General features: G+C 65.3%; 95 protein-coding genes, 1 tRNA gene and 1 pseudogene (2 of these 97 cut by a window edge). 66 read left to right on the forward strand and 31 right to left on the reverse strand.

Features of this window, described 5'->3' with window-relative positions:
* The 12 genes from rimM to K7G82_RS11495 form a co-directional block, all read left to right on the forward strand.
* On the forward strand, positions 1-447 hold the 3' portion of the coding sequence (gene rimM, locus K7G82_RS11440) for a ribosome maturation factor RimM (RefSeq protein WP_222989955.1). The gene continues 39 nt to the left of window position 1, outside the view; 447 of the gene's 486 nt are visible here — the last part of the coding sequence; its start codon lies off the left edge, out of view; the stop codon is at positions 445-447.
* 176 nt (positions 448-623) lie between these two features.
* Entirely contained in the window at positions 624-1151 is a 528-nt protein-coding gene (locus K7G82_RS11445; protein ID WP_222989956.1) for an RNA polymerase sigma factor, read from the forward strand.
* Positions 1148-2233, forward strand: coding sequence for a FecR family protein (locus tag K7G82_RS11450; protein WP_222989957.1), 1086 nt, complete (start codon positions 1148-1150; stop codon positions 2231-2233). The genes K7G82_RS11445 and K7G82_RS11450 overlap by 4 nt, the downstream gene beginning before the upstream one ends.
* Positions 2234-2396: 163 nt before the next feature.
* Entirely contained in the window at positions 2397-4808 is a 2412-nt protein-coding gene (locus K7G82_RS11455) for a TonB-dependent receptor (RefSeq protein ID WP_222989958.1), read from the forward strand.
* Positions 4809-4824: 16 nt separating this feature from the next.
* The gene (locus tag K7G82_RS11460) at positions 4825-6756 is read left to right on the forward strand and encodes a serine hydrolase domain-containing protein (protein WP_222989959.1); all 1932 of its coding nucleotides are present in this window, start codon (positions 4825-4827) and stop codon (positions 6754-6756) included.
* A gap of 26 nt (positions 6757-6782) precedes the next feature.
* Positions 6783-8408, forward strand: a complete 1626-nt coding sequence (locus tag K7G82_RS11465; RefSeq protein ID WP_222989960.1) for a serine hydrolase domain-containing protein — start codon at positions 6783-6785, stop codon at positions 8406-8408.
* A 93-nt stretch (positions 8409-8501) separates the two neighbouring features.
* Complete coding sequence (locus tag K7G82_RS11470) at positions 8502-10010, forward strand: serine hydrolase domain-containing protein (RefSeq protein ID WP_222989961.1); 1509 nt, start codon at positions 8502-8504, stop codon at positions 10008-10010.
* Positions 10010-10750 carry a tRNA (guanosine(37)-N1)-methyltransferase TrmD gene (gene trmD / locus K7G82_RS11475; RefSeq protein WP_222989962.1) on the forward strand — a complete coding sequence of 247 codons (741 nt, stop codon included), beginning with the start codon at positions 10010-10012 and terminating at the stop codon, positions 10748-10750. The genes K7G82_RS11470 and trmD overlap by 1 nt, the downstream gene beginning before the upstream one ends.
* 1 nt (position 10751) lies before the next feature.
* Positions 10752-11135: a 50S ribosomal protein L19 gene (gene rplS, locus K7G82_RS11480; protein WP_222989963.1), complete on the forward strand. Its 384-nt coding sequence runs from the start codon at positions 10752-10754 to the stop codon at positions 11133-11135.
* 109 nt (positions 11136-11244) lie between these two features.
* A complete protein-coding gene (locus K7G82_RS11485) occupies positions 11245-13455 on the forward strand; it encodes a S9 family peptidase (protein ID WP_246623498.1) in 2211 nt (736 codons plus the stop codon).
* A gap of 93 nt (positions 13456-13548) precedes the next feature.
* On the forward strand, positions 13549-14547 hold the full coding sequence (locus tag K7G82_RS11490) for a sensor domain-containing diguanylate cyclase (RefSeq protein ID WP_222989965.1): 999 nt from the start codon (positions 13549-13551) through the stop codon (positions 14545-14547).
* An 84-nt stretch (positions 14548-14631) separates the two neighbouring features.
* Positions 14632-15660 carry an aspartate-semialdehyde dehydrogenase gene (locus tag K7G82_RS11495; protein WP_222989966.1) on the forward strand — a complete coding sequence of 343 codons (1029 nt, stop codon included), beginning with the start codon at positions 14632-14634 and terminating at the stop codon, positions 15658-15660.
* Between the two features lie 90 nt (positions 15661-15750).
* Here K7G82_RS11495 and K7G82_RS11500 read toward each other — a convergent pair whose 3' ends face one another.
* From K7G82_RS11500 to K7G82_RS11510, 3 genes are read right to left on the reverse strand one after another with little or no spacing between them, the layout of a single operon-like run.
* Positions 15751-17286 carry a DHA2 family efflux MFS transporter permease subunit gene (locus K7G82_RS11500; protein WP_343228562.1) on the reverse strand — a complete coding sequence of 512 codons (1536 nt, stop codon included), beginning with the start codon at positions 17284-17286 and terminating at the stop codon, positions 15751-15753.
* Entirely contained in the window at positions 17279-18370 is a 1092-nt protein-coding gene (locus K7G82_RS11505; RefSeq protein ID WP_222989967.1) for an HlyD family secretion protein, read from the reverse strand. The genes K7G82_RS11500 and K7G82_RS11505 overlap by 8 nt, the downstream gene beginning before the upstream one ends.
* Entirely contained in the window at positions 18363-18821 is a 459-nt protein-coding gene (locus tag K7G82_RS11510) for a MarR family winged helix-turn-helix transcriptional regulator (RefSeq protein ID WP_222989968.1), read from the reverse strand. Before K7G82_RS11510 ends, K7G82_RS11505 begins: the two co-directional genes overlap by 8 nt.
* 47 nt (positions 18822-18868) lie before the next feature.
* Between K7G82_RS11510 and K7G82_RS11515 the strand changes: the two genes are divergently transcribed.
* The 5 genes from K7G82_RS11515 (at position 18869) to K7G82_RS11535 (ending at position 24669) form a co-directional block, all read left to right on the forward strand.
* A complete protein-coding gene (locus K7G82_RS11515) occupies positions 18869-19537 on the forward strand; it encodes a DUF2238 domain-containing protein (protein WP_246623412.1) in 669 nt (222 codons plus the stop codon).
* An 80-nt stretch (positions 19538-19617) separates the two neighbouring features.
* Entirely contained in the window at positions 19618-20394 is a 777-nt protein-coding gene (locus tag K7G82_RS11520; RefSeq protein WP_246623413.1) for an alpha/beta fold hydrolase, read from the forward strand.
* Positions 20395-20467: 73 nt separating this feature from the next.
* The gene (locus K7G82_RS11525) at positions 20468-22270 is read left to right on the forward strand and encodes a M2 family metallopeptidase (protein WP_222989969.1); all 1803 of its coding nucleotides are present in this window, start codon (positions 20468-20470) and stop codon (positions 22268-22270) included.
* Between the two features lie 75 nt (positions 22271-22345).
* Positions 22346-23503 (forward strand): GGDEF domain-containing protein, encoded by a 1158-nt coding sequence (locus tag K7G82_RS11530; RefSeq protein ID WP_222989970.1) that lies wholly within the window; start codon positions 22346-22348, stop codon positions 23501-23503.
* Positions 23500-24669 (forward strand): GGDEF domain-containing protein, encoded by a 1170-nt coding sequence (locus K7G82_RS11535; protein ID WP_222989971.1) that lies wholly within the window; start codon positions 23500-23502, stop codon positions 24667-24669. Before K7G82_RS11530 ends, K7G82_RS11535 begins: the two co-directional genes overlap by 4 nt.
* A 167-nt stretch (positions 24670-24836) precedes the next feature.
* Here K7G82_RS11535 and K7G82_RS11540 read toward each other — a convergent pair whose 3' ends face one another.
* Positions 24837-26279 carry an AMP nucleosidase gene (locus K7G82_RS11540; protein WP_222989972.1) on the reverse strand — a complete coding sequence of 481 codons (1443 nt, stop codon included), beginning with the start codon at positions 26277-26279 and terminating at the stop codon, positions 24837-24839.
* Between the two features lie 110 nt (positions 26280-26389).
* Here K7G82_RS11540 and efp point away from each other — a divergent pair, with 110 nt between their 5' ends.
* From efp to pdxY, 6 genes are all read left to right on the forward strand, one after another.
* Entirely contained in the window at positions 26390-26953 is a 564-nt protein-coding gene (gene efp, locus K7G82_RS11545) for an elongation factor P (RefSeq protein ID WP_222989973.1), read from the forward strand.
* Positions 26954-27116: 163 nt separating this feature from the next.
* Complete coding sequence (locus K7G82_RS11550; protein ID WP_222989974.1) at positions 27117-27947, forward strand: inositol monophosphatase family protein; 831 nt, start codon at positions 27117-27119, stop codon at positions 27945-27947.
* Between the two features lie 88 nt (positions 27948-28035).
* Complete coding sequence (locus K7G82_RS11555; protein WP_222989975.1) at positions 28036-28293, forward strand: GlsB/YeaQ/YmgE family stress response membrane protein; 258 nt, start codon at positions 28036-28038, stop codon at positions 28291-28293.
* An 18-nt stretch (positions 28294-28311) separates the two neighbouring features.
* A complete protein-coding gene (locus K7G82_RS11560) occupies positions 28312-28917 on the forward strand; it encodes a DUF4126 domain-containing protein (RefSeq protein WP_222989976.1) in 606 nt (201 codons plus the stop codon).
* A 73-nt stretch (positions 28918-28990) separates the two neighbouring features.
* Positions 28991-29683, forward strand: a complete 693-nt coding sequence (locus K7G82_RS11565; protein WP_222989977.1) for an MOSC domain-containing protein — start codon at positions 28991-28993, stop codon at positions 29681-29683.
* A 72-nt stretch (positions 29684-29755) separates the two neighbouring features.
* The gene (pdxY, locus tag K7G82_RS11570) at positions 29756-30601 is read left to right on the forward strand and encodes a pyridoxal kinase (protein WP_222989978.1); all 846 of its coding nucleotides are present in this window, start codon (positions 29756-29758) and stop codon (positions 30599-30601) included.
* Between the two features lie 84 nt (positions 30602-30685).
* Here the strand turns inward: pdxY and K7G82_RS11575 are convergent, their stop codons facing one another.
* On the reverse strand, positions 30686-31999 hold the full coding sequence (locus K7G82_RS11575; protein WP_246623414.1) for an MgtC/SapB family protein: 1314 nt from the start codon (positions 31997-31999) through the stop codon (positions 30686-30688).
* A 134-nt stretch (positions 32000-32133) separates the two neighbouring features.
* On the opposite strand from K7G82_RS11575, the gene K7G82_RS11580 reads away from it, so the two are divergent.
* Positions 32134-34053, forward strand: coding sequence for a CocE/NonD family hydrolase (locus tag K7G82_RS11580; RefSeq protein ID WP_222989979.1), 1920 nt, complete (start codon positions 32134-32136; stop codon positions 34051-34053).
* Between the two features lie 64 nt (positions 34054-34117).
* Here the strand turns inward: K7G82_RS11580 and K7G82_RS11585 are convergent, their stop codons facing one another.
* Entirely contained in the window at positions 34118-34588 is a 471-nt protein-coding gene (locus K7G82_RS11585) for a YbjN domain-containing protein (RefSeq protein ID WP_222989980.1), read from the reverse strand.
* A gap of 185 nt (positions 34589-34773) precedes the next feature.
* On the opposite strand from K7G82_RS11585, the gene K7G82_RS11590 reads away from it, so the two are divergent.
* The 20 genes from K7G82_RS11590 (at position 34774) to K7G82_RS11685 (ending at position 54046) form a co-directional block, all read left to right on the forward strand.
* Complete coding sequence (locus K7G82_RS11590) at positions 34774-35148, forward strand: NADH-quinone oxidoreductase subunit A (protein ID WP_222989981.1); 375 nt, start codon at positions 34774-34776, stop codon at positions 35146-35148.
* Positions 35139-35702 (forward strand): NuoB/complex I 20 kDa subunit family protein, encoded by a 564-nt coding sequence (locus tag K7G82_RS11595; RefSeq protein ID WP_222989982.1) that lies wholly within the window; start codon positions 35139-35141, stop codon positions 35700-35702. The genes K7G82_RS11590 and K7G82_RS11595 overlap by 10 nt, the downstream gene beginning before the upstream one ends.
* 1 nt (position 35703) lies before the next feature.
* Complete coding sequence (locus K7G82_RS11600; RefSeq protein WP_222989983.1) at positions 35704-36570, forward strand: NADH-quinone oxidoreductase subunit C; 867 nt, start codon at positions 35704-35706, stop codon at positions 36568-36570.
* Positions 36567-36938, forward strand: a complete 372-nt coding sequence (locus tag K7G82_RS11605; protein WP_246623415.1) for a cupin domain-containing protein — start codon at positions 36567-36569, stop codon at positions 36936-36938. Before K7G82_RS11600 ends, K7G82_RS11605 begins: the two co-directional genes overlap by 4 nt.
* Positions 36939-36955: 17 nt before the next feature.
* Entirely contained in the window at positions 36956-38173 is a 1218-nt protein-coding gene (locus K7G82_RS11610) for an NADH-quinone oxidoreductase subunit D (RefSeq protein WP_425517265.1), read from the forward strand.
* A complete protein-coding gene (locus K7G82_RS11615; protein ID WP_222989985.1) occupies positions 38170-38607 on the forward strand; it encodes a hypothetical protein in 438 nt (145 codons plus the stop codon). The genes K7G82_RS11610 and K7G82_RS11615 overlap by 4 nt, the downstream gene beginning before the upstream one ends.
* On the forward strand, positions 38600-39268 hold the full coding sequence (gene nuoE / locus K7G82_RS11620; RefSeq protein WP_222989986.1) for an NADH-quinone oxidoreductase subunit NuoE: 669 nt from the start codon (positions 38600-38602) through the stop codon (positions 39266-39268). The genes K7G82_RS11615 and nuoE overlap by 8 nt, the downstream gene beginning before the upstream one ends.
* Positions 39265-40560, forward strand: coding sequence for an NADH-quinone oxidoreductase subunit NuoF (nuoF, locus tag K7G82_RS11625; RefSeq protein WP_222989987.1), 1296 nt, complete (start codon positions 39265-39267; stop codon positions 40558-40560). The genes nuoE and nuoF overlap by 4 nt, the downstream gene beginning before the upstream one ends.
* A gap of 1 nt (position 40561) precedes the next feature.
* A complete protein-coding gene (gene nuoG / locus K7G82_RS11630) occupies positions 40562-42592 on the forward strand; it encodes an NADH-quinone oxidoreductase subunit NuoG (protein ID WP_222989988.1) in 2031 nt (676 codons plus the stop codon).
* A 148-nt stretch (positions 42593-42740) separates the two neighbouring features.
* The gene (nuoH, locus tag K7G82_RS11635) at positions 42741-43787 is read left to right on the forward strand and encodes an NADH-quinone oxidoreductase subunit NuoH (RefSeq protein WP_222989989.1); all 1047 of its coding nucleotides are present in this window, start codon (positions 42741-42743) and stop codon (positions 43785-43787) included.
* Positions 43784-44269 carry an NADH-quinone oxidoreductase subunit NuoI gene (nuoI, locus tag K7G82_RS11640; protein WP_222989990.1) on the forward strand — a complete coding sequence of 162 codons (486 nt, stop codon included), beginning with the start codon at positions 43784-43786 and terminating at the stop codon, positions 44267-44269. Before nuoH ends, nuoI begins: the two co-directional genes overlap by 4 nt.
* Before the next feature lie 9 nt (positions 44270-44278).
* Positions 44279-44890 (forward strand): NADH-quinone oxidoreductase subunit J, encoded by a 612-nt coding sequence (locus K7G82_RS11645; RefSeq protein ID WP_222989991.1) that lies wholly within the window; start codon positions 44279-44281, stop codon positions 44888-44890.
* Complete coding sequence (nuoK, locus tag K7G82_RS11650; RefSeq protein ID WP_222989992.1) at positions 44887-45192, forward strand: NADH-quinone oxidoreductase subunit NuoK; 306 nt, start codon at positions 44887-44889, stop codon at positions 45190-45192. Before K7G82_RS11645 ends, nuoK begins: the two co-directional genes overlap by 4 nt.
* Before the next feature lie 6 nt (positions 45193-45198).
* Entirely contained in the window at positions 45199-47268 is a 2070-nt protein-coding gene (nuoL, locus tag K7G82_RS11655) for an NADH-quinone oxidoreductase subunit L (RefSeq protein ID WP_222989993.1), read from the forward strand.
* Positions 47269-47371: 103 nt separating this feature from the next.
* Positions 47372-48922 carry an NADH-quinone oxidoreductase subunit M gene (locus tag K7G82_RS11660; RefSeq protein WP_222989994.1) on the forward strand — a complete coding sequence of 517 codons (1551 nt, stop codon included), beginning with the start codon at positions 47372-47374 and terminating at the stop codon, positions 48920-48922.
* Entirely contained in the window at positions 48922-50361 is a 1440-nt protein-coding gene (nuoN, locus tag K7G82_RS11665) for an NADH-quinone oxidoreductase subunit NuoN (protein ID WP_222989995.1), read from the forward strand. Before K7G82_RS11660 ends, nuoN begins: the two co-directional genes overlap by 1 nt.
* Before the next feature lie 52 nt (positions 50362-50413).
* Positions 50414-51121: a biotin--[acetyl-CoA-carboxylase] ligase gene (locus tag K7G82_RS11670; RefSeq protein ID WP_222989996.1), complete on the forward strand. Its 708-nt coding sequence runs from the start codon at positions 50414-50416 to the stop codon at positions 51119-51121.
* Between the two features lie 126 nt (positions 51122-51247).
* Positions 51248-52021: a type III pantothenate kinase gene (locus tag K7G82_RS11675; RefSeq protein ID WP_222989997.1), complete on the forward strand. Its 774-nt coding sequence runs from the start codon at positions 51248-51250 to the stop codon at positions 52019-52021.
* Between the two features lie 172 nt (positions 52022-52193).
* A complete protein-coding gene (locus K7G82_RS11680; RefSeq protein ID WP_222990276.1) occupies positions 52194-53786 on the forward strand; it encodes a ribonuclease J in 1593 nt (530 codons plus the stop codon).
* The gene (locus K7G82_RS11685) at positions 53783-54046 is read left to right on the forward strand and encodes a DUF1467 family protein (RefSeq protein ID WP_222989998.1); all 264 of its coding nucleotides are present in this window, start codon (positions 53783-53785) and stop codon (positions 54044-54046) included. Before K7G82_RS11680 ends, K7G82_RS11685 begins: the two co-directional genes overlap by 4 nt.
* 16 nt (positions 54047-54062) lie before the next feature.
* On the opposite strand, the gene K7G82_RS11690 is transcribed toward K7G82_RS11685, so the two are convergent.
* The gene (locus K7G82_RS11690; RefSeq protein ID WP_222989999.1) at positions 54063-54647 is read right to left on the reverse strand and encodes a glutathione S-transferase family protein; all 585 of its coding nucleotides are present in this window, start codon (positions 54645-54647) and stop codon (positions 54063-54065) included.
* 7 nt (positions 54648-54654) lie between these two features.
* Positions 54655-56946 (reverse strand): coiled-coil domain-containing protein, encoded by a 2292-nt coding sequence (locus tag K7G82_RS11695; RefSeq protein ID WP_222990000.1) that lies wholly within the window; start codon positions 56944-56946, stop codon positions 54655-54657.
* Positions 56947-57027: 81 nt separating this feature from the next.
* Between K7G82_RS11695 and K7G82_RS11700 the strand changes: the two genes are divergently transcribed.
* The 4 genes from K7G82_RS11700 (at position 57028) to K7G82_RS11715 (ending at position 61060) form a co-directional block, all read left to right on the forward strand.
* Positions 57028-57327, forward strand: a complete 300-nt coding sequence (locus K7G82_RS11700) for an Hpt domain-containing protein (protein WP_222990001.1) — start codon at positions 57028-57030, stop codon at positions 57325-57327.
* 72 nt (positions 57328-57399) lie between these two features.
* Positions 57400-58569, forward strand: coding sequence for a hypothetical protein (locus tag K7G82_RS11705; RefSeq protein ID WP_222990002.1), 1170 nt, complete (start codon positions 57400-57402; stop codon positions 58567-58569).
* A gap of 35 nt (positions 58570-58604) precedes the next feature.
* Positions 58605-59714 (forward strand): DUF2336 domain-containing protein, encoded by a 1110-nt coding sequence (locus tag K7G82_RS11710; protein ID WP_222990003.1) that lies wholly within the window; start codon positions 58605-58607, stop codon positions 59712-59714.
* The gene (locus tag K7G82_RS11715) at positions 59711-61060 is read left to right on the forward strand and encodes a sensor histidine kinase (RefSeq protein ID WP_246623416.1); all 1350 of its coding nucleotides are present in this window, start codon (positions 59711-59713) and stop codon (positions 61058-61060) included. The genes K7G82_RS11710 and K7G82_RS11715 overlap by 4 nt, the downstream gene beginning before the upstream one ends.
* 127 nt (positions 61061-61187) lie before the next feature.
* Here K7G82_RS11715 and K7G82_RS11720 read toward each other — a convergent pair whose 3' ends face one another.
* On the reverse strand, positions 61188-62471 hold the full coding sequence (locus K7G82_RS11720; RefSeq protein ID WP_222990005.1) for a citrate synthase: 1284 nt from the start codon (positions 62469-62471) through the stop codon (positions 61188-61190).
* A 15-nt stretch (positions 62472-62486) separates the two neighbouring features.
* The gene (gene gltX / locus K7G82_RS11725) at positions 62487-63935 is read right to left on the reverse strand and encodes a glutamate--tRNA ligase (protein WP_222990006.1); all 1449 of its coding nucleotides are present in this window, start codon (positions 63933-63935) and stop codon (positions 62487-62489) included.
* Between the two features lie 87 nt (positions 63936-64022).
* Here gltX and K7G82_RS11730 point away from each other — a divergent pair, with 87 nt between their 5' ends.
* Positions 64023-66116: a ComEC/Rec2 family competence protein gene (locus tag K7G82_RS11730; RefSeq protein WP_222990007.1), complete on the forward strand. Its 2094-nt coding sequence runs from the start codon at positions 64023-64025 to the stop codon at positions 66114-66116.
* Between the two features lie 247 nt (positions 66117-66363).
* On the opposite strand, the gene lexA is transcribed toward K7G82_RS11730, so the two are convergent.
* The 6 genes from lexA to K7G82_RS11760 are packed head-to-tail and all read right to left on the reverse strand — an operon-like array spanning position 66364 to position 71153.
* Entirely contained in the window at positions 66364-67029 is a 666-nt protein-coding gene (lexA, locus tag K7G82_RS11735; protein ID WP_222990008.1) for a transcriptional repressor LexA, read from the reverse strand.
* 55 nt (positions 67030-67084) lie between these two features.
* Positions 67085-68272 carry a molybdopterin molybdotransferase MoeA gene (locus tag K7G82_RS11740; protein WP_222990009.1) on the reverse strand — a complete coding sequence of 396 codons (1188 nt, stop codon included), beginning with the start codon at positions 68270-68272 and terminating at the stop codon, positions 67085-67087.
* A gap of 46 nt (positions 68273-68318) precedes the next feature.
* The gene (gene moaC / locus K7G82_RS11745) at positions 68319-68786 is read right to left on the reverse strand and encodes a cyclic pyranopterin monophosphate synthase MoaC (RefSeq protein ID WP_222990010.1); all 468 of its coding nucleotides are present in this window, start codon (positions 68784-68786) and stop codon (positions 68319-68321) included.
* Positions 68783-69571 carry an indole-3-glycerol phosphate synthase TrpC gene (gene trpC, locus K7G82_RS11750; RefSeq protein ID WP_222990011.1) on the reverse strand — a complete coding sequence of 263 codons (789 nt, stop codon included), beginning with the start codon at positions 69569-69571 and terminating at the stop codon, positions 68783-68785. The genes moaC and trpC overlap by 4 nt, the downstream gene beginning before the upstream one ends.
* The gene (trpD, locus tag K7G82_RS11755) at positions 69568-70563 is read right to left on the reverse strand and encodes an anthranilate phosphoribosyltransferase (RefSeq protein WP_222990012.1); all 996 of its coding nucleotides are present in this window, start codon (positions 70561-70563) and stop codon (positions 69568-69570) included. The genes trpC and trpD overlap by 4 nt, the downstream gene beginning before the upstream one ends.
* Positions 70560-71153 carry an anthranilate synthase component II gene (locus K7G82_RS11760; protein ID WP_222990013.1) on the reverse strand — a complete coding sequence of 198 codons (594 nt, stop codon included), beginning with the start codon at positions 71151-71153 and terminating at the stop codon, positions 70560-70562. Before K7G82_RS11760 ends, trpD begins: the two co-directional genes overlap by 4 nt.
* A 386-nt stretch (positions 71154-71539) precedes the next feature.
* On the opposite strand from K7G82_RS11760, the gene K7G82_RS11765 reads away from it, so the two are divergent.
* The gene (locus tag K7G82_RS11765; protein ID WP_222990014.1) at positions 71540-75664 is read left to right on the forward strand and encodes a YadA-like family protein; all 4125 of its coding nucleotides are present in this window, start codon (positions 71540-71542) and stop codon (positions 75662-75664) included.
* A gap of 220 nt (positions 75665-75884) precedes the next feature.
* On the opposite strand, the gene K7G82_RS11770 is transcribed toward K7G82_RS11765, so the two are convergent.
* From K7G82_RS11770 to K7G82_RS11810, 9 genes are all read right to left on the reverse strand, one after another.
* The gene (locus K7G82_RS11770; RefSeq protein ID WP_222990015.1) at positions 75885-76352 is read right to left on the reverse strand and encodes a helix-turn-helix domain-containing protein; all 468 of its coding nucleotides are present in this window, start codon (positions 76350-76352) and stop codon (positions 75885-75887) included.
* A 243-nt stretch (positions 76353-76595) separates the two neighbouring features.
* Positions 76596-78431, reverse strand: coding sequence for a GGDEF domain-containing protein (locus K7G82_RS11775; RefSeq protein WP_222990016.1), 1836 nt, complete (start codon positions 78429-78431; stop codon positions 76596-76598).
* A 111-nt stretch (positions 78432-78542) separates the two neighbouring features.
* Complete coding sequence (locus K7G82_RS11780) at positions 78543-78989, reverse strand: nuclear transport factor 2 family protein (RefSeq protein WP_246623417.1); 447 nt, start codon at positions 78987-78989, stop codon at positions 78543-78545.
* Between the two features lie 72 nt (positions 78990-79061).
* Positions 79062-80156 carry an S-methyl thiohydantoin desulfurase family protein gene (locus tag K7G82_RS11785; RefSeq protein WP_222990017.1) on the reverse strand — a complete coding sequence of 365 codons (1095 nt, stop codon included), beginning with the start codon at positions 80154-80156 and terminating at the stop codon, positions 79062-79064.
* A gap of 34 nt (positions 80157-80190) precedes the next feature.
* Positions 80191-81750 (reverse strand): hydantoinase/oxoprolinase N-terminal domain-containing protein, encoded by a 1560-nt coding sequence (locus K7G82_RS11790; RefSeq protein ID WP_246623418.1) that lies wholly within the window; start codon positions 81748-81750, stop codon positions 80191-80193.
* A 74-nt stretch (positions 81751-81824) separates the two neighbouring features.
* On the reverse strand, positions 81825-83894 hold the full coding sequence (locus K7G82_RS11795; RefSeq protein WP_246623419.1) for a TonB-dependent receptor: 2070 nt from the start codon (positions 83892-83894) through the stop codon (positions 81825-81827).
* Between the two features lie 301 nt (positions 83895-84195).
* Entirely contained in the window at positions 84196-86883 is a 2688-nt protein-coding gene (locus K7G82_RS11800; protein ID WP_222990019.1) for a LuxR C-terminal-related transcriptional regulator, read from the reverse strand.
* A gap of 68 nt (positions 86884-86951) precedes the next feature.
* Complete coding sequence (locus K7G82_RS11805) at positions 86952-88181, reverse strand: metal-dependent hydrolase family protein (protein ID WP_222990020.1); 1230 nt, start codon at positions 88179-88181, stop codon at positions 86952-86954.
* A 328-nt stretch (positions 88182-88509) separates the two neighbouring features.
* Entirely contained in the window at positions 88510-89406 is an 897-nt protein-coding gene (locus K7G82_RS11810) for an AraC family transcriptional regulator (RefSeq protein ID WP_222990021.1), read from the reverse strand.
* 148 nt (positions 89407-89554) lie between these two features.
* On the opposite strand from K7G82_RS11810, the gene K7G82_RS11815 reads away from it, so the two are divergent.
* From K7G82_RS11815 to K7G82_RS11825, 3 genes are all read left to right on the forward strand, one after another.
* Complete coding sequence (locus K7G82_RS11815; protein ID WP_222990022.1) at positions 89555-90280, forward strand: SDR family oxidoreductase; 726 nt, start codon at positions 89555-89557, stop codon at positions 90278-90280.
* Positions 90281-90444: 164 nt separating this feature from the next.
* A complete protein-coding gene (locus K7G82_RS11820) occupies positions 90445-92598 on the forward strand; it encodes a TonB-dependent siderophore receptor (RefSeq protein WP_222990023.1) in 2154 nt (717 codons plus the stop codon).
* A gap of 156 nt (positions 92599-92754) precedes the next feature.
* Positions 92755-93816 (forward strand): class I SAM-dependent methyltransferase, encoded by a 1062-nt coding sequence (locus tag K7G82_RS11825; protein WP_222990024.1) that lies wholly within the window; start codon positions 92755-92757, stop codon positions 93814-93816.
* Between the two features lie 51 nt (positions 93817-93867).
* Here the strand turns inward: K7G82_RS11825 and K7G82_RS11830 are convergent, their stop codons facing one another.
* Both K7G82_RS11830 and K7G82_RS11835 read right to left on the reverse strand, forming a co-directional pair.
* Positions 93868-94713 (reverse strand): c-type cytochrome, encoded by an 846-nt coding sequence (locus K7G82_RS11830; RefSeq protein WP_222990025.1) that lies wholly within the window; start codon positions 94711-94713, stop codon positions 93868-93870.
* Positions 94714-94789: 76 nt separating this feature from the next.
* Positions 94790-95860, reverse strand: a complete 1071-nt coding sequence (locus K7G82_RS11835) for an alpha/beta fold hydrolase (RefSeq protein WP_222990026.1) — start codon at positions 95858-95860, stop codon at positions 94790-94792.
* Between the two features lie 141 nt (positions 95861-96001).
* Here K7G82_RS11835 and K7G82_RS11840 point away from each other — a divergent pair, with 141 nt between their 5' ends.
* The gene (locus K7G82_RS11840; RefSeq protein ID WP_222990027.1) at positions 96002-96568 is read left to right on the forward strand and encodes a methylated-DNA--[protein]-cysteine S-methyltransferase; all 567 of its coding nucleotides are present in this window, start codon (positions 96002-96004) and stop codon (positions 96566-96568) included.
* Between the two features lie 97 nt (positions 96569-96665).
* Positions 96666-97448, forward strand: a complete 783-nt coding sequence (locus tag K7G82_RS11845) for a 2-keto-4-pentenoate hydratase (protein WP_222990028.1) — start codon at positions 96666-96668, stop codon at positions 97446-97448.
* A gap of 17 nt (positions 97449-97465) precedes the next feature.
* On the opposite strand, the gene trpE is transcribed toward K7G82_RS11845, so the two are convergent.
* The gene (gene trpE / locus K7G82_RS11850; protein ID WP_222990029.1) at positions 97466-98983 is read right to left on the reverse strand and encodes an anthranilate synthase component I; all 1518 of its coding nucleotides are present in this window, start codon (positions 98981-98983) and stop codon (positions 97466-97468) included.
* Positions 98980-100932, reverse strand: coding sequence for a SurA N-terminal domain-containing protein (locus K7G82_RS11855; protein WP_222990030.1), 1953 nt, complete (start codon positions 100930-100932; stop codon positions 98980-98982). Before K7G82_RS11855 ends, trpE begins: the two co-directional genes overlap by 4 nt.
* Before the next feature lie 124 nt (positions 100933-101056).
* Between K7G82_RS11855 and tpiA the strand changes: the two genes are divergently transcribed.
* From tpiA to K7G82_RS11875, 4 genes and pseudogenes are all read left to right on the forward strand, one after another.
* Positions 101057-101800: a triose-phosphate isomerase gene (gene tpiA, locus K7G82_RS11860; protein ID WP_222990031.1), complete on the forward strand. Its 744-nt coding sequence runs from the start codon at positions 101057-101059 to the stop codon at positions 101798-101800.
* Between the two features lie 76 nt (positions 101801-101876).
* A pseudogene (gene secG, locus K7G82_RS29760) lies at positions 101877-102263 on the forward strand (preprotein translocase subunit SecG); the annotation flags it as partial.
* Positions 102264-102532: 269 nt separating this feature from the next.
* Positions 102533-104167: a CTP synthase gene (gene pyrG / locus K7G82_RS11870; RefSeq protein ID WP_222990033.1), complete on the forward strand. Its 1635-nt coding sequence runs from the start codon at positions 102533-102535 to the stop codon at positions 104165-104167.
* Positions 104168-104232: 65 nt separating this feature from the next.
* Positions 104233-105846, forward strand: a complete 1614-nt coding sequence (locus tag K7G82_RS11875; protein ID WP_222990034.1) for a hypothetical protein — start codon at positions 104233-104235, stop codon at positions 105844-105846.
* Between the two features lie 6 nt (positions 105847-105852).
* On the opposite strand, the gene K7G82_RS11880 is transcribed toward K7G82_RS11875, so the two are convergent.
* Positions 105853-106029: a DUF4169 family protein gene (locus tag K7G82_RS11880; protein WP_222990279.1), complete on the reverse strand. Its 177-nt coding sequence runs from the start codon at positions 106027-106029 to the stop codon at positions 105853-105855.
* 140 nt (positions 106030-106169) lie between these two features.
* On the opposite strand from K7G82_RS11880, the gene K7G82_RS11885 reads away from it, so the two are divergent.
* Complete coding sequence (locus tag K7G82_RS11885; protein ID WP_222990035.1) at positions 106170-106856, forward strand: Crp/Fnr family transcriptional regulator; 687 nt, start codon at positions 106170-106172, stop codon at positions 106854-106856.
* A 172-nt stretch (positions 106857-107028) separates the two neighbouring features.
* On the opposite strand, the gene K7G82_RS11890 is transcribed toward K7G82_RS11885, so the two are convergent.
* Positions 107029-107508, reverse strand: coding sequence for an Hsp20 family protein (locus K7G82_RS11890; protein ID WP_222990036.1), 480 nt, complete (start codon positions 107506-107508; stop codon positions 107029-107031).
* Positions 107509-108068: 560 nt separating this feature from the next.
* On the opposite strand from K7G82_RS11890, the gene K7G82_RS11895 reads away from it, so the two are divergent.
* The 6 genes from K7G82_RS11895 to tig form a co-directional block, all read left to right on the forward strand.
* A complete protein-coding gene (locus K7G82_RS11895) occupies positions 108069-109319 on the forward strand; it encodes a lipoprotein-releasing ABC transporter permease subunit (RefSeq protein WP_222990037.1) in 1251 nt (416 codons plus the stop codon).
* The gene (locus tag K7G82_RS11900) at positions 109312-109983 is read left to right on the forward strand and encodes an ABC transporter ATP-binding protein (RefSeq protein ID WP_222990038.1); all 672 of its coding nucleotides are present in this window, start codon (positions 109312-109314) and stop codon (positions 109981-109983) included. The genes K7G82_RS11895 and K7G82_RS11900 overlap by 8 nt, the downstream gene beginning before the upstream one ends.
* Positions 109984-109994: 11 nt before the next feature.
* Positions 109995-110474 carry a glutathione peroxidase gene (locus K7G82_RS11905; protein ID WP_222990039.1) on the forward strand — a complete coding sequence of 160 codons (480 nt, stop codon included), beginning with the start codon at positions 109995-109997 and terminating at the stop codon, positions 110472-110474.
* 55 nt (positions 110475-110529) lie between these two features.
* Positions 110530-114021, forward strand: coding sequence for a DNA polymerase III subunit alpha (gene dnaE, locus K7G82_RS11910; protein WP_222990040.1), 3492 nt, complete (start codon positions 110530-110532; stop codon positions 114019-114021).
* 59 nt (positions 114022-114080) lie between these two features.
* Positions 114081-114165 (forward strand) — tRNA-Leu (locus K7G82_RS11915).
* Between the two features lie 63 nt (positions 114166-114228).
* On the forward strand, positions 114229-115343 hold the 5' portion of the coding sequence (gene tig, locus K7G82_RS11920) for a trigger factor (RefSeq protein ID WP_222990041.1). 484 nt of this gene lie beyond the right edge of the window; the window shows 1115 of its 1599 coding nt (coding positions 1-1115); its start codon is at positions 114229-114231; the stop codon falls past the right edge of the window.

A 115343-nucleotide genomic window follows, 5' to 3' on the forward strand; every position in this document is an offset into this window, starting at 1 on the left:
GCGCATGGCGTGACGGGCGAGGTGCGCCTGAAGCTGTTCACCGATGGTGTGGAGGGGCTGAAGGCGCACAAGAGCTTCAACGATGGAGCTCTGACCCTGAAAAGCGTGCGCGATGGGCCCAAGGGCGCCATCGCCCGCTTCGCCGAGATCCCGGACAGGACCGCCGCGGAAAAGCGCCGTGGTACCGAACTTGCGGTTCCGCGCGATGCGCTGCCGCCACTGGGTGAAGGCGAATATTATCATGCCGATCTGATCGATCGGCCTGCCGTCTCGACCGATGGCGAGGTGCTGGGCGTGGTTGTCGCCGTCGAGAATTTCGGTGCGGGCGACATTCTCGAGATCGAGCGCCCGACCGGCAAGCGTTTCATGGTGCCGATGAATGCCCAGGCCGTGCCCGAATGGGGCGAGCGGGTGGTGATCGACGCGGAATTCGCTGCCGTCGACTGACGTGCAGGTGCCGGGACGAAGAATCTCCGGCTAATTTCCTATTCCCCGAAAAAAAGCGTCAGGAATCTGCTCCGGGCGTCGTCATGCCATAGAGGAATGCTGCATGGGGTAGCGACGTCAGGCATCATGCGTCTTGCAACGATCAGTCACGCATATCCGGTGGATACGCGCTCGCCATGACCACGGTTCGGCCACCCCTGGAGGCAGAGGATGCGCGGATGGTCGCGGATCTGTCGGCACGTTATGCCGACGCGATCCGGCGCTATTTTGCCCGGCGGCTGGCGGGGGCGGGCGATGTCGAGGATCTGACGCAAGAGGTGTTCCTGCGGCTGCTGCGGCGTGCGCAACTGGGCGATATCGAGAATGTCGAGGGTTATATCTTCCAGATCGCGGCCAATCTGCTGCGCGAGCGGGGACGGCACAGGATCCGGCGCAGGCTGGACGAAGAGCAGGCGTTCGACGACGATTATGCCGATGCCCATGACGAACTCTCGCCGGAACGGATCCTGCTCGGCAAGGAGGCCTATCGTCTGATGGTGCAGGCATTGCAGGAATTGCCCGAACGCGCGCGGACGGTGTTCGTCCTCAACCGTTTCGAGGACATGACGGGCGTGCAGATCGCGCATCGCCTGGGTGTCGCGGTCAGCACCGTCGAGAAGGACATGATGCGCGCGATCGCCTATCTGCGGAAGCGCCTGCAATGATCGGGCCGGGCCGGGTCGGTGCGGACGGCGGCATGCCGGGTGCGGAGGATTCCGCGCTTTACTGGCTTGCGCGCCAGCGGCTGAAGCTGATGACGAAAAGGGACGAGGCGGCGTTCGAGGCATGGCTGAGCGATCCGGCCAATGCGCAGGCCTATCGCGATGCCGCTGCCGGGGTGGAGCGTTTCGGCGCGATCGCGTCGGATGAAGATGTGCGCGAGATGAGAGAGGCGGCGCTGGCGATGGGGCCTGCGCCGAGGCGGATCTCCGTTCCGTTCGGCCTTGTCGCCGCCACGGCGGCGATCGCGATGGGGGCCGGCGTCTGGTTCGCCGTCGCCCGGCCCGGTTCCGACATGCCGGCGCCGGCGTCGATCGCCGCCGGTGGGGCGCCGCCGCCCATTGCCGCGACCGCGCGGCGCTACGCCACGAAGATCGGTGAGCGATCGCGCTTCACGCTCGATGATGGTTCGGTCGTTTCGCTGAATACCAACAGCGTGCTGGACGTGACCTTCACGCCCGGCCGGCGCGATGTTCGGCTGATCCAGGGCGAAGGGCTGTTTCATGTCGCGAAGAACAAGGATCGCCCCTTTGTCGTCACTGCCGGCGGCTTGCGGACGACGGCGATCGGAACCGCTTTCGACGTGCGACTGGATCGTGGGCGCGTGCGCATCGTGCTGACTTCGGGGCGCGTGGTCGTCGATTCGGTTCGGAGCGGTCCGGCGGGCCGCTTGCCGGCGATCGATCCGATCAGCCTGCAGCCCGGCGAGCAGCTTGCCGCCGACGAAAATCACGCGGTGGTGGTGAGCGCGGCCGATGTCGAACAGGCGACGAGCTGGCGACAGGGGCAGCTCATCTTCCGTGACGAGCCGCTCGCCTCGGCGATCGGCGAGATGAACCGCTACACGCGCGACCAGATCGTCATCGAGGATCCGAAGATCGCCAGGCTGCGCGTCAGTGGCGTCTTCAGCACCGCGCATCCGGAAAATTTCCTTGCCGCGATGACCGCATTCTATCCGCTCGAGGTTCGTCGCCCCACACAGGGCGCCGTGATTCTCGACTGGAGTGGCGCTCCATCCGATCCTTGAGAAAATTTTCTCCGATATCGGGAGGGATTTTCCAAATCTGTCATCTTTCTCTTCCGAGGCCGCGAGACGGCGGTGATCGCGCCACAGGCGCTTGGGAGGGTGTATGCGTACAGGCGGATTTGGTGGAGCGGGCCCATGGGCGTTGGCGGGGAGCGCGCTGCTCATGGCGGCGTCGCCGGCGGCGGCTCAGGCGAAACGGAACTTCGACATTCCGCGTCAGGATCTCTCCAGTGCGCTGGAGGCGTTCGGCAAACAGAGCGGTGCGGAGATCGTCTTCGATGCCAGCGACGTGCGCAATCGGCTGTCCGGACCGGTGCGGGGGCAGGCGGAACCCGTCCATGCGCTGGAGAGGATCCTGCAAGGAACCGGCCTGACCTTCCAGCGGGTCAATGCCAGCACCTTTCTGGTGAAGCGTGGCGGTGGCACGCGGACCGGCCCGGCCTATGCGGCGGCCGAGACGCCGGCTGCGGCCGAGGCCGATCCGGAGGATGCGCCGGATATCGTGGTCACCGGGCAGAAGCGCCTCGAGCGGGCGCAGGATGTCCCCATTTCGATCAGCGTGGTCGGCACCCGGCAGCTCGAGCGCCTGCATGCGAGCAATCTTCAGGACTATGCCGCCTATGTGCCGGGTCTGATCGTCGACACCGGCGGGTCCGCGGGCCAGGCGTCGATCACGATGCGCGGGCTCAATGCCCGCGGCGACACGACGATGGTCGCGACCTATATCGACGAGGCGCCTTTGGGATCGAGCAACGGCTATTCCGCGGAGGCCAACACCTCGTTCGACATGATGCCCTATGACCTGGAACGGATCGAGGTGCTGCGGGGTCCGCAGGGTACGCTCTACGGCGCGAACAGCATGGGCGGTCTGCTCAAATATGTGACGCGCGCGCCCGACCTGAACGATTTCGAGGCGCGCGCCGGTGGTGAGAGCTTCACGACAAGGGGCGCTTCCGATCTCGGCTATGCCGGCCGGGTCAGCCTCAACCTGCCGATCGTCACCGGCGAACTTGCCGTGCGGGCCAGCCTGTTCCGTCAGGATACGCCCGGCTTCATCGACAATGCGGCCACCGGCCGCAAGGATCAGAACACGCTGCTGCAACAGGGTGGGCGGGTCGCGCTGCTCTGGAAGCCGAGCGACCAGCTTTCGATCAAGCTGACCGCGATCACCCAGCGGATCACCTCCGACGACAATGCGATCGTGGCGCGCGACACCGATGGCTCGGTCGCGTTGGGGCCGCTTGGCGGCGATCTGACCAACACCAACCTTTTGCGCGAACCCTTCAGGAAAAACGTGCATTTCCTGGCGTCGACACTGATCTGGAAGTTGGGCTGGGCCGAATTCACCTCGGCCACCAGCTATTCGCGATCGAACCTGCTGGGCGTGCAGGACATGTCCGCGATCTTCGGCGCGGCACTTCCGGAGCCGGGGCTTTCGGGGCTCGAATCGCGAGCGCGCCTCAGCCGTTTCACCCAGGAGCTGCGGCTGGCCTCGCCGCCGGGGCCGCTGCAATGGATGCTCGGCCTCTATTTCAACGACGAACGTACAAAGGCAAGTCAGCTCCTCACCGCCAAGGATATGGCCACCGGCGCCGGCGTGCCGGAATTCGATCCCATCCTGTCGGCGGATCTCGACAGCGGGTATCGCGAGATCGCGGGCTTCGCCAACGCGACCGTCAAAGTGTCGGACGCGTTCGACATCACCGGTGGGCTGCGCTGGGCGCGCAACACGCAACGCCTGCGCCAGACCGGCCACCGCAATCTGATCGAGCCCGGCGCCGAAGGCACATTTCGGGGCCGATCGCGTGATGATGTCGTAACCTATGCGATCAGCCCGCAATATCGCTTGAGCCGGAACGCGATGGTCTACGCGCGCGTGGCCAGCGGATATCGCCCCGGTGGGCCGAACCCGATCCTCCCCGGCGTACCGCGACAGGTGGATGCGGACACCATCGTCAATTACGAAGCCGGCTTCAAAGGCGATCTGTTCGACCGTCTTCTCCATGTCGAGGTCTCGGCCTATCGCATCGACTGGAAGAATATCCAGGTCGAGGCGAAGACCGAACAGAATCTCAGCTATGGCGCCAATGGCGGCAGGGCGCGCAGCCAGGGTGTGGAATTCGCGGCGGTGCTGCAGCCTGCCAAGGGCCTGACGCTCGGTTTCAATACGGCCTATACCGATGCCTTTCTGACCGAGGCGGTGCCGGACGAAGGCTGGGCGAATGGCGCGCGCCTGCCGGCGGCGCCGAGTTGGACACGCTCGCTCACCGCAAGTTACGGCTTCGCGATCGGTGGAGAATGGCGCGGCGAGCTTGGCGCGGGCTATCGCTATATCGGCAAGCGGCGCAACAGCGTTGAGGGAACCGAGCAGGGCCTGATCCTGTCCGCCTATGATGCGATCGACCTGCAAGCCGGCATTTCCAGCGGACGCTGGAATTTCGGCCTTTACGTCCGGAACCTCACGGATCGCAGGGCCTATACCAACGGCGCCCTGATCGCGACCTTCCGGGACTATGTCTCGTCCGTCGTGCTCCAGCCGCGGACCATCGGGCTGAGCCTCGATGCGACCTTCTGAAGCCGGGAGGAAGGCTGTGGCGGTTTCCGCAAAAACGATCGTCCTTGGCTTGCTGGCGGGCCTTTCGATGGGCGCCAGCGCATTGCTGGTCGCCGCCCGGCCGGCGCCGGTGCCGGTATCGGCGCCGATCGTTCGTCCGCCGGCCGAGGCGGGTGAGGTCGCGATGCTCGAACCCTTTGTCGACGGCCTGATGAAGGCCGAGATGGACAATGGGAAGATTCCCGGCGGCGTCATTTCGATCGTGAAGGACGGCAAGCTGCTGTTCGCCAAAGGCTATGGCCTTGCCGATGTCGAGCATGGCACGCCGGTCGATCCCGAAAAGCATCTGTTCCGCATCGCATCGACCACGAAACTCTTCACCTGGACGGCGGTGATGCAGCTTGTCGAGCAGGGCAGGCTCGATCTCGATACGGACATCAACACCTATCTCCGGACCTTCAAGATCCCGGCGACCTACAAGCAGCCGATCACGTTGCGTCACCTGATGACGCATACCGCCGGCTTCGAGGAGGGAAGCGTCGGATACGGCATCACCACCGATCTGAACGGCGCGCCGTCGATCGCGCAGAAACTGGCGGCGCATGTTCCGGCTCGCGTGCGGCCGCCCGGACAGATGCCCTCCTATTCGAACTACGGCGCCGCACTGGCGGGCCTGATCGTCGAACAGGTCAGCGGCATGCCCTATGACGACTATGTCGAGCAGCGCATCTTCGCGCCGCTGGGCATGCGATATGCCACGGTGCGCGAACCGGTGCCGGCCGCGCTCGCGCCGTTCAAGGTGGTGGGCTATGCCCGCGAGGGTGGCGCTTTTGTGCGCAAGCCCGCCACCTATGAGGGCGGCTTCCGCCCGGCGGGGTCGGGATCGGTCTCTGCCCTCGACATGACGCATTTCATGATCGCGGCGCTGCAGGGCGGCAGCTATGACGGCAAATCGATTCTGACGCCCGCCGGCATGCTGCGGATGCAAAGCCCGGCCTTCACGCTCGATCCCCGGCTTCCCGCATTAGGACTGGGCTATTATGGCCAGAATGTCGGCGGAGAGCGCGCCTGGGCGCATGGGGGCTCCGATCCGCTGTTCAACACCGAACTCTATCTCTTCCCGGCCCGGCGGCTCGGCGTCTTCATCTCGTTCAGCGGTGGGCAGGGCGATGTCGCCGCCGAGAATCTGACCAAGGCGTTGATCGCCCGGCTGTATCCGCGGCAACGACCGGCACCGAAGGTCGTGGCCATCGGCTCGCTCGAAAAATATGCGGGACGCTACGAGTTCACGCGCCGCAGCCACACCAAGATCGACAAATTCTACAATCTGATATCGCAACTGCCCGTTTCGGCTTCCGGCGACCGGCTCAGCATGGGATCGGGCGAAGAGGAGGTGCAGTTCGCGCCGATCGGACGCGATCTGTTCCAGGAAGTCGGCGGAACGCGCCAGATCGCCTTTCGCACCAACGCGGCCGGCGAAGTCACGCACATGTTCCTCGATTTCCTCTCGTTCGCGCCGCTCGAACGTGTGCCGTTCTTCGATGGTTCGGGCCTCTGGTATCCGTCGCTCGGCCTGATCCTGGCGCTGTTCCTCTCCGCGATCCTCGGTCTTTTCTATCGGGCGCGCCTGATCGCCGCGATGCCGTGGCCGCAACGCAGGCTGATCTGGCTGTCGGCGGCGGTGGCGATTCTGGGAACGTTCAGCATCATGGTTCTTGGTTTCCTGTTGATTTCGACCGATCTGGTCGGCCGGCTCAGCCATATCCCGGGGTCGTGGAAGATCGCGCTGGTGATGCCGATCCTCTTCATCGGCCTCACCGCGGTGTTTCTGGCGATGCTGCCCAAGGCTTGGGCAGGTAAATACTGGAGCCTGCGCAATCGCCTTTATCACACGGCAATGGGCGCGGCCGCGATCATGCTGACCCTGTTCTTCCTGAAATGGAATCTGGTCGGCTGGAATTTCGGATGACGTGCATAAACGAACTGGATCGTGCAATGAATTTCCATCGTTCCGTTTCACCCATGCTGGCGATCGCCGGACTGTTGCTGGCCATCCCGTCCGTGGCGGCTGCGGCCGATCCCGCACCGGATATCGACCGGCTGTTCGCAAACTGGAAATCGGGCACCCCCGGCTGCGCCGTCGGCATCGGCCGCAAGGGGCAGCCCGACATGGTCCGCGCCTATGGCGATGCCGATCTGGAACATGGGATAGGTATCGACGCGAATACGGTGATCGAGGCGGGATCGTCGTCCAAGCAGTTCACGGCGGCTGCGGTGCTGCGGCTCGCCGAACGCGGGCAGGTGGCGCTGACCGACGATGTCCGTAAATATCTGCCGGAGCTGCCGGACTATGGCCATGCCATCACGATCGATCACATGCTCAATCACACCAGCGGCCTGCGTGACTGGGGCGGAGTGCAGATCATTGCGGGATGGCCGCGCACGACGCGCATCTACACGATGGACGATGTCCTGCGCATCACGGTGCGCCAGAAGTCGCTCAATTTCGTGCCCGGCACGCGCTATTCCTACACCAACACCGGCTATAATCTGCTGGCGCTGATCGTCGAGCGGGTGAGCGGCAAATCGTTGGCCGATTATAGCCGGGCCGAATTCTTCGAACCGCTGGGCATGACTCATACGGGGTGGCGCGACGAGTTCCGCCGGATCGTGAAGAACCGTGCGATCGCGTATGTGCCGTCGACAGAAGGCTATATCCAGCGGATGCCGTTCGAGAATGCTTATGGAAATGGCGGGCTGCTGACGACGGCTGGAGACCTGCTGCGGTGGAACGCGGCGCTATCGGAAGGCCGGCTTGGCGCCTTCGTCACCAAGGGGCTGGAAACGCGCGCCATGCTGCGCTCCGGGCAAGAGGTCAATTATGCCAGGGGGCTGATCGTCGGCGAGTATCGCGGCTATCGCGAAGTTGCGCATCCAGGCGCGACCGCGGGCTATACCGCATGGCTGGGGCGCTATCCCCAGGCCGGGCTTTCGATCGCCCTGCTGTGCAACGCGGCCGATATCGATGCGACCGGCCTGGCGCATGGGATCGCAAATCTGTTCCTGCCGCCGATTCCGTCGTCCGTCGCGTCGAGCGCGAGACCATCGGTGCGCCAGGTCGCGCCCGAAGGCCTGTTCGTGGAGGAGGCGACAGGCATGCCGCTGATGCTGAAAAGCGAGGCCGGGAAACTGATGCTGGCCGGGCAGGGCGAATTGAAGCCGGTTTCGGAGACGGAGTATCGGGCCGAGGGAACGGTGCTGCGCTTCGATGGGCGCGGGGGCTTCACGCTGCGGGACGAATTCGGCGCGATTTCGCACTACCGAAGCGTCGCTGGATCCGCGCCGAGCGGAACGGAACTGGCACGCTTCGCCGGCGACTATACGAGCGACGAGGCGGAGGCCGCATATTCGGTCACGCTGCGCGAGGGGCAGTTGACGATGGCGTTGCGCGGGCGACCAGACGAGGCGTTCCCGCTCACGCCCGCCTATCGCGATGCGTTCACGATCGCGGACACACTTGTCCGCTTTCGTCGCGACGGCCAAGGCGCGATTTCAGGACTTTCCGTCGGCAATGAACGCGTCTGGGATCTGCGGTTCGCCAGGAACCCGGCGCACCGCTGAGCCGACATCGCGCGTTTCGCGCGAGGATCGAAACGCTTTCCCCTCAACGGATCACGTTCTAGAGCCTTCGCGTAATCGGAAGCGGAGGGCAGCATGGCATCGAGATTGGGCATATTGGCGGCGGCACTGTTGTCGACGGCGGCACCCGCATTCGCGCAAGCCGCGCCGGCGGACGACGTTGCCGCCGTCGCACCTGAGGTCGATGCGATCTTCGCGAAATTCCAGGCCGATGCGCATGTGCCGGGCATGGTCTATGGGATCGTCCGTGATGGTCGGCTGATCCATGTCAAAGGCATCGGTGTTCAGGAGTTGACCGCGAAACGCGGCGTCACCGCCGACAGCCTGTTCCGCATCGCATCGATGACCAAGGCGTTCACCGCGCTTTCGATCCTGTCTCTGCGTGATGCCGGCAAGCTGTCGCTCGACGATCTCGCCGAGAAATATGTGCCGGAGATGCGCGGCTGGACCTATCCTACGAAGGATTCGCCGCGGATCCGGGTGCGGGACCTGTTGCATCATGTCGGGGGGCTCGTGACCGACGATCCCTGGGGCGATCGCCAGCAGGTGCTGCCGCACGATGAATTCGCCGCGATGATCAAGGCCGGAGTGCCGTTCAGCCGCACCCCGCAAATGCAGCATGAATATTCGAACTATGGCTATGCGCTGCTCGGGCGGATCATCGCCAGCGCATCGGGCATGCCCTACCGCGCCTATGTCGAGCGCACGATCCTGAAGCCGCTGGGCATGAATTCGAGCGGCTTCGAGGTGACCGACGCGCCGGTCGAACGGCGGGCGATCGGCTATCGCTGGGAGAATGAGGCCTGGTCCGAAGAGCCGACGATGAAGGATGGCGCCTTCAACGCGATGGGCGGGCTTCAGGTCAGCGCCAATGATTATGCCAAATGGGTGGCCTTCCTGCTCTCGGCCTGGCCGCCGCGCGATGATGCCGACAATGGCCCGGTCAAGCGCTCCACCGTTCGGGAGATCGCGCAGGGCCTCAACTTCGTTTCGGTCCAGCGCCGTATCGGTTCCAGCGGGGCCGATGCCTGCATGGAGGCGACGGGCTATGGCATGGGCTGGCGGGTCGCGCAGGATTGCGACCTGGGCCTCACCATGGCGCATGGCGGCGGCTATCCCGGTTATGGATCGCATGTGATGCTGATGCCCGAATATGGCGTGGGGATCTTCGCGCTGTCGAACCGTACCTATGCCGGCCCTTCCGCGCCGGCCTGGGATTCGGCGGTGACGATGTTCAAGGCCGGCTTGCTCAAGCGGCGTGAGGCGCCGGTCGCGCCCGCGCTCGCGAACCTGTTCGAGGCGTCGCGCGCGGCCTATGCGGCGGGGGATCTCGCGCCGCTCAAGGGCAGGCTGGCGATGAATTTCCTGCTCGATCGCTCGGCCGAGAACTGGAAGCTGGTCTTCGCGGACCTCAGGAAGCAGGTCGGCGCGTGCCCGGCGGCCCAGCCGCTGACGCCGACGGGGGCGATGTCCGCAACATTCCGCCTCGATTGCGAGCGCGGCAAGCTGGAAGGCACGCTGCTGCTCGCGCCGACCACGCCGCTCACCGTCCAGGCGCTGCGCTACCGGGTCGTGCCGCAATAATGGGTTTCGCCTGCCAGATCCTGACGCTGTATCCGGAGATGTTTCCCGGGCCGCTCGGCGCGTCGATCGCCGGGCGCGCGCTCGCGGAGGGCAAATGGTCGTGCGACACGATCCAGATCCGCGATTTCGCCACCGACAAGCATCGCTCGGTCGACGATACGCCGGCGGGCGGTGGGGCAGGCATGGTGCTGAAGCCCGATGTGCTCGCGGCCGCCGTCGATCACGCGATCGCGCGCCAGCCCGGCGCGCCGGTGCTGGCGATGACCCCGCGGGGCCGGCCATTGACTCAGGATCGCGTGCGCTCGCTCGCGGCCGGCCCCGGCGTCACCGTGCTGTGCGGCCGGTTCGAGGGATTTGACGAGCGCATTTTCGAGGCGCGCCCGATCGAGCCGGTCTCGATCGGCGACTATATCCTCTCGGGTGGGGAAACCGCCGCGATCGTGCTGCTCGACGCTTGCATTCGCCTGCTTCCCGGCGTAATGGGCGCCGCTTCAAGCGGAGATGACGAGAGCTTCGAAACGGGGCTGCTCGAATATCCGCATTATACCCGACCTGTCGAATGGGAGGGGCGCACGATCCCCGAAGTGCTGCGATCGGGGGATCATGCGAAGATCGCCGCCTGGCGTAAAGCGCAGGCGGAGAACGATACACGGCTAAGGCGGCCGGACCTTTGGGAGCGCCACGGTGGCGCTCGGGTCGGGTCGCCCTCTGGTGCGCAGCGAGAGAAGAAGGACAGATGAGATGAACCTCATCCAGACGCTCGAAGCCGAGCAGATCGCCAAGTTCAACGAAGCCAAGTCGATTCCCGATTTCCGCCCCGGCGACACGCTGAAGGTCGGCGTGAAGGTCGTCGAAGGCGAGCGCACCCGCGTGCAGAGCTATGAGGGCGTCTGCATCGCCCGCGCCAGCAAGGGCATGGGCTCGTCGTTCACCGTCCGCAAGATCTCGTTCGGCGAGGGCGTCGAGCGCGTCTTCCCGCTCTATTCGCCCAACATCGATTCGATCGAAGTGGTGCGCAAGGGCGCCGTTCGTCGCGCAAAACTCTATTATCTGCGTGGCCGCACCGGCAAGTCGGCGCGTATCGCGGAGCGCCGCGACCCCCGTCAGGACGCTGCAAAGGCCTGATCGGCTTTCGCGCCTTGCGAATGACAGTTATCGAACGGGCGTCGGCGCAAGCCGGCGCCCGTTTGCTTTTTCGGAGTTCCGGATGCTCAAAGCCTTGCTGTTGTCGACCATGCTGGCCGCTGCCGTGACCGTGCCTGCCGCCGCCCAGGGTGAGGGGCAGACGGGGGCGGCGGCGCAATCGCCCCGGCTGACGCTCAAGCGCATCTACGGCAATCCCGCGCTGGCCGGCCCGGCGCCGCGCGCACTGCGGCTGTCGCCCGATGGCAAATGGCTGACATCGTTGCGCAACCGCGCCGACGAGAAGGAACGCTACGACCTCTGGGCGGTCGACACCGCAACGGGCGCGGAGCGCATGCTGATCGATTCGGCGAAGCTTGGCAGCGGCGCGGCGCTGAGCGAGGCGGAGAAGATGCAGCGCGAGCGCGCGCGCATCGCCGATTTCAAGGGCATCGTCAGCTATGACTGGAGCCCGGACGCGCGCTCGATCCTCGTGCCGCTCGATGGCGATCTCTATCTCGCCGGGCTCGACGGCGGCATGCGCCGGCTGACCGACACCGCGACCAGCGAACTCGACGGCACGGTCAGCCCCCGTGGCGGCTTCGTGTCGTTCGTGCGCGATCAGAATCTTTTCGTCCATGATCTCGCGACGGGCGCCGAGCGCCAGCTCACCAAGGATGGCGGCGGCACGCTCTCCTGGGGCGTCGCCGAGTTCGTCGCGCAGGAGGAGATGGATCGCCGGCGCGGCCATTGGTGGTCGCCGGACGACAGCCATGTCGCGGTGGCGCGCGTCGATGAAAGCGCCGTCGAAGTCGTCACGCGCGCCGCGATCGGCGCCGACGGCACGAAGGTCTATGAACAGCGCTACCCCAAGGCGGGTACGTCCAACGCAAAGGTCGATCTTTATGTGATGCGCGCCGACGGGTCGGATGCGGTCAAGCTCGATCTCGACGATGATCCCGATTATTATCTCGCCCGCGTCGATTGGGCGCCCGACGGCAAGTCGCTCTATATCCAGTGGCAGAACCGCGCACAGACCAAGCTCTATCTGCTCAAGGCCGATATCGCGACGCGCAAGATCGTGCCCGTGATCGAGGAAGAGGCGAAGACTTGGCTCAACCTGCACGAGGATTTCCGCGCGCTGCGCGACGGCAGCCTGATCTGGGCGTCGGAACGCGACGGCTACAAGCATCTTTATCGCTGGGAAAAGGGCAATCTCACCCAGCTCACCAAGGGGCCATGGGTGGTCCAGAAACTGGTGGGTGTCGATCAGGCGAAGCGCCGGCTCTATTACACCGCCAATCCCGATACGCCGACCGAATGGCAGCTCTACGCGCTCGATTATGCGAAGCCCGGCGCGAAGCCGGTCAAGCTGACCGAAGCGGGCTTCGACAACGACGCGGCGATGGACCGGTCCGCCAGCCGCTTCATCGTCACGCGATCGAACCAGGGGCAGCCGCCCCAGACCTATCTTGCCGACAGCAACGGCAAGCGGCTGCAATGGATCGAGCAGAACGCGGTGGCGGGCGAGCACCCCTATGCGCCCTATATGGCCGCCCATGTGGTGCCCAGCTACGGTACGCTGAAGGCCGAGGATGGCACGACGCTCCATTATGAACTGCGCACGCCCAGGCTGGAGCCCGGCAAGCGCTATCCCGTGATCCTGCAGGTCTATGGCGGCCCCAATGGCGGGCGGCAGGTGGCCAATGTGTGGGAAGGGGGCCTGCCGCAATATTGGGTGCAGCAGGGCTGGATCGTCTTCTCGATCGACAATCGCGGCACCCCCGATCGCGGCAAGGCGTTCGAGGACCATATCTACCATCATATGGGCAATGTGGAGGTGGCCGATCAGTTGAAGGGCGTCGACTGGCTGAAGGCGCAGGGTTTTGTCGATCCGAAGCGGATTGTCGTCAATGGCTGGTCCTATGGCGGCTATATGGTGCTCAAGCTGCTTGAAAAGGCGCCGGGCGTGTTCGCGGCGGGCGTGTCGGGCGCGCCGGTCACGCGCTGGGAATTGTACGATACCCATTATACCGAACGTTATCTCGGCAATCCGGCCAAGGATGCGAAACCCTACCAGATCTCCGACGCGATCGCCGATGCCGGCAAGATCCGCGATCCGCTGCTGCTGATCCACGGCATGTCCGACGACAATGTCGTGTTCGACAATTCCACCGCGCTGATGGCGAAGCTCCAGCAGGAAGCGATCCCGTTCGAAACCATGGTCTATCCGGGGCAGGGGCATCGCGTCGCCGGGCCAGGGATCAGCGAGCATCTGTACGGGACGATCGAGAAATTCCTCGCGCGGCACGTCGCCGAATAACCTGCCGTCCGCCAGGCAGGATTCGCCGAAATCCTGATGCGGGTTACGCCATGTTAAGAGCATGGTGGCAGACGGGCTTGGCGAGTTGGAAGCATGTTTGACGCAAAACTGGTTGATGAACCCGCACGTGTCGCCGCGTTGAGGCGCTATGACGTGCTCGATACGCCGGCCGAGGCGCCGTTCGACAAGATCACGAATCTTGTCCGGACCGTGCTGGGCGTGCCGATGTCCGCCGTGTCGCTGATCGACAGCGACCGGCAATGGCTGAAATCCCATCCCGGCCTGGACGGCAACGAAACCTCCCGCGATGTCGCCTTTTGCGATTATACGATCCGCGCGCGCGAGCCGCTGGTGGTGAACGACGCATCGACCGATGCGCGGTTTCGGGACAATCCGCACGTCGTCGGCGATCCCAATATCCTGAGCTATGCCGGCGTGCCGCTGGAAACGCCCGATGGCTACAATATCGGTTCGCTCTGTGCGATCGATACCTGCCGGCGCGAGTTCGACGCCGCCCATATCGAGATATTGAAGGGGCTGGCCGCCCTGGTGGTCGACCAGCTCGAACTGCGCCGCATCGCCGAGCGCGATCATCTGAGCGGCGCGCTGACCCGCCGCGCCTTCGTGGCCGAACTCGACAAGGCGATCTCGCTCAACATCCGCCATGGCCGTCCGTCGGCCCTGGTTCTGCTCGACATCGATCATTTCAAGTCGATCAACGACAGCCATGGTCATCCCGTCGGCGATCTTGCGATCCGCGCGGTGGCGGATTGCTTCGCGCGGATGAAGCGCCCAGCTGACGCCTTCGGGCGCGTTGGCGGGGAAGAGTTCGCGCTGCTGTTGCCCGAGATCGGCGAGGATGACGCGTTGATCGCGGCCGAACGCTATCGCTCCGCCATCGCGGATATCCGCATCGATCACGATCCGCCGTTCGGGATCACCGCGAGCTTCGGTGTCGCCGCCCTGTCGGACGAGCGGGCGAACAGCGAGATCTGGCTCGCAGATGCCGACGCCGCGCTCTACGACGCGAAAAGGTCGGGCCGGAACTGCGTTCGCCGCGCCGTTCCGGCGCCGCGAACCATCGCCGCCTGAACCGACCGGCCGGGCGCATAAAGCGCTTCCACCGCGCTCGATCACGCTCTAGAGCGCAGGCCTTCCAACGAGGAGTGCGTTGAAATGGGCTACCGGGTGGTGGTTGCCGGCGCGACCGGCAATGTCGGGCGCGAAGTGCTGAACATTCTGGCGGAGCGCGAATTCCCGGCCGACGAGGTCGCGGCCGTGGCATCCGCGCGCAGCCAGGGCGACCAGATCGAGTTCGGCGAGACCGGCCGGATGCTCAAGGTCCAGAATATCGAGCACTTCGACTGGACGGGCTGGGACATGGCGATCTTCGCGATCGGTTCCGAAGCCACGAAGAAATATGCGCCCATCGCGGCGGCGGCCGGTTGCACGGTGATCGACAATTCGTCGCTTTACCGCATGGATCCCGATGTGCCGCTGATCGTGCCCGAAGTGAATCCGGAAGCGATCGACGGCTATCGGAAAAAGAATATCGTCGCGAACCCCAATTGCTCGACCGCGCAGATGGTGGTGGCGCTCAAGCCGCTGCACGATGCCGCGAAGATCAAGCGCGTCGTCGTCGCGACCTATCAGTCGGTCTCGGGCGCAGGCAAGGCGGGCATGGACGAACTGTTCGAGCAGAGCCGCAACATCTTCGTCGGCGATTCCGCCGAACCGAAGAAGTTCACCAAGCAGATCGCCTTCAACGTGATCCCGCATATCGACAGCTTCCTGGATGACGGCTTCACCAAGGAAGAATGGAAGATGGTGGTCGAAACCAAGAAGATCCTCGACCCCAAGATCAAGGTGGTGGCGACCTGCGTGCGCGTGCCGGTGTTCGTCGGGCATAGCGAGGCGATCGCGATCGAATTCGAGGACGAGATCTCGGCCAAGCAGGCCCAGTCGATCCTGCGCGAGGCGCCCGGCGTGATGCTCGTCGACAAGCGCGAGGACGGCGGCTACGTCACCCCCGTCGAATGCGTCGGCGATTACGCGACCTTCGTCAGCCGCGTCCGCGAGGATCCGACCGTCGACAACGGATTGGTGCTCTGGTGCGTTTCGGACAATCTGCGCAAGGGCGCCGCGCTCAACGCGGTGCAGATCGCGGAATTGCTGGGCCGCCGTCACCTGAAGAAGGCGGCCTGACAGAGTGGTTCCGAGGCAGGTGGATTCGCCTGCCGGCTCGGGCACCACGACAAACCGGAACGCCCCCTGAAAAGGCCGGTGGTCGCCGGCCTATTCGGCGATCACGGCCTCCAGCTTGCCCTTGGGTTTCTGGAGCAGCAGCACCATCGGGATCACCGCGATCGAGATGATCGCCATCAGGTGGAAATCGTCGAGATAGGCGATCATCGCCGCCTGACGGTTCACTTCCGCGTTGAGCATGCCGAATACCCCGTCCGAAACGACGCCGAAGCGGCTGAGCGCGCTCAGATCGAGCGATGGCACCACGCCGGCGGTCACATGCTGCGACAGATCGGCGTGGCTGGTCTGGGTGTTGCGCGCCAGCAGCACCGTCACCATCGAGATGCCGGCCGACTGGCCGATATTGCGCATCAGGTTGAGCAGGCTGGCGCCATCGGTCCGGTAATGCGCGCTCAGCGTCGCGAAGGCGAGCGAGTTGAGCGGCATGAAGATCAGGCCCATGCCCAGGCCCTGGATGAAGCCCGAGGTGACCACCGGCCAATAATCCATGTCGAGCGACCAGCGCGACATCTGGAACAGCGATATGCCGAAGATCACGAAACCCACGGAGACGACAAGTCGCGTATCGACCCGGCCCATCAGCTGGCCTGCCAGCCACATCGTCACCAGCACGCCCAGCCCGCGCGGCGCCATCATCATGCCGGTGTCGATTACCGGATAACCGAACAATTGCTGCAGCATTGACGGGAGCAGCGCCATCGGCGCCATGGTCGACATGCCGATGACGATCATGAAGATCATGCCCATCACCAGATTGCGGTTGCGGAAGATATGCCGGTCGAACAGCGGTGCCTTGGCGGTCGCGAGGTGGACGATGCCGATCCAGAGCGCCGCCAGCGCGATCCCGCCTTCGATGATGATCTCCCAGCTCGCGAACCAGTCTTCCTGCTGGCCGCGATCGAGCATCAACTGGAAGGCGGCGACCGCGATCGAGATCATCGCGAAGCCCAATATGTCGAAGGATCGGGTCTGTTTCGGGCGCGAGGGCAATAGGGCCCAGAGGATGCCGAGCGTCAGCAGGCCGACGGGCACGTTGACGTAGAACACCCAGCGCCAATTGTAATTCTCGGTCAGCCAGCCGCCGAGCACCGGGCCCATGATCGGCCCGATCATCACGCCCATGCCCCAGACCGCCATGGCCTTGGCCTGGCGTTCGGGCGGATTGATGTCGAGCATGGCGGTCTGCGACAGCGGGTTTATGAATGCCGCGGCGATGCCCTGCATGACGCGGAAGACCACCATCTCCTCCAGGCTGACGGCGATGCCGCACAGCATGGACGCGATGATGAAACTCGCGACCGCGAACAGGAACAGGTTGCGCGATCCGAAGCGGCCGGAGAGCCAGCCCGTGGCCGGGATCGCGATCGCCGAGGCGACGATATAGCTGGTCAGCACCCAGGTGACGCTGTCCATCGTCGCACCCAGGCTGGTCTGCATGTGCGGCAGCGCCACGTTGGCGATCGTCGTGTCCAGGATCTGCATGATCATGGCACCCATGATGCCGACGGTCAGCAGCCCGCGATGCTTGACGGCAAGCATCGGCTGGCCGGGCACGGGATCAGTCACGGCGGCCTTTGGTATCGACGGTCACGCCCGCGCTGAGCCCGGCGATCATCGTGCGGGGCGGGGCATTGTCGATGGCGATCCGCACCGGCACGCGCTGCGTCACCTTCACCCAGTTGCCGTTGGCGTTCTGTGCCGGGAGCACCGAGAATTCGGATCCGGTGCCCGCGCCGATGCTGGCGACATGGCCTGCGATCTTGAGTTCGGGATAGGCGTCCAGCTTGATGCGGACCGGCTGGCCCACCGCCATGTGGTCGAGATCGGTTTCCTTGTAGTTCGCCTCGATCCAGGCGTCCTGGCTCATCACCAGGCTGAGCGCGGGAAAGCCGACGGGCGTCATATTGCCCACCTGCAGGCGGTTCGTCTGGCTGACGATGCCGTCCGCGGGCGCGCGGACGACGGTGCGTGACAGGTCCAGCGCGGCCTTTTGCCGCTGCGCCATCGCCGCCTGGATCGCGGCGGGGGCACCCGATGCCGTGGTGCCGCTGCCGAGTTGCGTGCTCGCGCGTGCCGCATCGGCCTGCGCATTGGCGAGCCGGGCCTTGGCGGCGGCCACTTCATGGCGGGCGGCGTCCATGCTGGCGCGGGTGGTGAAGCCGCGCTGCATCAGCGCGCTCTGGCGATCATAGGTGGCCTGGGCGAGCTGAATGTCGGCGCGCGCGCTTTCGATGTCGGCGGCGGCGCCGCCGGTGTCCGTCGACAATGTCGCGACCTGGACGCGCGCGGTGGCGAGCGCCGCATCGGCCTGCGCCAGTGCGATGCGATAGGGTTCGGGATCGATGACGAACAAGATGTCGCCTGCCTTGACCTGCTGGTTCTCCTTGACGCGGACCTCGACGATCCGTCCGGTCACGTCGGGGCCGATCGAAACCATGTCCTGCTGGACATAGGCATTGTCGGTGGAGACGTAGCGGCCGCCGGTCAGCCAGAAATAGCCGCCGATCGCCGCGATCAGCAGCGGCACCGACAGCATCAGCGCGAGCCGGCCCCATCTGCGGCGCGGCTTCTCGAGCGCGGCTTCGCCGGGCATGTCGAGCGTGATCGGCTTCGCATCCTCGACGGTGACGGGTTCGCCAAGATCAGCCATGGGCACGCACTCCGCACTCGTCGCTTCGCGGCGACAGATTCTGTAGATTCTGATGGATGCGCGCCAGCAGCGCGTTGAGTTGCCGTTCTTCGGCCTCGCTGAACCCGTCGAGCACATCGACGAAGAGTTCCTCGGCATAGTCCTTGAGCTGGGCGATGATCGGCGCGGCCTTGTCGGTCAGGAACAATTGCCAGGCGCGGCGATCATTGGGGTCGGCGCGGCGCTCGACCAGTCCGGCTTCCTGCAACCGGTCGATCATGCGGCTGAGCGTGATCGGCTCGACTTCGAGCAGATCGGCGATACCGCCCTGATTGATGCCTTCGCGGCGGGCGAGCAGGGTCAGCACGCGCCATTGCGGGCGGGTGACGCCAATCGTGCGCGCCTTTTCGTCGAAGCTGCGGCGAAGCAGGCGCGATACGTCGGAAACGAGGAAGCCAAGGGGGTCGCTCATGACGCGCGATATAATAACAATGCTTATTATATACAAGGTCAGTTGAATTGCGTTTCAGGCTCGGCCAGTTGCAATCCATGCAATTGCCGGCCGATTTGCGAGCCCTTCCGGCCGCGCAGTTCCGGGCGCTCGCCGCGCTCGCCCTGATGCTGATCATCGCGCAGATCGATCAGCCTTTCCCGGAGATCGCCTGGCTTCACCACGTGCCGACCGTGCTGTTGCTCGTCGCGGCGCCGATGCTGCTGCGGCGATGGCCGCTCAGCGATGGCGCGGTGGTCGCGCTGGTGCTGTTCTTCGCGCTCCATACGCTGGGTGGACGTTACACCTATTCGAGCGTGCCTTATGACGATTGGGTGCGGAGCCTGATCGGCAGCGCGCCGAGCGACTGGTTCGGCTGGACGCGCAATCATTATGATCGGCTTGTCCATTTCGCCTTCGGACTGCTGTTCTACGCCCCCATCCGCGAGATCGGCCTGCGCTGGCTCGGCCAGTCGCGCATCATGGCGGCGATCGTCTCGATCGGGTTCGCGCTGTCGGTAGGGGCACTCTACGAGATTTTCGAAGGACTGCTGACTTTGGTGGTGGCACCCGAAATGGCCAACGGATATAATGGCCAGCAGGGCGATATGTGGGATGCCCAGAAGGATATGGGGCTGGCGTTCGTCGGTTCTCTGCTGGCGGCCGGCTGTGTGCGGTGGAGCGGCCGACGTGGGTGAAGGCCGGATCGACACCGCGCGCCTGCTGGGTTACCGCCCCGGCGAACATCAGGTTTTCAACACGCGCTGGATCCAGGCCCTTGGCAAGCTCCCCGACTGATTTCTCCACCCATCGCTTCGCGAGCTTCGACGGCGTCGAGCTTGCCTGGCATGAAATGGGTGCACCCGACGCCCGGCCGCTGGTGCTGATCCACGGCTATTTCTCCGACGCCTTCACCAACTGGATCCGCTACGGCCATGCCGCGCGGATCGTGGCCGAAGCCGGCCGCCGCGTGATCATGCCCGATCTGCGCGCGCATGGGCAGAGCGCCAAGCCGCACGATCCCGCGGCCTATCCGGCGGACGTGCTGGCAAAGGACGGTTTCGCGCTGATCGCGCATCTCGGCCTGACCGATTACGACCTGGGCGGCTATTCGCTCGGCGCACGCACGACGGTGCGGATGCTGGCCGGCGGGGCGAAGCCGGGCAGGGCGATCGTCGCGGGCATGGGGCTGCAGGGGTTGATCGACACCGGCGGTCGCGCCGGGCATTTCAGGCATATCCTGACCAATCTGGGCAGCCACCAGCGCGGCAGCCCCGAATGGATGGCGGAAGCGTTCCTGAAGACGACCAAGGGAGACCCCGTGGCGCTGCTCCGCATCCTCGATACCTTTGTCGACACGCCCCGGGCCGATATCGAATCGCTTCACCTGCCGGTGCTCGTGCTTTCGGGGGTGGACGACGACGACAACGGATCGTGCGAGGCGCTCGCCGCAACGCTGCCCGATGCCGTGGCGCGCACGATTCCAGGGGGGCATATGAGTGCGGTGACCCGGCCGGAGCTCGGCGAGGAAATCGCGCGCTTCCTGGCGTCTTGACCATGCCCGGCCACGGGTTCAGTCTGAACCTGGGGGATCCGTTCGCGTTAAGATCCAAGATCAAGGAAGTCCGATGAAGTCCGCATTGTCAGCGATCGCGCTCGTCACCATGGTTGCGGGCGCGCCGTCCGTCTTCGCCCAGTCCGCCGCCGATGCGGACAAGTTCGTCGCCGATGCGGAGGCCGAGCAGCGCGAATTCAGCGTGCCCAAGGCGCAGGTCGACTGGATCAACGAAACCTATATCACCGACGATACCAACGGCATCGCGGCGCTTTTCGCCACGCGCGAGAGCGAGATGCGCGTCCGCCAGGCCAAGGACGCCGCGCGGTTCGACAAGGTGCCGGGCCTGTCTTTCGATACGCGCCGCAAGATCGACGTGCTGCGCGGCGGCATCACGCTGCCGGCGCCGACCACGCCGGGTTCGGCGGCCGAGCTCGCCAAGGTCGGCACGGGGATCAAGGGGCTCTACGGCGCGGGCAGGGGGACGCTCGACGGCAAGCCCATTTCGGGCAGCGACATCGAGGCGGCGATGGGCGAGGTTCGCGATCCCGCGAAGCTCAAGGAAATGTGGGTCAGCTGGCATGACAATGTCGGCGCCCCCATGCGTGGCGATTATGCGCGCATGACCGAGATCGCCAATGCCGGCGCGCGCGAGCTGGGCTTTTCCGATGTCGGCGCGATGTGGCGCTCGCAATATGATATGCCGGCCGACGAGTTCGCGAAGCTGACCGACACGCTGTGGCAGGAAGTGAAGCCGCTTTACGACGATCTTCATTGCTATACGCGCGGCAAGCTCAACGAAAAATATGGCGATGCCGTCCAGCCCAAATCCGGGCCGATCCGTGCCGATCTGCTCGGCAATATGTGGGCGCAGGAATGGGGCAATATCTACGATGTCGTGGCGCCCCAGGGGGCGGGCGATATCGGCTATGACGTGGGTGAACTGCTCAAGGCGCGCGGCGACGATCCCTTGAAGATGGTGAAGATCGGTGAGGGCTTCTACAGTTCGCTGGGTTTCGCGCCGCTGCCCGCCAGCTTCTGGAATCGGTCGCAATTTTTGAAGCCCGCCGATCGCGAAGTCGTCTGCCACGCCTCCGCATGGGACGTCGACAACAAGGACGATCTGCGCATCAAGATGTGCATCAAGGTGAATTCGGACGATTTCGTCACGATCCACCACGAACTGGGCCATAATTATTACCAGCGCGCCTACAACAAGCAGCCTTATCTCTATCTGAACGGCGCCAATGACGGCTTCCATGAGGCGATCGGCGATTTCGTGGCGCTGTCGATCACGCCCGATTATCTCGTCAGCATCGGGCTGCTCGACAAGGCGAAGGTGCCCACGGCCGACAAGGATCTTGGCCTGTTGTTGCGCCAGGCGATGGACAAGATCGCCTTCCTGCCGTTCGGCCTGCTCGTCGATAAATGGCGCTGGGGCGTTTTCAACGGCCAGATCCCGGCCACCGGTTATGAGAAGGGCTGGAACGATCTGCGCCTGCGCTATCAGGGCATCGTTCCGCCGGTGCCGCGCGACGAGACGCGTTTCGATCCCGGTGCCAAATTCCATGTCCCCGCGGCCGTTCCCTACACCCGCTATTTCCTGGCGCGTATCCTCCAGTTCCAGTTCTACCAGGCCGCCTGCAAGCAGGCCGGATGGACAGGGCCGCTGCACCGCTGTTCCTTTTATGGAGACAAGGCGGTGGGCGCGAAACTGAACGCGATGCTCGAAATGGGCGCGTCCAAACCCTGGCCGGACGCTCTCCAGGCCTTTACCGGCAGCCGCGAGATTTCCGGCAAGGCGATGCTTGCTTACTTCGCGCCGCTCCGGACATGGTTGAAGGCGCAGAACAAGGGTAAGCAATGCGGCTGGTAACGGATTCGCGATGAGGCGCTCGGGGGGGGCGATATTGCTTGTGCGCATCACGTGTCGCGCCGGGCGTGCGCGCGCATGAATCTGCCGCTCGTCAACCTGGCCGTGCTGCTTTCGGTGGCGTCGATCATGTGCGTCGCGCTGACCTTGGCGTGGCTTTACTTCGGGCGTCAGCGTTATGCGCAGCTCTGGGCTCTTTCGGCTGCCGGCGCGGTTGTGCAGTGGAGCGTCAGCGCCCTTGCCCGGATCGAGTTTCCGGATCAGGCATGGCCCCTGTTCATCACGGGAACGCTGGTTGCGGTGGATTCGGCGCTGATCGCGATCGGGGCCCGGCATCGCGCCAGGCTGCCCTTGCATCTGCCGATCATGATCGGAATCATCGTCCTCTCGATCGCGTTGATGGCGATGGGGGCGGCCACGCATAATCTGGCGACACGCGGTTTCGTCGCCAATTGCCATGCAGGGGTCATGTTCGTGATCGCGGCCGCCGCGCTTTATCCGCGCGGCCGACCCGCGCTACCACCGGAATTCGCCGTGGTTTCGGCCTTTGCGCTGTTCGCCCTGTTCCAGTTCGCGCTTGCCGCTCTCTCTCTGGGCATGGATTCGCGCTACATGCTTGCGACCGGCCAGCTTTATCGCGACGTGCTCGTGATCGGCCTGCCCGCCGTTTATGCGGCGGTGGGCATGGCGGCGGTGTTCGTTCTGGCGATGGATCTCAACGATCGCCTGCGCGCGCTCACCACGCGCGATCCGCTGACCGGTGCGCTCAACCGGCGCGGCCTGGAACAGGTTGCGACCAATGCATTCGCCGATGCCCGCCGTCGCCGTCGCGACCTGGCCGTGGTGTTGTGCGCGATCGACGGATATGACGATGCACGGCGCCTGCGCGGGCAGGACGCCCTTGATGGTGCTTTGGCGGTCATCTCGGATGTCGTCCATGCCAGCGTGCGCGAGGAGGATCTTCTGGCGCGCACCGGCCAAGCCGAATTCTGTCTTTTGCTGATCGACGCGACGCCGGAGATGGCAACCGAGGTGGTCGAGCGCGCGCGTCAGGAAATCGCGAGCGCCATGATCGGCGGCGCACGCCCATTCTCGCTGACGGTCAGCTTCGGGATCACCGGTTTTCGGGTTGACGATATCGTGCTTTCGTCGGCGCTGGCCCGCGCCGATGCGGCCTTGTGCCGATCGATCGCCGATGGGGGCAACCGGGTCACGCTTTCGGCCGATCTGCAATGACTCCCGCCATCGTGATCCTCTCGGTGCTGTTCTTCACCAGCGCCATATTATGTATCATGATGACGTTGGCCTGGCTGCATTTCGGCCGTGCCCGCCACATATCCATATGGGCCGTCGCCTATGGCCTTGGAGCGCTGCAATGGGTGGTCAATGCGCTTGGCGTGCTCCTGGAGCCAGGCAATCCGTTGCCGGTGATCGCGGCAAGCCTCGTGGTGCTCGGATCGAGCGCGTTGGTACCGGTGGGGGCCTTGCAGCGGGCCGGCCGGCCCGTGCACCTGCCGGCCTTCATCGCGATCGGACTGATCTTCGCCATTTGGATCGTGCTCGTCTATACGATATTGCCCAATCGCGCGCTGCAGGGCGCGGTATCCAACCTGTTCGCCGTGATCATGATGCCGATCGCCGCGATCGCGATCTGGCCGCGGCACCGGCGTCCGAATGCGCCCGAACTCGCGTTCATCGTCATGCTCGTGATCTTCACTCTCTATCAGCTCGCGCTCAGCGGCTCGGCGCTGTTCATCGGTCCGGACGGAGATCGCGACGCGATCGAGCGCTATCGGATGATCCTGGGCATCGGTCTGCCGCCCGTTTATATCGGCACGGGGATTGCTGCGGTCTTCCTGATCGCGGGCGATTTGTCGGAAAGCCTTCAGCAACTCGTCACGCGCGACGGGCTGACCGGTGCACTTAACCGGCGCGGCCTGGAACAGGCCGCGACCATTGCAATGGCGAATGCCCGGAGACGCGGCCGGCCATTCACCGTCGTCATCTGCGATATCGATCATTTCAAGCGGATCAATGATCGCTTCGGCCATGCCGCCGGCGATCGAGCACTCATCTCCTTCGCAGACAATGTGCAGGCGGTGGTGCGTGAAGTCGATATGTTCGGCAGGCTGGGCGGTGACGAATTCTGCCTGCTGCTCTCGGACCTCGCACCGGCGGACGCTGGCGATGTGGTCGAACGCATTCGCGCGGAAGTCGCCGGCATCTCCGTCGAGGACAAACCCGATCTTGCCTTCACCGCGAGTTTCGGCGTCGCAGGCTTCGACGATGGGGACCTCTGGTTCGGCCAGATTCTTCAACGCGCCGATCAGGCGCTCTATCAGGCCAAGGAAGCGGGCCGAAACCGCATCGCTTTCGCTGCCCGACCGGAGCCCACGGACTGATCCGACTGCCTTTATATCTTCGGTCGCTTCATTCAGGTCGACGCATGTCGACAAGGCGTGTTCACCAAGGGCCTGGCCGGGCGCAGCAGCGTTTCCATACGTAAGCGGAGAGGCTCCTGAGCGGTCGGCCGTCAGCCAGCCGCTTGACAGTCAGCCGTTTTAAAGCCCTATCTGAACGGTGGCTCGCTGAAGGCGCGCAGCTTGCGGCTGTGGAGCTTGCTGCCCTCGCGGCGGAGCTGGTCGCAGGCCTCGATGCCGATCCGCATATGCTCGCTGATCGCGCGCTCGTAGAAGCGGTTGGCCTGGCCCGGCAGCTTGAGCTCGCCATGGAGCGGCTTGTCCGATACGCAAAGCAGCGTGCCATAGGGGACGCGGAAGCGATATCCCTGCGCCGCGATTGTCGCCGATTCCATGTCGATGCCCACCGCGCGCGACTGGGAGAAGCGCAGGGCGGACGCGGAATAGCGCAACTCCCAGTTGCGGTCGTCGGTGGTGACGATCGTGCCGGTGCGCAGGCGGCGCTTCAGCGTTTCCGCCGTCTCGCCCGAAACCGTTTCGGCGGCGGCGGCGAGCGCGAGCTGGACTTCGGCGATGGCGGGCACCGGGATCTCGGGCGGCAGTACATCGTCGAGCACATGATCGTCGCGCAGATAGGCATGGGCGAGCACATAGTCGCCGATCCGCTGGCTGGGGCGCAGGCCGCCGCAATGGCCGATCATCAGCCATGCCTCCGGCCGGACGACCGCGAGATGATCGGTGATCGTCTTCGCGTTGGACGGGCCGACGCCGATATTGACGACGCTGATCCCCGAACGGTCGGGCGCGATCAGGTGATAGGCGGGCATCTGGTGCCGGCGCCAGGCGCTGTCCGCCACCACACGCTCGGGATCGGCGGTTTCAGGCGTCACCATCACGCCGCCGGCGCCCGACAGCGCGGTAAAGCGGCTCCCTTCCCCCAGTTGGCCGCACGCCCAGCGGACGAACTCGTCGATATAGCGGTGGTAATTGGTGAACAGGATGTAGCGCTGGACATGTTCGGGCGGCGTGCCGGTGTAGTGGCGCAGCCGGGCGAGCGAGAAATCGGTGCGCAGGCCGTCGAACAGCGCCAGCGGGCGCGCCGCATCTGGCAGGTCGCGATAGGTGCCGTCGGCGATCTCGTCGCCGATGAACGCCAGTTCGGTCGCCGGGAACCAGCGTGACAGCTCGGTCGCGCTGATATCGTCGAGCATCAGGTCGTGCCCGGCTTCAAGCACATAGGGGAAGGGGATTTCCTGCCGCCCCGCGACCGCCGTCACCTCGACGTCGTAATCCTCGATCAGCAGGCTCAGTTGCTCCACCAGATAATCGGCGAACAATGCCGGCTTGGTGACGCTGATCGCATAATTGCCGGGCGTGACGAGCCGGCCGAACGAACGCGGCGGCACCGGCGCGTCGCCCTGTCCGCGATAGCGCAACTGGATCTCGGGATAGGCGAAGGCGCCCTGGGCGCGATCGATCGGATCGGGCTTCTCGCCGGTCCGGATGAAGCGCTCCAGCGCGGAGCGCAGGCGATCGACGGAGGCGGAATAGAGAGCGTCAAGCTCGGCGACGATGGTTTTTGCGTCGGACATTGACAGCAACTATCCGAGCCCGGCCCATGCTGGCAAGTCCCCGGTCTTGCCTCCGGGCGCTCCGGGCTATAGAGCGCGCCAGCATTTTTCTTTGAATCGCGAGAACCCCCATGAAGATCAGCGGCGTGGACATCCGTCCCGGCAACATCATCGAATATGAAGGCGGCATCTGGCGTGCGGTGAAGATCCAGCACACCCAGCCCGGCAAGGGCGGTGCCTATATGCAGGTCGAGATGAAGAATCTCATCGACGGCCGCAAGAACAACGTCCGCTTCCGTTCGGCCGAAACGGTCGAGCGCGTGCGGCTCGACACCAAGGATTTCCAGTTCCTGTTCGCGGACGGCGACACGCTGACCTTCATGGACAAGGACACGTACGACCAGATCAACCTGCCGCGCGATCTGCTCGGCGACGCCGCCGCCTTCCTGCAGGACGGCATGGACGTGGTGATGGAGCTTTACGACGAGAAGCCGATCTCGGTTCAGCTTCCCGACCAGATCGAAGCCACGATCGTCGAGGCCGACGCGGTGGTGAAGGGGCAGACCGCCTCGTCGAGCTACAAGCCCGCGATCCTCGACAATGGCGTGCGCATCATGGTGCCGCCGCATATCGCGTCGGGCACGCGCATCATCGTCGATGTGTATGAACAGGCCTATGTGAAGCGGGCCGAGTAATCGGACAGGCCCTTTCCGATCGCGGAAGGGGCGACAGGTGGGGCCGATCCGTCGGCACGATCCACCGCCTATTGCGTTCGGAGCGGACAAGGCCGCATCTTGCGGCTGCCTCCGTTCATCAACCCTGTCCCCTTTCGTCCGCGAAAAGGGGTGGAGATTTGCCTTGGTTTCCCATTCCGGCCTCCTCACCGTCATGGAGCGCGCCGCGCGCAAGGCGGCACCCCGGCTGCGGCGCGACTTCAACGAGGTCCAGCACCTTCAGGTCTCGAAAAAGGGGCCGGCGGATTTCGTCTCGATGGCCGATCAGCGCGCCGAGCGCACGCTGTATGACGAGCTGAAGAAGGCGCGTCCCGATTGGGGCTTCCTGCTTGAAGAAGGCGGCGAGATCGCGGGCGATCCCACCAAGCCGCGCTGGATCATCGATCCGCTCGACGGCACCACCAACTTTCTGCACGGCATTCCGCATTTCGCGATCTCGATCGCGGTGGAGGAACCCCGTCCGGGCGGTGGGCGTGGCGAGATCGTCAGTGCGCTCGTCTATCAGCCGCTCACCGATGAAAGCTTCTGGGCGGAAAAGGGCAGGGGCGCCTGGCTGCAGGACCAGCGCCTGCGCGTGTCCTCGCGCCGCCATCTCGACGAATCGCTGATCGCGACCGGGATTCCGTTCAAGGGGCATGGCGATCATCGCGAATGGCGCGCGATCCATGACGCGATCGCGATCGAAGTCGCGGGCATCCGCCGTTTCGGATCGGCCGCGCTCGACCTCGCATGGGTCGCTGCCGGCCGCTTCGACGGTTTCTGGGAAAGCGGGCTCCAGTCGTGGGACATCGCGGCCGGGATCCTGCTGGTGCGTGAAGCCGGCGGTTTCGTCACCGATTTCCGCGGCGCGGACCGCGCGCTCGAACGCGGCGAGCTCCTGGCGGCGAACGACGTTCTCCATTCGCGCTTGCACAAGCTTATGGCGGGCGCGCTCAAGGCGCCGCGCCCCGCCTGATCCGGCATCGATCCCGATCCGTAACGACGCTTGCGGACGGTATCGGAGAGGAATAGCCTGCCCCTCGGACAAGAAGGGGAGAGGCGATATGGAATATGGCGTTCTCGGCTGGATCGTTGTCGGTCTGATCGCCGGCGCGCTCGCGAAATGGATCATGCCGGGCAAGGATCCCGGCGGCATCTTCGTCACCATCCTGATCGGCATCGCGGGCGGCCTGGTCGGCGGCTTCATCGGTAGCCGGCTCGGCCTGGGTGGCAGCGGCAATTTCATCAATATCCTGGTGGCGACCGCGGGCGCGATCCTGCTGCTCTGGATCTACCGGATGGTGAAAAGCCGGTCGGCCTGAACCGGCCCGGCCCGCGCGATGGGCGCGGTCGAACTGATCGGATTGGCGGCGAGCATCAGCCTGTTGTCGGGATGGCGCATCTATCTGTGCGTCTTCGCCACCGGCCTGGCGATGCGCACCGGCTGGATAGAGTTGCCGCAGCATCTTTCCGGGCTCGATGCGCTCGCCAATCCCTGGGTGATCGGCATAGCCGCGATCGGCCTGCTCGCCGAATTCCTCGCGGACAAGATCGCCTGGCTCGACACGATCTGGGACGGTGTACACAGTTTCGTCCGCCCGGTAGGGGGCGCCTTGCTCGCCATGGCGATCGTCGATCCGCAGGATCCCGCCTGGCAGGTGGCCAGTCTGTTGCTGGGCGGCAGCGCGGCACTGCTCAGCCATGGCGCGAAGATGGGGAGCCGCGTTGTCGTCAATGCCAGCCCCGAACCGTTCAGCAACATCGTGGTATCGAGCGGCGAGGACGTAGCGGCCGGCGGTCTGTTGTTGCTGGTGCTCGCCAATCCGGTCGCGGCGGTCATTGTCGCCCTGGGCCTCATCCTGGTCGCGTTCGCGCTGATCATCGCACTGCGCCGGCTGTTGCGGCGGTTCGGGACGGACGATGGGAGGGGGCGATCCGAAGGCTGAAGTGCACAGCCGCTGCCGGTCGGAAAAGAGCAATCGGGCGTTGTCCGGCATGGCCGTTTGCGATTAATGCGCCATGATCCATATCGAGCAGATCCTTGCCGGCACCATCAGGCCGCTCGGTCCGCGGGCGACGCCGAGCGGTATCGACAAGCATCCGGTCGCGGGGCGCGTGCGCATCGGTCGTGACGGGCTCGTCTGCGATGCCCAGGGCGATCGGAAACATCATGGTGGCCCTGAAAAGGCCATCCATCATTATGCGCTGGACCATTACCCATATTGGCGCGAGGCCATCGGAGAATCCGACGTGCTCGGCCGGCCCGGCGCGTTCGGGGAGAATCTCGCCACGACCGGGCCTGTCGAAACGGATGTCGCGGTCGGCGATACGTTTCGGCTGGGCTCAGCACTGATCCAGGTGAGCCAAGGCCGCCAGCCCTGCTGGAAGCTCAATCTCCGCTTCGGCGTGCCCGACATGGCGCTCCGGCTGCAATCGAGCGGCCGGACGGGCTGGTATTATCGGGTGATGGAGGCGGGGGATGCCGCAGCAGGCGACGGATTGGTCCTGGTCGATCGCCTGTCTCCCGAATGGACGATCGATCGTCTGTGGCGCGCGCTTTATGTCGATACACTCAACATGCCGGAACTTGCCGCCATGTCCCGGCTCGATCATCTCGCCGAAGGTTGGCGGCGGTACGCGGCGAAACGCAGCGCGACCGGCCAGGTCGAGGACTGGTCGAAACGCCTGACCGGCGCGGATTCCGGATCCTAGAGCGGCCTTTGCCCGGGTGGATCATCGAACGATTCGGAAATCGCGGTCAAACGAAAGCCTGGAAGGATATTCATGGTCGCATCCGCCGGCACAATCATCCTCAGCATCCAGAGCCAGGTCGTTCACGGCAAGGTCGGCAACAGCGCCGCCGCGCCGGCGCTCCAGGCCCATGGCCTGACCGCCGTCGCCGTTCCGACGACATTGCTCTCCAATCATCCTCATTATCCCACGATGCGGGGCCGGGTGCTGGCGCCGGATTTGCTCGCCGATCTTCTCGTCGGCGTCGAGGAGCGGGGCCTGGTCGATGCCGCGACGATGCTTGTGACCGGTTATCTCGGCTCGGTCGAGAACGGCGATGTGGTTGCGGATTTCGTCGCGCGCGCCAAACGGCGCAACCCCGCGCTTCGCTATGTCTGCGACCCGGTCTGCGGGGATGATGATCTTGGCGGCTTCGTTGCTCCCGGACTGCTGACGCTGTTCACCCGTCGGCTGCTGCCCTTCGCCGATGTCGCGACACCCAATGCATGGGAAGCCTGTTCGCTGGCGGGGTGTGACGATCCGTTCGATGCGGCGCGCCTGTTCCAGGCGATCGGCCCTGCCGGCATCGTCATAACCGGGGGGAATCGCGGCAGCGGCGATCTGCAGACACTGGTGTTCGACAGGCAGGCCGTCCGGCGGATCCGTACGCCCCGGCTTCCCGTCAGGCCGGCGGGCAGCGGCGACCTTTTTACCGCGTGCCTGTTGGCGAAGCTCGCGCGCGGATGGAGCCTGGCGCGAGCGGCGGAAGATGCTGCGGCCGCGCTCCATGCGGTTCTCCTTCGCACCGATCCCGAGCGCTGGGCGGAGATGCCGGTGGAGATGTGTCTGGACGAGATCGTCACTCCGTCCGCGCGTTTCCCGTCGACCCCCTGTGTTTGAGAGGTCGTCCGGCGATGTACTCCGTCGCGAGAATCCGCTCGCGCCCGGTTCCCGATATTCCCGGTGTCCCGACGAAGCGAGCCGTCAGGCGCCCAGCGATACGCCCAGCCAATAGGCGGCAGCGGCGGCGACCAGGGCCGCGACCGAGGCACCGAGGACGCGCAGGCCGAAGCTTCGGCTGCCGAAGATGATCGCGTAAGCGGCTTTCGAAACCGTGTTGCTGATCACCGCCACGCCGATCGCGGCGACCGCGATCATGTGGCTGAGGTCCGCCGCCATGCCCGTGACCGCGACCACCACCGCATCGACGTCCGCAAGACCGGAGAGTGCCGAAACCAGGATCAGCCCGCCGTCGCCGAGCAGGCTGGCGGCCGCCCGAGAGAGAAAGGCGACCGCCGTCAGCATCGCCGCCATCTTGAGCACCGATACGATGTCGAACGGGTTCTTGGGCTGGCTGTGCTCGCCTGGCCCGTCATGGCGGCGCGCGAAGATCCATGCGAAACCCGCCATGACGATCGCGCCGGCGCCCAGCGGCAGGAACAGCGCCGGCCCCAACGGAGCCGCCAGCACCCCGACCAATATGGCGGTGCGCACATAGGATACCGCGCTCGCCGCGAGCGCGCCGGCGGCCAGGGTGCTCGACCCTTCGATCCCGGTGGAGCGGCGAGCATTGGTCAGTGTCGTTGCGGTGGAGGAGATCACGCCGCCGATCGCGCCGGCAACCAGTTCGCCCCGCGCCGGGCCGAGCAGGCGGACGGCGACATATCCGCCGAACGAGATCGCCGCCAGGATGATGACCAGCAGCCAGGTGCGCGACGGCGATATCCCGCCGAACGGACCGATCGGATCCTCGGGCAGCAATGGCAGGACGACGAAGGTCATGCCCAGCAGCACGATCGCCGAGCGCAGTTCCGCCCAGCTCAGCCGCTCGACGAAGCCGTGCAGGACGTCGCGGCTGGCCAGGATCGCAACGAGTGCCACGCCCGCCGCCGATGCGAGCGTGAGGTTTCCCATCGCCGCCAGCGTGCCGAGCACGAAGGTCAGCATCGCCGCGATCGTCGTCGTCGCGCTGAATTTGTCGTCGGCCACCGCCTCGCGATATTGGTAGAGCGCGAACACCGCCGCGAAAGCCGCGAACAGCCCGGCGATCACGACGGCGGCACCCACCGCGCCGAAACCGGGCATCGCCGCGATCGAGCCGGTGATGCCGCCCAGCATGCCGACAAGGCCAAAGGTGCGGATGCCGGCGGTGCGTTTGCCGTCCGCCTCGTCACGCTCCCGCCAATGACGCTCCGTGCCAACGATGACGCCGATCGCGATCGCGAAGATCAGGCGTTGAAGAGGTTCGATCGCATCCATGATCGGCATCTCGGTCGTGAAACGGTCCGCCGTCAACATCTAGAGTGGTTCCCAGGCGGATGGACTCATCTGGGCTCCCAATCTGATCGTCGCGGAGATTTTCCTGCATCGTTCGTTCGCGCGGACATGACGGCATCTTGCGTTTCGTGCCATGGCTGGCATCACAGCGATCCATGACACTGCACGCATCGGCCGCTTCGCGCCCCAACCGCATCGTGACGGCGCTGCTCGCCGCGCTGCTCGTCGCCATCCTGCTCTTGCAGACCGCTGCCGCGCCGCTGCGCGAACCCAATGCCGACGACGATTTCACCTTGCGGGAGGTGATGCTGCCGATGCGCGACGGGGTGAAACTCTACACCATCATCCTGACCCCGAAGAATGCGAAGGGCGATCTGCCGATCCTGCTCCAGCGCACACCCTATGAGGCGTCCGCGACGATGGGGGCGAAGGCGCATCCCGATCTGAACGCGGTGCTGGGGCCGCGCTTCGCCGAACTGCCAGGCTATATCTGGGTGTTCCAGGACATTCGCGGCCGATACAAGTCGGAAGGCGATTATTCGCACAACCGCCCGCTGCGCGGGCCGCTCAACGATACGCCCACCGACGAATCGACCGATGCGTGGGACAGCATCGAGTGGCTGGTCCGCAATGTGCAGGGCAATAACGGCCGCGTCGGCATCTATGGCACCTCCAATCCCGGCTGGCTGGTGCTCAACGCGCTGATCGGTCCTCATCCCGCGCTCAAGGCGGCGGTGCCCGTCAATGCCGTGGGCGACCTCTGGATGGGCGACGATTATTTCCACAACGGCGCCTTCCGCCTCAGCTTCGCGGTCGAATATCTCTATCGCATGGGCACGCGCGCCGATGCGCAACTTGCCATGGCGTTCAACCATCACGATCTCTATTCCTGGTTCCTCAAGGCCGGCAGCGCGGGCGATATCGACGCGCGCTATTTCGACAAGCGCCAGGCCTTCTGGAAGCTCGCGCTCGAACATCCCGCCTACGACGTCTATTGGCAGGCCAAGGCGATGCCGCCGCTGCTTTCCGCCGCGAAGACGAACAGCGTGCCGACGCTCAACGTCCATGGCTGGTTCGATCAGGAAGACATCTACGGCGCGCCCGCCACCTACAAGGTGATGGAGGAGAAGGATGCCGCCAATGATCGCAACTTCTTCTCGGCCGGCCCCTGGTATCACGGACAGAGCTGGGGCAATGGCGAGAATATCGGCGCGATGCGCTGGAGCGAGGATACCGCGAAACGCTGGCGGGAGGATGTGCTGGCGCCGTTCCTTGCGCATTATCTGAAGGACGGCCCCGCGCACGGCGTCGCACCCGCCACGGTTTTCGAAACCGGCAGCAACCGCTGGCGCCGCTTCGACGCCTGGCCGCCGCGCCAGGTGGAGGCGCGCAAGCTCTATCTGGGGGGCGGCAACAGCCTGGTCTGGGCGGCTCCGGGCGGGGAGGGGAGCGATTCCTACGTTTCCGACCCTGCCAAGCCCGTGCCCTATCAGCCGCGCCCGATCCGACGGATCGTCGGCGATGCCGACGGGTTGGCCGGCTGGCGGTCCTGGCTCACCATGGATCAGCGCTTCGTCGATGGCCGCCCGGATGTGCTCACCTATGTCAGCCCGCCGCTCGAAGAGCCGCTCACCTTGCGCGGCACGATCCTAGCTCATCTCCAGGCCGCGACCAGCGGCACCGATTCCGACTGGGTGGTCAAGGTGATCGACGTGTTTCCCGATGACAATCCCGGCGACGACCGGCTGGGCGGCTATCAGTTCATGGTGGCGGGGGACATATTGCGCGGCCGCTACCGCGAAAGCTTCAGCACCCCCAGGCCGATCGCCGCGAACCGGCCGCTGGGCTACGAACTCCGCCTGCCGCAGGTGAACCATCGTTTCCGTCGCGGGCACCGGCTGATGGTGCAGATCCAGTCGAGCTGGTTCCCGCTTTATGATCGCAATCCCCAGCGTTTCGTGCCGAGCATCATGCATGCGAAGCCGTCCGACTATCGCGCCGCGACCCAGACCATTTACCGCAGCGCGCGTTTCCCGTCCTATCTGGAACTGCCGGTCGATCCCTCGGCCGATTGATACGGCCGAGGGTGTCGAATCGCGCGGACGCGGTCACGTGTCCGCGCTGGCTTGAGGGGCGGCGCTATTTCTTCAGATGATCGCGGAAGAGCGGGATCAGGGCGATGAAGGTGCCGAGATTGTCGTAGAAGAGTTCGCGGCTCAGCCCGCCGAAATCCATGTCGACATCCATCTCCATCACCGGATCGCCATCCTTGTCGACATAGGCGCGGCCCCAGCGCTGGTTGCGGTTCCAGTCATTGATCCGCTCGAGCGTCGTCTTGACGTCGTTGAAGCCCGTGTAGAACTGGATCGTTGTGCAGCCGGTCTTCCCCTTCGCGCAATTGAGGAAGAAGATCGTCACCGGCACCCCGGAATCGGCGGTACGCACATAATCGGCGTCCGATCCCTTGATGAGTTCGGCCTTGTAGCCCTTGGCCTGGAGCAGCGAGACGAGTTTCTGATGGTCCGCCGTCACCTGTTCCGCGGCTGCCGGTGCCGCCGTCATCGCCAGCGCCGATATCGCCGCTGCACCCGCCCAAATGCGCCTGTTCATGCCGATGTCCTTTCCCCCTGGAGAAGGGCGAGCCTGTTCGCGCCGTCGGCGGCTGTCAACGCGGGCGAAGCCGAAAATGGCGGATTTCCGCCTAATTGCGAATCATTCTCACTGGTTCACGGCCTTGCTTCGCGGGTGCAGCAGTCCTAAAGCCCCCGCCATAAATCTGGCCGAACGAGAGTCCCTTGGTCGATCTGTCACAATATCTGCCGATCCTGCTCTTCTTGGGCGTGGCATTGGCGCTGTCCTGCGTGTTCGTCTTCGCGCCCATGGCCGTTTCCCGGCTGACGGGCGCGCATCAGCCGACGCCCGAGAAGCTCACCGAATATGAGTGCGGCTTTCCCGCGTTCGAGGATAGCCGCGCGCAATTCGACGTCCGCTTCTATCTGGTCGCGATCCTCTTCATCATCTTCGATCTCGAGGCCGCGTTCCTGTATCCCTGGGCGGTGTCGCTGGGCGAGATCGGCTGGGCGGGCTGGACCGCCATGATGATCTTCTTGGCGGAGCTCGGGCTCGGCCTTGTCTATGCCTGGAAGAAGGGAGCGCTCGAATGGGAGTAGAACTCAGCCCATCGATCCCCGGTGCGCCCCAAGGTGCTCCGATGCCGGGCACGCTGCCCGATCAGTCCTTTTTCGACGGGCTGAACGGCGAGCTTTCGGACAAGGGTTTCCTCGTCACCTCGACCGAGGAACTGTTCCAATGGGCCCGCACGGGTTCGCTCTGGTGGATGACCTTCGGCCTTGCCTGCTGCGCGGTCGAGATGATCCATGTGAACATGCCGCGTTACGACATGGAGCGCTTCGGCGCCGCGCCGCGCGCGTCCCCGCGCCAGTCGGACGTGATGATCGTCGCCGGCACGCTCTGCAACAAGATGGCGCCGGCGCTGCGCCGGGTCTACGACCAGATGTCGGAGCCCAAATACGTCATCTCGATGGGCAGCTGCGCCAATGGCGGCGGCTATTACCATTACAGCTACAGCGTCGTGCGCGGCTGCGACCGGATCGTGCCGGTGGACATCTATGTTCCCGGCTGCCCGCCGACCGCCGAGGCGTTGCTGTACGGTGTGATGCAGCTTCAGCGGAAAATCCGCCGCATCGGCACGATCGAGCGCTGATATGGCCAGTCCCGCACCCGCATACGCCAGCAACGATGGCGTGATCGACGCCATACGCACGGCACTTGGCGCTTCATTGGTCGATGCCGTTGAAGCCGTCGGCGAGATCAAGCTGATCGTCGCGCCCGACACGCTGATCCAGGCGATGACCGCACTCCGCGACGATTGCGGCTATCAGCAGTTGATGGAGATCGCCGGCGTCGACTGGCCGGATCGCGAGGAGCGGTTCGAAGTCGTCTATTGCCTGCTGAGCCTCACGAAGAACCACCGCATCCGCGTCCATGTCTCCACCGACGAGGACAGGCCGGTGCCCAGCGTGACGGGGCTCTGGCCCGTCGCCGGCTGGCTGGAACGCGAAGTGTACGACATGTACGGCGTGCTCTTCACCGGCAATGCCGATCTTCGCCGGATCCTGACCGACTATGGCTTCCGCGGCCATCCGCAGCGCAAGGATTTTCCGCTGACCGGCTATGTCGAGCTGCGGTATTCGGAAGAGGCGAAGCGCGTCGTCTACGAACCCGTCCAGCTTGCGCAGGATTTCCGCAGCTTCGATTTCATGAGCCCCTGGGAAGGCGCGCAATATGTGCTGCCCGGCGACGAGAAGGCGAGGCTGCCCGAGGCGAAGGGCGCGCCGACGCCGCTGAAGGCCGACGAGATCAAGAAGGCCGATGCGGAGAAGGTGGAGGCCAAGGCGCCGCCGCCGACGCCCAAGACCACCGAGAAGCCGGCCGATACCGGTGCCGGCGAACCCGCGAACACCGTTGCCGCGAAGCGCTCCCCGGCGAAGAAGGCGGCGAAGGCCGCCACCAAGCCGGCCAAGGCACCGGCAAAGCCGCGCGCGCCGCGCAAGCCCAAGGGTGAGGCATGATGGCCGCACCTGAAGTGATTAGCCTGGGTGAGAAGCTGGGAAGCTTTTCGGATCATTGGAATCCCCGCATTCTTGCCAATTACAACGGCAACGAGATTCGTGTCGCCAAGGCGCAGGGGGACTTTACTTGGCATAGCCATGGCGAAACCGACGAGCTTTTCATTGTCGTGAAGGGTGAATTGGGCATCGAGTTTCGTGATGGCGTGCGCCGCCTGAAAGCCGGCGAGATGATCGTGGTGCCGCGCGGGACCGAGCATCGCCCCTTCGCCGAAGAGGAAGTGCATATGCTCCTGATCGATCGCGAGGGCGAGCCGAATACGGGCGTCAATCCGTCCGTTATGACCCGCGAAACGCTGGAGACGCTGTGATGTCAGATCGCGTCGAAATGCTTGAAGCGCAGACCACGCCGACCGATCCCACGCCGGGCGATGTCGAGATTCAGAACTACACCATCAATTTCGGGCCGCAGCACCCGGCGGCGCACGGCGTGCTGCGCATGGTGATGGAGCTGGACGGCGAGATCGTCGAACGTGTCGATCCGCATGTCGGTCTGCTCCATCGCGGCACCGAGAAGCTGATCGAATACAAGACCTATCTGCAGGCGCTGCCCTATTTCGATCGGCTCGACTATTGCTCGCCGCTCGGCATGGAGCACAGCTATGTGCTGGCGGTCGAGAAGCTGCTCGATCTGGAAGTGCCGCTGCGCGCGCAATATCTGCGCGTGTTCTTCGCCGAGCTGACCCGCATCTGCAATCACATGCTGAACCTGGGCAGCCATGTCATGGACGTCGGCGCGATGACGCCGAACCTGTGGCTGTTCGAGATCCGCGAAGATTGCATGAACTTCTTCGAGCGGGCGTCGGGCGCGCGCATGCACGCCGCATGGTTCCGCCCCGGCGGCGTCCATCAGGACGTGCCGCTGAAGCTGCTCGCCGACATCGGCGAATGGCTCGACACCCGGCTGCCGCGCCTGTTCGAGGACGCGATCAGCCTGGTTGCGGACAATCGCATCTTCAAGCAGCGCAACGTCGATATCGGCGTGGTGAGCAAGGACGATGCGGTCAAATGGGGCTTTTCCGGCCCGATGATCCGTGCGGCAGGCATTCCCTGGGATCTCCGCAAGAGCCAGCCCTACGACGCCTATGCGCGGATGGAGTTCGACATTCCCGTCGGCACCAAGGGCGATTGCTATGATCGCTTCATGGTCCGCGTCGAGGAGGTCCGCCAGTCCGCACGGATCATGCGCCAGTGTCTCGCCGAGATGCCTGAAGGGCCGGTGGCGAGCTTCGATCGCAAGGTGGTGCCGCCCAAGCGCGGCGAGATGAAGCGGTCGATGGAAGCGCTCATCCACCACTTCAAGCTCTATACCGAGGGCTTTCACGTTCCCGCCGGTGAAGTCTATGTCGCGACCGAAAGCCCCAAGGGTGAATTCGGCGTCTATCTGGTCGCCGACGGCAGCAACAAGCCGTATCGCTGCAAAATCCGGCCGACCGCGTTCAGCCACCTCCAGGCGATGGACTTCATGATGAAGGGCCATATGCTCGCCGACACCACCGCTGTGCTCTCGGCGATCGATGTCGTGTTCGGGGAATGCGACCGGTGAGGAAGGCGATCATCTTGCTGGCGGCTTTGCCGCTGCTGGCCGGCGCCAGCGAAAGCAATGAGCAGTCCAATGGATACAAGCTCCGGACGGACAATATCGTTGCGAGGCTGTTTTACAGCGCCCTCACCGACAATGCCGAGCAGTTTCAATCCGCTCTTGCGCCCGATGCCAAGTTCAAGGGCTGGGATCCCGTTACCGACAAATACTGGTCCGGACCGCTGGTCCTGCCCGAAGTCAAGAAGCTGACCCGCATGTGCGTCATCGATAGCTACAGCACATGTCCCGGGCTCGTCACCGTGAACTGGAGATGCGCCGGTGAGAAGGGGCCGAGATACTCTGTGGTCACGCTGGAAGGCGGCAAAGTGGCGGAATTGAGCGCCTTCAGTCCGCCAGCAATGTGCACCCCGCTACCGGTAGAGAAGTCCAATGGCTGACGCACCCCAAATCCCCGACGAGGCGGAGACCCGCGCGCGCTGGGGCGCGTTCGCGTGGACGGCCGAGAACGCCGAAACCGCGAAGGAAGTGATCGGCCGCTATCCGGCGGGCCGCCAGGCTTCCGCCGTGATGCCGCTGCTCGACCTCGCCCAGCGCCAGGTGGGCACCGAGACCAACACGCAGGGCTGGCTGCCGATCCCGGTGATCGAATATGTCGCGCGCCTGCTCGATATGCCGTTCATGCGCGCCTATGAGGTCGCGACCTTCTACACCATGTACAATCTGGCGCCGGTCGGCCGCTATCATGTGCAGGTGTGCGGCACGACGCCGTGCATGCTGCGCGGATCGGATGATGTGATGGCCGCATGCAAGAATCACGGGCTGCAAAAGGGCAAGACCACGCCCGACGGCCTGTTCACGCTCACCGAGGTCGAGTGCCTGGGCGCCTGCGCCAATGCGCCGATGGTCCAGATCAACGACGATAATTACGAGGATCTGGATTTCGACAGCATGAGCCGCATCCTCGCCGCGCTCGCGAATGGCGAGACGCCGAAGCCCGGCCCGCAGATCGAGCGGCAGACGAGCTGCCCCGAAGGCGGCCCGACGACGCTCAAGGAAATGGTGTCGGCGAACCACGATTACCGGGGGCAGTGGAAATGAGCCTGCTCGACAAGGATCGCATCTTCACCAACGTCCATGGCTTCCAGCCGTGGAATCTCGACGCCGCGATCAAGCGGGGCGATTGGGACGATACCAAGGCGCTGCTCGCGCGCGGCCCCGACGCCATCATCGATGAGATCAAGGCCTCGGGCTTGCGTGGCCGTGGCGGCGCGGGCTTCCCCACCGGCATGAAGTGGAGCTTCATGCCCAAGGAACCGCGCCCCGATCGCCCGAACTTCCTGGTGATCAACGCCGACGAGTCCGAGCCCGGTTCGTGCAAGGACCGCGAGATCATCCGCCACGATCCGCACAAGCTGATCGAGGGCGCGCTGGTCGCGGGTTTCGCGATGCGCGCGCGCGCCGCCTATATCTACATCCGCGGCGAGTTCATCCGCGAGGCGGAGACGCTGTTCGCCGCTGTGCGCGAGGCCTATGCCAAGGGCCTGCTCGGCAAGAACGCCGCCAAGTCCGGCTATGATTTCGACGTGTTCGTCCATCGCGGCGCCGGCGCCTATATCTGCGGCGAAGAGACCGCGATGCTCGAAAGCCTGGAGGGCAAGAAGGGCCAGCCGCGGCTGAAGCCGCCTTTCCCGGCAGGCGCGGGCCTTTATGGTTGCCCGACCACGGTGAACAACGTGGAATCGATCGCGGTGACGCCGACGATCCTTCGTCGCGGTGCCGCCTGGTTCAAGAGCTTCGGCAACGAGAACAATGCCGGCACCAAGCTGTTCCAGATCAGCGGCCATGTGAACAAGCCGTGCGTGGTCGAGGAAGCGATGTCGATCCCGTTCCGCGAGCTGATCGAAAAGCATTGCGGCGGCATTCGCGGCGGGTGGGACAATCTTCTCGCAGTCATCCCCGGCGGATCCTCGGTGCCGCTGGTGCCGGCGGCGCAGATCATGGACGCGCCGATGGATTTCGACGGTCTGCGCGCGCTGGGCTCGGGCCTGGGCACCGCCGCCGTCATCGTCATGGACAAGTCCACCGACGTCGTCCGCGCGATCAGCCGCCTCAGCTATTTCTACAAGCATGAAAGCTGCGGCCAGTGCACGCCGTGCCGCGAGGGCACCGGCTGGATGTGGCGCGTGATGGAGCGGTTGCGCGAAGGCAATGCCGATATTTCGGAGATCGACACGCTGTTCGACGTCACCAAGCAGGTGGAAGGTCACACCATTTGCGCATTGGGCGACGCGGCGGCCTGGCCGATCCAGGGCCTGATCCGGCATTTCCGGCCCGAGCTGGAACGCCGCATCAACGAAAAGAATGGCGGAATCATGGAGGCCGCGGAGTAACATGCCCAAGGTCACCGTAGACGGCATCGAACTCGAGGTTCCCGCTGGCGCCACCGTGCTCCAGGCGTGCGAGCTGGCGGGCAAGGAAATCCCGCGCTTCTGCTATCATGAGCGGCTGAGCATCGCCGGCAATTGCCGCATGTGCCTGGTCGAGGTGAAGCCGGGGCCGCCCAAGCCGCAGGCGTCTTGCGCCTTGCCGGCCGCCGAGGGGCAGGAGATCCGCACCGACAGCCCGATGGTCAAGAAGGCGCGCGAAGGGGTGATGGAGTTCCTGCTCATCAACCACCCGCTCGATTGCCCGATCTGCGACCAGGGCGGCGAATGCGACCTGCAGGATCAGTCGATCGCCTATGGCAAGGGCCATAGCCGTTACGACGAGAACAAGCGGGCCGTGACCGAGAAGAACATGGGCCCGATCGTGAAGACGGTGATGACGCGCTGCATCCAGTGCACGCGCTGCATCCGCTTTGCGGAGGAAGTGGCGGGCGTGCCCGATATCGGCGCGATCCATCGCGGCGAGAACATGCAGATCACCACCTATCTGGAGGGCGCCGTCAAGTCCGAGCTGTCGGGCAATGTCGTCGATCTCTGCCCGGTGGGCGCGCTGACCAGCAAGCCGTACGCCTTCGAGGCCCGCCCCTGGGAGCTCAAGAAGACGCTGGCCATCGACGTGATGGATGCGGTGGGCACCAATATCCGCATCGACAGCCGTGGCCGCCAGGTGCTGCGCGCGCTGCCGCGCATCAACGAGGACGTGAACGAGGAATGGGCGTCGGACAAGACGCGCCATGCCGTTGACGGCCTTGTCCGCAAGCGGCTCGACCGGCCCTATGTGCGCCGCGACGGCAAGCTGGTTCCCGCGACCTGGGAAGAGGCGTTCGCCGTCGTCGCCACCGCCGCCAAGGGCGCGGGCAATGCGGTTGCCGCGATCGCCGGCGACCTGGTCGATTGCGAGACGATGTACGCCGCCAAGGCGCTGGTCCGCTCGCTGGGGTCCTCGCTGCTCGAAGGCCGCCAGACCGGCCTCGCCTATGACGTGACCAACCTGGCCGCGGTCAATTTCAACTCGACCATCGCTGGCATCGAGACCGCCGACGCGATCCTGATCGTCGGCAGCAATGTCCGCTGGGAAGCGCCGCTGGTGAACACGCGCATCCGCAAGGCGATCAAGAAGGGCGCGAAGGTCTTCGCGGTCGGCGCCGAGACCGATCTGACCTACAAGGTCGAATGGCTGGGCAACGATCTGTCGCTGCTCGGCAAGCTGCCCAAGGCGGTGGCCGAGGCGTTCGCGGGCGCGCAGCGCCCCGCCGTGATCGTCGGCGGCGGCGCGCTCAAGAACGGGCAGGGCGCGACGCTCGCGCTGGTCAAGACGCTCGGCCTGATCAAGGATGCCGCCTCGACGGGCTCGGGACAGGGCTGGAACGGCTATAACGCGCTGCATTTCTCGGCGTCGCGCATGGGCGGGCTGATGCTCGGCTATGCCCAGCCGGGCGGCATCGCCGATATCGTCGCGGCCGCGCCCAAGCTGACGTTCTTCCTGGGCGCCGACGAGGTGGATTTCTCCAACTTCGCCGACAGCTTCAACGTCTATGTCGGCCACCATGGCGACAAGGGCGCGCATGCGGCGGACGTGATCCTGCCCGCCGCCGCCTATACCGAGAAGCCCGGCACCTATGTGAACCTGGAAGGGCGCGTGCAGCGCGGCGACCGGGCTGTCTTCCCGCCGGGCGACGCGCGTGAGGACTGGACGATCTTCCGTGCGCTTTCCGCCGTGATCGGCGCGCCGCTGCCCTTCGACACGATCGATCAGCTTCGTGCCGCGATGGCCGCCGAAGTGCCCGCTCTGGGCGTCGAGGGGCTCGCCGCCTATGAATGGGCGCCGCCCAAGCTTGCCGCCGCGGCGTCGGGCGAGATCGGCTACCCGATCAAGGATTTCTACCTGACCAACGCGATCTGCCGTGCGTCGCCGACCATGGAGCGTTGCTCGGTCGAACTCGTGCGGGGTGAGGAATATCTGGAGGCCGCGGAGTGAGCGCTTTCCCTTACCCGTTTGTGTCGAGCGAAGGTTCGAGCCTGTCGAGAACCGCAGTCGAGACATCGAGCGCGGCGCTTCTCGACGGGCGCATCTCGACTTCGCTCGATGCTGCTCGAAGTGAACGGTTTGCTGGCGGAGCGGCTGCATGACCGAGTTCTTCCAGACCTATCTGGGCTATGGTTTCGGCTGGTTCCTCGCCACGCTGATCCTGATCCTGATGATCGCGCTGCCGCTGATGCTGGCGGTCGCGATGATCATCTATGCGGATCGCAAGATCTGGGCGGCGATGGCGCTGCGCCGCGGCCCCAACGTCGTCGGCCCGCTCGGCCTGCTGCAGTCCTTTGCGGACGGTTTGAAGGTGTTCCTCCAGGAAACCATCATCCCGTCCTCAGCCAATCGCGGGCTCTTTCTGCTCGCGCCGATCATCACCTTCACCGTGGCGCTGATCGTCTGGGCGGTGATCCCGTTTGGCGCCGGCATGGTGCTGGCGGACATCAATGTCGGCCTGCTCTACATTCTGGCGGCTTCGTCGCTCGGCGTTTACGGCGTGATCATCGCGGGCTGGGCGTCGAACTCGAAATATCCGTTTTACAGCGCCTTGCGCGCTGCAGCTCAGATGGTTTCCTACGAAGTCTCGATCGGCTTCGTGCTGATCTCGGTGGTGCTGTGGGCCGGAACCTTCAACCTGACCGGCATCGTCGAGAGCCAGAAGGGGCTGTACGGCTTCGTCAATGGCAACGGCTTCAATCCGCTGCTCTTCCCGATGGCGGTGGTGTTCCTGATCTCCGCCCTGGCCGAAACCGCGCGCGCGCCGTTCGACCTGACCGAGGCTGAATCGGAACTCGTCGCGGGGTACCAGACCGAATATTCCTCGATGAGCTTCGCGCTGTTCTGGCTTGGCGAATATGCCAATGTCATCCTGATGTGCGCGCTCAACGCCATCCTGTTCTGGGGCGGCTATCTGCCCCCGATCGACTGGGCGCCGCTCTATGCCGTGCCCGGCATCATCTGGCTCTTCATCAAGATCCTGGTGTTCTTCTTCATCTTCTCGTGGATCAAGGCGACGGTGCCGCGCTACCGGTACGACCAGCTGATGCGGCTGGGCTGGAAGATCTTCCTGCCATTCTCGCTGATCTGGGTCTTCCTCGTTTCCGGATTCCTCATGCTTACCCGTTACGGAGGCGTGCAATGAGCCTCGCTCATTTCGTCAAGTCGTTCACGCTCTGGGAGTTCGTGAAGGCGCACTGGCTGACCTTGAAATATTTCTTCAAGCCCAAGGCGACGATCAACTACCCGTACGAGAAGAACCCGATCTCGCCGCGGTTCCGGGGCGAACATGCCCTGCGTCGCTATCCCAATGGCGAGGAACGCTGCATCGCGTGCAAGCTGTGCGAAGCGGTGTGCCCGGCGCAGGCGATCACGATCGAGGCTGAACCGCGCGACGACGGCAGCCGCCGGACGACGCGCTACGATATCGACATGACGAAGTGCATCTATTGCGGCTTCTGCCAGGAAGCATGTCCGGTGGATGCGATCGTCGAGGGTCCGAATTTCGAATTCGCGACCGAAACCCGCGAGGAGCTTCTTTATGACAAGAACAAGCTGCTCTCGAATGGCGACAGGTGGGAAAGCGCGATCGCCGCGAACCTTGCCGCCGATGCACCGTACAGGTAGGGCGCGCGCATGATCCAGGCCCTTGCCTTTTACCTGTTCGCATTCGTCGTGATCCTGTCGGGCGCGCTGACGATCACCGCGCGCAACCCGGTCCACTCGGTGCTGTGGCTGATCCTCGCCTTCTTCAATGCGGCGGGGCTGATGCTGATCGCGGGCGCCGAATTCATCGCGATGCTGCTGGTCATCGTCTATGTCGGCGCGGTCGCCGTGCTGTTCCTGTTCGTCGTCATGATGCTCGACATCGATTTCGCCGAAATGCGCGCCGGTTTCGCGCGCTATGCCATGTTCGGCCTGCTGATCGCGGTCGTGCTGGTGGGCGAGATGATCGTCGCGGTCGGCGCGTGGAGCGCGGGCAAGATCGAGCTGGCGCAGCGCATCGCGCCGACGCCGACCGACATGCCCAATATCCAGGCGCTCGGCGGGCTGCTCTACAGCCGCTATCTCTATATCTTCGAGGCCGCCGGGCTTGTCCTGCTCGTGGCGATGATCGGCGCGATCGTGCTGACCCATCGTGCGCGCGGCGGCACCAAGCCGCAGAAGATTTCCGATCAGAACAAGCGCCGGCCGCAGGATGCGACGCGCAACGTCAACCAGCCGGTGGGCCAGGGGGTGGAGCTGTGATTGGTATCCAGCATTATCTGGTGGTGAGCGCCGTGCTGTTCGTCATGGGGGTGCTCGGCATCTTCGCGAACCGCAAGAACGTGATCATCATCCTGATGGCGATCGAGCTGATCCTGCTCGCGGTGAACATCAATCTCGTCGCGTTCAGCGCCTATCTGGGCGATCTGGTCGGGCAGGTCTTCGCGATGTTCGTGCTGACCGTCGCCGCCGGCGAGGCGGCGATCGGCCTTGCGATCCTCGTCATCTATTTCCGTGGCCGCGGCACCATCGCGGTCGACGACATCAACCGGATGAAGGGGTAATTCCCGGTGGATAGAATCCTCTTCGTCGTTTTCCTGCCGCTGCTGGCCGCCATCGTCGCGGGCTTCGGCAACCGCATGCTGGGCAACACCGTCGCCAAGTCGATCACGACCGGCGCGCTGTTCATCTCGTGCGCGCTTTCCTGGTCGATCTTCGTGCCGTTCCTCGCCGGCCATGCCGATGCGCAGGTCGTGCCCGTGCTGCAATGGATCCGCTCCGGCGATCTCTCCGTCGACTGGGCGCTGCGCGTCGATACGCTGACGGCGGTGATGCTTGTCGTCATCACCACGGTTTCCGCGCTCGTCCACCTCTATAGCTGGGGCTATATGGCGGAGGACGACAGCCAGCCGCGTTTCTTCGCCTATCTGTCGCTCTTCACCTTCGCGATGCTGATGCTCGTGACCGCCGACAATCTGGTCCAGATGTTCTTCGGCTGGGAAGGCGTGGGCCTGGCGTCCTATCTGCTGATCGGCTTCTGGTTCAAGAAGCCCAGCGCCAACGCCGCCGCGATCAAGGCATTCGTCGTCAACCGCGTCGGCGATCTCGGCTTCATGCTCGGCATCTTCGGCACCTTCTGGGTGTTCGGCACCGTCTCGATCCCCGCGATCCTCGAAGCCGCGCCGTCGATGGCCGGATCGACCATCGGTTTCCTCGGCATGCGCCTCGACGTCATGACCGTGCTGTGCCTGCTGCTGTTCGTCGGCGCGATGGGCAAGTCCGCCCAGCTCGGCCTGCACACCTGGCTTCCCGACGCGATGGAAGGCCCGACCCCGGTTTCGGCGCTGATCCACGCCGCCACCATGGTGACCGCCGGCGTTTTCATGGTCTGCCGTCTTTCGCCGATGTTCGAGGCCGCGCCGGTGGCGCTCGGCTTCGTCACCTTCATCGGCGCCGCGACTTGCCTGTTTGCGGCGACCGTCGGCACGACCCAGACCGACATCAAGCGTGTCATCGCCTATTCGACCTGCTCGCAGCTCGGCTATATGTTCTTCGCGGCCGGCGTCGGCGCCTATGGCGCGGCGATGTTCCACCTGTTCACCCACGCCTTCTTCAAGGCTTTGCTCTTCCTGGGCGCGGGTTCGGTGATCCATGCGATGCACCACGAACAGGACATGCGCTATTATGGCGGCCTGCGGAAGAAGATCCCGCTCACCTTCTGGGCGATGATGGCGGGCACGCTTGCGATCACGGGCGTCGGCATTCCGCTGGTCGGTATCGGCTTCGCCGGTTTCTATTCGAAGGACATGATCCTCGAAGCCGCCTTCGCCTCGGGCTATCACGGCCAGGTCGCCTTCGCGGTCGGCGCGTTCGCCGCGCTGCTCACGAGCTTCTATTCGTGGCGCCTGATCTTCCTCACTTTCTTCGGCAAGCCGCGCTGGGAGCAATCCGAGCATATCCAGCATGCCGTTCATGACGATCATCACGGCCATGCCGATCACGGCCATGCCGATCACGGCCACGCCGCGCATGGCCATGACGATCATGCACACGGCCACGCCGAAAGCGACGGCACCGCGGGCTATCACCCGCACGAAAGCCCGCTGCCGATGCTGGTGCCGCTGCTCGTGCTCGGCCTGGGCGCGGTGTTCGCGGGCGTTGCCTTCCATCATGCCTTTATCGGTTCGGAGCATGGCGCCGAATTCTGGAAGGGCAGCCTGGCGTTCGACGCGCATCTGATGCACGCGGCGCACGAGGTGCCGACCTGGGTGAAATTCACGCCGTTCGCGGTCATGCTGACCGGCCTGTTCATCGCCTGGTGGGCCTATATGAAGGATACGACCCTGCCGGCGCGCTTCACGGCCTCGGCGCGCGGCCTCTATGCCTTCCTGCTCAACAAATGGTATTTCGACGAGCTCTACAACATCGTGTTCGTGAAGCCGGCCTTCTGGTTCGGCCGCCTCTTCTGGAAGAAGGGCGACGAGGGGACGATCGATCGCTTCGGCCCCAACGGGCTGGCGGCGCTCGTGGTGCGCGGCAGCGCGATCAGCGCGAAGCTGCAGTCGGGATATCTCTACACCTATGCGCTGGTGATGCTGCTCGGCCTTGCGGCCGCGGCCACCTGGGCGATCGCCCGATGAGCGCTACTAAATCACCGTTTGTCCCGAGCGTAGTCGAGGGACGGTTGGCATCGCGCGGGCGTGTCTCGACTTCGCTCGACACGAACGGGCTGGGGGTAATTTCGTGAACGGGCTTCCCATCCTTTCGATCATGCTGGGCGTGCCGATGGTCGCCGCCATCGTGTGTCTTTACGTCAACGCGCAGACCGCGCGGACGGTCGCGCTGGGCGCGACCTTGGTCGATTTCGTCCTCGGCATCCTGCTCTGGCTGAATTTCGACGCCAGCGTTGCCGGCGCGCAGTGGCAGTTCACCGAATATGTGCCGGTGTTCGGCCGCTTCGCCTGGGCGCTGGGCATCGACGGCATCGCGCTGATGCTGATCATGCTTTCGGTCTTCCTGATGCCGATCTGCATCCTGGCGAGCTGGGAGTCGATCGAGGACCGCGTCGGCGAATATATGGCGGCGTTCCTGCTCATGGAAACGCTGATGATCGGCGTGTTCACCGCGCAGGATCTGTTCCTGTTCTACATCTTCTTCGAAGCCGGCCTGATCCCGATGTATCTGATCATCGGCATCTGGGGCGGTGCGAACCGGATCTACGCCAGCTACAAATTCTTCCTCTACACGTTGCTGGGATCGGTGCTGATGCTGATCGCGATGCTGTGGATGGCGCAGGAGGCGGGGACGACCTCCATCCCGCAGCTGATGGCATACGACTTCCCGGCGAATGCTCAGACATTGCTGTTCCTCGCCTTCTTCGCCAGCTTCGCGGTGAAGATGCCGATGTGGCCGGTCCATACCTGGCTGCCCGACGCGCACGTGCAGGCGCCGACGGCGGGCTCGGTCATCCTGGCTGGCGTGCTGCTGAAGATGGGCGGTTACGGCTTCATCCGCTTCTCGCTGCCGATGTTCCCGATCGCTTCGGCCGAACTCGCCTGGCTGATCTTCGCGCTGTCGATGATCGCGGTGGTGGTCACGTCGCTGATCGCGCTCGTCCAGCAGGACATGAAGAAGCTGATCGCCTATTCGTCGGTCGCACACATGGCGATCGTGACGATCGGCCTGTTCTCGTTCAATCGCCAGGGCCTCGAAGGCGCGATGGTCGTGATGCTCAGCCACGGTCTGGTCTCGGGCGCTCTCTTCCTGTGCGTCGGCGTGATCTACGACCGGCTCCATACCCGCGAGATCTCGCGCTATGGCGGTCTTGCGAACAACATGCCCAAATATGCGCTGTTCTTCATGCTGTTCACCATGGCGTCGGTCGGCCTGCCCGGCACCAGCGGCTTTGTCGGCGAATTCCTCGCGCTGGCGGGTATCTACGAAATGTCAAGCTGGGTCGCGCTGGTGTGCACGACGGGCATCATCCTGGGTGCCGCCTATATGCTCTACCTCTATCGCCGAATTGCGTTTGGCGAACTGACCAAGGATGACGTCCGCGCCATGCCTGATCTGTCGGGCCGTGAAATCTGGCTGCTCGCGCCGATCGCTGCGGTGGTGATGTGGATGGGCGTCTATCCCGAAAGCTTCATCGTGCCGATGCGCAAGGACATCGGTACGCTCGTCGCGCGGCTCGAGCCGACGCGGCCGACCGGCGACATGAAGATCGCGGCAGGCAAGCCCACGCCCGCTGCCGGACACGGCTCAACCCATGAAACTCAGGCGGAGGCGCACTGATGGACTACGCGCAATCCGTTCTGATGGCGCTGCCGGAGGTGATCATCACCCTCGGCGCGCTCGCCCTGCTGCTCGTAGCGGCCTATGCCGGCGACAAGGCGACCCGCGCGGTGAGCTGGCTCGCCGTGCTGGTGCTCGCGGGCGCTTCGGTCAGCCTGCTCGGCCTGCCGGGCAATGGTGGCGAGGCGTTTCATGGCCTCTATCGCGCCGATGGCTTCGCGGCCTTCTCCAAGCTGCTCATCTATATCGCGGCGGCGGTGTCGATCGCGATCGCGCCGGCCTTCTTCTCGCGCGGCGAACCGCTGCGCGCCGAATATCCGGTGCTGATCCTGCTGGCCTCTGTCGGCATGGGCATGATGGTGTCGGCGGGCGACCTGCTGACCCTCTATGTCGGGCTGGAGCTCAACAGCCTCGCCGCTTACGTGCTCGCCAGCTTCATGCGGCGCGACACGCGCTCTGCTGAAGCAGGCCTCAAATATTTCGTGCTCGGCGCGCTCGCCAGCGGCATCCTGCTCTACGGCATCTCGCTGCTCTACGGTTTCACCGGCACGACGATGTTCGACGGCGTCGCGGTCGCGATGCGTGACGGCCTGTCCAACGGCGAATTGTTCGGGCTGGTGTTCGTGCTCGCCGGCCTGGCGTTCAAGATCAGCGCGGTGCCGTTCCATATGTGGACGCCCGACGTGTACGAAGGCGCGCCGACCCCGGTGACGGCCTTCTTCGCCTCCGCGCCCAAGGTCGCGGCGATGGCGCTCACCGCGCGCATCGCGGTGGAAGCGATGGGCCCGGCCACCGACGCCTGGCGCCAGATCATCGTCTTCGCAGCACTGGCGTCGATCGTGCTCGGCGCGGTCGCGGCGATCGGCCAGAGCAACATCAAGCGTCTGCTCGCCTATTCGTCGATCAACAATGTCGGCTTCGTCCTGATCGGCCTTGCCGCCGGCACCCAGGCCGGCGTCTCGGCGGTGCTCACCTATCTCGCCGTCTACGTCGCGATGACCTTGGGCAGCTTCCTCTGCGTGCTGCAGATGCGCGATGCGGAGGGCAATCATGTCGAGAGCATCGCCAGCCTGTCCGGCCTGTCGCGCACGCGCCCGGCGCTCGCCGCCGCCTTCGCGATCTTCATGTTCAGCCTGGCGGGCATTCCACCGCTGCTCGGCTTCTGGGCGAAGTTCCTGGTGTTCGATGCGGCGGTCGCCGCCGGCCTGTGGCCGCTCGCCGCGATCGGCATCGCCGCGTCGGTGATCGGCGCCTTCTATTATCTGAAGATCGTCAAGACGATGTATTTCGACGATCCGGCGCCCAGCTATCGTCCGGTCGACAGCTATGTCGAAGGCGGGTTGATCGCGGTCGCAGCACTCTTCGTCTCGCCGCTCGGCTATTTCCTGATCCCCGCGCTCGGCGTGGCGACGATGAACGCGGCGCAGGCGCTGTTCTGATCGACATCATGCACGGGCCTTCATCTGCCTTTGGCGGGGAAGGCCCGTCGATATGACCGTGATCCGCACTGTCGAGCGGACGGCATCGACCAACCAGGACATGCTCGCGCTTGCCGGCGCCGGTGAAGCCGAAGGGCTTTGGCTGCGCGCCGTCACGCAAAGCGCCGGACGCGGGCGGCTTGGGCGGAGCTGGTCTTCGCCGCCCGGCAACCTCTATGTCAGCACGCTGGTGCGGCCGCGCGCCAGCGATCCCTCCGTCGCCACGCTCGCGCTCGTCGCGGCGGTTGCGCTCCACGAAGTGCTCGTCGCTTGGAGCGGCAGCGACGCGCTCCGCATCAAATGGCCCAACGACATATTGCTCGACGGCGCGAAACTGTCGGGCATCCTGCTCGAAGGGGCGGGCGATGCGGTCGTGATCGGCATCGGCGTCAATCTGGCGCATCACCCGGAGGGGCTCGATCGCCCGGTGACGAGCCTGGCCGCGCACGGCGCAGCGCCCGATCCGGCACTGTTTCTCGACGATCTCGCCGCCGCGTTCGCGCGCTGGCTGGCGCGCTGGCGCGGCGAGGGGCTGGAACCGGTGCGCGAACGCTGGCTGGCCGCAGCCCATGCGCGCGGCACCGCATTGACCGCGAACCTGCCCGATGGCGAGAGCGTCGAAGGGCTGTTCGACGGTCTCGACGCGGGTGGTGCGCTTATCCTGCGCTTGGCGGACGGCACCTCGCGTGCCATTCACGCCGGCGATGTCTTCCTGATCTGATGAAAGGACACCGTTTGTCCCGAGCGAAGTCGAGGGACGCCGTAGAGCGCATCATTCGCCTTTTGGGCCGGCGCGAAAACGTATCTCGACTTCGCTCGATACGAACGGTGGGATAGGGAGTTCCGTATGCTGCTCGCCATCGATGCCGGAAACACCAATGTCGTCTGCGCGCTGGTCGATCAGGGCCAGATCCGCGCGCGCTGGCGCATCGCGACCGATCCGCGCCGCACGGGCGACGAATATGCGGTGTGGGTGAACCAGCTCCTCCAGCTCGAAGGGCTCGATCGCAGCGTCGTCGATGGCGTGATCATCGGCACCGTCGTCCCGCGCACGCTCCACAACCTCCAGGTGCTGAGCAGCAAATATTTCGGCGTGGAGGCGATCATCGCGGGGCAGGGGGCCGCGCAATGGGGCTTCCCGCTCGACGTGGACGAGCCCCAGAATCTGGGCGCCGATCGCGCGCTCAACATGATCGCTGCGCATGCCCAGCACGAAGGCGATCTGATCATCATCGATTTCGGCACCGCGACCACCTTCGATGTCGTCGATTATCGCGGCGCCTATAAGGGCGGGGTGATCGCGCCGGGCGTCAACCTGTCGCTCGACGCGCTGGTCACCGCCGCCGCCAAGCTGCCGCGCATCGCCATCGAGGCGCCGAAGAGCGATTCGGTGATCGGCCGCAACACCGTCGACCAGATGCATATCGGCATCTATTGGGGCTATGTCGCGATGATCGAGGGGTTGCTCGCGCGTACCAAGGCCGAAATCGGCCGCCCGGCGAAGGTGATCGCCACCGGCGGGCTGGCGACTTTGTTCGAGATGCACGATATGTTCGACGTGATCGAGCCCGATCTCACGATCCGCGGCCTCTCGATGCTCTACGAGCGCAGCCGCGGCTGACGTTTCGAATGCCGCACCGGCCCCGCGCCGGTGCTTTCGCGTTGCCGGCCTTCGGCATCGCCAGGTCCGGCGCCTCGCCGGGCCGACAGGATAGAATTGGACCGATCAAGACGTGACCAGACCCGGCAACGAACTCCTCTTCCTCGCGCTTGGCGGCTCGGGCGAGATCGGCATGAACGTCAATCTCTACGGCACCCAGGGCAAATGGGTGATGGTGGATTGCGGGCTGACCTTCGCCGATCCCGCCTATCCCGGCGTGGAACTGATCCTGCCCGACCTGACCTTTATCGAGGAACGCGCCGACGATCTGCTCGGCATCGTGCTCACCCATGGGCATGAGGATCATATCGGCGCCTTGCCCTATCTGGCGGCGGATCTGGGCGTGCCGCTGTTCGCAACCCCGTTCACCGCCGGGTTGATCAAGGGCAAGCTCGACGAGGAGGGACTGAGCGAACGCGTCGAGCTCGTGATCGTCGAGAATGAGGGCAGCTTCCAGCTCGGGCCTTTCGGCTTCCGCTATGTACCGCTGGCGCATTCGATTCCCGAGGGCAACGCGCTGCTGATCGAAACGCCCCATGGCCGCGTCTTCCACACCGGTGACTGGAAGCTCGACGATGCGCCGCAGCTCGGCGAACCCTCGACTCCGGCGGAGCTGAGCGCGATCGGCGACCAGGGCGTGCTCGCACTCGTCTGCGATTCGACCAATGTCTTCAATCCCGAGGCGTCGGGGTCGGAAGGCGCGGTGCGCGACGGGCTCGACGCGGTGATCGGCGCGGCGACCGGGCGTGTGCTCGTCACCACTTTCGCCTCCAACGCCGCGCGGCTCCAGACATTGGGGCAGGTGGCGAAGGATACGGGGCGGACGCTTTGTGTCGCGGGCCGCTCGCTCGACCGTATCCTGCGCGTCGCGAAGAGTGTCGGGTATCTGAAGGATTTTCCCGACACCGTCGATTTCGACACGATCATGTCGCTGCCGCCCTCCAAGGCGATGATCGTGGCGACCGGCGGGCAGGGCGAGCCGCGCGCCGCGCTGTCGCGGATCGCGGAAGGGAGCCATATCATCAAGCTGGGCGAGGGCGATCTGGTCGTCTTCTCGTCGAAGCAGATTCCCGGCAACGAGATCGCGATCGGCAAGATCCAGAACGCGCTGTCGGCGGCGGGCGTGGCGATGATCACCGATCGTCAGGCGCATGTCCATGTATCCGGCCATCCCGGCCGCCCCGAGCTCGCCGAAATGTATCGCTGGATCCGTCCGCAGATCGTGCTGCCCGTCCATGGCGAGATGCGGCATATGGCGGAACAGGCGCGTTTCGCACTGTCTGAAGGCGTGCCCCGGTCGATCGTCCAGCAAAATGGCGAATTGCTGCGCCTGGCGCCCAATGGACCGGAGAAGCTGGGCTTCGAGCGCGTCGGGCGGCTCGTGCTTGACGGTGACGTGATCCTGCCGGCCGATGGCACCACGCTCAACGAACGCCGCAAGATCTCGATCAACGGACAGATCTCGGTCGCGGTGGCGCTCGACGGCAACGATCGTCTGCTCGGCGATCCCCAGATCCGGCTTCAGGGTGTGCCCGTGGAGGAGGATCGCGAGGACTTCCTCGCCGATGCGATCGACGCCGCGCGCGCGGCGGTGCAGAAGGCGGGCAGCAAACGCGACGAGGAATTCTTGCGCGAGGCACTGCGCCTTGGCGTCCGGCGCAAGGCCACCGAATGGACGGGCAAGAAGCCCGTCGTCGACGTTCTGATCGTGAGGGTGGGCAAATGACCTGGACCTCGGGCCTCGCGATCTACATGCTGTTCTGGGTGACCAGCGCCTTCATCGTGCTCCCTTTCCATGCGCGTACGCATGACGAAGCCGGCCTCTCCAAGATCCCCGGCCAGGCCGACAGCGCGCCGGCCAATTTCCGACCGCTCAGGGTGATCCTTTGGACCACGCTGATCTCGGCCGCCATTTTTGCGCTTTATTACGCGAACTGGGTGTTCGGCTGGGTGACGGCCGACATGTTCGACGTCTTCGCGGACTGATCCGCACCCTTTATCCTTACGCCGCGTCGACGCGGTCCAGCCAGTCCGCGATCACCGGGGCGGGTGTCGGGTAGAGGCCATAGATGGCGGCGAAGCGGCACCCGTAATACGCGGTGATGTCGGCGATCGAGAAGTCCGGGCCGGCCAGAAAGGGCGTCTCCGCGAGCCGGCTCTCCATCAGCTTCAGGAATGCGCGTGGGGCATCGGCGATCGATCCGGCCCAGTCGGGATATTGCGTGATGCGTGCCGCGAACATCGGGTGGCGATGATGGCCATATTCGACGGCGGGAATCAGCAACTGGAATTCGGCGCGCCGTTCCCACATCGCGATCCGCGTCCGCTGCTCCAGCCCGTCGCCGCATAGATAGGGTGGGCCGGAGACGGCATCGAGATACTGGCAGATGATGAGCGATTCGGTGATGCGCGCGCCATCGTCGAGCTCCAGCACCGGCACCTGGCCGATCGGATTGATCTCCCGATATTCGGTGCTCCTGGTGTCGTCCGCGTCGAGATTGTGGAAATCGAGCGTCAGGCCCTTTTTGTTCGCCAGCATGGTGACGCGGAGCGGATTGGGTGCGAGCGGCTTCGAATAGAGCTTCAACGGGCGATCAGGTCCGCAACCGCTCGATCGCCTGCGCGAGCGCGACGTAAAGCTTGCCCATATCCGAGGACAACAGGGTCACGCCCAGGGGCGATCCATCGCGCGTGGCGAGCACGTTGCGCAGGATGGCCTCGAAATCATGGACATAGCGGTTGATCTGGTCGCGGAACTCGGGATCCTCGTCATAATGGTGGAGGATCTCGCGGACCTCGCCCGAATCGAGCAGCCGCACCGCCCGGCGCGTGAAGACGCCGCGATCGCCCTTGAGATAGGCGGCCCAGGCGGTGTCGGTCACATCGTTGGACAGGATCTTGGTGACGTCGATCGCGGTCGAATTGAGCGATTCGATCAGCAGCGCGACACGGCGGGCGAAACCGTCCTGGCTGACCTTGTCGGCTTCCTCGCGCGCTTCCTCGATCCGCGATTCGACGGCGGAGGTGGTGTCGGCGATGGTCAGCATCTGCCGCATCAGCCGGTCCGAGGCCTTGTGTGCGGCTTCCACCGCGCGTTCGGCGGCCGTCGCGATCTCCGCCATCTGGGCTTCGACGCGTTCGGTGAGTGTCTTGGCGAGCGCTTCGTCGCTCGCGCGCGCGAGCGCGGCCGCGCTGTCGGGCACGATCGATGCCAGCGCATCCTTGGCGCGTTCCGACGCAAGCTGCGCGGTTTCGCGAACGCGGACGAGCGATTCGACCAGTTGCGGGCCAGCCATTTCGGCGAAACGCGTGGCTTCGTCGCCCGCCAGGCCGATCGCCTGCGCCAGTGATTCGATGGTGGCGCGGCTCTCCGCGATGCGCCGGTCGAGATCGGAAACGAGCGTGTCGATCGTCTCGCGGTGGCGGTTGAGCGCCGCTTCGGATTCGCTCAGCCGGTTGAAGGCGCTCACTGCCGTCATTTCCAGTTTCTCGGCTTCGGGCGTCAGCGCCGCGATCAGCGTGCGGCTGCCGGTCGCCTTTGCGTCGAGCCGTTCGAACGCGGCCGGCAGCGCCTCGTCGAGCTCGCGGGCATTGGCGTCGAGCGCGGTCATCAGCGCTTCGGCCTTCTGGATCAGCGAATCCGCGACGTTGCCGCCGGTGCCCAGCGCCGCGTTCATCCGCTCGGCATGGCCGCTCAGATCGGCGATCGCGGTCGACAGGCGGCCGGTGCGCTCGATGCCGTTGCGGTCGAGTTCGGCCAGACCGCTGTCGAGATCGCCGATCGCGGCCTGCAGCGCATCGGTCAGCGTCCGGCTCGATGCAGCATGCGCGTCGAGCGCGGCGCCCAGCGCGGCGATGCGGCTGTTGATGTCCTCGACACGTCCGGCGAGCGCCACGCCCGCCTGCTCGCCGGTCTCGTCCATCGCCGCGCGCGACTGTTCGATCATCGCGAGCATCGCGGCGCCCTGCGCCTCCATGCCTTTGCGTGCTTCATCGACGGCTTCGGCGGCGCGATTGAGCGCGGCGTCGACCGCTTCGGTCATCTGGCCGGCAGCGGCTTCCAGCCTCGCGCCCGCGGTCTCGCCCGTGCTTTCCATGCGGGCGAGATGTGCGGCGAGGCGCTGTGCCGCACCGCCCGCGATCTCATCCGCCTCGCGGCCGCGCGTCACCAGCGAGGAAAGCTGCGCCTCGAGCGCCCCGGCATTGCCGTGCGCGGTCAACCCGGCTTCCTTCAGATCCTCGGTCATGCGCTGCGCGTGGAGCTGCGCCTTGGGAAGGTCGGCGAGCAGCACGCTCAGATCGGTGCGCGCGGCGGTGGCGGCGGTCTTGAGCGCATTGGCCTGGCGGCCAAGCGCGTCGATTTCTCCATGCATCGCCTCGGTCACGACCTTCAGCCGCGCCGCCGCATCCTCGCCGATATGCATGAAAGAGCCGGTCTGCTCGGACAGCGCGGCCCTGTTCTCCTCCAGGCGCGCGGCATGGGTTTCCATCACCGCTTCCAGCCACTGGGTTTCGGTGCGGATCGCGGCGGATGTGCGGGCGAAGCGACGTGCCTCGCGGCTGCTGCTGCGCATCAGCAGCAGATAGATGATGCCGAGCAGCGCCAGGGGCGCGCTCGCCATGCCGATGAAGGCGGTGATGCTTGCCGGCGACGAATTGAGGCCTGGCGCCGACGACCAGGTGATCGCGACGATCCAGCCGATCGCGAGCAGCGCCATGACGCCTGCGATCAGCCTGTCGCGCCAGGGCGACGGCCCGTCGAATTCATCGGCTTGGACGACGAAATGCGCGTCGTATTCGGCTGCCGTCAGCGCCGGCGATTCGGCGTCTGCCTCTGCGGACGCCGCGCCACGGCGGAGTTCGACGATCCTGGATCCCCCTGTCATAACATCATCATTTACCACTTTTCCCACGGCAACGCCAACGGACGAAACACCTCCTTAATCACTCCGGGATAGGGTGATCGGATGGCCTATGATCCCGGAGCCCTGAACACCGCGCTGGCGGCAGCGGTCGGCGACGATCCGTCGCTGATCGCCGAATTGCGCGCCGCCTTCATGGACAGCGCGCTGCGCCAGGCGGACCTGCTTTCGCGTGCGCGTTGCGATGCGAACTGGCAGATGGCGGCATGGCGGCTCAAGGGGCTGGCGGCCAGCTTCGGCGCGGTGCGGCTGATGGATGCGGCGGAGGCCGCTGCAACCGCCGCGCCGGGCGATCCCGTCGCGGTTCGGCGCGTCAACAGCGCCATTTCGTCGTTCGACCGCTGATAGCGGCTTTGCACGGCGCACAATATGCGCCTATCGCCTGACCCTCTTGTTCGGGGGACCCAGGGAACGATCGTGGCGCTTGCCAGCCTCATCATCGGATGTGCCGTGCTCGACGACGGCATCACGCCGCGCGCGGCCGCGCCTTTTCTCGGCCAGAGCCTGATCGAATATCAGGCGCGCCAGGCGGCGGCGGCGGGCGCGCGCCATATTGTCGTGCTGGTCGAACGTGTGCCGGCGGCGCTGGTCGCGGGCGTCGACCGCCTGAAGCGTGACGGCATCGACGTCGAACTCGCCCGCACGGTCGCGGATGCGGCGGACCGGATCCATCCCGACGAACAGCTTCTGGTGATCGGCGATGGCGTGATCGCGCGGCAGGATCTGCTGAAGCGTGCCGCCCAATCGATATCGCCCGCGCTTTTCACGGTGCCCGACAGCGGCGCCACGCTGCGGCACGAGCGCATCGACGCCGGCGCGCGCTGGGCCGGATTCGCGCTGATCGACGGGACGATGCTGCGCAAGACCGTGGCGATGCTGGGCGATTGGGACCTTCAGTCGACATTGCTGCGCCGGATCGTCCAGGCGCAGGCGACGCGGGTCGATACCGGTGCCGCCTCGGTCTGGCTGATCGAAAGCGCGGCCGAGGCGCGCGCGACGGAGATCGCCTTGCTCGACAGGGGCGGGGGGCGGCTGTTGCCCGCGCCACTGGGCGCGCGATTGAACGGCTTCCTGCTCGATCATGATGTACGGTCGGGTTGGTTGCGCGCCGGGTCTCTCGGTCTTGCCGCTTTCGCGATTCCTGCCTTTGCCTTTCAGTTCGTCGCGCTTGGCGCGTTGCTGCTGACCCTGTCCGGCCCGCTCGCGGCGCTTCCCCGGCGGCTCGACGCGGCCGGCCTGCGCACGTCGAGCCAGGAACGGATCTGGCGCTGGGCGCAGACCGGGCTGTTCGGCCTCGCGCTGCTGGTGCTCGCCTGGGAACTGGACGGCATCGGCACCGGCTGGGGCGTCTGGCCGCTCGCGCTCGGCACGATCGGGCTGGTCGCGCTGATCTGGGATCAGACGCGGATCACCGGCCGCGAACCCGTGGAGCCATCGCTGCTCGCGGCGCCGCTTTTCGTGTTCGCGCTCTTCGACATGCCTGTGCAGGGGCTCGCCGCCTCGACGCTGCTTGCCGGCCTGGTGCTGGCGCTCGGGCAGCGTCGCATCGCCGGCCCGGATTCCGACAATCCGGCGCGTCTGGTTTAGCATCAATTTAACTATGTTGCCGTAACGCGGTCCCCATGATCGCCGAGGACGATGATGGAACCGCGGTTTCCCGGGTCGGTGCCGGCCGTTTGCTGGCCGATGCCGCGCGTGGCGGGCATGGCGGCCGCAAACGGCTGGCCGTGCTCGTCGATCTGTTCTTGCCCGAAAGCATGCGCCTGTCGGACTATCAGCGCGTCACCATCAAGCGCTTCATCGTCCGGCTGGTGGGCGCGGTCGAACATGATCTCCGACAGCGCCTGATCACGTCGCATGCCGCGCGTTTCACACCGGAAATCCTGGCCGCGCTCGGCAGCGCGCGCGTGCCGATCGCGCTGCCGCTGCTTCAGCGCGCCCGCGCGCTTCACGATGTCGAGCTGGTGTCCTTGTTGCTCGCGCGCGTCGAAGAGCAAAGATTGAGCGGGGTGCTGCGCCGCGACGGCGAGGAAACCCGATTGGTCGAGGCATTGCTCGCCGATTCCGACGAGGCCGTCTCCGGGGCGGCGATGGCGATGCTGATCGCCGAGAGCCGGCGTCATTTCCTGTTCGAGGAGCCCGTGCTCGCGCGCACCGATCTGCCGGCCGACCTGCAATATCGCCTGGTCTGGTGGGTCGCGGCTGCGCTGCGCGAATATCTGACGCGCCAGCATGGCGCCGATCATGGCGTGGCCGATACCGCGCTGATGGACGCGGCGGCTGCCAGCCTTTCCAGCCATGACGAGGGCGAAACGCTCGAATCCTCGTCCATGCAACTCGCTTACGCTCTGGCGGAGCGGGGACGGCTCGACGATTCGCTGCTTCAGGCCGCGTGCCAGGAGGGGCGGCTGTCGCTGTTCGTCGCGGCGCTTGCGGTGCGCGGCGGCCTCGATTTCGAGGCGGCGCGCAGCATGGCGTTGCCGCCGTTCGGGGAAAGGCTGATCGTGCTGCTGCGCGCGCTTGACGTCCGTCGTGACGTTGCCGGCGCCGTCGCCCAGATCCTGTCGGCGGATGACGCCGATCTGATCGAGCAAATGTCGGCCTATGACGATCTGACGCGTGTCCGCGCACTCGAACTGATCCAGCCTTGGCAGGTCGATACCGGCTATCGCGCCGCGATCGCCGCGCTTTCGGCGGGGCTCGCCGAACGCGGTGATGGATGGGCGGCATGAACGCCGCGCCGGTCCATGGCCGCGTCGATCGCAGCGGGCGGCTGATCGAGGCCGATCCGCCGCTGCTCGGCCTGCAATTGCGAGCCGGCGGCGAAGCCGGCGGAGCGCTCGCGGTGCCGCAGATCGCGGCGCTGGCGCGGCTCGCCAACCGGCTGGGCATTCTGATCTCGCGCGCGGTGATCGCGGCCGATGGGGAAAGCGATATCGATCTCTGGGTGCGCGCCCAGCCCGACGGCAACGAAGTGCGGCTGACGATCGGCGGCTGGAACCGGCGCCCTGCGCTGCCCGCCATCGCCGCGCGCGACATCGATCGCGAAACCGATTTTCTCCGCGCTTCGGCGGATTGGCTCTGGGAAACCGACGAGGCGCTCAAGCTCGTCGCGCTTTCGGCGTCGGCGGAAGAGGCGATCGGCGGCCCCGCCAGCGGCATGATCGGCCAGCCGATCACGCAATTGGTCAGGCTGGTGGAGGATGAGGAGGGGAATCTGCCTCTGCTCGCCGCGCTTGCCGCGCAAGGCCGGCTGGAGGCGCAGGACGCCGAATTGCGCAACGGCAATGGCAGCGTCCGGCTGAGCGCGGTTCCGATCCATGACGGAGCGGGGCGGTTCGTGGGGTTCCGGGGCAATGCCGCCTGGCATCGCGCGAAACTCGCCAGTCCGGAGGAGCCCCGCATCGTCGCCGATGCCTTTGGCGAGCGGCTCGATCGCGCGCTGCGGGAGCCGCTGGCGCGGATCATTTCGCGTGCCGACAGCATCAGCACGCGGAGTGAGGGGCCGCTTCGGCGCGACTATGCCGAATATGCCGGCGATATCGCGACGGCCGGCCGCCATCTGCTCGCGCTTGTCGACGATCTGGTCGATCTCCAGGCGATCGAGCGCAGCGATTTCCGGGTCGAGGCCGAAGTGATCGATCTCGCCGATGTCGCGCGCCGCGCCGCCGGGCTGCTGGCGGTACGCGCTTCGGATCGCGAGGTGCGGATCGACCGGCCGGGCGATGACGAAAGGCTTCCGGCCTCGGGCGATTTCAAACGCGTGTTGCAGATCCTGGTCAATCTGATCGGCAATGCGGTCCGCTATTCACCCAATGGCGCGATGGTGTGGATCCGCGCCGAACAGGCGGCCGATCGCGCGGTGGTGGTGATCGCCGATCAGGGCAAGGGCATCGATCCCGAGGATCATGAGCGGATCTTCGAAAAATTCGAACGCGTCGATCCGGGCGAACCCGGGGGCAGCGGCCTGGGCCTCTACATCGCCCGCAGGCTGGCGCGCGCCATGGATGGGGAAATCAGCGTGGACAGTGCGCCGGGGCAGGGCGCGCGCTTCACATTGACCTTGCCGGTCGGCTGAACGCGCCGGCGCGATCGAACTTTTCATGCTATGCCAGAAGAAGTTGGCATCTCACGAAAATAAAGCCTTTTCCAAACGAAAACCCCGGCTTTCGCCGGGGTGAACGTCCTGGAATGTTCAGGGTGCCTCAGCGATCGCCGACCGGCACATAGTCGCGCTGCGTCGGGCCCGTATAGAGCTGACGTGGGCGGCCGATCTTCTGCTCGGGGTCGGAGATCATCTCGTTCCACTGCGCGACCCAGCCGACGGTGCGGGCGAGCGCGAAGAGCACGGTGAACATCGTGGTCGGGAAACCGATCGCCGACAGGATGACACCCGAATAGAAATCGACATTGGGATAGAGCTTCTTCGAGACGAAATATTCGTCCTTGAGCGCGATCTGCTCGAGTTCGCGGGCGACGTCGAAGATCGGATCGGTCACGCCCAGCTTGTCGAGCACCTCGTTCGCGGTCTTCTGCATCACTTTCGCGCGCGGATCGTAATTCTTGTACACGCGGTGGCCGAAGCCCATCAGGCGGAACGGATCGTCCTTGTTCTTCGCGCGGGCGATATATTCGGGGATGCGGTCCGGATGGCCGATCTCGCGCAGCATGTTGAGCGCCGCTTCGTTGGCGCCGCCATGCGCCGGGCCCCACAGGCAGGCGATGCCCGCCGCGATGCAGGCGAAGGGATTGGCGCCCGACGAACCGGCCAGTCGGACGGTGGATGTCGACGCGTTCTGCTCATGATCGGCATGGAGGATGAAGATCTTGTCCATTGCCGCCTCGACGACGGGATCCACGACATAGTCCTCCGCCGGCACGCCGAAGGTCATACGCAGGAAATTGCCGGTGTAGGACAGCTTGTTGTCGGGATAGAGGAAGGGCTGACCGACCGAATATTTATACGCCATGGCCGCGATCGTCGGCATCTTCGCGATCAGCCGGTGGCTGGCGATCATCCGCTGGCGCGGATCGGTGATGTCGGTGGAATCGTGGTAGAAGGCCGAAAGCGCGCCGACGACGCCGCACATGATCGCCATCGGGTGCGCATCGCGGCGGAAACCGCGATAGAAGGTTGCCAGCTGCTCGTGCAGCATGGTGTGGCGCGTGATGGTATAGCTGAACTTCTCCAGCTCCGCCTGGCTCGGCAGTTCGCCGTTGAGCAACAGATAGCTGACTTCCATGAAGTTGGACTGTTCGGCGAGCTGATCGATCGGATAGCCGCGATGGAGCAGGATGCCCTGGTCGCCGTCGATATAGGTCAGGCCGGATTCGCAGCTCGCGGTCGAGGTGAAGCCCGGATCATAGGTGAACATGCCCGTCTGGCCGTAAAGCTTTCGGATATCGATCACATCGGGGCCGACCGATCCGGCCAGCACCGGATAGTCATGATCCTTGCCTCCGGCCACCAGCTTCGCGTTTCCGGTCATAGTCGTCCTTCCTGCTTATTCAGCCTGCTTGATCTGGTCGCCGATGCGGCCAAGCGATTCCTCGCGACCGAGCAGCGCCAATACGTCGAATATTCCTGGCGAGGTCGCGCGTCCCGTCAGCGCGGCCCGCAAGGGCTGGGCGATCTTGCCCAAGCCGATTCCTGCATCCTCGGCAACCTGCCGTACCGCCTCTTCGAGTGCGGGAACGGACCAGTCGACAATCCCCTGAAGTGCTTCGCCTGTCTTTTCGAGCAGTGCGGTTGCGCCGCCCTCTAGCAGAGTTGCGGCCTTTTCGTCGAGCGAAAGCGGGCGCGTCTCGAACAGGAACAAAGCGCCTTCGGCCAGTTCGTCGAGAGTCTTCGCACGCGGTTTGAGCGCGGCCATCGCGGCGGTGAGCAAGGCTTCGCCATCGGTGTCGATACTGATGTCCAAACGGGTTTCCACCCGGGATTTGACCAGCGCCGCCAGCCGCGCATCATCGGCTTCGCGGATATAATGCGCGTTCAGATTCTCGAGCTTCTTGAAGTCGAAGCGGGAGGGGGAGCGGCCGACTCCGGCCAGGTCGAACCACTCCACCGCCTGTTCGCGGCTGATGATCTCGGCGTCGCCATGGCCCCAGCCCAAGCGTAGCAGATAGTTGCAGACCGCTTCGGGCAGCAGTCCCATCTCGTCGCGATAGGCATCGACGCCCACCGCGCCGTGGCGCTTGGAAAGCTTGTTGCCGTCGGCACCGTGGATCAGCGGCACATGCGCGTAGATCGGCTCAGGCCAGCCCATCGCCTTGATGATGCCGAGCTGGCGGAAGGCGTTGTTGAGATGGTCGTCGCCACGGATGACGTGCGTCACGCCCATGTCGTGATCGTCGACGACCACCGCGAGCATATAGGTGGGGGTGCCGTCCGAACGCAGCAGGATCATGTCGTCGAGTTCGGCGTTGCGCACGACCACGCGGCCCTGCACGCGATCCTCGATCACCGATTCGCCCTCGCGCTCCGCCTTCAGCCGGATCACATAAGGCGTGCCCTCGGGGGCGTCGCCGGGATCGCGGTCGCGCCAGCGGCCGTCATAACGCATCGGCAGCTTGGCGGCGCGCTGCTGCTCGCGCAGCTCGGCCAGCTCCTCCGGAGTCGCATAGCAGCGATAGGCATGGCCCGATTCGAGCATCGCGTTCGCCACTTCGGCATGCCGCGCGGCGCGCGCGAACTGGAATACGGTGTCGCCGTCCCAGTCGAGCCCCAGCCAGTGCATGCCGTCGAGAATCGCCTCGATGGCCGGCTCGGTCGAGCGCGCACGATCTGTGTCCTCGATGCGCAGCAGGAATTTCCCGCCGGTGTGGCGGGCGAACAGCCAGTTGAACAGCGCGGTACGGGCACCGCCAATATGCAGGAATCCCGTCGGAGACGGGGCAAAGCGCGTGACGACTTTATCGGTTTCCTGGCTTGCGCCCACGCGTTGCTTCTCCATTATGCATGTCATGGCCGGATCGACCGGCGACGCCCCTAGCATGGCTTTTCGCAGCTGCAAAATACCCTACGTCTGATACCATTTCCCATGCGCGACCGGATCGAGACATGGCTGGAGGCGGAACGCGACCAGCTCGCGCTCTGGGTGCCCGTCGCGCTGGGCTTCGGTGTCGCCGCCTGGTTCGCGCTGGCGCCGGCCAGCCAATGGATAGCCTTTCTGCTCATCGTCGTCGCGATCGCATTCGGCGGGGCGTCGCTGGGGCTGGGCAGCCGGCTGGGGCGTTCGCTCGGCTGGTTCGGGCTGCTCGCCGCGATCGGCATGGCGCTGATCTGGTGGCGCGCCGAACGGGTGACCGCGCCGGTACTTGCCCGGCCGGCGGTGGTGCAATTCCAGGCGGAGATCGTGCAGGTCGATATGCTCGCGGCGCGCGGGCTGGTGCGTCTGCTCCTTGAACCGCGCGACGCGCCGGCCTTGCCGCAGCATGTGCGCGTCAATGTGCGGCAGGACGATGCGGGGGAGGGATTGCGCGCCGGCGCGGTCGTGGAATTGCGGGCGCGGCTGATGCCGCCGCCCGAAGCGGCGGTGCCCGGCGCCTATGATTTCTCACGGCTCGCCTGGTTCCGGGGAATCGGCGCGACCGGGCGGGCCCTGGGGCCGGTCGGGATCGTCCAGCCCGGCGCGCCGCCGGTGCTTGCCGACACGCGCCAGCGCCTGTCCGCGCATATCCAGGCGCGGCTTGCGGGCGGGGAAGGGGCGATCGCCGCGGCGCTGGCGACGGGTGATCAAGGCGCGATCCCGGAGGAAGATGCGGAAGCGATGCGCCGTGCCGGACTGTCTCATCTGCTCTCGATCAGCGGCCTCCATGTCACAGCATTGGTCGGGGCGACGATGCTGCTGTTGCTGCGGCTGATGGCGCTCAGCCCCTGGCTGGCATTGCGCTGGCCGCTGGTGCTGATCGCGGCGGGCGGCGGGGCCCTGGCCGCGATCGGCTATACTTTGCTTACTGGCGCGGAGGTGCCGACGATCCGGTCGTGCGTCGCCGCGATCCTGGTGCTGATCGGCATCGCGATCGGCCGCGATGCGATCACGCTTCGCCTGGTCGCGGCGGGGGCGGCGTTCGTGCTGCTGCTCTGGCCCGAATCGCTCGTCGGGCCAAGTTTCCAGCTCAGCTTCGCCGCCGTGACCGCGATCATGGCGCTGGTCGAACATCCGCGCATCAAGGCCTTGCTCGCGCGCCGCGACGAGGGATGGCTGCGCGGCACCGGGCGGATCCTGCTCGGCCTGCTGCTCACCGGCATCCTCGTCGAACTCGCGCTCACCCCGATCGCGATCCATCATTTCCACAAGGCGGGGCTATATGGGGCGCTCGCCAATATCGTCGCGATCCCGCTGACCACTTTCATCGTCATGCCTCTCGAGGCGGCGGCGCTGCTGCTCGATCTTGTCGGGCTCGGCGCACCCTTGTGGTGGGTGGCGGGGCAGGCCTTGTCGCTGCTGTTGTGGATCGCGCATGGCGTCGCCGCCATGCCAGGCGCGGTCGCGGCGCTGCCGGTCGTGCCGGACGCTGCGTTCGCGTTGATCGTCGCCGGCGGCATCTGGATCGCGCTCTGGCGTACGGGTGCGCGCTGGCTGGGGCTGGCGCCCGTCCTGATCGGTGCGATCTGGGCGCTGTCCACCCATGCACCCGATATATTGGTGACGGGCGACGGCCGCCATCTCGCGGTGCGGACGGATGGCGGATACGCGCTGCTACGCCCGCGCGCGGGCGATTATGTTCGCGACATGCTCGCCGAAAGCGCGGGCTTCGAAGGGGAGCTGGCCGATCTCGACGCGGCGCGCGGCGCGCGATGCAGCCGCGACGCCTGCACGATCGAACTGATCCGGGGAACCAGGCGCTGGCGGCTGCTTGCCACGCGCAGCACCTATTTCGTCGAGCCGGCGCAGTTGCGCGCCGCCTGCCGCGATGCCGATATCGTGGTCAGCGAGCGCTGGCTGCCCGATTGGTGCGCGCCGCGCTGGATCAAGGCGGATCGCACATTGCTGGCGAAGACGGGCGGTTTGACGATCGATTTGACGGCCGGGCGGATTGCGACGGTCAAGCGCGCGGGCGACGATCATCCATGGGTGGATCCGCCACGGCCGAAAGAAGCGCTGCCGGTGTTTCGGCCAAGCTCATCCTGACCAATCCGGTTTCATGCCCATCCGTTTGTTTCGAGCGCAGGTTCGAGCCTGCCGAGAGCCGAAGTCGAGAAGCGTTGATCGCGATGTTTCTCGACGGTCTCGTCTCGACTTCGCTCGACGCTGCCCGAAGTGCACGGGATCTGCTTAGAGCGGTTTGCGATCTGATTGAATCAGATCAACCGCTCTAAGTCTTTGTTGAACCGCGATTTCCGAGTCGTCAGATGATTTCATCTGACTGGAAATCGCTCTAATAACGCCGCAGCAACCCCGCCAGCTTGCCCTGAACGCGGATCTGGTCGGGCCGGTAGCGTTGCGGATCATAAGCGCGGTTTGCCGGATCGAGCCGGATCATCGCGCCTTCGCGGCGGAAATATTTGAGCGTCGCTTCGCTGTCGTCGACCAGGGCGACCACGATCTCGCCGTCGCGCGCGACGTCGGTGCGGCGGATCAGCGCATAATCGCCGTCGAGAATGCCCGCCTCAACCATCGAATCGCCCGAAACCTCCAGCGCATAATGGTCACCGGAGCCGAGCAGCGCGGCGGGGACGGAAAGCGTGCTCTGCCCCTCCAGCGCCTCGATCGGCGTGCCCGCCGCGATGCGGCCGTGCAGGGGAATTTCCAGCACGTCGTTGGCGGCGATCGGCACCTGGCGCGGCGTGGCGGGGGCGGCCTGTTTCCTGGCCGGCTTCGCGGCGGCGCGCTCGGGCTGCTTCAGCACTTCCAGCGCCCGCGCGCGATTGGGCAGGCGGCGGATGAAACCGCGTTCCTCCAGCGCGCTGATCAGGCGATGGACCCCCGATTTCGACTTGAGGTCGAGCGCTTCCTTCATCTCCTCGAACGAGGGCGACACACCGGTCTCCTCCAGCCGGTCGCTGATGAAGCAGATCAGTTCATGTTGCTTGCGCGTGAGCATCGCATGTTCTCCGCTGGAACGAACGAAGAACGTGTAGGAAACATCTGTTCGGTCGTCAACCCAGCGCTACGATTTCCGCCATTTCACCCGCTTCGGCGGCCGGCGCGCCCGCGCTGCGCACGATCAGCGCGTTGGCGGAGGCGAGCGAGACCATCGCCGCGCTGTCCTGTTCGTTCGCCTGGATCACTTCACCGTCCGCCCACAGGCCGCGCAGATATTCGGCGCGGCCGCCGCATGCGGGAAGGGGCGCGCCCAGCTTGACGCGATGGGTGGGGGGCAGCGGATCGGCGGCGCCCTGCAATGCCCGCACCAGCGGGAGCAGGAACAGCGTGCCCGTGACGAAGGTCGAGACGGGATTGCCGGGCAGCCCCAGCACGATCGCATCGCCCAGCTTGCCGGCCAGCAGCGGCTTGCCCGGCTTCATGGCGATCTTCCAGAAGTCGAGCGTGCCGCCGATCGCGTCGAGCACGGGACGGACCAGATCATGGTCGCCCACCGATGCGCCACCCGATGTGACGATGATGTCGGCTTCACGCGCGGCATCGAAGGCGGCGGCGAGCGTGTCGAAATCGTCGCGCACGATGCCGTGATCGTCGACGATCGCGCTGATCGGCTCCAGCATCGCGCGCAGCATGATCGCGTTCGATGCCGGGAGCTGCACTCCCGAGATCGGATCGCCGGGGGGAACGAGTTCATCGCCGGTCGAGATCAGCGCCACGCGCGGTCGCCGGCCGACGGTCAGCTTGCCATGCCCGCCCATCGCGGCCAGGCCGATCCGGGCGGCCGTCAGCAGCGCGCCGCGCGCGACGAGACGCTGCCTTTCCGCGAAATCGCCATCGGCGACGCGGACGTGCTGCCCCAGCCTGCGCGGGCCTTCGCCCGTCAGCGTCAACGTGTCTCCGTCACGGGCCGCCTCTTCCTGGATCAGGATCGTGTCCGTACCGGCGGGGAGCGGGGCGCCGGTGAAGATGCGCATCGCCTCGCCGCGCGCGATCATGCGATCGGGTAGCGTGCCGGGCACGCTTTCTCCGGTCACGTGCCAAGGACCCGGCATGCCGGCAAAGGCGATGGCATAGCCGTCCATCGCCGAAAGATCGGCGGCGGGCTGGCCGCGTGTCGCGGTGCAATCCTCGGCGAGATAACGGCCTGCGGTTTCGCCCAGCGGCAGCGTTTCGGCCGGAAGCGGCATGGCCAGCGCGAGCAATCGCACCTGCGCGTCGGCGACAGGGAGGAGGGCGCTCATGAGCCGCCACTCAGCCCGAACGGGTTTCTGCTGTTCGAAGCCGGCTTCACGCCTTGTAATCGCCCGATTTGCCACCGGTCTTCGAAATCAGCCGCACGGCACCGATCTCCATCGCCTTGTCCACCGCCTTGACCATGTCGTAGATCGTCAGCAGCGCGACCGAAACGGCGGTCATCGCTTCCATTTCCACGCCGGTCCGGCCCGTCGTGCGCACCGTGGCGGTCGCGTTGACGCCGCTCGCATCGGGCGCGAGGTCGATCGACACCGAGGATATCGGCAGCGGATGGCAGAGCGGGATGAGGTCGCTGGTCCGCTTGGCGGCCATGATCCCGGCGACACGCGCCACCGCGATCACGTCGCCCTTTTTCGCCGATCCGTCGCGGATTGCCGCCGCTGCCTCGGCGGACATCGATATGCGGCCCTTCGCCACCGCCTCGCGCGCGGTGACATCCTTGTTCGATACGTCGACCATATGCGCTGCGCCTTCGGCGTCGATATGGGTAAGGCCGCTCATGCGGCGCCCAGCAGCCGGCGCGTGGCCGCCTCGACATCGGTCTCGCGCATCAGCGCTTCGCCGACAAGGAAACAGTGCACGCCATGCGCGGCCATCGCATCGAGATCGGCGCTGGAGGTCAATCCGCTTTCGGCGACGAAGGTGCAGCCTTCGGGCGCTCGGCCGATCAGTTCATAGGTGCGTGCGAAATCGACGGTGAAATCGCGCAGGTCGCGATTGTTGACGCCGATCAGCCGCGATTGCAGCATCAGCGCGCGGTCGAGCTCATCGGTGTCATGGACTTCCACCAGCGCGTCCATGCCCAGCCGGATCGCTTCCGCCTCGATCTCGGCCATCAGTCCGTCGTCGAGCGCGGCGACGATGATCAGGATCGCATCGGCGCCCAGCGCGCGCGATTCCGCCACCTGCCAGGGATCGACGAGGAAATCCTTGCGCAGGCAGGGGATCGAAACCGCGTCGCGCGCCGCGACCAGATAGCTGTCGTCGCCTTGGAAATAGGGCATGTCCGTCAGCACGGAGAGGCAGGCGGCACCCGCGACCTCATAGGCGCGGGCATGTGCCGGCGGATCGAAATCGGGACGGATCAGCCCCTTGGACGGGCTCGCCTTCTTGACCTCGGCGATCAGCGCATGGCCGTTGCGCGCCTTGATGTCGAGCGCGGCGCGAAAGCCGCGCGGTGCGGTCTGCGCCGTGGCGCGCGCCTCGATCTCGGCCAGGCTCGTTTCCGCCTTCCGGCGAGCGACATGTGCGCGCTTGGCGTCGCAGATCTCGGTCAGCTTGTTCATTTATAGGCGATCCAGCAATCGAGCAGCGCGTTGGCAAGTCCGTTGTCGAGCACTTCGGCGGCTTCCTCCGCGCCTTCGGCCAGGCTCGCGGCGCGCCCGGCGACAACCAGCGCGGCGGCGGCGTTGAGCAGCACCGCATCGCGATAGGGACCGGCCTCGCCCTGGAGCAGCCGGCGCAGCGCCGCCGCATTATAGCCGACGTCGCCGCCGCGGATCGCGCTGGTCGGCGTGCGCGGCAGCCCGATATCCTCGGGCGTGATCATGTCGCCGACATTGACCTGGCCGACCCGGAACACGCGGCTGGGGCCGGCACCCGACAATTCGTCCAGCCCTTCCTCGCCCGAAACGACGAGCGCGGCTTCGGCGCCCAGCCGGGCGAGCGCGGTGCCGTAGACGGGCACATAATCGGGCCGCGCGATGCCGATCAGCTGGCGCGTGACCCGCGCCGGATTGGCGAGCGGCCCCATCAGGTTGAAGATCGTCCGTCGCCCGATCGCCTTGCGGATCGGATGGATGCGCTTGAGCGCCGGATGATGGTTGACCGCGAACAGGAAGCAGATGCCGATTTCCTTCAGCGTCTCTTCCGCGGTCTTGCTGGCGCGCTCCATATCGAGCCCCAGCACTTCCAGCGTGTCGGCTGCGCCCGCCTTGCTCGATGCGGCGCGGTTGCCGTGCTTGGCCACCGGCACGCCACAGGCCGCGACGATGATCGCCACCGCGGTCGAGACGTTCAGGCTGTGATGGCCGTCGCCCCCGGTGCCGCACACGTCGATCGCTCCCGCCGGCGCGTCGAAGCCGATCATGCGATCGCGCAGCGCCTGCGCCGCCGCCGCGATCTCCACGCTGGTCTCGCCGCGTTCGGTGAGCGCGATCAGGAATTCAGCGATCGCCTGATCGGATACGCGCTGATCGAGCAGGTCGGCGAATGCCTGCGCCGCCGTCGCCTCGTCGAATTCCTCGCGCGGATCGGGAAGGCCGAGCACGGCGCTCATGCCCGTTCCTTCACGGCGAGCCCGGCCAGCTTGAGGAAGTTGGCAAGCATCGCATGGCCATGTTCGGTGGCGATGCTTTCCGGATGGAACTGCACGCCATGGATCGGCAGCGTCGCATGGCGGAATCCCATCACCGTGCCGTCGGGTGCTCGCGCATTCACCTTCAGCACATCGGGCAGCCCGGCTTCGGGAACGATCAGCGAATGGTAGCGCGTGGCGGTGAAGGGGGAGGGGATGTTGGCGAACACGCCCGTCCCGTCGTGCGTGACCGGCGATGTCTTGCCGTGCATCAGTTCGGGCGCGCGGATCACCTGCCCGCCGAAATACTGGCCGATCGATTGATGGCCCAGGCAGACACCGAACAGCGGCTTGCCCGCATCGGCGCATGCCGCAACCAGATCGAGCGATATGCCGGCCTCGTTGGGTGTGCAGGGCCCGGGCGAGATCAGAAAGGCGTCCGCGCCCGAGGACAAGGCCTGTCCGGCGGAGATCGCGTCGTTGCGGACGACTTCCACCGTCGCCCCCAGCTCCATCAGATAATGGACGAGGTTCCAGGTGAAGCTGTCGTAATTGTCGATGACGAGGATCATGGCGGATCGGCCTTATCGGCAGAAGCGCCGATGGGGAAGCACCTGCTTGTCGTCGCCGGTCGGGCAGCGCGTTTCTCATGCCCGATCCGCGCACATCGATGGCGGCTGCTTTGCACCATCTCATGATGCCGACTTTCGTCAGTCAAATTGCTATTCAATATGGAAGGGTCGGTAGTGGGTGATTATGGATACAAAGTAGAATTACAATCCAGGCAATGTCCACAATATCAGCCAATCCTGAAATTGATTGTAATAAAATAACCCAAATTTTGCAAGTCAATATGGTGTGTAGATCATGTGACATGCCTTATGAGTGAAGAAAAACATTAACCTCTCATATACGGCGGAAGATCAGGCTTGGCTGTCTTCGTGGGGGAGTCAATGCCGTGGATGATGTGGGGAAAAACATCTGTGCGCCTGGGGCCGAAAAGCGCGCGGACGATCAGCGTTGCACGCTCATTCCGTTCCAGGGCCGGAAATCGCTTGTCGCTGGCCTGAGGCTCGCGACCGCGCTCGCGCTCGCTGGCGGTGCCGCCGGCCAGGCCAGCGCGCAGACTTCGGTCGTCAGCGCCTGTTCGGGCGTCAGTCTGCCCCGATCGGTCGTCACCGACATTGCGGGTGATGTTCTGGTGCCCGTGCTCGGCAAGGTGGAGGACGCGCTGAACGTCGTTTCGCTCGGTCTGATCGATCTCGGCCTGTCCACCACACTCAGCAACGCCTCAAAAGGGGCGCCGATCACGCTCAATGCCATCGGCATAGACGGCAAGGCGATCAACGTGCTCGCCAATCCCGATTGCCAGACGGTCTCCGACAGCTTCTCGCTCGAAACGCCCGCCGGGATCGCGTTCGGCGGCAATCTGATCTCCGGCCTGGGCGCGGCCGGCGCGGGGCAGGGCGCGACGGCGGGCGACCTCACCGCCATCGCCATCGGCAACAAGGCCAGCACCAGCGCGGGCGCCGTCGGCGCGATCGCATTGGGCCAGGGCGCCAGCGTTACGCATCTCGGCTCCAGCGTTGCGCTCGGCGCGGGCTCGACGGCGACGGGCGCGACGCTCGGCGATCAGGCCTATCTGGTCGGCGGCACCGCGATGGCGGAGGTCAATATCGGTGACCGCCGCCTGACGGGCGTCGCGGCGGGTTCTGCCGATACCGATGCGGTCAATGTCGCGCAGTTGAAGGCCGCGACCGCCGGTGCGCTGGACGATGCACTCCAGTTCAACGCGGGGCTGAGCGCCTATGACGCCGAACGCGGCGGTGCGCCGACCCGGATCACCAATGTCGCGGCGGGCACGCTGAGCGCCGCGAGCGACGATGCCGTCAACGGTTCGCAGCTTTTCGCCACCAACAGCCAGGTCTCGATCAACACCACCAATATCAGCAATCTCGAAACCGCGGTCGGCACGCTGCAGGATGATGCGCTCCAGTATAATTCGAAGATCGGCACCTATGACGCATCGCGTGGCGGCGCGCCGACCGGCATTTCGGGCGTCTCGGCCGGTGCGCTCGGCGCGACGTCGACCGATGCGGTCAACGGATCGCAGCTCTTCGCGACCAACAATCAGGTTTCGACCAACACCACCAACATCGCGACCAATACGACCAAGATCGGCAATCTCGATATCGAGCTCGGCGCCCTGAGTGCGCTTGCGGTTAAATATGACGGCGCCGGCATGGATGTCGTCACGTTCAAGGGCGCCGGCGGCACGCGCCTGACCGGCGTCGCCCCAGGCACGATCGGCGCCGCATCGACCGATGCGGTCAACGGCGCCCAGCTTTTCGCCACCAATACGCAGGTTTCGGCCAACACGACGAACATCACCAACCTCGAGACCTCGGTGGGGGCGCTGCAGGACGACGCGCTCCAATATAATGCGAAGATCGGCGCCTATGATGCGGCGCGCGGCGGCGTGCCGACCGGTATCTCCAATGTCGCGGCGGGCACGCTCGGCGCGACGTCGACCGACGCGGTCAACGGATCGCAGCTCTTCGCGACGAATAGCCAGGTTTCGATCAACACCACCAATATCGCGAACAACGGCAGCAACATCGCCAGCCTCGATGTGGAGCTCGACGCCTTGAGCGCGCTCGCCGTCAAATATGATGGCGCCGCGCGCGACCTCGTCACCTTCCAGGGAGCGGGGGGCACGCGCCTGACCGGCGTTTCCGCTGGCGCGCTCAATGCGACGAGCACCGACGCGGTGAATGGCGCGCAGCTTTACGCGACCAACAGCCAAGTTGACATCAACACCACCAATATCGCGCTGATCAACAGCAAGATGGGCTCGATCGACGCATTGGCCGTCACCTATGACGACACGTCGCGCACCGGCCTTACCCTGCTCGGCGCGGGCGGCACGACGATCTCCAATGTCGCGGCGGGCGTCGATGATATGGATGCGGTCAATGTCGCGCAGTTGAAGGCGGCGACGGCGGGGATGGCGACCGATGCGCTCCAATATGATGCCGGGGTGAGCGCCTATAACGCCCAGCGCGGCGGTGCGCCGACGCGCATCACCAATGTCGCGGCGGGCGCATTGAATGCGACCAGCACCGATGCGGTCAACGGCGCGCAATTGTTCGCGACCAACAGCCAGGTCGCGATCAATACGACCAACATCGCCGACAACAGCACGGCGATCACCAATCTCGGCAATCAGGTGGCGACCAACACCACCAGCATCGCCAATCACAACAGCGCGATCACGAATCTGACCGCCGATCTCGGCGCGCTGCAGGACGACGCCTTGCTGTTCAACACCAAACTCGCCGCTTACGACGCGGCGCGCGGGGGCGGAGCGACCAGGATCACCAACGTCGCCGCCGGTGCCCTCAATCCAGCGAGCGACGATGCGGTGAATGGCGCGCAGCTCCACGCGACCAACCAGCAGGTCGATATCAACACCACCAATATCGCGCTGCTCAATTCCAAGATGGGCTCGATCGACGCGCTCGCCGTCACCTATGACGACAAGTCGCGCGGTTCGCTGACCCTGCTGGGGGCGAACGGAACGCGCATTTCCAACGTCGCTGCAGGCGTCGACGACGACGACGCTGTCAATGTGGCGCAGCTCAACAGCGTCGCGGACAGTGTCACCGCGCTTCAAGGCGATGCGCTGATGTTCGATGCCGGCGCCAATGCCTATAATGCCACACGCGGCGGGGCCGCCCAACGCATAACCGGCGTCGCGCCGGGGGCGCTCAACGCGACCAGCACGGATGCGGTCAATGGCGCCCAGCTCCATGCGACCAATCAGGCATTGGCCTCGCTCAGCACCACCGTTAGCGAAATGGGCGCGCTGGCGGTCCAGTACGACGATGCCAGCCGCAAGACGCTGACCCTGGCGGGCGTCGGCGGCACGCGCGTCACCAATGTCTCCGCCGGCACCTTGGCCGCCGGTTCGACCGATGCGGTCAACGGATCGCAACTCCACGCGACCAACCAGGCGGTGGGGCAGGTGGATCAACGCGTGACCAATCTCGCGGGCAGTATCGCCACGCATCTGGGCGGCGGCGCCACCGCAAATGCCGATGGATCGGTCAGCGCGCCAAGCTATGCGATCGCGGGCATCGACGCGAACGGCAACAAGACCAGCCAGACCTACGACAATGTCGGCTCGGCGCTGAGCGGGTTGGGGGACAGTCTGGCCAACGTCAACGGCAGGGTCGACGCCATCGCGGCCGCCAGCGACCAGGCAGTGTCCTACGACAGTTCGGCGAAGGACAAGGTCACGCTCGCCGGCGCTTCGGGCACCAGGGTCACCAATCTCACCGATGGTGAACTCAGCGCGGATTCGAGCGACGCGGTCACCGGATCGCAACTTTATGCGGTCGGCCAGCAGGTCGTGACCAACACCAACAACATCACCAATCTTCAGACCCAGATCGCCAATATCCAGGTCGGCGGCAGCGCATATGTTCAGGTCAACAATACCGCCGGCAATCCCCACGCGTCGGCGACCGGAACCAATGCGATTGCCGTCGGCGCCGGTGCGGGGGCCACGGGCGCGAACAGCGCGGCGATGGGAACCAACGCCTCGGCGCTGGCAGCCAACAGCGTCGCGCTGGGCGCCTCGTCGGTCGCCGATCGCGCCGACAGCGTGTCGGTCGGCTTCGCGGGGGGCGAGCGGCAGATCACCAATGTCGCGGCGGGCGTCTCCAGCACCGATGCCGTCAATCTCGGTCAGCTCAACAGCGGACTGGGGCAGGCGGTCAACATTGCCAACGCCTATACCGATGCGCGGATCTCCATCCTGTCCTTCGATCTCGGCCGCGTGCGCCGCGATGCGGAAGGGGGGACCGCCGCCGCCATGGCTCTCACCGCCATGCCCCAGGCGTTCGGTCCCGGTATGAGCATGTTCGGCATGGGCGTCAGCACCTGGCAGGGCGAAAGCGCGGTCGCCTTCGGCGTCTCGAAGGCGACGCCGGGCGGCAAGGTCGTCGTCAAGGCCGGCGCGACATACAACACGCGTGGCCAGGGCGGCGCCAATGCCGGTGTCGGTATCGTTTTCTGACCGGGGCTGAAGGCGGCGGTGGGGCCATCTGAACGCCCGGATCGGAACGGTGGCGGGGTGCCTGGCGCTCCGCCATCGATCCGGGAACGATCCGATCGCCGATCGGTCTGCGCTCCGCTCGCGTGCCCCCCTTGTCGTCCTGCAATCCGAAGCGCGCGCATGCGGGCAACCGGGCGGTCAGCCGCATGCCAGAGTGCGGCCGTTTATGGCACATCCGGCTTCAGCCCGGCGCCTCGGTGGAAACCCCGCGGAGATAGCCTTGCATGGCTTCCAGGCTGCGCGCGGTCAGCTGTACAGCGATGCAGCGTCTGTCCGTCTCGACCGGCGAAAAGCGGACGAAGCCCGCCTGGCGCAGCACATGGATCCATCGCAGCGCGGTCGTGCTCGACGCCATGGCCGCGACGCAGACCGACTTGATCGTTTCCGCCCGCCCGGTCTCGTGCGAGATGTAGAGCGCGAGCAGCATGTTCCAGGCCGCATCGCCGATATGGACTTCCGGGAACCAGTCCGCGCGGCGTGCTCGCTCGATGCACAGCCGTTCGGCCTTGCGCAGAAGCCGTTCCCGTTCGGGCACGCCATTCAAGTCTTCCAGGCAGGCGCGATGAATATTGTCGCGATCGGCGGCTTTCGTAGCGCCAATCCTGCCGGATCGATAGCCGTCGCCGATTTGAGGATCGAGATCTGCCATTGATTCCCGGACATCTCGCCATTTCGCCGTTCCGAAAGCTGGATACCAGACCGGATACGGCATCATTGAGCGCGGCGGTTTTGGCGCCTCATTATGCACGATTCGATTGCAGCAACATTGCGTCCGTGGGGGATATATCTGTGCTACAGGTGCACGGATATTTGCTCAGAAGCGTCCAAGGGGTTTCTGTGCTTCGCCCGATGTTCGGTTTTCCGGATCGTCAGGGGCCGATGCCTGGCCGGATCAGACGCGTTTGAAAGCATCGATATGGTCCGGCCGACCGGCGAGCCGTTCGATCAATGTGGCCGTACCGCTTTCCGGCAGCCGGACGGTCGCTATGCCCGTGGCGGCGCCCTTCGCCATTGTCTTGCCGGCTGCGAGCTGATCGTTGACCATGTCCAGCGTCAGGTGCGCGCGCGCCGCGGGCAGGTGCAGCATGCTCGCGGAAACGCGGAGCAGCGGGAAGAAACGTTCATGCCCGAACCGGTCGATCGCCAGGATGCCGCCGGCCGCGCGGTCTGCCGCCGAATAAAGGCTTTCCGCATCGCTCGCGAACTTCGCGCACAGCCCGCGGATGATCTCCGCGCTGGCCGCTTCGTCCTGCGCCAGGCTGACGAAGAAATCGTCTCCGCCGATATGGCCGACGAACGATGTTTTCGCCTGCGCCTTGCGCAGCAGATCGGCGAACATCACCAGCGCGCGATCGCCGGCCGCGAAGCCGTAACTGTCGTTGAACGCCTTGAAATTGTTGAAATCGAAAAAGACGAGTGTTTGCGGCCCCGTCCGCGACAGCGCACCCTCTATATGCCGGGCGATGCTGCGATTGCCCGGCAGATGGGTGAGCGGATTCTGTTCGCGCGCCGTCGAGACCGCGGTTTCCGAGGCGAGCCGCAGGATCGCATGGTTGCTGAGATAGCCGGCATGGCAGCCCTCGTCGGCCAGGATCAGCCCGCAGGCGCTTTCCGCATCGACATAGCTGTTGACGATCGCCTCGACGCTGGCGGTGGCGTCGCCGATCGGGAACCGCCGCACCAGTTTCTCCAGCGTCAGCGTCGCGCCCTTGTTGGCGAGAAGCGAGGGGCCGAAATCGCTGAGCAGATATCGGCGGATATCCTCTTCCGCCAGCGCGCCGAGCACGAGCCCGGCCCGATCGGTGACGGGGATGATCCGCAGGTCCGGCGCGGCCTTGAAGGCGTTGGCGGCATCGATGAGCGGCGCGTCGATCACCAGCGGCGCGATCGGATTGAGCAGCCTGGCGACGCGCGCGTTCATCTTCCGCCGCCCCGCGCCGCGCAGCGTGCGGCCGTACGACATGGCCAGTTCGTTCAATCGCGTGGTCGGGCGCGCGATTCCGAACCCCTGCGCCAGATCGCAACCCAGATCGCGCGCCATGCGGAAATCGGCTTCGCTTTCGACGCCCTCCGCCACGGTCATGAAACCCAGCGCATGGGCCAGGCCGCACAGCTTGGCGACGATCGCCTGTTTGCGGGGGTTGGTGGCGATCTGATCGATGAAGCTGCGATCGATTTTGACGTAGTCGGGCTCGATCGTCATCAGCATGTGCAGGCCGGACATGCCGATCCCGAAATCGTCGAGCGCGATCCGCACGCCGATGCCACTCAGAAGCTCCACGGCGCGCAGCATGTTGTCGGCGGATCGCACCGGATCCCGCTCCGATATCTCAAGGCACAGATTGCCGGCGCTGAGGCCGGAATTGCTGAAGACGTCGCGGATCCCCTCGATCGTCGGCGGAGACCCTTCATAGCTTCGATTGTCGACATTGCAGAACAGTCGGGTCGATCCGGCCGCTTCGAAATCGGCGAACTTGGCGATGGCGTTGCGCAGCAGCGCCAGGTCCATCGTCCGCAGATTGCCCGTTTCCGCCGCCATGTCGAGCAGGTCGCAGATCGCCGGCGTGCCCTCCGGCAGCCGCGCCAGCGCCTCGAAACCATGGACGCGCAGCGACGAGGTGCTGATGATCGGCTGGTACGCGAAATCGGCGGAGGCGAGCTGTTCGCTCACGCTCATGCCGTGCGGCCGGACAAAGGCCCTGTGCGCCAGATGCGACAGTTCAGACATACAGTTCAGACATGGAGCATGATCTTCATGCCCCCATCTCTATGCGGAAGTGGTGAAGGACCCCTTAGCCACACTGTCACATCACCGTCATAACCGGCGGTTTTCCGGGCCTCAGCGCTGGGCGGGGCGAGGCTTCCGGCGCCACAGCGCGTTCACGATCACCCAGCGATCGCCGAATTGCCCAAGCTGGAGATGATCGACGAACCAGGGCGTCTCCACGCGGACGGTCGCGATATCCTGATCGACGCCCAGCAGCTTCACCGATCGTTGCCACTGATCCCGGGGCGTCTTGAGCGCGCCCTCGCGCGTCAGGCCGATCAATTCGTCGGAGGTCATCCGGCCGAGCGGCAGCGTTTCATAGGGCGATTCGCGTTTCGGCGTCCGCTTGGCGAGATCGGGGTGGAGCGCGCGCGTCACCCGTTCGACATCGCCCTCCAACTGGCCATCGACATAATCATAGGCGACCGCCTCGATCGCGCGGACCGTCGCGGGATCGGTCTGGGCGATGGCCGGGCTGGCGGCAGCGGCGACCAGTGCAAAGCCGAACAGTCCCGTCATCCTTGCCTGCATCGTGCGTTCCCCATGCTTCGCCATCAGCAAAGCGGATCGTCCGATGCGCGTCAATCTGCGCTAGGCCAGTTCCTCCATCGGCTGGAAATCCTCGTTCAGCCCGAACATGCGCGGCCCCAGCACTTCCAGGCTCTGCGCGCTGCGCAGCATCGCGTCGGCGGCATAGCCCAGCACCTTCACGCGCTGGCCATAAGCGAGCATCTCGGCGGTCAGCGGTTCGCCGGTCTCTCGATCGAGCATGGTGATCAGATCGGGCACGATCGTCACAGTCCTGCCGTTGACGCGCGCGACGGTTAATTCGTTCTGGAACTCGACGATGCATTCGTCGGTCGAGTCTCCGATTCCGGCGATGCGGGCGTGGCCGAAATGCCAGCCGTCGCGCGTGTCGTGGACGACATCGACGATCTTGCCGTCGAACAGGATCCGCGCGGCACGGTCGTCGCGGCTGCCCAGCACGTCGAGCAGGTCGGCGAAGATGTCGCGGCCACCCTCGCGCGCGGTGCGGATCGCGCGGCCGATCTCCAGCGTCTGCATCAGCGTGCCCTGCACCGCGAATGCCTTGGCCTGCGCGCCCGACATCGGATAGAGCGCGCCGAAGGTCAGCGCGCCCATCGCCGCCGTGATCGAACGGCACAGATCCTCCGCCGCGCGGTCGTCCACCGCCTCGATCACCGCGACATTGCCGCTATCGTCCATCACGATGCACGGGGTTGCCTTGCAGCCGTTGATGCTGAACGTGGTCATTTCGATATGCGGCACCGCGCGGCCGATGCCGTCGGCGTCGAGCACCGGAATGCCGCTGATCGCGGACAAAGCGAGCGGGAACATCGAATTGGCGCCGCCCATCTCCGCGCTGATCAGCGCATCGACCCGGCGCCCGTAAAAGGCCTCCGCGCGCGCCAGCAGCCGCAGCAAGGTCTTGTCGCTCACCAGATGCTCGACGATCACCGTCGGTGCACCGATGCCCGCGATCGACAGCACGAAGGCGTCGTCGGCGATCGTCTCGCTCGCGATCACCTTCGGGTAGCGGCCGGCCTTGATCTGCGCCTGCAGGAAGAGCTGGCCGACATAGGGGTCGCCGCCGCCCCCGGTGCCGAGTAGAACGGCGCCGCGCGCCATATCCTTGATATCGGTTACGTTGTTCACGGTCAGCATGGTCTGTTGCTTTCTCAGGCGATCTTGGGGCGGTTCAGGCGAGCATGGCGAGCGGGCCGACGGCGCGCACGCGGATCTGCACCGTTCCGCTTTTCATATGGGTCATCGGCAGTTCGACGACCTCGACGATCTCGACATCCTCGGCGCGCGCGCCGGCCTTCACGGCCTCCGCGGTCGCATCCTCCTTGGCGCGTGCGATCGCCGCGTCGCGGCCGAGCGTCGCGACGTCGTAAAGCTTGTCGACGCGTCCGCTGACCAATGCGATCGCGGCACCGACGGCGTTCGCGACCGAGGCGTGATCGGGCCGCAGCACGCTGGAGGTGCCCTTCAATGGCCGGCCGATCAGGATGCTGCCGCCGCCGACCAGCACGAGCGGAATCGCATGCTGGCTGGTCTTGATATGGTCGATCGCTTCCTCGATCTGCGCATGCAGGTCGTCGAGCGCGGCCTCGACCAGCCCGGCGTCGAGATGCGCGACCTTCGCCGCGTCGCCGATCTCGGCCTGGCCCGCGCGCACCGCGATATCGGTGGCGGTCAGCGTGCTGCCGCCGAACACCAGCCCCTCTTCCTGCAACCGATAGCCCACCGATGTCGGCCCGACGGTGCAGCCGGCCTCGCCCTCGCGAACCAGACTGCCGCCGCCGATGCCGATCGACAGTACGTCGGGCATGCGGAAATTGGTGCGGACGCCGCCGATATCGTTGGCGGCGGTGGTCTCGCGCGGGAAACCGCGCAGCAGGAAGCCGATATCGCTGGTGGTGCCGCCGATATCGACGACCACCGCCTCGTCGAGCCCGGTCAGGAAGGCGGCGCCGCGAATGCTGTTGGTCGGCCCCGCCGAACAGGTGAAGATGGGGAAGGCGGCCGCGACTTCGGTGGTGATCAGCGTGCCGTCATTCTGGCTGATGAAGATCGGCGCGTCGATCTTCAGTTCGGCGAGCGCGGATTCGAGCGATCCGATCACCTGGCCCGAAAGCTCGGCGAGCATCGCGTTGATGATCGCGGCATTCTCGCGGTCGATCAGCCCGATGCCGCCCACCTTGTGCGAAAGGGTGATGCGCGCATCGGGAATCTCGCTGAGCACGATCTCGGCCGCGCGTTCCTCGATATCGGGGCGGATCGGCGCGAAATTGGCGGAGATCGCCACTGCCTTCAGCCCCTTGCCGCGCGCTTCGATCGCGGCCGCGCGCAGCGCGTCCTCGTCGATCGGCGCATAATCCTTGCCGGTATAGAGCGATCCGCCGCCCACCATGTAGATATGATCGCCGGCGGCCTCGACCAGATCGTCGGGCCAGCCGGTCAATGGCGGCACGCCGTCGGCCTTGGGCAGCGAGACGCGGAACACCGCCACCGGCGCCAGCCCGCGCCGCTGGACGAACGCGTTCACGAACTGCGTCGTCCCGATCATCACCGCGCCGATCGCGTCGCGATGCTCGCCCGCCTGATCGAGGATCATCGTCACCGCGTTGATCACGCCGCTGCGGACATCGGCGGTGGTGAAGCTCTTGGCGGTCGCGACGACCTCACGGCCGTGCATCAGCACCACATCGGTATTGGTGCCGCCAACATCTATGCCGAGCCTGTATCCGCTCATGCTGTTCATGCCTGTCTACTCGCTTGAAAAAAGGGGCGGGGGCGGCGGCGTACGCCGCCCCGCGCAGTCGGGGGTCAGAAGGTGATCTTGGCTTCGACGCCATAGGTGCGCGGCGTTCCGGGATAGCCGATCGCCACGTTGAGCCCGGAATATTTGGGCTGCACATATTCGGTATAATAGTTTTTGTTCAGCAGGTTGCGGGCGAAACCGTAGATTCCGAAGCCGCCGCGCTCGACGCCCAGCCGGAGGTTGAGCATGCCGAAGGGATCCTGCACCGCCGCATTGTCGGCGCCCCAATATTTCTTGCCCGAATGCTGATATTCGATGCGGCCGAACCCCTCGATGTCGCCACCGATCGCGGTGCGATATTGCAGCGACGCATTGAGCGTGAAGGGGGTGGTGCGCGGCGTCCGGTTGCCGATATCGGCGGGGAACAGCGTCTTGCGGATATTGGTGTCGATATAGCCGATGGCGAGCCCGGCCTCGAGCCCCTTCACCGGCTGCGCGATCGCTTCCAGTTCGATGCCCTTGATACGCACCTTGCCGATATTGTCGATGATCTGCGATGCGGTCAGCGCGTCGACATAGAAGAACTGGTAATTGTCGACGTTCATCATGAAGGCGGAGCCGTTGATCGTCAGGCGCCGATCCAGCCATTGCGTCTTGAAGCCCAGCTCGAAATTCTCGAGCGTTTCGGCCTTGAACGACGGCACGGTGACGTTGGGCGCGTTGAACCCGCCCGAACGGAAACCGGTGCTGTAGGTGGCATAGACCAGCCGGCCATTGCGCGGTTTCCAGGTCAGGGTGACCTTGGGCTGCCAGTGATCGAACGACAGGTCGCGCTTCGCGCCGGTGGTGACATTGGTCTGTTCGCGATCGTCGCTGTCGTAACGCAGGCCGCCGGTCAAGGTCAGCGTGTCGAGAATGTCGTAATCGACCTGCGCGAAGCCGGCATAGGCCTTGTTCCGCGCGATCTCGTTATTGTCGATGATCACCAGTCCGGGATTGTCGATCTGCGCCGGATCGCTGTTGATGTCGATGAAGCCGCGGGTGCGCAGCGCGCGCCGCGTGTTCAGATAATAGCCGCCGACCAGCCAGCGCAGCGGGCCATTGTCGGCCGAGACCAGCCGAATTTCCTGGCTGAAAGTCTTTTGCGAGAGATCCTGGCCTTGACCGAGCTGGAAGCCGAGCCCGTTGAAGCCCGAGGGCGTATCCACCGGATTGCTGAAATCCAGGTCCGCACGGTAGATCTGCTTGAAGCGGGTATAGGCGGAGATGCCCGTCAGCGTCGCAAAGCCGAAATCATAGTCGATCTTGGCGGTCAGGTCGCCGCTATGCCCCTTGGCGAAGCCGGGGATGTTGGATTGTGGATCGGGGAAATCATTGGGGTTGCCCGATTTGACCACCGCATAGCCGTTGGTACCGCCGCGAAAATCGCGATACTGGCCGCGCAGGTCGATGCTCAGCGGCTCGCTCGGCGTGAACAGCAGCCGGCCGCGCAGCGAATAGTCGTGATCGACGAAATCGGTATGGTCGCCGCGGAAGCTGTTGCGGATCAGCCCGTCCGATTGCTTGTAGGTGCCCGAGACGCGGAAGCGCAGCACATCGTCGACGATCGCACCCGATGCGCCGGCGGAGGTCTCCAGCGTGTCGCCATTGGCGTAGCTCAGATTGCCGAAGCCCGCGAAATCATTGGTCGGCGCCTTGGTGACGACATTGATCGCACCGCCCACGGCATTACGCCCGTAAAGCGCGCCCTGTGGCCCTTTCAGCACCTCCACGCGCTCAAGATCGAACAGCGCGACGCCCAATTGCTCCTGGCTGGTCTGCGGCACGCCGTCGATGACGAAGGCGATCGGCGGATCGGCATTCGTGATCTGCGTCAGCCCGCGCATGGTGACGAAGCTGCTGCTGTAATTGTTGCCGCGATCGAAGCTCATATTGGGGATCTGGGCGATGATGTCTCCGGTCGACCGGATGCCCGCGTCGGATAGCGCCTGATCGGTGAAGGCGCGCACCTGGATCGGCACATTCTGCAGCGGCTCGGCGCGCTGTTGCGCGGTGATGATGATGTCGGCGGTATCCGCGCCGGCCTCGCCTTGGTCTTGCGGCGCCGATTGTGCCTGGGCTGTCATACTGCTCATGATCGCCACAGCCGCGCATCCCGTCAGCAGGCAGTGCGCAACGCTTTTTCCGGTCTTCGCCATCATCCCTGACTCCCTTTTTATCTTCGCGAGTATCAGACCATGACGGGGCCGGGCTTGGCCAATGGCTTATGGGGTGGTTGCGGGCGAATATGGGTAGCGGAACCCACACCGTTCGCTTCGAGCAGCATCGAGCCTGTCGAGACGCGGCCGTCGAGAAGCCGCCCGGCGTCCGGGGCTTTCTCGACTTCGTTTCTCGGCAAGCTTGAACCTGCGCTCGAAACAAACGGATAGGGGGCCTTCACCCGTCCTGCATCACCCGCGCTACCGCTTCCTTGCGGCTGGAAACGCCAAGTTTGGCATAGGCCTTTTTCAGGTGGAACTTCACCGTGTTGTCGGTCAGCCCCAGCCGGCGCGCGATCAGCTTGTTCGATGCTCCATCGGCCAGATGCGCGACGATCTCGGCTTCGCGATCGCTGAGCATGTCCGGGGATCGGAATTGCGGATGCGCGTCGAGCGTGCGCAGGATCGCCTCGGCGTGTTTCTGGTCGATCGCCGCCTGTATCAGGGTTCGGGCGCGCAGCAGCAGCGGGCGGATCGCCGCCCCTTCCTCGACGAACGCCGCCGTCACGCTTTCCGTGCAGGCGATGCGCACGGCTTCCGCGATCGCCCGGTCCGCCTCTGCGCCGTCGCCGGCGGCTTCGCTGGCGCGTGCGAGCAGCACCAGGCCCTTGATCAGCGTGCCGATACGATCGTCCCGCTGCCCTTCGTCGATCATCGCCCGCGCATGTCCGCACGCGGCCTCCGGGGCTGCGGCGCGCAATGCGGCGGCGACCAGTGCCCGGCGCGCCATATCGCGTTCGCGCCACGATATGCCGGCGCCATCGCGCGCGGCCGATCGTTGCAGCGCGGGATCGCGCAACAACGCCGCCGCCTCGGCGCTCATCCCGCCCGCGCGGTGCAAGCCGGCCAGCGCGTGGAGGAGCCCGGTGCAGCATCGCATGCCGCGTGCCTTCAGGCGCGCATCGGCGGTCTCGATCATGCGGATCGCGGCGTCGCGCCCGTGGCGCCGCGCGATGACGTCGGCGATCACCGGATAGGCGATGGCATATTGCTCGAACCAGGCCTCACCTTCGCCGAACTGCTCCAGTGCCAGCCGGATCGTATCGCCCGCGCGTTCGCGATAATTGCGTTCATGCTCGATCGCCGCCAGCGTCATTTGCGTCATCGCCGCTACGACGGGCTCGGCATTGCGGCGCGTCCTCTGGTCGCGCTGCATCGCGGTCGCCAGTTCGCCCGCCTGCCGCAACTGCCCGGCGGCGAGCATGATCAGCATGTCGTGCGTGTGCAGATGCGCCTCGGCGAAACCCAGCATCCCGCCGGTCTCGTAGATTTCGCGCGCGCGGATGATCGACTGGCGCGCGGCCGCCAGATCGCCGCGCTGCTGATGCACCACGATCATGGCATTCTCGCACCACGCCCATAGCAGGGGGTAGGCGCTGGCCTGCGCGAGGATCTGCGCGATCCGCGTCTCGCAATCCTCGATCGGGCCATCGATGTAGATCAGGAAGATCAACGCCAGCGCATCGCACTCCACCACGAAGCGGGCATCGCGGGTGGCGTCTCCGTTCGCCGCCGATCGTTCGCGCACCAGATCGAGCATCGCCAGCGCGCTGCCGAACGCGCCAGTCTTGAAATGCGCCAGCGCCGCCATGAGCTGGATGCGTGGCAGCGTCGCAACCAGCGCGGCCGGCGTCTCGCGCAGGATGGCGCGCAATTCACCCGCGCCATAGGCCAGGAATATGTCGAGAAAGGGCAGTGCGCCGACGATCCGGGTCTGCACCGCCGCATTGCTGCTCAGCACGGCATGGCGGACGGCGGCGGCATAGCGCTCATGCTCGGCGAACCATCTGGCCGCTTCGCTATGGAGGCGGCGAACCTGATCGCCGTCGCGCGCCTGCGCATAATCGGCGAGCAACGGGTGGAGCCGATAGGCGGGCTCGCCCTCGGATGCGCTGCGCTGCACCAGGGTGGGGAGCCGTGCCGCGATCTCGGCCAGTTGCGCGGCGCTGTCGGTACGACCACGGATGCGATCGGCAAGTGCCGGCTCGATATAGTCGAGCACCGCCATGTCGATCACCAGCGCGCGGAGGGCGTCAGGCAGGTCGGCCATCACCTGTTCGGCCAGATAGTCGGCGACTTCCTCCACCTGTCCGCCAAAGCCCGGCGCATCGGCGTGCCGGCCCGCGCGATCGCGCCACAGGCGGTAGAGCTGCACAGCCACCGGCCAGCCCTCGGTCTGCTCGACGATCCGCGCCAGTTCGGATGTGTCGGGCGAAAGATCGAGCGCGGCGGCGATCTCGTCCTCGCTCAGCCGCAATTCGGCGGGGTCGATGATGCGCACCGCGCCCTGCGCGCGCAGGGCCGACAGGTTGAGCTGCGGCTTGCGTCGCGTCGCCAGCACCAGATGGATCTCGTCGGGCAGCGCCTCGACCATCACGTCGATCATGCGCGCGATCTCCGGATGCTCGACACGCTCATAATCGTCGACGACGATGACGAGCGGCCGTGCGAACTGCTCCAGGCGCAGCAGCATGTCGTCCAGCGTCGCCTTCGGGCTGGCATTGCCCGCCTTGCGTTGCGCCATGTCCGCCATGTCGACCCCGGCGCGGTCGAGCGACAGCGCCAGCATCTGCAGGAACATGTCGGGTTCGCGATCGAGATCGGACGCGGTGTACCATGCCGCCGCCAGCCCGCGATCGGCCAGCGTCGCGGTCCATTGGGCAAGCGCGGTGGTCTTGCCGTAACCGGTCGGCCCCATCAGGATCGTCAGCCGCCCCGCACGCGCGACATCCAGCGATCGGCGCAACAGCGCACGGCCCGTCGCCGCGACATGCTGCGCGGGCGGCGCGATCCGGCGCAACTGCGCGCGTCGCCGAGACAGGCCGGGGGGTGAAAGGCCCGGAGCCTCCGGTTCAGGCGCGGTCATGGGCGGTTCCGTTCAACTTCGCGCCTCCCACGCGCTTCGGGTCGTGCGGCACGATGCGTCGCGCCCGTCTAGCCCGCAAGCGCGTTCCGGCAAAAACGCCCGTCCTTCATGATCACGGGGATCGCGTCGGGCCGTTCGAACAGCGTCACGTCATCCAGCGGATTGCCGTTCAGCACCAGCAGGTCGGCAAGGGCGCCGGGCGCGATCACGCCGAGCTTGCCCGTCATCTGGATCAGGTCGGCGTTGACCGAGGTGGCGGATCGCAGGATGTCGATCGGCTTGCACACCTCGCGCCGCAGGCGGAATTCCCGGGTCTGCCGGTCCATCAGCCCCCCAAGCAGATCGGTGCCGAAGCCGATCCGCGCACCGCCCTGGACGAGCCGGTCGAGCGCCAGATAGGCCTGGTCCGCCACCTCGCGCACCTTGTCGACCATCGGTGCGGCCAGGCCCAGGCCCGGCCCCAGCGTCCGCAGCGCATCGATGATCGCAAGGGTCGGCACCGCGAAGCCGTTGTTGCGCACGATCGCGGCCACGCCGTCATCCTCGATCATCGTCGCATGCTCGATCGATCTTACGCCCAGTTCCACGCAGCGCAGCGCCGCTTCGTTGGTATGGGCATGCGCCATCACATAGGATCGCCGCGTTTTCGCTTCCTCCACCGCGACCGCGATCTCCGCGTCGTTAAGCTGGTTCATCCAGATCGGATCGCCGGGCGAGAGCACGCCGCCCGATACGAACAGCTTGATATGATGTGCACCCTGGCGGAACTGCTCGCGGACGATCTTGCGCATCTCCTCCGGGCCGTCGGCGACAACCGACAATGCACCGCAATAGGCACAGGCGCACAAGGGCGCATGATCGGGGCCGCGTGGATCGCCATGGCCGCCGGTCTGGCTGATCGCGAGCCCGGGATAGAGCAGGCGCGGTCCGTCGATCAGCCCTCCTGCCAATGCGGCCGCCAGCACATGATCTCCGCCCGCCGCGTCGCGCACCGTGGTGAAGCCGCGTTGCAGCGCGCCCTCCATGATCCGTCGCGCGTGCAGCGCGCGCAGTCCCGGCGCGATCGCGTCGATCCGCGCCGGATTTGGCTCTATGCCATAGCAGTGGAAATGCGCGTCGATCAGCCCGGGCATCAGCGTGCGCCCGCCCAGGTCGATGCGATCGCCGCCGATCGCCGCCGCGATCGGGCGATCGGAAACCTCGCGGATGATCCCGTCCTCGATCAGGATCGATCCGCCTTCCAGCAATTCCTCCGATCGTCCGTCGAAGATCGTGCAATTCTCGAATATCGTCGCCATCGTCACCTCTGCCACCGGCAGATTTCGATCATCGCCGCGCCGATGCAATCGGCCGGTCGGGTAGCGGGGGCGAATATCGGGTAGCGGTTCGGTATGAACCGCTTGCGGACACCATCAAGGGGCGAGTTGGAAAATCGGCATCGCGTGATGAGGGAAATGCGCGTTCGCGCGTCTTAGTGAAAGGAGGCTGTCGGCGGTCACATATGCTCCCACCGCATGAACGCCGACGCCGTCGCGAGTTCGGGTTTCTGCCGGTAACCCCTTTGATCCGGCGGAAATCGAAGACCTGCGCCGCCCCACCATGGTGTGGGGCGGCGCTTTTTCGTCTCTATATCGCTCCCACATAGTCCGGTGCGGCCTGTAGGCGCTCGATATCGCGGCGGGGCGGGGCGCCGAACAGGCGGCTATATTCGCGGCTGAACTGCGACTGGCTGTCATAGCCGACGGCGAAGCCCGCGGTGCCGGCGCTGGCGCCCTGGGTCAGCATCAGCCGCCGCGCTTCCTGCAGCCGCAGATGCTTCTGATATTCCAGCGGCGTCATCCGCGTCACCGCCTTGAAATGCGCGTGGAGCGAAGATGTGCTCATGCCCGCCGCCGCCGCGATCTCATCGATCCGCAGCGTTTCCTGATAGCCGCTCCGGATACGTGCGATGGCGCGGCTCACCTGGCCCAGATGGCTGTCCGCCGTCGCCATGTGGCGCAGCATCGGGCCGTGCGGGCCGGTGAGCAGCCGATAGAGGATCTCGCGTTCGATCAAAGGCGCCAGCGTGGCGATGCTTTCGGGGCGGTCGAGCAGATTGACGAGCCGGCACGCAGCGTCTGTCAGATCGGGATCGCCGGGATAGACCGCGAGCACGGGCAGGTCGGCTTTCGGGCCGCGCACGTCCTCCGTCAGCATCAGGTCGGCCAGCGCCGCCAGGTCGAGATCGATCTTGCAGCATAGATAGGGGCGCTGGGCGCTGGCATCGATCACATGCCCCACCAGCGGCAGGTCTACCGAGACCAGCAGATAGCGCGACGCATCATAGATCACGCTGTGGTCGCCCAAGGAGACGCGCTTCGATCCCTGGGCGATCAGGCAAAGTGACGCTTCATAGACCGACGGCACGGGCTCGGTCGGACGATCGGCGCGGATCAGCGAGAGGCGCGGGACGGCCGTGCCCGCAATCCCGCTTTCGGGCGCGTGGCGGGTGATGGACATGGCGAGTTCGTCGATCCTGCTCATATGCCCCGTTTCCACAGCCGATCGGCAATCGCAAGCGCCCGACATTGTGATTTGGAGGATCGTGCAAAGCCTTCGGGCGATCGCTGTAACGCCGTCGCCCGGCCTCGCGCCATATCCCGTCGAGCATTCCAGCAGGAAAGGAACGATCATGACGGGACTGAACGAAAAGACCATCCTTATCACCGGCGCATCCAGCGGCATCGGCGAAGCGACGGTGCGCGAACTGGCTGGCACCGGCGCGAAGCTGTTCATCGGCGCGCGCCGTGGTGACCGGTTGAAGGCGTTGGCCGACGAACTGGGCGAGACTGTCGCCTGGCGCGAACTGGACGTGACCGATGCGGCGAGCTTCCAGGCGTTCGTCGATGCGGCGGAAGACCGGTTCGGGCGGATCGACGTGCTGATCAACAATGCCGGGATCATGCCGCTGTCGCCGCTCGCCGCGCTCAAGCGCGACGAATGGACGCGGATGATCGACGTCAACATCCATGGCGTGCTCAACGGCATCGCATCGGTGCTGCCCCGCTTCACCGCGCAGCGCTCGGGCCATGTCGTCAATGTCGCGTCGATCGGCGCGCATCTCGTCGTGCCCACGGGTGCGGTCTATTGCGCCACCAAATATGCGGTCTGGGCGATCACCGAAGGATTGCGCCAGGAACAGGACGATATCCGCGCCACGATCATCTCGCCGGGTGTCGTCGCGACCGAACTGGGCAATGACATCACCGATCCCCAGGTCGCGGATGCGCTCAAGGTTTGGCGGCGGAAATCGCTGACGCCCGACGCGATCGCGCGCGCCATCCGCTACGCGCTCGAACAGCCGGAGGGGGTGGACGTCAACGAAGTGATCGTGCGTCCCACGGCTGCCGGAATGTAGTTTCCGGCTTCTCCCCGATCTGCGGTTCGGAGCCCGGACAGGCGCATGCCTGTCCGGGCTTTGTCGTTTATCTCACGTCTTGCAATTGATAGTAAATCGCATTAGCGGCATGCGCCTTCGGTGTGGCGAGGCGCCACAGAGACGATCGCAAAAAGGGGAAAATGATGCGCCGTTCAATCCGGGTGCTGCTGACGGGATCCGCATGGTTGTTGACGCCTGCGCTCGTGCACGCACAACAACCTGAGGACGCTGGCCAGGCATCGGATGAAAATGAAGAGGCTGACGAAACCATCGTCGTGACCGGCTATGGCCGTACCGATCAACCGACCGGGGCGACCGGCCTGCCGCTCACCCCGATCGAAACGCCGCAGACGATCAGCGTGATCACCCAGCAGCAGATCCAGGATCAGGGTTTCACCTCGATCAACGACGCGCTCGATTTCACTGTCGGCATTTCCAAGAAGGATATCGATCGCGGCCGCAGCGCGATTTCGGCACGCGGCTTCGAAGTCCAGAATTTCCAGCTCGACGGCGCGCCCTTCGTCAACGGCAATGTCGGCTTTGGCGAAACCAGCACGGCGCTGTACGAGCGCGTCGATCTGGTGCGTGGCGCGGCGGGGCTGATGCACGGCGCGGGTGACCCTTCCGCGGTGGTCAACCTGATCCGCAAACATGCGACCACGCGCGATTTCTCGGGCTATGCGACGCTCGAGGGCGGATCATGGGGGCGCATTGCCGGCACGGTCGACGTGCAGTCGCCGCTCAACGCATCGGGCACGGTGCGCGCACGCGCCGTCGCCCAGGCCTATCGCCAGGAAGGTTTCGTCGATCACGAGAAGAAGAAGGGGCTCATCCTCTACGGCGTGATCGATGCCGATCTGGGCGAGCATACGAAATTCTCGATTGGCGCCAGCTATCAGCGCGATGAACGCGACGGCACGATGTGGGCGCAGCTTCCCTATTGGTTCAGCGACGGTACGCGCACGAACTGGCCGCGCTCCAAGACCACCGGCACCGATTGGGGCTTCTGGAACACGACCGAGATCACCGCCTTCGCGACGCTCTCGCACGAACTGGGCGGTGGATGGAATATCCGTGGCGATGCCGGCTATCACAAGGGGCTGGAGAATTCGAAACTGCTCTGGCTCGACGGCACGCCCGATCGCGTGACCGGGCAGGGCGTCAGCAGCTCCGGCTATTGGTACAAGGCCGATCCGGAACAATGGCATGGCAGCATCCAGGCGAATGGCCCGTTCAGGCTGCTCGGCGGCGAGCACGATCTGGCGCTGGGTGCGATGGCCAGCTATCTCGAAGGCGGGTGGACCAACCGCGACCCCGTCGCCATCGATCCGGTCGGCGATTTCAACCGCTGGGACGGCAATATTGCCGAGCCCGCATGGGGCGATCGCTATGTCCTGTCGGGCATGGGCAACACCACCCAGGCCGCGCTCTATGCGACGACGCGGATCAGCCTGATCGATGGGCTGAAGCTGATTGCCGGTGGCCGCCTCAGCTATTTCAAGCGCAACGAGGAGCCGGATGCCTGGGGCGGCCTTGCCTATCGGCTGACCTACAAGAACCAGATCACCCCTTATGCCGGCCTTATCTACAATATCCTCGATAATCTGTCAGTCTATGCGAGCTACACCAACATCTACAAACCCCAGGGCAATGTCCGCGATCGCGAGGGGCGATTGCTCAACCCGCTGGAAGGCAAGAGCTACGAAGGTGGCGTGAAGGCACTGTTACTGGACGGCAAGTTGCTGGCGACGGCGGCGGTCTATCGTATCGAACAGGATAATCTGGCCGTGCCCGATCCCGGCCAGTTCGTGCCGGGCACTTCCAATCCGGCCTATCGCGGCGCGATGGGCACTGTGGCCAAGGGCTATGAGCTGGAGGTCGTCGGCAAGGTCACGCCGCAATGGGACGTCAGCGCGGGCTGGAGCAGCTATAGCGCCAAGGATGCCGATGGCGCGCATGTGCTCAGCCACCAGCCGCGCCGGGCATTCAATTTCTCGACCCGGTACGATTTTGTCGGTTCGCTCGACGGATTGAGCATGGGTGGCGCGTTGAAATGGGAAAGCCGTCCGCCCGTCACCGCCGCAAACCCGGGATCGGGCGTGGTGGAGCGTATCGGCCAGCCCGCCTATGCCCTGATCAACCTGATGGCGCGCTATGAGTTCAGCAAGCAGCTTTCACTCCAGCTCAATGTCGACAACCTGTTCGACCAGAAATTCTTCAGCGGCAACAGTTGGTTCCCAGGCTTCGTTTATGGCGAGCCGAGGAGCGCGCGCGCAACCTTGCGCTACGCATTCTGACGATCTGTACGGGGGCGCCCCTGGCGTCTCCGTGCAACGTGCCGTCCGCTCCCCGCATATCGTTCCGATAGGGCCTTCCCGGCCGGATGATGGTATATCGAAGCCACGCCGGGCCAATTGGAGAGTCGAAACGATAACAGCGAAAGGAGCGGGACGATGCCACCGGTTCTGGACGAAGCGAGGCTGCACGCCTTTGTGGGAAAGATGCTTGGCGATCTCGGCGGCGCGATGAGCGTGCCGACCGTGCGGATCGGCATGCGGCTTGGATTGTTCGACGCCCTGAATGCGGGGCCTGCAACGGCCGGCGAACTCGCGCAAAGGGCAGGCGGGTTGCACGAACGCTATGTGCGCGAATGGGCGCTGGCGCAGGCCGCCAACGGCTATGTGGATTTCGACGCGGATCGGGATGCGTTCAGCCTGTCGGCGGAACAGGCCATGGTCTTCTCGAACCGCGACAGCCCGGTCTATCTTGCCGGGGCATTCGAACTCGTCGCCGCGATGATCGAGGCGGAAGCCAAGGTCGAGGAATGTTTCCGGCACGGCAAGGGCATCAGATGGGGCGATCATGCCGGCTGCCTGTTCTGCGCGACCGGCGCCTTCTTTCGGCCGGGCTATGTCAACAACATCGTCCAGTCCTGGATTCCGGCGCTCGACGGCATGGAGGCGCGGCTTCGTTCGGGTGCGCGTGTCGCCGATGTCGGTTGCGGGGTGGGGTTCTCGACGCTGCTGATGGCCCGGGCCTATCCCGAAAGCCGGTTCGTCGGCTTCGATTTCCACCAGCCCTCGATCGAGGAGGCGCGGCGTCACGCGCAGGAACATGGCCTTGGCGAGCGCGTGCGTTTCGAGGTGGCTAAGGCGAAGGAGATCGCGGAGGACGGCTTCGATCTCGTCACCATGTATGATTGCCTGCACGACATGGGGGATCCGCTCGGTTGCGCCGCGCATATGCGCCGCATCCTCGCGACGGACGGCACCTGGATGATCGTCGAGCCGATCGCGGGGGATCGCCCGGCCGACAACATGAATCCGGTCGGCCGGCTTTACTATAATGCGTCGACGATGATCTGCGTGCCGACCTCGCTCGACCAGGAAGTGGGGGCTGGGCTCGGCGCCCAGGCCGGCGAGGCCCGGCTCGCGCAGATCGTCAGGGATGGCGGCTTCGCCTCGGTTCGCCGTGCCACCGAAGGGCCGTTCAACATGGTGCTGGAAGCGCGCTGATCCTGAACCATGCGCTGTTTCCGCAGTGAATCAGGCCAGGCTTCGCGGGGGTCAGGGCATGGCGGCGGCGCGCGCGACGAGATAATCGTGCAGCGCATCGATTTCCCGATCGGTCAGGACGTGCAGGTCTTCCCGCGCGGTTTGGCGCATGATCCCGAGATCTCGGCCGCCGGGCGGAATTCCCGTTCGCATCAGGCGGCGGAATGCGGGCAGGTCATAGGCGCCCGCGATGATCAGGTCGGGGCCGCCTTCGACGCTGTCTCCACCCAGGTCGCTGCCATGGCATTCCGAGCAGATCGTACGGGCAAGGTGCCGGCCAAGCCGGTATGCGGGGCCCGGGTCGATGGGCGGACGCTGCATCGCGATCGTGACGAGGTCGGGAGCTGGCTGCTGGGTTCCGTGGCGGGTATTGTCCCGGTTGGGCTGATCGGCGGGCAACAGCAGCCCCCATATCATGGCGATGCGCGCGCGAATGCCGGGACGATCTGACGGCGTCGGCGCACCGCTGGCGGGAAAGGATCGCAGATACGCAAGCACCGCGCCCATTTCCGCGTCGGTGATCGTCGTGAAGGTTGCCGACGGCATGCCCCATAGCGCGCGGCCGTCGCTCGGGCGCACGCCCTGGCGGATGGCCTGGGCGAGTTGCGTGTCCGAATAGCGTGCCGCGAGCAGCGTCAGGTTGGGCGCGAAATTGCGCACCAGCGACGGATCGCCATTGTAGCGCAGTCCCTGGAACGCGGCGCCATGGCAACTGGTGCAGCCATAGAGTTTGGCCAGCCGCTTGCCCTCGTCACGGTCCGCCATGCCGCCCGCGCGGCCATGGTCCGGTTTCAGCGGATAGGTCCGCATGAGCATTGCGGTGGAGACGGCATAAGGAATCGCCGCGGCGATCAGCACCAGGCCGCACAGCGCACTCAGGCGCTTCGCCGTTCTGGCGCGGCCGGTCAGGCGGGATCCTCGCGGCGCGACATGGCTATGGGCGTTCCGCCATGAGCTTGGCCAGATCCGCCTTCCAGAATTTCGCCCATGTGTGCGTGCCATGGCCCTTTGTGTCGGCGCTGGCCGGGATCAGGATGAAGCGGGCGCGGGGCATGCGCTTCACCGCCGGCTCGGCGATGCCGTAGCCCGACGGGTTGATGAAATCGTCCGCCGAATTGATCCACAGCACCGGCACAGCGATCTTCTCCAGCCCCGGTGCGGGGTTGTAGCCGCGCGATGCGTCGAGCTGATAGATCAGGTCGTTCGCGTCGCGCCCCGCTACGGTGCGCGCATAGGTCGTTTCCAGATAGGATTCGGCCGCCGTGCGCGTCGGATATTGCGCTTGCAGCGCCAGCGGATTGGCGCCGGCGACCAGCAACAGGCTCGCCGCCGTTCGCATGCCTTGTTCGGGCTGCGCGGCATAGTTGCCGTCTTTCCATGCCGGATCGGCCTTGATCGCGTCGATCGAGAGTTTGCGCCACGCGCGGTTCAGCCCGGCGATCTCGGCCGGCAGGCAGGCGAAGGGGGCCAGCCGCCGCGCGAAGCCCGGATGGGTTTCGCCCCAGACGAATGCGTGCATGCACCCCATCGATGTGCCAAGGATCAGTTCCAGCCGCTTCACGCCCAGCCCTTCGGCCAGCATGCGCCGCTGCGCCTCGACCATGTCGGCATAGTCATAGCCGGGAAACGCCATGCGCATCCCGTCGCTGGGTTTGGACGACGCGCCATGGCCGATATTGTCGGGCAGGATCACATACCAGCGGGCGATGTCGAGCGGTTGGCCGGGGCCGTAGAGTTCGTCGGCGAATTGGGCCGCCAGGAACTGCTTGCCCGAACCGCCGGTGCCGTGGAGCACCATCACCGCATTCTCGATCTCGCCGTCCTTGCCGCGCCGTGGCGTGCCGAGTGTCGTGTAATGCATTCTGAGCGACTTCATCGTCTCGCCCGACGCGAAGCGGAAATCGGCGAGCGTGACGTCGCCCTCTTTCGTCGGCCAGGGCTGAGCCATGACGGAAAAAGGAAGGAGGGCGAGAAGGGCCGAAGCCAGCAGGGTGAGGATGCGCATGGTGGCAGGCTATGCGATGATGCCGGCGAAGCGAAGACGAGAGTTTCGTGCCCGCCCGGTTCCCATGTGGTTCCACTTGGGCGGCGATATGGTTTCGGGTACGCACGACCCTATATCGCGATGGTGGAATGGGAGTGGCCAATGGCTCGTAAACACCATTATCGGCTTTTCGAAACCAGGGTCGGCTTTGCCGCGATCGCCTGGAACGCCACGGGCATTTCGAGTTTGCGCTTGCCTGCGCCAACCGCGTCGGAGACCGAGCGCTCCATGGCGCGCCGCTTGCCTGACGCCGCCCCTGGCGAGCCGTCCGCCGATGTGCAGGCGGTGATCGATGCGGCCATTCGCTATTTCGAGGGAGACCGCGTCGATTTTTCGGCTGTGGCGGTCGATCTGGGCGAGCAGGATCCCTTCTTCGCGCGCGTCTATGATCGGGTGCGCACGCTGGGTTGGGGGGAGACGACCACTTATGGCGCGATCGCGCAGTCGCTTGGCGTCGGGCCCGAATATGCGCGCGACGTGGGGCAGGCGATGGCGAAGAATCCGGTTCCGCTGATCGTGCCCTGCCACCGCGTGACCGCCGCGGGCGGCAGGATCGGCGGCTTCTCCGCGCCCGGTGGTGCCATGTCGAAAGCGCGGATGCTCGAATTGGAAGGCGTGGCGACCGGCGCGCCGGTCGAGAATCCGGCGCAGCAAGGCTTCAACTTTTAAGGCGGGCCTGTCTCCAATGCTGGTGAAGTCCCGGCCCGCACGATAAGCGGGTAGGCGGGCGGCGGCGTTATCGCGGGCAAGCGGGAGAGAGCGGAGCATGGAGGATGGAAACCAGGCGGCTTCGGACCTGCTCTATGCGCATTGGATGAACGGCACGCGGATCGACGGTCTGCCGCAGGCGCTGCGCCCGGTGGACGAAGCACAGGGTTATGCGATCCAGACGCTGATCGAGCGCCACACTGCCGGGCCGCTCTTCGGCTGGAAGATCGCTGCGACCAGCGCGGCGGGGCAGGCGCATATCCAGGTGACGAACCCGCTTGCCGGCCGGCTCCTGTCCGAACGCGTGCTGGAGGATGGCGGAACCTGCGTGCTGGGCGCCAACCTGATGCGCGTCGCCGAACTCGAATTCGCGTTCCGCATGGGCGACAGGCTGGCCCCGCGCGCCGCCCCCTATTCGCCGCAAGAGGTTCTCGATCGCGTCGAAACGCTGCACCCGGCGATCGAGATACCCGACAGCCGATACGATCATTTCGAACGCGTGGGCGCGGCGCAGATCGTCGCGGACAATGCCTGCGCCCATGATTTCCTGCTCGGCGTTGCGGCGTCGGCGGACTGGCGCGCGATGGACCTGGCCGCGCATCGGGTGACCGGCATCATCAACGATGGCGAATTCCATCAGGGCATCGGCCGCAATGTGCTGGGCGATCCCAGGATCGCGCTCGCCTGGCTCGCCAACCGCCTGTCGGGACTTGGCATCGCGCTCGAGGCGGGGCAGGTCGTCACCACCGGCACCTGCGTCGTCCCGATGGCGATCGCGGCAGGGGATCGCGTTCGGGGGGATTTCGGCGAACTGGGGACGGTCTCGCTCTCGATCGTTTGAGTCCGCCCAGCGCCGGCCTATTGTCCGAAACCCGCCTCGTTCGCGATCCGCGTCGCTTCGCGGGCGGCGGCCAGCAGCGCGCCGGCCTTGGCTTCGCATTCGCGCTGTTCATAGGCCGGGTCCGAATCGGCGACGATGCCAGCGCCCGCCTGGACGTGCATCATCCCGTCCTTCACCACGGCGGTGCGCAGCACGATGCATGAATCCATCGATCCGTCGGGGGAGAAATAGCCGACGCCGCCGGCATAGGCCCCGCGCTGCACATCCTCCAGTTCGGCGATGATCTCGCAGGCGCGCACCTTGGGCGCGCCGCTCACCGTGCCCGCCGGGAAGCCCGCGAACAGCGCGTCCAGCGCGTCCTTGCCGGGATCCAGCCGGCCGACCACGTTCGACACGATGTGCATCACATGGCTGTAGAATTCGACGGTATAGCTGTCGGTCACCGTCACGCTGCCGGCTTCCGCCACGCGGCCGACATCGTTGCGGCCCAGGTCGAGCAGCATCAGATGCTCGGCGCGTTCCTTGGGATCGGCGAGCAGGCTGGCCCGGTTCTCCGCATCCTCGGCGGCAGTCTTGCCGCGCGGTCGTGTGCCCGCGATCGGCCGGATCGTCACCTCGCCGTCGCGCGCGCGTACCAGGATCTCGGGCGAGGATCCGATCAGCGCGAAGCCGGGCATGTCGAGATAATAGAGGAAGGGGGAGGGGTTGATCCGCCTCAGTGCGCGATAAAGGTCGAAGGGCGACAGTGCGAACGGCGCGGTGAAGCGCTGCGCCAGCACCACCTGAAATATGTCGCCGGCCGCGATATACGCCTTGGCGCGCGCCACCATCTCGGCATAGCGGCCCGGCGCCAGCGTGGGGGTGAGCGCGATCTCCTCGGGCGTCACCGGCGCGGCGCGCGCGGCGGCGTCATTCTCCGCCTGCGGGATCGGCCGCGCGAGCTTCGCGGCGGTCGCGCCGATCCGGTCCTCGGCCTCGGCGATCTTCCGGTCGATCGATCCTGGCGCGTCGGGCCAGACCGGCGCCACCAGGAACAATTCGTCGGTCAGCCGGTCGAACACCAGGATCACCGTCGGGCGGACGAAGATCATGTCGGGCAGGCCCAGCGGATCGGCTTCCGGGCGGGGCAGGCGTTCGACCAGCCCGATCGTCTCATAGGCGAAATAGCCGACCAGGCAGGCGAGCGCGCCGGGCAGCTCGGCCGGCATGTCCATGCGGCACGCGGTCACCAGCGCGCGCATCGCCTCCAGCGTGCCGGCGCCCGCGGGCGCGAAGGCGTCGCGGTCGGTCTGCCAGTGGCGGTTGATCTCGGCACCGTTGCCATCGGCGCGAAACACCAGATCGGGCGCCAGCCCGATCAGGCTGTGCCGGCCTCGCGTTTCGCCGCCCTGCACCGATTCGAGCAGGAAATCGCCGCGGCCGGACTCGAACAGTTTCAGCGCCGCCGAAACCGGCGTGTCGGTGTCGGCGATCTGGCGGCGCCAGACCAGCCCGGGCCGGCCAGCCTCCAGCGCCGCGCGCGCATGGCTCGTCACTGGCTGGCGGCGCCGGACAGCTGACGCTTCAGCTTGGCTTCCGCTTCGGGATAGCGTTTCACGCCGACTTCGGCCTTGATCGCGTTGACGAACTGCATGGCGTATTCGCCGCCGATTTCGCGGCTCGACTCCGCCTGCACCTGCGCGACCAGATTCGGCGCCGTCCGGATGTCACCGGGCGTGATCTTGTCGAGCCAGACCACGAACCAGCCCTGATTGGCGGGTGCTTCAAGGCGTTTCGCGGTCTTCTCCTTCATGGAGAACATCAGGGCCAGCGGCGGCGGCACGCGCTGCCCTTGCACCAGATCCTGGTAGCGACCGCCCACCGGCTGCGCGGCGGGCAGGGCGATGCCGGCTTCGCGGAGCGCCTGGGCGAAGGCAACCCCCTTGCCGACCTTCGCGATCACGGCGTCGGCGATGGTGCGCGCCTGCCGCGCCGCGCGATCGCGCTCGAAATCGGCGGTCACCTGCGTCTTGATCTGCGCAAGCGGGCGGGGGGCGGCTGCGATGATTCGCTCAAGCTTGGCCAGGGCGAATTCCCGATCGGGAACGATCTGTTCGATGCCCGGATCGTCATCGGTCTGCGCTTCGAACATGGGGGCCAGGAAGCGGGCGAAGCGCGGATCGGGTTGCAGCGCCGGATTCTCGGGATCTGCGCCTGTCGATGTGATCGCGGGCGTCGTGACGGGATTGAGGCCGTTCGCCTTCACCACCTCGTCGAAGGTCGCGCCGCCATCCACCTGTTCCTGCACCTTGGCGACCAGATCGGCGAGCGCGGCGGTCAGTTTTTCGGTCTTGAGCGCTTCCAGAATCTCGCCCCGGACCGCCGCGAGCGGTTTCGCGGGGATCGAGGTGATCGCATCGACGCGCACGATATGCCAGCCCAGGCCGGAACGCTGCGGCGCCGAAACGCCGTTCTGTGCCAGCGCGAAGGCAGCGGTCGCGGCGGTATTCGAGCTGAGGCCGCCAAAGGCGGCACGGGTCTGCGCTTTCAGCGAGACAGGCTCGAGCCTGGCCTGCTTCGCGGCATCGGCAAAGCTGGTGCCGGCTTTCACCTTGGCTTCGAAGGCCTGCGCAGCCTTTTGATCCTGCACGATCACCTGCGTCAGGTCGCGCGTCTCGCTTGCGGCGTAGCGCGCGGCATTCTTGCTGTAATAGGCGGAGACCTCGGCTTCGGTCGGTTCCGCCTTGGCGCCCAGCGTCGATGCGCCGAACGGAGCGTAGCGGATCACCCGGCGTTCGGGCACGGTGTAGCGCGCGACGTTGCGCTTGTAATAGGTGGCGAGTTCCTGATCGGTCGGCGGCGTACCCGTGGGGATCGCGCTCGATGGAATCAGCCCGACCAGCCCGGTGCGCGATTCGAGCAGTATCTCCGCATAGGGGCGCGCCATGACCAGGGGCAGCCGGCTGCCGCTCATGGCCGGCGTCAGGAGCTGCCGGGCCAGCAACTCGTTGCCGACATCCTCGCGAAACTGGTTCGAGTTGACGCGACGGTCCGCCAGCGCTTGGCGATAGACATTCTCGTCGAACTGGCCGGTGGGGCCGAAAAAGGCGGGAATGCTGGCGATCTGGCCATCCACCAGCCGCTTGCTGACCTCAATTCCCTGATCCTTGCCGAATGCCTTGAGTGCGGCGGTATTGATCATCTCTTCAAGTGTCGCCTCGAAACCTCCGCCGGTGAGGAATGTCGCCATGTCGAGCCCGGGCTGTTGCCGCCGCTCGATGCTGATCGTGTTGTCGACGCGCTGCTGCAGCTCGACGGAATCGATATCCTGACCGCCCGCCTTGGCGACCGTGGACCCACCGCCGGTCAGTCCGCCACCGCCGCCGAAGCTCGACGATCCGGTGATGTCGCCCGCCGCGAAGGCGATGCCGACCAGCGCGATGAAGATGAAGCTGATCGCCAGCCCGAGCTTCGAATTGAAGATAGAGCGGAGGAAGGTGATCATGCGCTGGGGGCTCTTCGCTTGGATGCGGGACTGTTCGAAGGGCCCGCATTAGAGGCAGGCGCTTTCCACGGCAAGGCATCGGCGATATGGCGCCTGCGAACCGACAGCCGAGAAGGAGGACGATGTGGCGTTGCGCAAGCTGGTGGCCGGCAACTGGAAGATGAATGGCGACCGTGCGGCGCTCAGCGAACTCGACAGTATCGATGCCGCCGCCGAAGCGCATCCGGGCGTCGACGTCGCGATCTGCCCGCCTTTCACGCTGATCGTGCCTGCGACCGGGCGTGCGCCCGGCCTCGCGATCGGCGCGCAGGATTGCCACACCGCCATCTCCGGCGCGCATACCGGCTGCATTTCCGCCGAGATGCTCCGCGACGCCGGCGCGCGCTACGTCATCGTCGGTCATAGCGAGCGGCGAACCGACCAGCATGAAAGCGATGCGGAGGTCCGCGCCAAGGCGGAGGCCGCGATCGCCGCAGGGCTCGTCGCCATCCTGTGCGTGGGCGAGACGGAGGCGGAGCGCGATGCGGGCAGGGCGCTCGACGTCGTGCGCGGCCAGCTCCAGGGTTCGATTCCGCCCGCCGGCACCGGCGAGACGCTGGTCGTCGCCTATGAACCGGTCTGGGCGATCGGCACCGGCCGCACGCCCTCGGTCGCCGATGTGGCGGAGATGCATGCCGCGATCCGCGCGACGCTGGGCGGCCTGCTTGATGGCGAAGGGGCCGCGGTGCGCATCCTTTATGGCGGTTCGGTCAAACCCTCGAATGCGGCGGAGCTGATGGCGGTGCCCGATGTCGACGGCGCGCTCGTCGGCGGCGCCAGCCTGAAGGCCGCCGATTTCGAACCGATCATCGCTGCCGCGGCGGCGTGACGTGCTATAAGTTGAACTGTGGCCCCGCAGGGGCTACAGGCGCGCTTTCGTTCTTCTGACGGTTCGGCTCACATCCATGTTCACCTTCCTGCTCGTTCTCCACGCCATCATCGCCGCCGCGCTCGTGACGGTGATTCTCATGCAGCGCTCGGAGGGCGGCGGCCTGGGCATGGGCGGCAGCCCGACCGGCCTGATGTCGGCGCGCGGCGCCGCGGATTTCCTGACGCGCGCGACGACGATCCTCGCAGGCCTGTTCGTGGCGATGTGCATCCTGCTCGCCACGCTGGCCTCGATGCGCTCGAACGGCGATGTCGATACTTCGCTCGCCCGCCAGCCGGCGGCGCCGTCCGGGCCGACCCTGCCCGTCGATAATGCTGCGGTTCCGGCGCCCGCGCCGACCGATCCGCTCGCCGACGCGACGTCTACCCCGGCGCCTGTCGCAAATGCGGCGGCACCCGCCGCGGCAGCGCCGCGGGCCGAGCGGCCCGCGCCGCGCACGACCGATCCGGTCTCGCGCAGTACGCCGACGCCTGCGGCCGGCAATGCCGCCGTTCCAGCGCCGGCGCGCGTCGCACCGCCGGCCGTGGTTCCCGTTGCACCGCCCGCCGCCAACGGCGCCGCACCAAGCAACTGAAATCGTTCGCGTTGAAATCGGCCCGGCGCATTTTTTGCGTCGGGTTCGGATTCGCGCGCTTGCCGTCAACACCTAACCGAGGCTAAGCCTTTTCTCCCATGGCGCGGTTCATTTTCATCACCGGCGGCGTGGTCTCCTCGCTTGGCAAGGGTCTGATGGCGGCAAGTCTTGCCGCCCTCCTCCAGGCGCGCGGCTACAAGGTCCGGATTCGCAAGTTCGATCCCTATCTGAACGTCGATCCCGGCACGATGTCGCCTTATCAGCACGGCGAAGTCTATGTGACCGACGACGGGGCGGAGACCGACCTCGACCTTGGCCATTATGAGCGTTTCACCGGCGTATCGGGCCGCCAGTCGGACAATGTCACCTCCGGCCGGATCTATCAGCAGATCATCGCCAAGGAGCGGCGCGGCGACTATCTGGGCGCCACCGTCCAGGTGATCCCCCATGTCACCGACGCCATCAAGGAATTCGCGCGCAACCAAACCGACGATGTCGATTTCGTGCTGTGCGAGATCGGCGGCACGGTGGGCGATATCGAATCGCTGCCCTTCATGGAGGCGATTCGCCAGCTCCGCGCCGATCTCGGCCGGCTGAACTCGATCTTCGTCCATGTCACGCTGGTGCCGTATATCGCGGCGGCGGGCGAGTTGAAGACCAAGCCGACCCAGCACAGCGTGCGCGACCTGACCGCGCTCGGCATCCAGCCCGACGTGCTGGTGTGCCGTTGCGAACGGCCGCTGCCCGAAAGCGAGCGCGCCAAGATCGCGCTGTTCTGCAATGTGCCCAAGGAAGCCGTGATCCCCGCGCTCGACGCCAGCAGCATCTATGGCGTGCCGTTGCAATACCATGCCGAAGGGCTGGACGAGGCGGTGCTGTCGGCATTCGCGATCGATCCGGGCGAAACGCCCAATCTGTCGCGCTGGGACGACATCATGGATCGCCTCCAGAATCCGGAAGGCGAGGTGACGATCGGCGTGGTCGGCAAATATGTCGGCCTGGCGGACGCCTACAAGTCGCTCAACGAGGCGCTCGTCCATGGCGGCATCGCCAATCGCGTCAAGGTCAACATCAAATGGCTCGACGCCGAGCTGTTCGAGCAGAGCGAGGGCGAAGTCGCCGCGATGCTCGAGCCGATGCACGCGATCCTCGTGCCCGGCGGTTTCGGGGAGCGCGGATCCGAAGGCAAGATCGCCAGCGTCCGTTTCGCGCGCGAGCGCCAGGTGCCGTTCTTTGGCATCTGCCTGGGCATGCAGATGGCCTGTATCGAGGGCGCGCGGAACACCGCCGGCATCGCGGCAGCGTCGACCACCGAATTCGGACCGACCGACGAACCGGTCGTTGGCCTGATCACCGAATGGATGACGGCGGAGGGACTGCAGAAGCGCGAGGAAGGTGGCGATCTGGGCGGCACGATGCGCCTGGGCGCCTATCCGGCGACGCTGGCGGGCAACAGCCATGTCGCCAGCATCTATGGCGGCACCGAGATCAGCGAACGTCATCGTCACCGTTATGAGGTGAACGTCCATTATCGCGACCCGCTTGAAAAGGGCGGTCTGGTCTTTTCCGGCATGTCGCCGGACGGCACGCTGCCGGAGATCGTCGAGCGGCCCGACCATCCCTGGTTCGTCGGCGTGCAGTTCCATCCGGAACTCAAGAGCAAGCCGTTCGCGCCGCACCCGTTGTTCGCGAGCTTCATCGAAGCGGCGCTGAAACAGTCTCGCCTGGTCTGATCCCGCTGCAAGGAATCTTCAGGATTCGCGCATAGACTGCGTTTCGCCCGATGGGGTGGGGCGGGATGGCGAAGGCGAAATCGACGAAATGGACGGTGCTCGCGCCGTTCGGCAGATTGGGACATGCGCTTGGCTGGCGCTGGGCGATGCCGATCGGCACGCTGCCGTTGCCTTATCATCCCTGGATCGCACGGTTCGGCCCGTGGCTGATCGTCGCGCTGCTGATCGCCTATCCGCTGGCCCGGTCGATCGAGGCTGGACACGCCCTGGCGCTCGCGCAGGGCTGGGCGCGGCCACTGTGGATCGCGCTCGGATTGGCGATCCCGCTGTCCGTACCGATCCTGCAATGGCTGGCCTTCCTGTTTCGCCTGCCGTTGCTCCAGCTTGTCATGGCGCCCGTCGCGATGTTGTTGCTGACGGGTGCCGTCGTCACCGGCGCCGAGCCTGCCGCCATGATGGCGCTGCCGGCGACCTATTTCGGCTGGCACATGGCAGGCGCGATCCGGGGGGCGCTGGTCCTGCGCCGGCTGCATGATCGCGCGGCGGAACTGGAGCGAACGATCAGGCTCGGAGCGGTGGACGATCCGCCGATCCTGATCGACGATCAGAGTGGGGCAGGGGATCGCGCGTCATGGCTCGCCAGGACGGTCATCGACAAACTGAATCAGCCTTTCGTCCATATGCGCGGGATCGATCGCAAGACCGGCGAGCCGGTTCTGTCGACATGGTATCGCGTCGCGGCCGGAGATTTCGAAGCGATCGAGGCGCTGGCGGCCGACATACCCGAATGCGGGGTTCAGCGGGGTAAGCAAAGCCCCACCGTCATAGTGCGGCTCACCGGCGATCCGCCGCAGGGCCCGGTGACCGAGCTGATTTTCGGTGACCGGTCGATGCGTTGGATGCCGCTCAAGGGAAAGCTGTCCAACCTGACGATCGCGCGACCGGGTTTGCCCGCGATCGACTATGTCCATGGTGTGGCCGCGCGTTATGCCTGGGTGCCGGGATTCAGCCTGTTCTACATGTTCAGCTTGACCGGGCAGGGCCGGTGGCAGTTCGGCTTTCCCCATAAAACCGAAGAGCCGGTGGGGCAGGCGAGGACTGTCGAATCCGCGCTGGCGACTTTGGCTGCGCCGGTCGACGGCGAACCGCCGCGCTGCATCGACCTGTCCTGGCTGCAATCGGTGCTCGATGCCCGACTGACCACCATGCTTGCCGAAGAATGCGAGAGTCTCGACCGGTTGCTGGTCGATCCCGAACATTGGCGGCTCCGGCATTTCCGTCAATTGCCGCGCCGGCCCGATCTGATCGCCGCGCATGCCGAAACGATCTGGGCCGCCCTGATTTCCTCCCGCGACAATCGATGGGTGCATGCGACGCGCGCGCTCGCGGCACTGGTCGCCGAACTGCCGGAGCGTGAATTCCGGGCGCTCGGTCCGGATATCGTCGCGCTTCTCAATTCGCGTGAAGTTGCAGGCCAGGCCAGGACGATCAAGCTTTCCAGGGCCGATCTCAAGGCGGGCGATTTCCCGTTCGCAGGTTTCGGCCTGCTGAGCTTCACACCGAAGCTCTACGAACGGCTCGGTGAATTGGGGGAGCCGGCACGGCCGCTGATCATGGCACTGGGTACGCTCGCCAATTGGCCGTCCGCGCTGGCAAAGGCGCGTGATCGACTGGGCTGAACGGCTTCAGTCTTCGCGTTTCGCGCCGTCCAGAAGCCGCTCGGCGCGGCTTTTCTCCTGCGCATCGGCCAGTTTTTCGGCCTTTGTGCGTCCGAATCTGGCGCGATTTTCCGCCGCCTGCGCCGTTGCGGCGGCCCGCGCCTTCGCCTTGCGCACGGATCTCAGGTTGATGACGTCGCCCATGTCCCGCAGTCTATCAGCACGGGGAACGGAACCGAAGGTTTTTCGTCGCCTGTGACCGTCGTCACACCCTGATCGTTCCGGGTGCGTCATCCGGGTGGCGACGGCGAATCGGAAAAGATCGACGCCGGAAGGGAACGCACATGAAAGCCGAACAACTCGCCGCACTGCTGCCCGAACATTCGATCTTCGCATCCTGCAGCGAGGACGAACTGGCGGCGATCATCCTGCACGGCACGCTCCAGAGCCACGCCAAGGGCAAGGAGCTCATGCGGCAGGGTGACGAGGGCGATTCGCTGATCATCCTGCTGACCGGCACCGCGCGCATCGCGATGGTTTCGAGCAACGGGCGCGAGATCATCCTCGACTATGCCGAACCGGGCTGGGTGATCGGCGAGATCGCGCTGCTCGACGGTGGCGAACGCACCGCGACCGTCACCGCTCTCGAACCCGTACAGGGGCTCAAGCTCTCGCGATCCTCGTTCGAAACGATCATCGCGCAATATCCGGGCATGGGCCTACGCATCATGCGCGAGCTTGCCCGGCGGCTGCGCCAGGCCAACAGCACGATCGAAAGCGACCGCGCCTTCACGTCCGGCCCCAGGCTGGCACGCTTCCTGCGCCGGCTGACGCTGGACGGTTCCACCGACGGGCGGCTTCGCCTCGATCTCAGCCAGGGCGAACTGGGCATGTTCGCCGGCATGTCGCGCGAACAGATCAACCGCCAGCTCGGCGCATGGTCTGATTCGGGTGTGATCGCGCTCGATGGCGGACGGATCAAGATTCTGGATAGCACCCTGTTGTCGGAGATCGCCGAAACAGCCGATTGACCGGAAACGCGGCCTATTGCGACCCGGGCCGCACCTTTCCGCATCGGTGGCGCTCCACGGTGCTCTTGGGCAGCCGGACGCGTACGCAGTCCGGCTGCTCCTTTATATTCGTACAAAAAGCGCCCGGGCCGTTGCCGGACCGGGCGCAGCTGTGCGCAAGGCGGAAGGGGGCTCAGGCCGCCTTGCGTTTATCCGCGATGCTTTCGACCGAAGCGCTCTCGGGCGCGGCGCCGCTGCCGATGGCGATCTTCTGCGGCTTCATCGCTTCGGGAATCTCGCGGACAAGATCGATGGTCAGCAGGCCATCGGCCAGGTTCGCATCCTCCACGCGGACGAAATCGGCGAGTTCGAAGCGGCGTTCGAAGCTGCGATTTGCAATGCCGACATGCAGGAACTGGCTGCGATCCTGGTCGCCATGATCCTTCTTGCCGGCGACGAGCAGGAGATTCTGCTGCGCGGTGATCTCGATCTCTCCGCTCTTGAAGCCGGCGACGGCGAGCGTGATGCGATATCGGTCTTCACCGCGGCGCTCGAGGTCGAAGGGCGGATAATTGTCGCCCTGCGCCTGGCGCGCATTATTCTCGAGCAGATCGAACAGCCGGTCGAAGCCGACGGTGGAACGGCGATAGGGGGTGAAATCGAAGGTCCTCATATCCAAAAATCTCCAATGAGCATTTTCGAGCGCAACGAGGCCCGCGATCGCGGCGCCCCGGAACATCCGGCCCTGATCGGCGCCGGATATGCGTGAGTTAAGATGCGGATTTCGGCTTTCAAGGGCCTTGAAACGACAAGTGCCCGGACCGTTTCCGATCCGGGCACCCGCGTGACGAATGCTCGTCAGCCCCCTTGGATTTGACTTCAGCACGCTGGCGATGCCGGTCCCTTCAACGTCATCGCCGGGCGAAGCCCACTCCCCGAACCACGGCCTTTGCCTGCGTTCAGCCCATTAACGCTACGCAAACGTCATCGCCTTGTCATGGAAGGAATCGATAGGCCTGAACGATTGAGTCGATGCTGTGCCCATTTGGCAACACGAGAGGGCCGATTGCCAGCATCGCCACCTGTCCCTAGAGCGTTGCATGTGGTGACTGAACCACGCAACCCGCTCTTTTCCCTGATGGAGCACCGCCCTTTGCCGAAAATCGGTTCCCAATTTTCCGCGCCATGCTCTAGACGAGACGCCATGCCGTCGACCTTCCAGGATCCCGCCGCATGATCCTCTCCCGCTATGAGCGGATGATCGCAAAACGCTATCTGCTGCCGGGAAAGGGCGAAGGCTTCATCTTCCTCGTCGCCGGGATCAGCCTGTTCGCGGTGATGCTGGGCGTCGCTGCGCTGATCATCGTGATGAGCGTGATGAACGGTTTCCGCGCTGAATTGTTCGACAAGATCGTCGGTTTGAACGGCCATGCCGTCGTGCAGGGCTATGGCGGTCGGCTGTCCGACTGGCGTGAGGTGCTCGCCGAAGCGAAACGGACACCGGGTGTGGTTTCCGCCACACCGATGATCGAACAGCCGCTGATGGCGAGTTCGGAAGGGCGGGTGGAAGGCGTGATCGTGCGCGGCATGACGCTGCCCGACATCACCGGAAATCCGACGATCGCCGGCAATGTCCTGCGCGGCAGCCTGCGCGAGCTGAAGCCGGGCAACGACAATGTCGCGATCGGCGCGCGGCTGGCCGAACAGCTCGGCGTTCAGGTCGGCAGCCAGATCAGCCTGATCAGCCCGCAGGGCCAGACCACGCCGTTCGGATCGGTGCCGCGCATCGTGGCTTATCGCGTCGCCGCGATCTTCGAGGTCGGCGTCTATGACTACGACAAGGCGTTCGTGATCATGCCGATGGAGAATGCCCAACTGCTGCTGTTGATGGGCGATTCGGTGGGCATGATCGAGGTCGAGACCGTCGATCCCGATCGCGTCGGCCAGATCCTGGCGCCTTTGGGGCAGAAAGTGGCGGGCCGGGCACAGGTATCCGATTGGCGGACGATGAATTCCCAGCTTTTCGAAGCACTCGCGGTCGAACGGGTGGCGATGTTCGTCGTGCTCTCGATCATCATCCTGGTCGCGGTGTTCAACATCCTCTCGTCGCTGATCATGCTGGTGCGTGCCAAGAATCGGGACATCGCGATCCTGCGCACGATGGGCGCCACGCGGCGCGGACTGATCAAGATCTTCGTGACGGTGGGGGTGACGATCGCATCGCTCGGCATCCTGGCGGGAATCGTCCTCGGCTTCATCTTCCTGTTCTTCCGCCAGTCGGTGGTGAATTTCATCCAGTTCGTGACGGGGCAGAATCTGTGGGATCCCTCGATCCGTTTTCTGACCGAACTCCCGTCGAAGACCGATCCGTTCGAAGTGCTCGGCATCTGTGCGATGGCGCTGCTCTTCAGCTTTCTCGCCACGCTCTATCCCGCCTTCAAGGCGGCGAGCACCGATCCCGTGCAGGTGCTGCGCTATGAGTGACATTCTGGCCACCCAGGGCCTGCGCCGCAGCTTCGTGCAGGGCGAGGACACGATCGAGGTGCTGCGCGGCGTCGATCTGCATGTCGCGCCCGGCGAGATCGTCGCGCTGTTGGGGCCGTCGGGCTCGGGCAAATCGACCTTGCTTCAGGCGGTCGGCCTGCTCGAAGGCGGTTTCGAGGGATCGATCCGGATCAAGGGGCAGGAAGCGGCGCGGCTCGACGCCGATGGGCGGACGACGCTGCGCAGGGACGCGCTGGGCTTCGTCTATCAGTTCCACCATTTGCTGCCCGATTTCGATGCGACCGAGAATGTCGTGCTGCCGCAATTGATCCATGGCGCGGAGACCGCCGATGCGCAGGTGCGCGCAAAATCGCTGCTGTCGTCGCTGGGGCTGGGCCATCGCCTGACGCACCGGCCGAGCCAGCTTTCGGGCGGCGAGCAGCAGCGGGTCGCGGTGGCCCGCGCGCTCGCCAATCGGCCGGCGCTGGTGCTGGCGGACGAACCGACCGGCAATCTCGACGAAGCCACCGCCGATATCGTCTTTTCCGAATTCCTGGCGCTTGTACGCGGCGAGGGATCGGCGGCGCTGGTCGCCACGCACAATGAAAGGCTGGCGGCGCGCATGGACCGGGTGGTCCGGCTGCACGACGGGGTGCTCGAATAAGGGAGAAGCGCATGGCGACGGTCGCGGATTTTTCGGTGAAGCTGCCCGGCGGCGCGGACCGGGCGCTCGCCGACTATGCCGGCAAGGTCGTGCTGATCGTCAACGTCGCCTCCAGGTGCGGTTTCACGCCGCAATATGCGGGGCTTGAGGCGCTCTATCGCAAATATCGCGAGCGCGGCTTCGAAATCCTGGCATTTCCGTGCAACCAGTTCGGCGCGCAGGAGCCCGGCGATGCCGAGGAAATCGCGAATTTCTGTTCGCTCACTTACGACGTGACCTTTCCGCTGATGGCCAAGATCGAGGTCAACGGCCCCGGTGCCGATCCGCTCTACGACTATCTGAAATCGGAGAAGCCCGGCCTTTTGGGCAGCAAGGCGATCAAATGGAATTTCACCAAGTTCCTGGTCGATCGCACGGGCAGGCCGGTGAAGCGTTATGCACCGACCGACAAGCCCGAAGCGCTGGAAAAGGACATCGAAGCGTTGTTGTAGAAGGTGCCGCGTCGATTGGGTTTAACGAATCGCGCTGGTCCGGCTAAGCTCGGCCATGCCTCACGCTCCGTTCGTTCCGCTTCGCATCTTTTCGTCCTTTACGATGCTGGAAGGGGCGATCGAACCCAAGGTGATCGCGAAACGCGCGCGCGAACTGGGTTTCCCGGCGGCGGCGCTGACCGATCGCAACGGCCTTTACGCTGCAATGGCCTTTTCCGATGCGTGCAAGGGGGCGGGCGTGCAGCCGGTAATCGGTGCGATGCTGTGCGTGGCACGGCCGGGCATGCCCGATGGCGTCGAACCGGCGCTCGACTGGCTCGCGCTCTATGCGCAGGACGAAACCGGCTATGACAATCTGTGCGCGCTCGTCTCCGCCGCGCATCTCGACCGGCCGGTGGAGTTGCCCGCGCATGTCCGTTTCGAGGCGCTGGAGGGGGCGACCCAGGGCCTGATCGCATTGACCGCCGGTGCCGAAGGCGGTCTGGCGCGCCTGTTCGCCGAAGAGCAGATGGATCGGGCCTTCGACTATGCCGACCGGTTGCAGGCGCTGTTTCCGGACCGCCTTTATATCGAGATCGTCCGCCGGCTGGATGAAGTGGAGGGCAGGGCGGAACCGCATCTGCTCGATCTTGCCTATGCGCGCGATCTGCCGCTGGTCGCGACCAACCCGTCCTGCTTCGCCGACGAGAATTTCCACGCCGCGCACGATGCGATGCTCTGCATCGCCGGCTCGTCCTATGTCGAAAGCGAGGATCGCCGCAGGAGTTCGCCTGATGCGTGGATGAAGCCCGCCAAGGACATGAAGCTGCTGTTCGACGATCTGCCCGAGGCGTTGGCGAACACTCTGGTCGTGGCGCAGCGTTGCGCGGTGATGGCGCCGAAGCGCAAGCCGATCCTGCCCAGTCTTGCCGGTGACCGCGAGGGCGAGGCGACGAAACTGCGCGAGGACGCGCATGCCGGCCTGATGATGCGCCTCGAAAAGGCCGGCATCGCCGACGACGAGGCCCGCAAGGCCTATGTCCAACGCATCGATTTCGAGCTCGACGTCATCGTCCAGATGGGATTCCCCGGCTATTTCCTGATCGTCGCGGATTTCATCAAATGGGCCAAGGAACAGGATATCCCGGTGGGGCCGGGGCGTGGTTCGGGTGCCGGATCGGTCGTCGCCTGGGCGCTCACCATCACCGATCTCGATCCGCTGAAGCTCGGCCTGCTCTTCGAACGCTTCCTCAATCCCGAGCGCGTCTCGATGCCGGACTTCGATATCGACTTCTGCGAAACGCGGCGCGAAGAAGTGATCCGTTACGTCCAGCGCAAATATGGCCGCGACCATGTGGCGCAGATCATCACCTTCGGGCGGCTGAAGGCGCGCGCGGTGCTCAAGGACACCGGCCGCGTGCTCCAGATGAGCTATGGCCAGGTCGACCGGCTGGCGAAGCTGGTTCCGAACCATCCGACCGATCCGTGGACGCTGGAGCGGACCATGGAGAAGGGCGGGGTCCCCGAATTCCGCCATGAATATGAGACCGACACGCAGGTGAAGCGCCTTGTCGATCTCGCGATGAAGCTCGAAGGGCTGCCGCGCCACAGTTCGACTCACGCCGCCGGCGTGGTGATCGGTGATCGTCCGCTCGACCAGCTCGTGCCGCTCTACCGCGATCCGCGATCGGACATGCCGGTCACCCAGTTCGACATGAAATATGTCGAGGGCGCCGGCCTGGTAAAATTCGACTTTCTCGGCCTCAAGACATTGTCGGTGTTGCAAAAGGCGGTGCAGCTGCTCGCCAAGCGTGGCGTCCAGGTCGATCTCAGCACGCTCGAATGGGACGACGAGGGCGTCTATAAATTGCTCCAGAAGGGCGACACCGTCGGCGTATTCCAGTTGGAATCCGAAGGCATGCGCCGGACGCTGGCGGCGGTGCGCCCGTCCAATTTCGGCGACATCATCGCGCTCGTCTCGCTCTACCGGCCCGGTCCGATGGACAATATCCCGATGTTCGGTGCTCGTAAGAACGGGCGCGAACAGATTGAATATCCTCATCCTTTGCTCGAAGGTATCCTGTCGGAAACCTACGGCATCTTCGTCTATCAGGAACAGGTGATGCAGGCCGCGCAGATCCTGGCCGGCTACAGCCTGGGCGGCGCCGACATGCTTCGCCGCGCGATGGGCAAGAAGATCAAGGCGGAGATGGACGCGCAGCGCGTGGGCTTCGTCGAGGGATGCAAGGCCGTCAACGGCATCGATGCGGACAAGGCCAACGAACTGTTCGACCTGATCGACAAGTTCGCGGGCTATGGTTTCAACAAGAGCCACGCCGCCGCCTATGCATTGCTCGCCTATCAGACGGCGTGGCTGAAGGCGCACCATCCGCACGAATTCTTCGCGGCGTCGATGTGCTTCGACATGGCGCTGACCGACAAGCTCGGCATCTTCGTCGAGGATATGCGCCGGATGGACATCGTCTATCTGCCGCCGTGCCTGAATGCGAGTCAGGCCGAGTTCGACGTCGAGCAGACGGCGGACGGGCTGGCGGTGCGCTATGCGCTGGCGGCGCTCAAGGGTGTCGGCGAGAAGGCGATGGAGACGCTGATCGCCCAGCGCGAGGCGACCGGCCCGTACAAGACGCTCGACGATTTCGCCAATCGCGTCGATCCGCGCCTGCTCAACCGCCGCCAGATCGAAAGCCTCGCGGGGGCGGGGGCGTTCGATTCGATGAATCCCGATCGTGCCGGCGTCCATGCCGTCGCGGAGACGATCCTGGCGATCGCCTCGCATGCCGAGGAAAACCGGACGAGCGGCCAGCATGGTCTGTTCGGCGAAAGCGAGGCACGCGCGGCGGCGATCCAGATCCCGCAAAGCGCGCACTGGTCGCTCGCCGATCGTATGGCGCAGGAAAAGGACGCCTTCGGCTTCTATTTTTCCGCGCACCCGGTCGATCGCTACAGCCATCTGGCGGATGGTCATGGCGCGCGCAGCTATGGCGCGCTCTGCGCGCAGGTCGCGCCCGTCGATGCCAGCCGCACCACCGCGACGATGGCGGCGCTGATCGAGGATGCGCGCTGGCGCACCTCGGCGCGGGGGCGGCGCTACCTGATGGCGACCTGCTCCGACGCGTCGGGCCAGTTCTTCGCCACCTGTTTCGACGACGATATCGCCAAGCAGCTGGAGGATACGGCGCGCGCCGGCGATTGCGGGCTGCTGACCGTCGAGCTTGATCGGCGGCCGGGAGAGGAGGCGCCGCGCGTGACGGTGAAGCGCATCCAGGCATTCGACCAGCTCGCCGGCAATGCCCGGTTGATGGTCGAGATCGTGATGGATGATCCGGCGGCGATCGGCCCGCTCGCGATGTTGCTGGACGGATATCGCGGCGGACGCGGCGAACTGATGCTGCGCGCACGGCTGGACGGGGGCGCAGAGGCCTCGGTCCGCCTCGGGCGCGATTATCTGCTCGATGCCGAGCTCGCGGCCCGGATCGAGACGCTGCCGGGAATCCTTTCGGTCTCGCTGCGCGCTGCCGATCCGCCACGCCTTGCGCTCGTATCCTGACGCCGCGCTTGCCCTTGTGGCGCTCCCTGCTATAGACGCCGCCGACCGACGGTGTCCTAGCGGGCGTGGCGGAACTGGTAGACGCGCTGGATTTAGGTTCCAGTATCGCAAGATGTGGGGGTTCGAGTCCCTTCGCCCGCACCAGTCTCCGCTCCCGGAAGACGGAGCGGTTCAGAGATTCCAGATCATGAAGGCGTTTGAAGAGAGATGCAGACTGTCGAGACGTTGAACGAGGGCCTGAAGCGCGCCTACACGCTGACCATCACCGCGAAGGATATCGACGCGCGCGTCGATCAGGAAGTGAAGCGCGTCGCGCCGCAGGTGCGCATGCCCGGCTTCCGTCCCGGCAAGGTGCCCGCCAACCTGATCCGCAAGATGCACGCCGAATCGCTGGCGCAGGATGCGCTCAACAGCTCGATCCAGGAAGGCGTGCAGAAGCTGATCGCCGACAACAAGCTGCGTCCCGCGATGCAGCCCTCGGTCGAACTCGGCGAAGGCTATGAGCCGGGCAAGGATGCCGAGGTGAAGGTCGCGCTCGAAGTGCTGCCCCAGGTGCCGGCGCCTTCGATCGACGGGCTGAAGCTCGAGCGGCTGACCGTCGAGGTTTCGGACGCCAAGGTCGATGAAGCCGTCGACCAGATCGCGAGCCAGAACAAGCAGTTCGACGAAGCGCCCAAGAGCCACAAGGCAAAGGAAGGCGATCTGGTCGTCATGGATTTCGTCGGCAAGGTCGACGGCGTCGCCTTCGACGGCGGCACGGGCGAGGGCATGTCGGTCGAGATCGGATCGGGCCGCCTCATCCCCGGTTTCGAGGACCAGCTCGTCGGCGTGAAGGCCAATGACGAAAAGACCATCGAAGTGACCTTCCCCGAGGATTACACGGCGGAGAATCTCAAGGGCAAGGCCGCGACCTTCGATCTGGTGATCAACGAGATCCGCGTGCCCAAGGAAGCCAAGGCTGACGAGGATTTCGCCAAGTCGCTGGGCCTTGAGAGCCTGGAACAGCTTCGCGGTCTGCTCAAGGGGCAGATCGAGCAGGAGCATAACGGCCTCACCCGCACGCACATGAAGCGCAAGCTGCTCGACCAGCTCGCCGAAAGCCATGATTTCGAAGTGCCGCCTTCGATGGTCGAGGCCGAGTTCAACCAGATCTGGGCTCAGCTCGAGCATGAAGCGAGCCATGAGGAAGATCCGGCCGCCGCGCTGAAGGAAATGGAAGCCGAGAAGGACGATTATCGCGCGATCGCGGTTCGTCGCGTCCGCCTGGGCCTGCTCCTTTCGGAGATCGGCCAGGCGAACGGCGTCGAAGTGACGGCGCAGGA

The organism is Sphingomonas colocasiae (genome assembly GCF_019880585.1).
GTDB lineage: Bacteria > Pseudomonadota > Alphaproteobacteria > Sphingomonadales > Sphingomonadaceae > Sphingobium_A > Sphingobium_A colocasiae.

Coding starts and splice junctions, on each gene's coding strand:
- K7G82_RS11685 (WP_222989998.1), top strand. CDS start 53,783: ATGACCTGGACCTCGGGCCTCGCGATCTACATGCTGTTCTGGGTGACC.
- K7G82_RS11645 (WP_222989991.1), top strand. CDS start 44,279: ATGATCCAGGCCCTTGCCTTTTACCTGTTCGCATTCGTCGTGATCCTG.
- lexA (WP_222990008.1), bottom strand. CDS start 67,029: ATGCTCACGCGCAAGCAACATGAACTGATCTGCTTCATCAGCGACCGG.
- trmD (WP_222989962.1), top strand. CDS start 10,010: ATGGGTTTCGCCTGCCAGATCCTGACGCTGTATCCGGAGATGTTTCCC.
- K7G82_RS11680 (WP_222990276.1), top strand. CDS start 52,194: ATGAACGTCAATCTCTACGGCACCCAGGGCAAATGGGTGATGGTGGAT.
- nuoN (WP_222989995.1), top strand. CDS start 48,922: ATGGACTACGCGCAATCCGTTCTGATGGCGCTGCCGGAGGTGATCATC.
- K7G82_RS11445 (WP_222989956.1), top strand. CDS start 624: ATGACCACGGTTCGGCCACCCCTGGAGGCAGAGGATGCGCGGATGGTC.
- K7G82_RS11740 (WP_222990009.1), bottom strand. CDS start 68,272: ATGAGCGCCCTCCTCCCTGTCGCCGACGCGCAGGTGCGATTGCTCGCG.
- K7G82_RS11700 (WP_222990001.1), top strand. CDS start 57,028: ATGGCCTATGATCCCGGAGCCCTGAACACCGCGCTGGCGGCAGCGGTC.
- K7G82_RS11905 (WP_222990039.1), top strand. CDS start 109,995: ATGGCGACGGTCGCGGATTTTTCGGTGAAGCTGCCCGGCGGCGCGGAC.
- K7G82_RS11835 (WP_222990026.1), bottom strand. CDS start 95,860: ATGCGCATCCTCACCCTGCTGGCTTCGGCCCTTCTCGCCCTCCTTCCT.
- K7G82_RS11730 (WP_222990007.1), top strand. CDS start 64,023: ATGCGCGACCGGATCGAGACATGGCTGGAGGCGGAACGCGACCAGCTC.
- rplS (WP_222989963.1), top strand. CDS start 10,752: ATGAACCTCATCCAGACGCTCGAAGCCGAGCAGATCGCCAAGTTCAAC.
- K7G82_RS11585 (WP_222989980.1), bottom strand. CDS start 34,588: ATGAACAGGCGCATTTGGGCGGGTGCAGCGGCGATATCGGCGCTGGCG.
- pyrG (WP_222990033.1), top strand. CDS start 102,533: ATGGCGCGGTTCATTTTCATCACCGGCGGCGTGGTCTCCTCGCTTGGC.
- K7G82_RS11670 (WP_222989996.1), top strand. CDS start 50,414: ATGACCGTGATCCGCACTGTCGAGCGGACGGCATCGACCAACCAGGAC.
- K7G82_RS11810 (WP_222990021.1), bottom strand. CDS start 89,406: ATGAGCAGGATCGACGAACTCGCCATGTCCATCACCCGCCACGCGCCC.
- K7G82_RS11760 (WP_222990013.1), bottom strand. CDS start 71,153: ATGATCCTCGTCATCGACAATTACGACAGCTTCACCTGGAACCTCGTC.
- K7G82_RS11485 (WP_246623498.1), top strand. CDS start 11,245: ATGCTGGCCGCTGCCGTGACCGTGCCTGCCGCCGCCCAGGGTGAGGGG.
- K7G82_RS11490 (WP_222989965.1), top strand. CDS start 13,549: ATGTTTGACGCAAAACTGGTTGATGAACCCGCACGTGTCGCCGCGTTG.
- K7G82_RS11525 (WP_222989969.1), top strand. CDS start 20,468: ATGAAGTCCGCATTGTCAGCGATCGCGCTCGTCACCATGGTTGCGGGC.
- nuoE (WP_222989986.1), top strand. CDS start 38,600: ATGGCTGACGCACCCCAAATCCCCGACGAGGCGGAGACCCGCGCGCGC.
- K7G82_RS11555 (WP_222989975.1), top strand. CDS start 28,036: ATGGAATATGGCGTTCTCGGCTGGATCGTTGTCGGTCTGATCGCCGGC.
- K7G82_RS11900 (WP_222990038.1), top strand. CDS start 109,312: ATGAGTGACATTCTGGCCACCCAGGGCCTGCGCCGCAGCTTCGTGCAG.
- gltX (WP_222990006.1), bottom strand. CDS start 63,935: ATGGAGAAGCAACGCGTGGGCGCAAGCCAGGAAACCGATAAAGTCGTC.
- K7G82_RS11785 (WP_222990017.1), bottom strand. CDS start 80,156: ATGCTGACCGTGAACAACGTAACCGATATCAAGGATATGGCGCGCGGC.
- nuoI (WP_222989990.1), top strand. CDS start 43,784: ATGAGCCTCGCTCATTTCGTCAAGTCGTTCACGCTCTGGGAGTTCGTG.
- K7G82_RS11720 (WP_222990005.1), bottom strand. CDS start 62,471: ATGACCGGAAACGCGAAGCTGGTGGCCGGAGGCAAGGATCATGACTAT.
- trpD (WP_222990012.1), bottom strand. CDS start 70,563: ATGAGCGCCGTGCTCGGCCTTCCCGATCCGCGCGAGGAATTCGACGAG.
- efp (WP_222989973.1), top strand. CDS start 26,390: ATGAAGATCAGCGGCGTGGACATCCGTCCCGGCAACATCATCGAATAT.
- K7G82_RS11880 (WP_222990279.1), bottom strand. CDS start 106,029: ATGGGCGACGTCATCAACCTGAGATCCGTGCGCAAGGCGAAGGCGCGG.
- K7G82_RS11715 (WP_246623416.1), top strand. CDS start 59,711: ATGAACGCCGCGCCGGTCCATGGCCGCGTCGATCGCAGCGGGCGGCTG.
- trpC (WP_222990011.1), bottom strand. CDS start 69,571: ATGAACAAGCTGACCGAGATCTGCGACGCCAAGCGCGCACATGTCGCT.
- K7G82_RS11890 (WP_222990036.1), bottom strand. CDS start 107,508: ATGAGGACCTTCGATTTCACCCCCTATCGCCGTTCCACCGTCGGCTTC.
- K7G82_RS11770 (WP_222990015.1), bottom strand. CDS start 76,352: ATGGCAGATCTCGATCCTCAAATCGGCGACGGCTATCGATCCGGCAGG.
- dnaE (WP_222990040.1), top strand. CDS start 110,530: ATGCCTCACGCTCCGTTCGTTCCGCTTCGCATCTTTTCGTCCTTTACG.
- K7G82_RS11895 (WP_222990037.1), top strand. CDS start 108,069: ATGATCCTCTCCCGCTATGAGCGGATGATCGCAAAACGCTATCTGCTG.
- K7G82_RS11510 (WP_222989968.1), bottom strand. CDS start 18,821: ATGAGCGACCCCCTTGGCTTCCTCGTTTCCGACGTATCGCGCCTGCTT.
- K7G82_RS11575 (WP_246623414.1), bottom strand. CDS start 31,999: ATGTTGACGGCGGACCGTTTCACGACCGAGATGCCGATCATGGATGCG.
- K7G82_RS11695 (WP_222990000.1), bottom strand. CDS start 56,946: ATGACAGGGGGATCCAGGATCGTCGAACTCCGCCGTGGCGCGGCGTCC.
- K7G82_RS11845 (WP_222990028.1), top strand. CDS start 96,666: ATGGAGGATGGAAACCAGGCGGCTTCGGACCTGCTCTATGCGCATTGG.
- K7G82_RS11565 (WP_222989977.1), top strand. CDS start 28,991: ATGATCCATATCGAGCAGATCCTTGCCGGCACCATCAGGCCGCTCGGT.
- nuoH (WP_222989989.1), top strand. CDS start 42,741: ATGACCGAGTTCTTCCAGACCTATCTGGGCTATGGTTTCGGCTGGTTC.
- K7G82_RS11710 (WP_222990003.1), top strand. CDS start 58,605: ATGATCGCCGAGGACGATGATGGAACCGCGGTTTCCCGGGTCGGTGCC.
- K7G82_RS11855 (WP_222990030.1), bottom strand. CDS start 100,932: ATGATCACCTTCCTCCGCTCTATCTTCAATTCGAAGCTCGGGCTGGCG.
- K7G82_RS11885 (WP_222990035.1), top strand. CDS start 106,170: ATGAAAGCCGAACAACTCGCCGCACTGCTGCCCGAACATTCGATCTTC.
- K7G82_RS11495 (WP_222989966.1), top strand. CDS start 14,632: ATGGGCTACCGGGTGGTGGTTGCCGGCGCGACCGGCAATGTCGGGCGC.
- moaC (WP_222990010.1), bottom strand. CDS start 68,786: ATGAGCGGCCTTACCCATATCGACGCCGAAGGCGCAGCGCATATGGTC.
- K7G82_RS11675 (WP_222989997.1), top strand. CDS start 51,248: ATGCTGCTCGCCATCGATGCCGGAAACACCAATGTCGTCTGCGCGCTG.
- K7G82_RS11580 (WP_222989979.1), top strand. CDS start 32,134: ATGACACTGCACGCATCGGCCGCTTCGCGCCCCAACCGCATCGTGACG.
- K7G82_RS11775 (WP_222990016.1), bottom strand. CDS start 78,431: ATGTCTGAACTGTCGCATCTGGCGCACAGGGCCTTTGTCCGGCCGCAC.
- K7G82_RS11465 (WP_222989960.1), top strand. CDS start 6,783: ATGAATTTCCATCGTTCCGTTTCACCCATGCTGGCGATCGCCGGACTG.
- K7G82_RS11605 (WP_246623415.1), top strand. CDS start 36,567: ATGATGGCCGCACCTGAAGTGATTAGCCTGGGTGAGAAGCTGGGAAGC.
- K7G82_RS11470 (WP_222989961.1), top strand. CDS start 8,502: ATGGCATCGAGATTGGGCATATTGGCGGCGGCACTGTTGTCGACGGCG.
- K7G82_RS11875 (WP_222990034.1), top strand. CDS start 104,233: ATGGCGAAGGCGAAATCGACGAAATGGACGGTGCTCGCGCCGTTCGGC.
- K7G82_RS11450 (WP_222989957.1), top strand. CDS start 1,148: ATGATCGGGCCGGGCCGGGTCGGTGCGGACGGCGGCATGCCGGGTGCG.
- K7G82_RS11840 (WP_222990027.1), top strand. CDS start 96,002: ATGGCTCGTAAACACCATTATCGGCTTTTCGAAACCAGGGTCGGCTTT.
- K7G82_RS11505 (WP_222989967.1), bottom strand. CDS start 18,370: ATGGCTGATCTTGGCGAACCCGTCACCGTCGAGGATGCGAAGCCGATC.
- K7G82_RS11610 (WP_425517265.1), top strand. CDS start 36,956: ATGCTTGAAGCGCAGACCACGCCGACCGATCCCACGCCGGGCGATGTC.
- pdxY (WP_222989978.1), top strand. CDS start 29,756: ATGGTCGCATCCGCCGGCACAATCATCCTCAGCATCCAGAGCCAGGTC.
- K7G82_RS11595 (WP_222989982.1), top strand. CDS start 35,139: ATGGGAGTAGAACTCAGCCCATCGATCCCCGGTGCGCCCCAAGGTGCT.
- K7G82_RS11600 (WP_222989983.1), top strand. CDS start 35,704: ATGGCCAGTCCCGCACCCGCATACGCCAGCAACGATGGCGTGATCGAC.
- K7G82_RS11795 (WP_246623419.1), bottom strand. CDS start 83,894: ATGAGCAGTATGACAGCCCAGGCACAATCGGCGCCGCAAGACCAAGGC.
- K7G82_RS11800 (WP_222990019.1), bottom strand. CDS start 86,883: ATGACCGCGCCTGAACCGGAGGCTCCGGGCCTTTCACCCCCCGGCCTG.
- nuoG (WP_222989988.1), top strand. CDS start 40,562: ATGCCCAAGGTCACCGTAGACGGCATCGAACTCGAGGTTCCCGCTGGC.
- K7G82_RS11540 (WP_222989972.1), bottom strand. CDS start 26,279: ATGTCCGACGCAAAAACCATCGTCGCCGAGCTTGACGCTCTCTATTCC.
- K7G82_RS11805 (WP_222990020.1), bottom strand. CDS start 88,181: ATGGCGACGATATTCGAGAATTGCACGATCTTCGACGGACGATCGGAG.
- K7G82_RS11790 (WP_246623418.1), bottom strand. CDS start 81,750: ATGAGCGGATACAGGCTCGGCATAGATGTTGGCGGCACCAATACCGAT.
- K7G82_RS11825 (WP_222990024.1), top strand. CDS start 92,755: ATGCCACCGGTTCTGGACGAAGCGAGGCTGCACGCCTTTGTGGGAAAG.
- nuoF (WP_222989987.1), top strand. CDS start 39,265: ATGAGCCTGCTCGACAAGGATCGCATCTTCACCAACGTCCATGGCTTC.
- K7G82_RS11535 (WP_222989971.1), top strand. CDS start 23,500: ATGACTCCCGCCATCGTGATCCTCTCGGTGCTGTTCTTCACCAGCGCC.
- K7G82_RS11455 (WP_222989958.1), top strand. CDS start 2,397: ATGGCGGCGTCGCCGGCGGCGGCTCAGGCGAAACGGAACTTCGACATT.
- K7G82_RS11560 (WP_222989976.1), top strand. CDS start 28,312: ATGGGCGCGGTCGAACTGATCGGATTGGCGGCGAGCATCAGCCTGTTG.
- K7G82_RS11780 (WP_246623417.1), bottom strand. CDS start 78,989: ATGACGGGACTGTTCGGCTTTGCACTGGTCGCCGCTGCCGCCAGCCCG.
- K7G82_RS11815 (WP_222990022.1), top strand. CDS start 89,555: ATGACGGGACTGAACGAAAAGACCATCCTTATCACCGGCGCATCCAGC.
- K7G82_RS11820 (WP_222990023.1), top strand. CDS start 90,445: ATGCGCCGTTCAATCCGGGTGCTGCTGACGGGATCCGCATGGTTGTTG.
- K7G82_RS11530 (WP_222989970.1), top strand. CDS start 22,346: ATGAATCTGCCGCTCGTCAACCTGGCCGTGCTGCTTTCGGTGGCGTCG.